This window comes from Caproicibacterium sp. BJN0003 (genome assembly GCF_026314295.1).
Taxonomy (GTDB): Bacteria; Bacillota; Clostridia; order Oscillospirales; family Acutalibacteraceae; genus Caproicibacterium.
The window spans coordinates 2,130,102-2,245,444 of the sequence record NZ_CP111108.1; the positions used below are offsets into that span (position 1 = coordinate 2,130,102).

101 protein-coding genes, 3 tRNA genes and 2 other RNA genes (1 of these 106 only partly in view) are annotated in these 115,343 nt (G+C 41.6%); 32 read left to right on the forward strand and 74 right to left on the reverse strand.

The genetic code is table 11. From position 1 onward, the window contains the following. The first annotated feature begins 36 nt into the window (after positions 1-36). Positions 37-636: a helix-turn-helix domain-containing protein gene (locus OP489_RS10675; protein WP_266161965.1), complete on the forward strand. Its 600-nt coding sequence runs from the start codon at positions 37-39 to the stop codon at positions 634-636. A 102-nt stretch (positions 637-738) separates the two neighbouring features. Here the strand turns inward: OP489_RS10675 and hypD are convergent, their stop codons facing one another. From hypD to OP489_RS10705, 6 genes are all read right to left on the reverse strand, one after another. Next, positions 739-3,180, reverse strand: coding sequence for a trans-4-hydroxy-L-proline dehydratase (hypD, locus tag OP489_RS10680; RefSeq protein ID WP_266161966.1), 2,442 nt, complete (start codon positions 3,178-3,180; stop codon positions 739-741). Between the two features lie 51 nt (positions 3,181-3,231). Further along, a complete protein-coding gene (locus OP489_RS10685) occupies positions 3,232-4,011 on the reverse strand; it encodes a glycyl-radical enzyme activating protein (protein WP_266163531.1) in 780 nt (259 codons plus the stop codon). 180 nt (positions 4,012-4,191) lie between these two features. Continuing rightward, positions 4,192-5,739, reverse strand: coding sequence for an L-glutamate gamma-semialdehyde dehydrogenase (gene pruA, locus OP489_RS10690; protein ID WP_266161967.1), 1,548 nt, complete (start codon positions 5,737-5,739; stop codon positions 4,192-4,194). Between the two features lie 377 nt (positions 5,740-6,116). Beyond that, positions 6,117-7,181, reverse strand: coding sequence for a M24 family metallopeptidase (locus tag OP489_RS10695; RefSeq protein ID WP_266161968.1), 1,065 nt, complete (start codon positions 7,179-7,181; stop codon positions 6,117-6,119). A gap of 51 nt (positions 7,182-7,232) precedes the next feature. Continuing rightward, positions 7,233-8,450: an amidohydrolase family protein gene (locus OP489_RS10700; protein ID WP_266161969.1), complete on the reverse strand. Its 1,218-nt coding sequence runs from the start codon at positions 8,448-8,450 to the stop codon at positions 7,233-7,235. Between the two features lie 79 nt (positions 8,451-8,529). Continuing rightward, positions 8,530-10,053 (reverse strand): peptide MFS transporter, encoded by a 1,524-nt coding sequence (locus tag OP489_RS10705; protein ID WP_266161971.1) that lies wholly within the window; start codon positions 10,051-10,053, stop codon positions 8,530-8,532. Positions 10,054-10,649: 596 nt separating this feature from the next. Here OP489_RS10705 and OP489_RS10710 point away from each other — a divergent pair. From OP489_RS10710 to proC (OP489_RS10720), 3 genes are all read left to right on the forward strand, one after another. After that, positions 10,650-11,432, forward strand: a complete 783-nt coding sequence (locus OP489_RS10710) for a threonine/serine ThrE exporter family protein (protein WP_266161972.1) — start codon at positions 10,650-10,652, stop codon at positions 11,430-11,432. Next, entirely contained in the window at positions 11,429-11,890 is a 462-nt protein-coding gene (locus OP489_RS10715) for a threonine/serine exporter family protein (RefSeq protein ID WP_266161973.1), read from the forward strand. Before OP489_RS10710 ends, OP489_RS10715 begins: the two co-directional genes overlap by 4 nt. Before the next feature lie 119 nt (positions 11,891-12,009). Next, positions 12,010-12,801, forward strand: a complete 792-nt coding sequence (gene proC, locus OP489_RS10720) for a pyrroline-5-carboxylate reductase (protein WP_266161975.1) — start codon at positions 12,010-12,012, stop codon at positions 12,799-12,801. A gap of 352 nt (positions 12,802-13,153) precedes the next feature. On the opposite strand, the gene OP489_RS10725 is transcribed toward proC (OP489_RS10720), so the two are convergent. Beyond that, entirely contained in the window at positions 13,154-13,885 is a 732-nt protein-coding gene (locus tag OP489_RS10725) for an HAD family hydrolase (protein ID WP_266161976.1), read from the reverse strand. A gap of 235 nt (positions 13,886-14,120) precedes the next feature. Here OP489_RS10725 and OP489_RS10730 point away from each other — a divergent pair, with 235 nt between their 5' ends. The 4 genes from OP489_RS10730 (at position 14,121) to OP489_RS10745 (ending at position 19,443) form a co-directional block, all read left to right on the forward strand. Next, positions 14,121-15,062 (forward strand): ABC transporter ATP-binding protein, encoded by a 942-nt coding sequence (locus OP489_RS10730; protein WP_266161977.1) that lies wholly within the window; start codon positions 14,121-14,123, stop codon positions 15,060-15,062. A 12-nt stretch (positions 15,063-15,074) separates the two neighbouring features. Beyond that, positions 15,075-15,815, forward strand: coding sequence for an ABC transporter permease (locus OP489_RS10735; protein WP_266161978.1), 741 nt, complete (start codon positions 15,075-15,077; stop codon positions 15,813-15,815). Further along, positions 15,812-16,777, forward strand: coding sequence for an ABC transporter permease (locus tag OP489_RS10740; RefSeq protein ID WP_266161979.1), 966 nt, complete (start codon positions 15,812-15,814; stop codon positions 16,775-16,777). Before OP489_RS10735 ends, OP489_RS10740 begins: the two co-directional genes overlap by 4 nt. Before the next feature lie 68 nt (positions 16,778-16,845). After that, positions 16,846-19,443, forward strand: a complete 2,598-nt coding sequence (locus tag OP489_RS10745) for a LuxR C-terminal-related transcriptional regulator (protein ID WP_266161980.1) — start codon at positions 16,846-16,848, stop codon at positions 19,441-19,443. A 132-nt stretch (positions 19,444-19,575) separates the two neighbouring features. On the opposite strand, the gene OP489_RS10750 is transcribed toward OP489_RS10745, so the two are convergent. The 11 genes from OP489_RS10750 to OP489_RS10800 form a co-directional block, all read right to left on the reverse strand. Beyond that, positions 19,576-21,177 (reverse strand): ABC transporter substrate-binding protein, encoded by a 1,602-nt coding sequence (locus OP489_RS10750; protein WP_266161981.1) that lies wholly within the window; start codon positions 21,175-21,177, stop codon positions 19,576-19,578. Positions 21,178-21,232: 55 nt separating this feature from the next. Next, positions 21,233-22,066 (reverse strand): ABC transporter permease, encoded by an 834-nt coding sequence (locus OP489_RS10755; protein ID WP_266161982.1) that lies wholly within the window; start codon positions 22,064-22,066, stop codon positions 21,233-21,235. Between the two features lie 12 nt (positions 22,067-22,078). Continuing rightward, positions 22,079-23,035, reverse strand: a complete 957-nt coding sequence (locus OP489_RS10760) for an ABC transporter permease (protein WP_266161983.1) — start codon at positions 23,033-23,035, stop codon at positions 22,079-22,081. Next, a complete protein-coding gene (locus tag OP489_RS10765; protein ID WP_266161984.1) occupies positions 23,032-24,018 on the reverse strand; it encodes an ABC transporter ATP-binding protein in 987 nt (328 codons plus the stop codon). The genes OP489_RS10760 and OP489_RS10765 overlap by 4 nt, the downstream gene beginning before the upstream one ends. A 2-nt stretch (positions 24,019-24,020) precedes the next feature. Further along, on the reverse strand, positions 24,021-25,007 hold the full coding sequence (locus OP489_RS10770; protein WP_266161985.1) for an ABC transporter ATP-binding protein: 987 nt from the start codon (positions 25,005-25,007) through the stop codon (positions 24,021-24,023). 48 nt (positions 25,008-25,055) lie between these two features. Further along, positions 25,056-25,922 (reverse strand): fructoselysine 6-kinase, encoded by an 867-nt coding sequence (locus tag OP489_RS10775; RefSeq protein ID WP_266161986.1) that lies wholly within the window; start codon positions 25,920-25,922, stop codon positions 25,056-25,058. A 482-nt stretch (positions 25,923-26,404) separates the two neighbouring features. Next, complete coding sequence (locus tag OP489_RS10780) at positions 26,405-27,127, reverse strand: GntR family transcriptional regulator (protein WP_266161987.1); 723 nt, start codon at positions 27,125-27,127, stop codon at positions 26,405-26,407. Positions 27,128-27,322: 195 nt separating this feature from the next. Continuing rightward, on the reverse strand, positions 27,323-28,327 hold the full coding sequence (locus OP489_RS10785) for an SIS domain-containing protein (RefSeq protein WP_266161988.1): 1,005 nt from the start codon (positions 28,325-28,327) through the stop codon (positions 27,323-27,325). A gap of 30 nt (positions 28,328-28,357) precedes the next feature. Continuing rightward, entirely contained in the window at positions 28,358-30,100 is a 1,743-nt protein-coding gene (locus OP489_RS10790) for a hydantoinase B/oxoprolinase family protein (RefSeq protein ID WP_266161989.1), read from the reverse strand. A gap of 1 nt (position 30,101) precedes the next feature. Continuing rightward, entirely contained in the window at positions 30,102-32,165 is a 2,064-nt protein-coding gene (locus OP489_RS10795; RefSeq protein WP_266161990.1) for a hydantoinase/oxoprolinase family protein, read from the reverse strand. Positions 32,166-32,335: 170 nt separating this feature from the next. Beyond that, on the reverse strand, positions 32,336-33,400 hold the full coding sequence (locus tag OP489_RS10800) for an exo-alpha-sialidase (protein ID WP_266161991.1): 1,065 nt from the start codon (positions 33,398-33,400) through the stop codon (positions 32,336-32,338). A gap of 275 nt (positions 33,401-33,675) precedes the next feature. Here OP489_RS10800 and OP489_RS10805 point away from each other — a divergent pair, with 275 nt between their 5' ends. Both OP489_RS10805 and OP489_RS10810 read left to right on the forward strand, forming a co-directional pair. Continuing rightward, positions 33,676-34,224 carry a methylated-DNA--[protein]-cysteine S-methyltransferase gene (locus OP489_RS10805; RefSeq protein WP_266161992.1) on the forward strand — a complete coding sequence of 183 codons (549 nt, stop codon included), beginning with the start codon at positions 33,676-33,678 and terminating at the stop codon, positions 34,222-34,224. Positions 34,225-34,309: 85 nt separating this feature from the next. Next, the gene (locus OP489_RS10810) at positions 34,310-34,495 is read left to right on the forward strand and encodes a hypothetical protein (protein WP_266163532.1); all 186 of its coding nucleotides are present in this window, start codon (positions 34,310-34,312) and stop codon (positions 34,493-34,495) included. Positions 34,496-34,541: 46 nt separating this feature from the next. Here the strand turns inward: OP489_RS10810 and OP489_RS10815 are convergent, their stop codons facing one another. The 8 genes from OP489_RS10815 to OP489_RS10850 form a co-directional block, all read right to left on the reverse strand. After that, positions 34,542-36,311, reverse strand: coding sequence for a [FeFe] hydrogenase, group A (locus OP489_RS10815; protein WP_266161993.1), 1,770 nt, complete (start codon positions 36,309-36,311; stop codon positions 34,542-34,544). Next, entirely contained in the window at positions 36,305-38,146 is a 1,842-nt protein-coding gene (locus OP489_RS10820) for an NAD(P)-binding protein (RefSeq protein WP_266161994.1), read from the reverse strand. The genes OP489_RS10815 and OP489_RS10820 overlap by 7 nt, the downstream gene beginning before the upstream one ends. 246 nt (positions 38,147-38,392) lie before the next feature. Then, complete coding sequence (locus tag OP489_RS10825) at positions 38,393-39,280, reverse strand: hypothetical protein (RefSeq protein ID WP_266161995.1); 888 nt, start codon at positions 39,278-39,280, stop codon at positions 38,393-38,395. Between the two features lie 18 nt (positions 39,281-39,298). Next, positions 39,299-39,850, reverse strand: coding sequence for a class D sortase (locus OP489_RS10830; protein ID WP_266161996.1), 552 nt, complete (start codon positions 39,848-39,850; stop codon positions 39,299-39,301). A gap of 125 nt (positions 39,851-39,975) precedes the next feature. Then, complete coding sequence (locus tag OP489_RS10835; protein WP_266161997.1) at positions 39,976-40,518, reverse strand: hypothetical protein; 543 nt, start codon at positions 40,516-40,518, stop codon at positions 39,976-39,978. 132 nt (positions 40,519-40,650) lie between these two features. Continuing rightward, positions 40,651-41,373, reverse strand: a complete 723-nt coding sequence (locus OP489_RS10840) for a CpsB/CapC family capsule biosynthesis tyrosine phosphatase (RefSeq protein WP_266161998.1) — start codon at positions 41,371-41,373, stop codon at positions 40,651-40,653. Beyond that, positions 41,354-42,067 (reverse strand): CpsD/CapB family tyrosine-protein kinase, encoded by a 714-nt coding sequence (locus OP489_RS10845; protein ID WP_266161999.1) that lies wholly within the window; start codon positions 42,065-42,067, stop codon positions 41,354-41,356. The genes OP489_RS10840 and OP489_RS10845 overlap by 20 nt, the downstream gene beginning before the upstream one ends. Further along, complete coding sequence (locus tag OP489_RS10850; protein ID WP_266162000.1) at positions 42,060-42,764, reverse strand: YveK family protein; 705 nt, start codon at positions 42,762-42,764, stop codon at positions 42,060-42,062. Before OP489_RS10850 ends, OP489_RS10845 begins: the two co-directional genes overlap by 8 nt. 293 nt (positions 42,765-43,057) lie before the next feature. Here OP489_RS10850 and OP489_RS10855 point away from each other — a divergent pair, with 293 nt between their 5' ends. Then, entirely contained in the window at positions 43,058-45,004 is a 1,947-nt protein-coding gene (locus tag OP489_RS10855; RefSeq protein ID WP_266162001.1) for a polysaccharide biosynthesis protein, read from the forward strand. 65 nt (positions 45,005-45,069) lie between these two features. On the opposite strand, the gene OP489_RS10860 is transcribed toward OP489_RS10855, so the two are convergent. The 3 genes from OP489_RS10860 to OP489_RS10870 form a co-directional block, all read right to left on the reverse strand. Further along, positions 45,070-45,606, reverse strand: coding sequence for a M48 family metallopeptidase (locus OP489_RS10860; RefSeq protein ID WP_266163533.1), 537 nt, complete (start codon positions 45,604-45,606; stop codon positions 45,070-45,072). After that, positions 45,599-45,814 (reverse strand): DUF1653 domain-containing protein, encoded by a 216-nt coding sequence (locus OP489_RS10865; protein ID WP_266162002.1) that lies wholly within the window; start codon positions 45,812-45,814, stop codon positions 45,599-45,601. Before OP489_RS10865 ends, OP489_RS10860 begins: the two co-directional genes overlap by 8 nt. 199 nt (positions 45,815-46,013) lie before the next feature. Then, entirely contained in the window at positions 46,014-46,181 is a 168-nt protein-coding gene (locus OP489_RS10870) for a hypothetical protein (RefSeq protein ID WP_266162003.1), read from the reverse strand. A 358-nt stretch (positions 46,182-46,539) separates the two neighbouring features. On the opposite strand from OP489_RS10870, the gene OP489_RS10875 reads away from it, so the two are divergent. The 7 genes from OP489_RS10875 to OP489_RS10905 all read left to right on the forward strand — a co-directional run bounded on the left by OP489_RS10875 (position 46,540) and on the right by OP489_RS10905 (position 54,410). Continuing rightward, positions 46,540-46,615 (forward strand) — tRNA-Thr (locus OP489_RS10875). Between the two features lie 36 nt (positions 46,616-46,651). Continuing rightward, positions 46,652-46,735: transfer RNA gene (locus OP489_RS10880), tRNA-Tyr, on the forward strand. Positions 46,736-47,032: 297 nt separating this feature from the next. After that, positions 47,033-48,649, forward strand: coding sequence for a spore germination protein (locus tag OP489_RS10885; protein WP_266162004.1), 1,617 nt, complete (start codon positions 47,033-47,035; stop codon positions 48,647-48,649). Beyond that, entirely contained in the window at positions 48,646-49,779 is a 1,134-nt protein-coding gene (locus OP489_RS10890; protein WP_266162005.1) for a Ger(x)C family spore germination protein, read from the forward strand. Before OP489_RS10885 ends, OP489_RS10890 begins: the two co-directional genes overlap by 4 nt. 12 nt (positions 49,780-49,791) lie before the next feature. Continuing rightward, on the forward strand, positions 49,792-50,892 hold the full coding sequence (locus OP489_RS10895) for a GerAB/ArcD/ProY family transporter (RefSeq protein WP_266162006.1): 1,101 nt from the start codon (positions 49,792-49,794) through the stop codon (positions 50,890-50,892). A 381-nt stretch (positions 50,893-51,273) separates the two neighbouring features. Continuing rightward, positions 51,274-52,575, forward strand: coding sequence for a branched-chain amino acid transport system II carrier protein (gene brnQ / locus OP489_RS10900; RefSeq protein ID WP_416232451.1), 1,302 nt, complete (start codon positions 51,274-51,276; stop codon positions 52,573-52,575). A 350-nt stretch (positions 52,576-52,925) separates the two neighbouring features. Next, entirely contained in the window at positions 52,926-54,410 is a 1,485-nt protein-coding gene (locus tag OP489_RS10905) for a nucleotide sugar dehydrogenase (protein ID WP_266162007.1), read from the forward strand. Between the two features lie 71 nt (positions 54,411-54,481). Here OP489_RS10905 and OP489_RS10910 read toward each other — a convergent pair whose 3' ends face one another. The 16 genes from OP489_RS10910 to trxB form a co-directional block, all read right to left on the reverse strand. Next, positions 54,482-55,906 carry a lipopolysaccharide biosynthesis protein gene (locus tag OP489_RS10910; RefSeq protein ID WP_266162009.1) on the reverse strand — a complete coding sequence of 475 codons (1,425 nt, stop codon included), beginning with the start codon at positions 55,904-55,906 and terminating at the stop codon, positions 54,482-54,484. 46 nt (positions 55,907-55,952) lie between these two features. Further along, entirely contained in the window at positions 55,953-56,807 is an 855-nt protein-coding gene (locus OP489_RS10915; RefSeq protein ID WP_266162010.1) for an SDR family NAD(P)-dependent oxidoreductase, read from the reverse strand. A 39-nt stretch (positions 56,808-56,846) separates the two neighbouring features. After that, a complete protein-coding gene (locus OP489_RS10920; RefSeq protein ID WP_266162011.1) occupies positions 56,847-58,517 on the reverse strand; it encodes a thiamine pyrophosphate-binding protein in 1,671 nt (556 codons plus the stop codon). Positions 58,518-58,550: 33 nt separating this feature from the next. Further along, the gene (locus OP489_RS10925) at positions 58,551-59,732 is read right to left on the reverse strand and encodes a polysaccharide pyruvyl transferase family protein (RefSeq protein WP_266162012.1); all 1,182 of its coding nucleotides are present in this window, start codon (positions 59,730-59,732) and stop codon (positions 58,551-58,553) included. A gap of 11 nt (positions 59,733-59,743) precedes the next feature. Then, positions 59,744-60,589: a glycosyltransferase family 2 protein gene (locus tag OP489_RS10930; protein ID WP_266162013.1), complete on the reverse strand. Its 846-nt coding sequence runs from the start codon at positions 60,587-60,589 to the stop codon at positions 59,744-59,746. Next, positions 60,558-61,799 (reverse strand): O-antigen ligase family protein, encoded by a 1,242-nt coding sequence (locus tag OP489_RS10935; protein ID WP_266162014.1) that lies wholly within the window; start codon positions 61,797-61,799, stop codon positions 60,558-60,560. The genes OP489_RS10930 and OP489_RS10935 overlap by 32 nt, the downstream gene beginning before the upstream one ends. A gap of 47 nt (positions 61,800-61,846) precedes the next feature. Beyond that, positions 61,847-63,010 (reverse strand): glycosyltransferase, encoded by a 1,164-nt coding sequence (locus OP489_RS10940; protein WP_266162015.1) that lies wholly within the window; start codon positions 63,008-63,010, stop codon positions 61,847-61,849. 96 nt (positions 63,011-63,106) lie between these two features. Next, on the reverse strand, positions 63,107-64,150 hold the full coding sequence (locus OP489_RS10945; protein ID WP_266162016.1) for a glycosyltransferase: 1,044 nt from the start codon (positions 64,148-64,150) through the stop codon (positions 63,107-63,109). A gap of 63 nt (positions 64,151-64,213) precedes the next feature. After that, entirely contained in the window at positions 64,214-64,972 is a 759-nt protein-coding gene (locus OP489_RS10950; protein WP_266162017.1) for a glycosyltransferase family 2 protein, read from the reverse strand. Positions 64,973-64,991: 19 nt separating this feature from the next. Beyond that, positions 64,992-65,675 carry a sugar transferase gene (locus tag OP489_RS10955; protein ID WP_266162018.1) on the reverse strand — a complete coding sequence of 228 codons (684 nt, stop codon included), beginning with the start codon at positions 65,673-65,675 and terminating at the stop codon, positions 64,992-64,994. Between the two features lie 28 nt (positions 65,676-65,703). Continuing rightward, a complete protein-coding gene (locus OP489_RS10960; RefSeq protein ID WP_266162019.1) occupies positions 65,704-66,906 on the reverse strand; it encodes a DegT/DnrJ/EryC1/StrS family aminotransferase in 1,203 nt (400 codons plus the stop codon). 623 nt (positions 66,907-67,529) lie between these two features. Then, a complete protein-coding gene (locus OP489_RS10965) occupies positions 67,530-67,988 on the reverse strand; it encodes a VanZ family protein (RefSeq protein WP_266162020.1) in 459 nt (152 codons plus the stop codon). A gap of 45 nt (positions 67,989-68,033) precedes the next feature. Continuing rightward, positions 68,034-68,870, reverse strand: coding sequence for a pyrroline-5-carboxylate reductase (gene proC, locus OP489_RS10970; RefSeq protein WP_266162021.1), 837 nt, complete (start codon positions 68,868-68,870; stop codon positions 68,034-68,036). Between the two features lie 51 nt (positions 68,871-68,921). Next, the gene (locus OP489_RS10975; protein WP_266162022.1) at positions 68,922-69,764 is read right to left on the reverse strand and encodes a DUF368 domain-containing protein; all 843 of its coding nucleotides are present in this window, start codon (positions 69,762-69,764) and stop codon (positions 68,922-68,924) included. A 19-nt stretch (positions 69,765-69,783) separates the two neighbouring features. Next, a complete protein-coding gene (locus OP489_RS10980; RefSeq protein ID WP_266162023.1) occupies positions 69,784-70,956 on the reverse strand; it encodes an NAD(P)-dependent malic enzyme in 1,173 nt (390 codons plus the stop codon). A gap of 98 nt (positions 70,957-71,054) precedes the next feature. Then, positions 71,055-71,978 (reverse strand): thioredoxin-disulfide reductase, encoded by a 924-nt coding sequence (gene trxB / locus OP489_RS10985; RefSeq protein ID WP_266162024.1) that lies wholly within the window; start codon positions 71,976-71,978, stop codon positions 71,055-71,057. Positions 71,979-73,106: 1,128 nt separating this feature from the next. Here trxB and OP489_RS10990 point away from each other — a divergent pair. From OP489_RS10990 to OP489_RS11015, 6 genes are all read left to right on the forward strand, one after another. After that, positions 73,107-73,427 (forward strand): DUF1292 domain-containing protein, encoded by a 321-nt coding sequence (locus tag OP489_RS10990; RefSeq protein ID WP_266162025.1) that lies wholly within the window; start codon positions 73,107-73,109, stop codon positions 73,425-73,427. A 3-nt stretch (positions 73,428-73,430) separates the two neighbouring features. Then, positions 73,431-73,623: non-coding RNA, 6S RNA (gene ssrS, locus OP489_RS10995), on the forward strand. Positions 73,624-73,780: 157 nt separating this feature from the next. Continuing rightward, positions 73,781-74,653 (forward strand): DegV family protein, encoded by an 873-nt coding sequence (locus tag OP489_RS11000; RefSeq protein ID WP_266162026.1) that lies wholly within the window; start codon positions 73,781-73,783, stop codon positions 74,651-74,653. 10 nt (positions 74,654-74,663) lie between these two features. Further along, positions 74,664-75,515: a DegV family protein gene (locus OP489_RS11005; RefSeq protein ID WP_266162028.1), complete on the forward strand. Its 852-nt coding sequence runs from the start codon at positions 74,664-74,666 to the stop codon at positions 75,513-75,515. Between the two features lie 331 nt (positions 75,516-75,846). Beyond that, positions 75,847-77,805: a fructose-1,6-bisphosphatase gene (locus tag OP489_RS11010; RefSeq protein ID WP_266162029.1), complete on the forward strand. Its 1,959-nt coding sequence runs from the start codon at positions 75,847-75,849 to the stop codon at positions 77,803-77,805. A gap of 130 nt (positions 77,806-77,935) precedes the next feature. Next, entirely contained in the window at positions 77,936-78,688 is a 753-nt protein-coding gene (locus tag OP489_RS11015; RefSeq protein ID WP_266162030.1) for an IclR family transcriptional regulator, read from the forward strand. A gap of 212 nt (positions 78,689-78,900) precedes the next feature. Here OP489_RS11015 and hgdB read toward each other — a convergent pair whose 3' ends face one another. The 14 genes from hgdB to OP489_RS11085 all read right to left on the reverse strand — a co-directional run bounded on the left by hgdB (position 78,901) and on the right by OP489_RS11085 (position 94,551). Further along, positions 78,901-80,055 (reverse strand): (R)-2-hydroxyglutaryl-CoA dehydratase subunit beta, encoded by a 1,155-nt coding sequence (hgdB, locus tag OP489_RS11020; RefSeq protein ID WP_266162031.1) that lies wholly within the window; start codon positions 80,053-80,055, stop codon positions 78,901-78,903. 5 nt (positions 80,056-80,060) lie between these two features. Further along, positions 80,061-81,338, reverse strand: a complete 1,278-nt coding sequence (locus tag OP489_RS11025) for a 2-hydroxyacyl-CoA dehydratase subunit D (protein ID WP_266162032.1) — start codon at positions 81,336-81,338, stop codon at positions 80,061-80,063. An 84-nt stretch (positions 81,339-81,422) separates the two neighbouring features. Further along, on the reverse strand, positions 81,423-82,211 hold the full coding sequence (hgdC, locus tag OP489_RS11030; RefSeq protein ID WP_266162033.1) for a (R)-2-hydroxyglutaryl-CoA dehydratase activase HgdC: 789 nt from the start codon (positions 82,209-82,211) through the stop codon (positions 81,423-81,425). Between the two features lie 92 nt (positions 82,212-82,303). Beyond that, positions 82,304-83,569 carry a sodium/glutamate symporter gene (locus OP489_RS11035; RefSeq protein WP_266162034.1) on the reverse strand — a complete coding sequence of 422 codons (1,266 nt, stop codon included), beginning with the start codon at positions 83,567-83,569 and terminating at the stop codon, positions 82,304-82,306. 501 nt (positions 83,570-84,070) lie between these two features. Beyond that, positions 84,071-85,837 carry an acyl-CoA carboxylase subunit beta gene (locus OP489_RS11040; RefSeq protein WP_266162036.1) on the reverse strand — a complete coding sequence of 589 codons (1,767 nt, stop codon included), beginning with the start codon at positions 85,835-85,837 and terminating at the stop codon, positions 84,071-84,073. Further along, a complete protein-coding gene (gene gctB, locus OP489_RS11045; RefSeq protein ID WP_266162037.1) occupies positions 85,837-86,640 on the reverse strand; it encodes a glutaconate CoA-transferase subunit B in 804 nt (267 codons plus the stop codon). The genes OP489_RS11040 and gctB overlap by 1 nt, the downstream gene beginning before the upstream one ends. A 3-nt stretch (positions 86,641-86,643) precedes the next feature. After that, positions 86,644-87,603, reverse strand: coding sequence for a glutaconate CoA-transferase subunit A (gene gctA, locus OP489_RS11050; protein ID WP_266162038.1), 960 nt, complete (start codon positions 87,601-87,603; stop codon positions 86,644-86,646). Positions 87,604-87,674: 71 nt separating this feature from the next. Further along, complete coding sequence (locus OP489_RS11055) at positions 87,675-88,802, reverse strand: sodium ion-translocating decarboxylase subunit beta (RefSeq protein ID WP_266162039.1); 1,128 nt, start codon at positions 88,800-88,802, stop codon at positions 87,675-87,677. Between the two features lie 15 nt (positions 88,803-88,817). Next, positions 88,818-89,201 (reverse strand): biotin/lipoyl-containing protein, encoded by a 384-nt coding sequence (locus OP489_RS11060; RefSeq protein WP_266162040.1) that lies wholly within the window; start codon positions 89,199-89,201, stop codon positions 88,818-88,820. A 63-nt stretch (positions 89,202-89,264) separates the two neighbouring features. Beyond that, positions 89,265-89,579 carry an OadG family protein gene (locus OP489_RS11065; RefSeq protein WP_266162041.1) on the reverse strand — a complete coding sequence of 105 codons (315 nt, stop codon included), beginning with the start codon at positions 89,577-89,579 and terminating at the stop codon, positions 89,265-89,267. Positions 89,580-90,133: 554 nt separating this feature from the next. Next, positions 90,134-91,102, reverse strand: coding sequence for a LysR family transcriptional regulator (locus tag OP489_RS11070; protein WP_266162042.1), 969 nt, complete (start codon positions 91,100-91,102; stop codon positions 90,134-90,136). Between the two features lie 241 nt (positions 91,103-91,343). Beyond that, positions 91,344-92,345: an aminopeptidase gene (locus OP489_RS11075; protein ID WP_266162043.1), complete on the reverse strand. Its 1,002-nt coding sequence runs from the start codon at positions 92,343-92,345 to the stop codon at positions 91,344-91,346. A gap of 72 nt (positions 92,346-92,417) precedes the next feature. After that, entirely contained in the window at positions 92,418-93,770 is a 1,353-nt protein-coding gene (locus OP489_RS11080; RefSeq protein WP_266162044.1) for a dicarboxylate/amino acid:cation symporter, read from the reverse strand. Positions 93,771-94,014: 244 nt separating this feature from the next. Further along, positions 94,015-94,551 carry a DUF5662 family protein gene (locus OP489_RS11085; RefSeq protein WP_266162045.1) on the reverse strand — a complete coding sequence of 179 codons (537 nt, stop codon included), beginning with the start codon at positions 94,549-94,551 and terminating at the stop codon, positions 94,015-94,017. A 210-nt stretch (positions 94,552-94,761) separates the two neighbouring features. Between OP489_RS11085 and OP489_RS11090 the strand changes: the two genes are divergently transcribed. Beyond that, on the forward strand, positions 94,762-95,436 hold the full coding sequence (locus OP489_RS11090) for a hydrolase (RefSeq protein WP_266162046.1): 675 nt from the start codon (positions 94,762-94,764) through the stop codon (positions 95,434-95,436). A gap of 169 nt (positions 95,437-95,605) precedes the next feature. On the opposite strand, the gene OP489_RS11095 is transcribed toward OP489_RS11090, so the two are convergent. After that, positions 95,606-95,941: a winged helix-turn-helix transcriptional regulator gene (locus tag OP489_RS11095; protein ID WP_266162047.1), complete on the reverse strand. Its 336-nt coding sequence runs from the start codon at positions 95,939-95,941 to the stop codon at positions 95,606-95,608. A gap of 136 nt (positions 95,942-96,077) precedes the next feature. Here OP489_RS11095 and OP489_RS11100 point away from each other — a divergent pair, with 136 nt between their 5' ends. After that, complete coding sequence (locus OP489_RS11100) at positions 96,078-96,470, forward strand: pyridoxamine 5'-phosphate oxidase family protein (RefSeq protein ID WP_266162048.1); 393 nt, start codon at positions 96,078-96,080, stop codon at positions 96,468-96,470. Between the two features lie 102 nt (positions 96,471-96,572). On the opposite strand, the gene OP489_RS11105 is transcribed toward OP489_RS11100, so the two are convergent. Next, positions 96,573-96,983, reverse strand: coding sequence for a peptide deformylase (locus OP489_RS11105; RefSeq protein ID WP_266162049.1), 411 nt, complete (start codon positions 96,981-96,983; stop codon positions 96,573-96,575). A 318-nt stretch (positions 96,984-97,301) separates the two neighbouring features. Then, positions 97,302-97,378, reverse strand: a tRNA-Met gene (locus OP489_RS11110). A 230-nt stretch (positions 97,379-97,608) separates the two neighbouring features. Between OP489_RS11110 and OP489_RS11115 the strand changes: the two genes are divergently transcribed. Continuing rightward, a complete protein-coding gene (locus OP489_RS11115; protein WP_266162050.1) occupies positions 97,609-98,691 on the forward strand; it encodes a lysylphosphatidylglycerol synthase transmembrane domain-containing protein in 1,083 nt (360 codons plus the stop codon). Here the strand turns inward: OP489_RS11115 and OP489_RS11120 are convergent. Then, a complete protein-coding gene (locus OP489_RS11120; protein WP_266162052.1) occupies positions 98,630-101,329 on the reverse strand; it encodes a cation-translocating P-type ATPase in 2,700 nt (899 codons plus the stop codon). The genes OP489_RS11115 and OP489_RS11120 overlap by 62 nt on opposite strands. 221 nt (positions 101,330-101,550) lie before the next feature. On the opposite strand from OP489_RS11120, the gene OP489_RS11125 reads away from it, so the two are divergent. The 3 genes from OP489_RS11125 to OP489_RS11135 all read left to right on the forward strand — a co-directional run bounded on the left by OP489_RS11125 (position 101,551) and on the right by OP489_RS11135 (position 103,251). Then, positions 101,551-101,820, forward strand: a complete 270-nt coding sequence (locus OP489_RS11125; RefSeq protein ID WP_266162053.1) for a DUF6514 family protein — start codon at positions 101,551-101,553, stop codon at positions 101,818-101,820. 75 nt (positions 101,821-101,895) lie between these two features. Next, entirely contained in the window at positions 101,896-102,051 is a 156-nt protein-coding gene (gene rd / locus OP489_RS11130; protein WP_266162054.1) for a rubredoxin, read from the forward strand. Between the two features lie 12 nt (positions 102,052-102,063). Next, positions 102,064-103,251: an FprA family A-type flavoprotein gene (locus OP489_RS11135; RefSeq protein WP_266162055.1), complete on the forward strand. Its 1,188-nt coding sequence runs from the start codon at positions 102,064-102,066 to the stop codon at positions 103,249-103,251. A 149-nt stretch (positions 103,252-103,400) separates the two neighbouring features. Here OP489_RS11135 and OP489_RS11140 read toward each other — a convergent pair whose 3' ends face one another. Then, positions 103,401-103,655 (reverse strand): helix-turn-helix domain-containing protein, encoded by a 255-nt coding sequence (locus tag OP489_RS11140; protein ID WP_180341993.1) that lies wholly within the window; start codon positions 103,653-103,655, stop codon positions 103,401-103,403. Between the two features lie 311 nt (positions 103,656-103,966). Here OP489_RS11140 and OP489_RS11145 point away from each other — a divergent pair, with 311 nt between their 5' ends. Together OP489_RS11145 and rnpB are read left to right on the forward strand one after the other, a co-directional pair. Then, on the forward strand, positions 103,967-105,421 hold the full coding sequence (locus tag OP489_RS11145) for a nicotinate phosphoribosyltransferase (protein ID WP_266162056.1): 1,455 nt from the start codon (positions 103,967-103,969) through the stop codon (positions 105,419-105,421). A gap of 61 nt (positions 105,422-105,482) precedes the next feature. Further along, positions 105,483-105,832: RNase P RNA component class A (gene rnpB, locus OP489_RS11150), an RNA gene on the forward strand. 146 nt (positions 105,833-105,978) lie between these two features. Here rnpB and OP489_RS11155 read toward each other — a convergent pair. From OP489_RS11155 to OP489_RS11200, 10 genes are all read right to left on the reverse strand, one after another. Beyond that, entirely contained in the window at positions 105,979-107,109 is a 1,131-nt protein-coding gene (locus OP489_RS11155; RefSeq protein ID WP_266162057.1) for an NAD(P)/FAD-dependent oxidoreductase, read from the reverse strand. Beyond that, positions 107,109-107,432, reverse strand: coding sequence for a (2Fe-2S)-binding protein (locus tag OP489_RS11160; protein WP_180341991.1), 324 nt, complete (start codon positions 107,430-107,432; stop codon positions 107,109-107,111). Before OP489_RS11160 ends, OP489_RS11155 begins: the two co-directional genes overlap by 1 nt. A gap of 2 nt (positions 107,433-107,434) precedes the next feature. Further along, on the reverse strand, positions 107,435-109,009 hold the full coding sequence (locus tag OP489_RS11165) for an FAD-dependent oxidoreductase (RefSeq protein ID WP_266163535.1): 1,575 nt from the start codon (positions 109,007-109,009) through the stop codon (positions 107,435-107,437). A gap of 12 nt (positions 109,010-109,021) precedes the next feature. Further along, positions 109,022-109,330, reverse strand: a complete 309-nt coding sequence (locus tag OP489_RS11170; protein ID WP_180341990.1) for a (2Fe-2S)-binding protein — start codon at positions 109,328-109,330, stop codon at positions 109,022-109,024. Positions 109,331-109,348: 18 nt separating this feature from the next. Next, positions 109,349-110,800 carry a sodium/glutamate symporter gene (locus OP489_RS11175; RefSeq protein ID WP_266162058.1) on the reverse strand — a complete coding sequence of 484 codons (1,452 nt, stop codon included), beginning with the start codon at positions 110,798-110,800 and terminating at the stop codon, positions 109,349-109,351. A 288-nt stretch (positions 110,801-111,088) separates the two neighbouring features. Next, positions 111,089-111,739: a GntR family transcriptional regulator gene (locus OP489_RS11180; RefSeq protein ID WP_266162059.1), complete on the reverse strand. Its 651-nt coding sequence runs from the start codon at positions 111,737-111,739 to the stop codon at positions 111,089-111,091. A 212-nt stretch (positions 111,740-111,951) separates the two neighbouring features. Then, a complete protein-coding gene (locus OP489_RS11185) occupies positions 111,952-113,043 on the reverse strand; it encodes an ethanolamine utilization protein EutH (RefSeq protein ID WP_266162060.1) in 1,092 nt (363 codons plus the stop codon). Between the two features lie 42 nt (positions 113,044-113,085). Then, complete coding sequence (locus tag OP489_RS11190; protein WP_266162061.1) at positions 113,086-113,460, reverse strand: DUF1667 domain-containing protein; 375 nt, start codon at positions 113,458-113,460, stop codon at positions 113,086-113,088. A 2-nt stretch (positions 113,461-113,462) separates the two neighbouring features. Next, entirely contained in the window at positions 113,463-114,722 is a 1,260-nt protein-coding gene (locus OP489_RS11195; RefSeq protein WP_266162062.1) for an NAD(P)/FAD-dependent oxidoreductase, read from the reverse strand. 13 nt (positions 114,723-114,735) lie between these two features. Continuing rightward, positions 114,736-115,343, reverse strand: the 3' portion of a protein-coding gene (locus OP489_RS11200) for an NAD(P)/FAD-dependent oxidoreductase (RefSeq protein WP_266162063.1). The gene runs 832 nt beyond the window's last position; 608 of the gene's 1,440 nt are visible here — the last part of the coding sequence; its start codon lies off the right edge, out of view; the stop codon is at positions 114,736-114,738.

Consider the following 115,343-nt stretch of genomic DNA (forward strand, 5'->3'; position numbering starts at 1 on the left):
TTTTTAATAGTGTATTTAAATGTAAGGAGAGTATCAATGAACCCCACGGTAACAATTGGTGCAAAAGTTAAAGCTTTGCGAAAAAAGCAAGAAATGACTTTAAAACAACTGAGTGAAAAGACCGAACTTTCGGTAGGATTTCTTTCTCAGCTGGAACGTGGAATCTCTAATATTGCCATTGATTCTTTAAATAAAATCGCCAATGCGTTGGGAGTCAATATCTCTACTTTTTTTCAAGAGCCGAAAATCAGTCATTCTGACCCTATCATTCACAGCTATGATCTGCCCTGCAGACAGATCAGCTTAAATATCCTTCAGTACATTCTGAGCAACAATGTGGAATCTTTTAACATTCTCCCAAGATTGTATGTACTGATGCCTTCGGACGATAATGACGACAGCACGGTAAATTTGGAACTGTACGGTCATATTGGAGAAGAATTCATCTTTGTTTTGGAGGGAGTTGTCACCGTTTTTGTCGGCGACAATGTCTATTCGCTTTATCCTGGTGACGGGATTCAAATTCATTCAAAGGATCCCCATAACTGGACGAACCGGACAAACCGAATTGCAAAAATTCTAACCATAAATTATCCGAATCCTTTGCGTAACCAGGAAAACGAACCCACTCCCTAATATAAAGATTTTCATAAAAAAGCTTTGCTAAAATAGATAATAAAAGAGCATGTCAGCACCAGCTTAACGTGGTGTTAGCATGCTCCTTTTGTTTTTCAATTATTAGAAGCTCTGTTCAGTACGGCTAATAATCTCGTCTTGCAGTGCACGATCCAGATTGTTGAAATAGTCGCTGTATCCCGCAACACGGACAATCAAATTTTCGTATTCCTCCGGATGCTTCTGAGCGTCCAGAAGAGTCTCTTTATCAATGACATTAAATTGAATATGATGTCCATCCAAAGCGAAATAGGAGCGAATCAACGCAGCTACATTGTCAATTCCCTTTTCTCCGGCAATCGAAGTGGGTGTGAACTTCTGGTTCAGCAATGCGCCGCCGGTTTTCAGCTGGTCGATTTTAGAACAGGATTTGATGACCGCGGTAGGGCCGTTACGATCGGCTCCTTTTTCAGGAGAAATTCCATCTGGCAGAGGGATACCAGCGTGGCGTCCGTTTGGACTTGCCTCCATCACTTGGCCAAAGTAAACATGGCAGGTAGTTGGCAGAAATTCCACAACGGTTTTGGAACCTTTGGGAGTCGTACGCCCCGCAATCACTTGCTGTAACGCATTAGCTACATTTTTCAGAATCGAATCCGCATAATCATCGTCGTTGCCGTATTTGGGGGTCTTGTTGTAAACAATATCAAACAGATCGTCGTAGCCTTTAAAGTCGGCTTTACAGGCTTTTAGCAACTCATCCATAGAAAACTTATGATCCTCAAAGACGTCCTTTTTTATGACAGCCAGAGTATCCGTAATGGTAGCGATACCAACACACTGGATATAGCTTGTGTTGTAACGGGCACCACCCTCATTATAATCTTTTCCGGACTTAATGCAGTCATCGGTAATGACTGACAGCAGCGGAACCGGCATGTTTTCCATATACATGCGCTCAATAACATTATTGCCTGCAATTTTGACATCGACTACATATTTCAGCTGCTTATAAAACGCACGATAAACCTCTTCATAAGAGTTGCATTCCCGTAAATCTCCTAGATCCAAAGCCACTTGTTTGCCGGTATAGGAATCAAACCCACGGTTCATCACCAATTCAAATACCTTCGGGATATTTAGATATCCCGTCAAAACATAAGCTTCTTTTCCGGCGGTTACGGTTTCAACACAGCCGCTTGCAATTCCGCTTTCTCTAGCGTCGTCCAATGTTTTGCCCAAAAAGAGCAGCTCTTGGATAATCGCATCGGAATTATAAAAAGCAGGTTGACCCCAACCTTTACGGGAAATTTTTACTGCTTCGCGAAGGAATTTTTCAGGGGTCTTCTTGGAAATCTGCACATTGGAACTGGGCTGAAGCAGCTTCATTTCATCCATCACTTCGAGGATCAAATAGCTGACATCACTAACACCGGTAGTTCCATCCCGACGCAGTGCGCCGGTATTGATGTTGCAGAAATCAGTATAAGTGGCACTTTCTTTCAGCGTAATACCCACTTTGGGCGGCGCCGGCTGATTATTAAACTGAATCCAAAGACTTTCCAGAATTTCGCGAGCATCGTCACGGGTAATGCGCCCTTCCTCGATATCTTTCTTGTAAAACGGCTCCAGATGCTGATCCAGCTTTCCGGGAGAATATGCGTCCCAGTTGTTCATCTCCACTGTAACACCAATATGGGTAAACCAGTACATCTGCACTGCCTGGCGGAACGTCTTCGGAGCGTACTTCGGCACAACATCACAGACCTCAGCCAGTTCAAGGAGCTCTTTCTTCCATTGAGGATCCTGTTCCGTTTGGGCCATTTCACGCGCCTGGGCTGCATAGCGCTCACCCATGCGAATCATTCCCTCACAGACCAGCTTCATCCCTTCCAGCTCATCACGCTTATGCAACGCTTCCAGATCGTTATTGTAATCCAGACTGTCTATTTGCTTCTGAATGTCGTCGATGAAATCCGCATAGCCCTTTTTATAAATTTTTCCATCCGCTACGGTGTGCCCGGGGCCACGCTGCATTAAAAATTCAGTGTACAGCCCCGCATCAAACAGCTTATGCCACTCGTCTGGCAAAAGCTTGTTAATCTTGCTCATCATAGAGCGGTCTTTCCAATAAGGTATAATAACCTCTCTCTGAATACGCTTATCTTCTTCCGAAACCTTAAAGAATACCTTTTTGCGGTCATTCATATTATCAAAATCCTGCATAGTATGGCAGCAAAGTTCCGGAAAAGTCGGCGCAGCGCTGGGTTTGTGTCCTTTTTCTCCTACAATAATGGAACCTTTTTCAAGGTACAGCGTGCGGTGTTCCATAATATAGAGAAACGCTAGCCCCCGAAGGACCGGAACAGAAACGCTTCCTTCATATTTCTTATATGCCTCCGTGAGCAAAACCGCACGTTCCATCGAAATGCATGGTTTGCTCTGTACGCTGATCTGCCGCAGCCGACGAATACGCTCGGTAGAACCCCTGCGGGTCCTTTCCGCCTTATCCGACCTTGGCTTTACTGCTACCGCAACAGAACTATTTGTTTTTGTCACAGCCATGATAACAACCTCCCTTTCATGGTTTTTATTTTATTTGGACTGATTGAGCCGTTATCCGCCGATATTTACGCAATAACCGGCACTTTTGAAAAAAGACTGAATTTTTTCCACGGTCTTTTCGTTAGGTTTCTCAAAATTCTGTGTGCAATATCGCCCAAGCTTTTTATATTTATCTCTGCCAAAATCATGGTATGGCAATAAAGTGATTCTTTCAACGGCGATTGCCTGCTCTTGCAGCCACTGCCAAATTCCATGAATTAACTCATCGCTTGTATTGACACCATCTACCAAAATCAACCGTAAATCGATCCGTGCCCCTTGATCGCTTAAATATTTGAGATTGTCTAAAATCAATTGATTGGGTACCCCAACATATTTTTCATGCCGCAGAGAGTCAATACATTTTAAATCATAAAGAAATAAATCTGTATAAGGAAGAATGCGGGCAAAATTTTCCTTGGGTGCATATCCGCAGGTATCAATTACTACGGAAATACCAACCCTTTGTAGTTCTCTGCATAATGTTTCCACATAATCCATATCCTGAGTCATCACCTCACCACCTGAAAGCGTGACGCCTCCCCCAGATTGATCATAGAATATTTGATCTGCCTGAACCTGCTTCACAAGTTCGGGAATCGAGTAGTACTGCCCGATCTGTTCTTTTTTTTCGTCTTTATCAAGCATGGGTTCCACCTGGTATCTCTGGCCTTCTGGATTGTGACACCATAAACAGCGCAGCGGACAGCCTTTAAAGAAAATAGTTGTTCGAATACCAGGTCCGTCGTGAATGGAAAATTTCTGAATGTTAAATATGCAGGGCGTATTCATTGCCACAGAACCTCCTTTAATCGCTCAAAAGTTGTTTTATTGAGCCGTTTTGTTAGTAAAAATCTGATCCTGTTGAAATTCATTGGTGCAACTTCAATGAGCCATTAAGATTGGTTGTTATCTGATTAGAAGAGAAAGCCACGGTGCAGAACACCGTGGCAGTCAATCCTCACACGAATACTATCCGATAAACTCCGTTACAGATTTCAACTGCATGAAATTCTGCAGATAATCTTTTGTTCCTGTCTTTGCATCGGTACCAGACATATTAAAACCACCAAATGGATTCTGCTGTACAACGGCAGCTGTGCATTTCCGGTTGAAATAAAGGTTTCCAACATCAAACTTTTCTGCCGCTTCCTCAAGGTGTTCCTTATTTTTTGAATACACAGCGCCCGTCAGCCCATACATGGTTCCATTTGCGACCTGCATTGCTTCTTCGTAATTCGATACTTTAATGACAGCCAGAACTGGCCCGAAGATTTCTTCCTGCGCAATCCGATCAGTCGGTTTAATATCTTTGATAATAGTTGGCTGAATATAAAAGCCTTCGCGGTCATCATATGTACCGCCACAAACTAGCTTGCCTTCCTTTTTTCCGATCTCGATATACTTGACAATCCCGTTGTATGCTTTCTGACTGATGACCGGCCCCATCGGCATATTTTCACATCCGGGTCCCTGCTGAAGCTCGCTGGTCTTCTCCACCAATTTTTGCACCAGTTTGTCATAAACTTTGTCCAGCACAATCGCACGCGAACATGCGGAGCACTTTTGTCCCTGGAAAGAAAATGCTGAATTGACAATTCCCTCGGCGGCTTGATCCAGATCTGCTGAATCATCGACAATAATTCCATTCTTGCCGCCCATCTCTGCAATAACGCGCTTAATCCAGATTTGTCCTTCACTCATTTCCGCGGCCATTTGGTTAATATGCAATCCAACTTCCTTGGAGCCTGTAAAATCGATAAACCGGGTTTTCGGATGCTTCACAAGAGCTTCACCCAAAACAGAACCGGAGCCCGGCAGGAAATTGACAACCCCATTGGGAAGCCCGCTGTCCTGAAGAATTCTCATAAACTGATAGGCTACAATCGGCGTATCGCTCGCAGGTTTCATTGTAATCGTATTTCCGGTGATAATCGCGCCGCCGACCATTCCAACCATCAACGAGAACGGGAAATTCCATGGGGTCACTGCAACACCTGCACCAATTGGAATATACTTACAAACACGCTTTTCATCGCTGCTTTGCAGCACATCGAGACCTTTGTCAAGTTCCAAAATAGATTTGATATCAGCATTAAGAAAGTCAATCGCCTCACAGACTTCGCCGTCTGCTTCGCCCCAATTTTTGCCGCTCTCTTCAATCATCCATGCGTTAATTTCCATGCGGCGCTCCTGGAACAGCTTTATAATTTTCTGAACATAAGAAACACGCTGCTCCACAGAGGTATATTTCCAAGTTTCAAAAGCTTTCACTGCACTTTCAACCGCCTGATTGGCATGTTCCGTAGTTCCCTTTGCTGCATACCCAATCACTTCCGCTTTTTTGGAAGGATTGATGGAAGTGATGACATCGTCTGTAAAGATTTCTTTTCCATTAATAATCAGAGGGCAGCGAATCCCCTCCTGCGATTTGACTTTTTTCAGGGCGTTTTCCATTGCAGCCTTATTTTCAGGCAATGCAAAATCTTTTTCCACTTCATTGACAAATGTGAACTTCATTAAAAACACTCCTTCTCTAGATGATCGTTAATTGTACATTCATAAAGGTAATTGAAAGAGATCACAATAATTTCATTAAAATGAATTTATTATCATCAAATTTCACATTCATTATAATATAGTATGTTAAGAGATGCAATATGTGAAAAAATATTTTTTTGCTTTTTTCTATTTAATTTTACGAAAATATTTTTATAATGGGTTTCCATTAAAATATGTTTCCGTTTCCAGCTTTCGCTTTTCCACGCACCGCATCACTTCTAATATTAAAGAGCCACGAAACGGTTCTGTTTCGGGGCTCTTTATTTCTTTATACCGGCTTTAGGGAAGCGTTGCTTCCTTCAACAAGTACAAGTCAAACCGCCATAGATTAAAAACTACAGCTCGATCAACTCATGTGTTGTACTAATCATGTTCTCATAGCCGTCTTTAGTAATCAAAATCTGATCTTCAATGCGAACGCCGCCCCAGTTTGGAATATAAATTCCCGGTTCAATCGTCCGGACGTTTCCTTCCTCAAGCACTGTTTCATAATTTGGACCCATAAATGGCATCTCATGAACAAAAAGGCCAACTCCATGGCCGATTCCAGTGTAATGATAAGGCAGGTATTCAGTGTTTTCGATGGCACGAATGGAAGCCTTGTATACATCCTTGACAGGAACCCCGGCTTTCATCTCTGCGAGCGCATCTTCTACCATCCGTTTTTCCAAAGCGTACACTTCACGCTGCTTGGCGTCTGGCTTTCCAACAATTACAGTTCTTGTCATGTCGGACATATAGCCCTTATATTGACAGCCAAAATCCATCAAAACAAAGTCACCGTATTCCACAGCCTTTTCTGACGGAATTCCATGCAGCAAAGAAGTTCTTGCGCCGGAAATTAGGATGTTTCCATAAGGCTGTGTGTCGGCACCTTCCAACACCATGTACAGTGAAAGTTTAGCAGCCAATTCCTTTTCCGTGACTCCGACACGGATGTCTTTGAGCAGGCGTTCAAATACACGGCACGAAATGTCACAGGCAACACGCTGATACTGAATCTCCTGAGGAGTTTTAATTGAGCGCATTTTTTCTACTACATCAGTTGTAGGAACCAGCTCCGTCTTAACTACCTTGCTGAATTCCAGATACTGCCCGTAATTGAGGCCGTCTGCTTCGAATCCAATGTGTTTCAGCCCATGCTTTTCACTTAAAAACTCCACTGCATCGCCTAGTGACTTGCCTGGCTTACGCCAAACATAAATTTCAAAATTGGGGCATTCTATGCTGGCTTGTTCGGTATAGCGCAGATCGGTCAAAAAATATTGTTTCTCTTTTGTGATAAATAAGTAGGAATCCGCTCCTGTAAACTCGCTAATATAGCGAACATTTTCCCTTTTTGCAAAGAAAAATCCGTCCAGCCCATTCTTTTCCATGTACGCAAGCAGCTTTTCGACCATAATTCCAGCTTCCTTTCATCTATTATGTATATTGATATCTGCTTTGCAGCTTTAGCTGTCTATGCTGGGGTTCTCAACAACCTTTTCTCCTCCAAGGTAAACACTTAAAACATGGCTCAGAGCGGTAATATCCACAGATGCGTCACCTTTGACAACAAGGACATCCGCTTCAAGGCCTTTCTCAAGCTTTCCGGTAACATTGCTCAGTCCCAAAACCCGCGCAGGATTGGCAGTTGCCGTCTGGATTGCCTGAAGAGGTGTGATTCCATACTGAACCATATAACCAAGTTCGAGGTCAATCGGCAGTGGAGGAGCACCGTACAAAACCATGTCGGTGCCGGCAAGAACCGTAATGCCTGTATCATAAAACTTTTTGAAATTATCCCGGTAAGCAAAGGCTGCTGGCTTAAAATAAGCGATATCATGCATTGCGCGTGCAGCGATCGGATTATCGGAATTTGATTTGTTTTCTTTCAGCTGACGCTCGCAGAACTCATAGAGATAAGTGTAAGCTGTAATGGTTGGCGTCCAAGCCTGGCCGTTTTTCACCATCTGTTCTGCCTGAGCCAACGTCATAAAGGTTCCATGCTCAATGGTATCAAATCCGGCATCAATGCACATCTGAATGGCAATAGGAGTACCGGCGTGAACCGCGGTCTTCACATTGCGGCGATGGCATTCGTCAACAGCGGCATTCAATTCCTCCTGCGTAAACTCAGGCACATCTGTACGGTTGCTGGTAAGGATCTTAATCCAATCAGCTCCATCGCGCAGCTGCCGCCGAATCACAGACCGGAGATTCCACGGACCGTCCACTTCTTCCTCGCCGTCTTCATGCCCATGCCCTCCCGTCATGCAGATTCCGGAATCCGCATGAATAATGCGGGGAGCTTTTAGATATCCAAGCTGTGATGCCATGCGCAGACGTTTTAAAAGGCCATGGGGAGCCGCACCAAGATCACGGACCGTGGTAACTCCTTTTGAAAGTGCCAATGACGCCTGTTTTTGAGCATAATAGGCAATGAGAAAATCATCATATTCTTGTTGATTCGGCTGGCTGAAATAGTATCCCATGTGCTCATGCATGTCGAACAAGCCCGGCAAAATGGTCGCTTCACCGTAATCAATCACTTTCTCCCCGGGATTCTGCTCTTTCACCTGGGATGCGGGTCCCATGTCACAGATTTTTCCGTTTTGAATCTTGATTGCCGCATTCTGAAGCGAAGTTTTTCCATCGCCAGTAACCAAATGTTTAGCCTGAATAATCATGATAAAACCTCCTTACGAAATTAAATGTAAATAGTTTTTATCTTTACAGCTTCATTAAGCTTTTAGCTTTTTAAAAGTCTCATCCAGCCTGAACGTTATCAATTGGCTCTTCTTTTGTCTCAATGATCTTCTGCATTTTCTTATGGAAGATCCACAGCGAAATTCCCAACAGAGCAGTAACTCCTCCGATAATGGCAAAATACTGTGCCTCATGTCCTGGCGTATAAAAGTTTACAGCGAGAGAACTCAACCCAGCTCCCGTAGACTGACCCAGTTTCCAAACCGTTACCATCTGCGCAGTGAAAGCGGTAGGAGCTAAAAGGGTAGCAGTTGAAAAGCCGACTGGTGACGTCATCGCTTCGCCCCAGATATTGAGTACATAGAACATAATCAGCCAAAGCGGGCTCACTTTCACATTTGCAGGGAAAAGTGTATAAGGAATCACCATAAACAGAGCGCTCGCCCCATAAAAAACAGTACCGACTCCAAATTTCAATGTTGTAGACGGTTGACGGCTACCCATCTTAGTCCACAGCCAGCTCACGACACTGCCGAAAATGACGGCGAGAACTGCAGGAACTGTTTGGAACGAAGCCGGTGTCATCGTCCATGGGCCAAGCTGGAGGTTAACTCTCTGGTCTGCGTAGATTGCCAAGATGCTGGTCGACTGAAACCAAACCATCATATTGAAACAGTTACAGGCAAACAGCCACAGAAACGGCCATAGTCTTTTGGCCTCAACACGTGTTGTTTTCTTACTGGTCATAATAATGGCGATATAAGCCAACGGAATAAAGATGCTGACTGTGCTTACTACATTGCAGAATACTTTTACGGAAACAGCACCTGTCGCAAACAGAGTTATAATGGTTCCGAAAAGGACAACCAGAGTAATAAAAAATTGAAGCAGAAGCTTTTTCTTTTTGTTGGCGGGAGCAGGGTCATCGGGTTTGGTTCCGACATCTCCAAATAATTTATCAGAGGTCAAAAGGTAAATTACAAGGCCAACGCCCTGAAGGATTCCTGCAAACAAAAAGCCTACGTTGTAGTTAAAGAGCATTGCCAGCGCGCCAGTAATCATTGGTGCTATCGCTCCGACATTATTCATAATGTACATGATACTGAATCCACTGTCACGCCGGGTATCCGTTTTTCCATACAGCTTGCCAGCCAAAGCATACAAGCTGCTGCCCATGCTCATGGAAGCAATCAGCAGAACCAGCTGACTGATCAGATACAAAGTCTTCCCGCCAGCCGGAATCGCTAGAAGCAGATAACCAATTGTTTTAATCGAATAACCGACCAGCATGGAACGCCGTATCCCAAGGAAACGGTCTGCAACGAACCCTCCGATAATTCCTGCCATGCATGCCAGCGAATTGTAAACATTTAAAAGCTGTGCCGCTTCATTCTGAGAAAAGCCTAGCCCCCCTTGAGAAACAGAGGTGTACAAATAATAAATTAAAATTGCGGTCATCCCGTAGTTGCCGAAAGCCTCCGACAGCGCCATAAACGAAGTCGTAAACATTCCTTTGGGATGCCCTAAAAATCTTTTGTCGTGGGCAAAATCTGGTGTGGTCAATGCTTTGCTTTGTCTTTCCATGATTGGTCTCCTTTCAAATACGGATTCCTGAAATGAACTGGCGCTTCAAAATCTGCCTTTGCTCCTCCTTCCCCCTAATTTTCTTTGTTTTTGTTTTACTAAAATAAATTTCATAAATATAAAATTTTGGAACTTACAAATCCAAAGATACTCCTTCGATTTATTTTAGTCAATCTTCAATATCAACAAATTTATTTGGTCTTTTTATACACATTCATCAGCAGTACTTCTTTTGATTTTTGTTTAAGTTGAAGCTGCTTATTCTGTTCTAAAAGTATGCCAATAAAGTTAATTTTATATCGTTATTTTAAAAATCAAAATAATTAAATCAAAATTAACAATAAATAATAAATTTTATTAGTCAAATATAATAAATAAATTTTAATAAATAAATTTTAAAAATTGTGTCTTAAAATTTCAAAATTGAATAAATAACAACCCAATTAATTCTCCTGTAAAAAAGGATTGACAAAGCAAAGGCCGCATGATAACATCTCTGTATGGATTTTTGAAATTCAAATTTGTAAAAAAATTTATTAAATTTTTTATATATATGAAAATTTCGTTATTATTCGACTGTACCTTTGGAGTAGCATATGATGGATGAAAAAGAACGGTTTGATCTTGTTATTATGATCGGAGAAACCATGGTGGAAAATGGAGGTGAAATCAGCCGTGCCACAGAAGCAATGGAAACTGTAGCCTCTCAGTATGGAGTTCGACAATTTAAAGCATTTGCCATTGCAAACGGAATTTTCGCTTCTGCTCTATCAAAAAGCGGAACCGATTACAGCTGTAAAATTACCTGCGTTCCCATTCGTCCCATTCGCCTGTCCCTTGTGGATGCCCTGAACAATCTTTCTCGTAAGATTTCTGAGAATCGCTGTACGCCGGAAGACGCGCGCAAGGCAGTTGATGAAATCCGGAATCGGCATTTCGCAAACGGATGGAAAACAATTTTATCGGCAGGATTGGGTAGCTTCTGCTTCTGCTATTTATTTTTGGGCAGTATGGGAGATTGTCTGTCCGCTTTCATTGCAGGGGGCTTCGCATATGCTTTTATAAAGCGAATAGCACCAAAATTTACGTCCTCCAGTCTGAGTACTCAAATTATTGGCGCGATGATCGCAGCTCTAATTAACTGCGCGCTGTACTACATAGGACTGGGCAACAATCTCGATCGAATGATTATCGGCTCTATTTTTCCCATGACACCGGGGGTCGCTTTAACAATTTCCATCAGAAATTTTTTAGAGAACGACTATTTAACGGGGCTTGTTCGACTTGTCGATGCGTTGATAACAGCCGGATGCCTTGCAGGAGGAGTTGGGCTTGCCATTCAAAGCTGGAATTTGGTTTTTGGGGGAGCAATATTATGACGATGGTGCAAAGTTTACTTCAGATTGTTGCAGCCATCGTTGGGACATCGGCTTTTGCTGTTTTATTTGAAGTACCCAGAAAACATATTGCTTTTTGTGGATTTACCGGTGGAATTGGCTGGCTAATTTACCTTGCTGCACAAAGTTATTTTCATTCCATTTATGCGGCTACCCTTCTTGCAGCGATTGGACTGGCTGCCTGTTCCCGTGCTTTTGCAACTTTACGAAAAGCCCCATCCGTTATTTTCCTAATTTGTGGAATTTTTACCCTAGTCCCCGGAGCTGGGATTTATTACTTTGCCTACTATATTCTGACGGGGGAAAATACAAAATCAGTTGCAAACGGACTTAGCAGCATCAAAATTATGCTTTTAATTGCGTTAGGAATTATTTTGGCTTACTCTTTACCTTATCAATTATTTGGCTGGAAAAAGGAACCCAAAAAAGACGAAAAGTAAACCCTAATGTAATACTTTTAAAAATGTAAAGAAACAGATTGCCGGCTGACGGAATTAGTTGCTCGGTTCAGACGGATACTCTGATTCAGATATATCAGATACAAAGAAAGGGTGGTTCGATGAAATTAGGATTTATAGGCTCTGGAAATATGGCGAAAGCAATGATGAGGGGAATTATTAAATCAGGATTATTACCTGCTGATGAAATCATGGCCTCAGACCTCTCCGCAGCTAGCTTGGAGGCGACCAAGACATCGCTCAATGTAAACGTAACTAACGATAATTTATCTGTAGCTGCTTGCGATATTGTTGTTCTATCGGTCAAACCACAGTATTATGCCGATGTTATCCATCAAATAGCGCCCTGTGTTAAGGAAAGCACTCTGATTGTCACCATAGCGCCGGGTATGACGATGGAAAAGGTCTGTGGCCTTTTCGGACGCGAAATCAAACTGGTCAGAACAATGCCTAATACTCCTGCCATGGTCGGTGAAGGCATGACCGCCGCCTGTGCCAATCAAAAAGTAACTCCGGAAGAAATGGATTACGTTTGTTCCCTTCTCAAGGGATTTGGAAAATGTGCGGTTGTCTCCGAAAGCATGATGGATGCAGTTGTGGCCATAAGCGGAAGTTCGCCAGCCTATGTGGATATTATGATCGAAGCACTGGCAGACGGAGCGGTAATGGAAGGAATGCCCCGCGCACTCGCTTACCAGTTTGCAGCTCAGGCAGTTTTGGGCAGTGCAAAAATGGTGCTGGAAACAGGGAAACATCCGGCAGAGCTCAAAGATATGGTTTGCTCACCGGCTGGCACAACGATAGAAGCAGTCAGAGTTCTTGAAGAGAAAGGGTTCCGCAGCAGCTTAATCGAAGCAGTCAGTGCCTGTGTGCAAAAAGCGCGCAGCATGTAATCGTCCACTAGGGAAAAGCGTATTTATTCCCTTTTAATGATATAAGCACTTTTCAAAACAAAATAAGCAATTAACAAAAACAGCTATAACAATACCAATAAAAAAGTATTGTTATAGCTGTTTTTTGAATGAATAGTGTCGATTCTAAAAGCCCATTTTAACATTTTATCTATTTGCACGAATCACTCAGTATCCTATGTCCTTATTAACCGCGATGACAACGTAAATAAGTTTACATAATTTATACTGCCAAGTCGGTGGTACTTCTACGATGCCAAGGGCGAAGCACGTTCCCTGTGGCCTTTCAAGGAGATAATATTCCTGGAACCAGTTCCTGCTCAATTTTTATTTTTTAATCTGCAAAGTTAAGAGTTTCCATGTTTAAACGGTAAATTACGTCCTTGCGCTCTACGATAACAACGATCTTCTTCCGAAGAGCGTCGTCCTTCTGGATATGGGCAAGCAATTCCCGAGTCGGATTGACCGCTACAGGATGCCCCACCAATTTCATCATGGCAAAATCGCCATTTGTATCTCCATAAGCATAACTTTCAGAAAGATCGATTCCATACTGCTTTGCCATTTGGAGTACAGCGCATTGCTTACTCTCGGAATCCCACATTGGAATGATTTCACCGCTGTAGCGTCCGTCTGGACCGACTTTGTAAACCGTGCCGCGATAATCATCCATGCCGTACTTTTCGGACATTTCACGTACCAGTTCTACCGGCGAACCTGAAATTGCAATAACCCGGTGTCCATGCTCCCGATGCCAACGAATTCGGTCACGAGTGTAGGTGTAGACACGCTCACCCTTCTGTTCAATCACCCTTTTTGCAATGTACAAAATATGAAAGGAATTTGTATTCTGAACCGTTTCCGAATAAATATCCACCATCTTTTGAAGGTAATCGTCATAATTTCCAACACGTTTATCCCATCTCGTAAATGCGGGTTCAACATCCTCATACCACTTACTGGGATCAATCAGTTCGTATTTGATCATCTTTTTAAACATCTCGCTGATCAGTCCTTCACGGGAAATCGTACCGTCAATGTCAAAAAAAGCTGCCGTCTTTGCCATGGAAATCGCTCTCCTTTCCTCCGCGCGGTCTTCTGTCATGCGGCTAGAATGCGCATCGTGCGGTTTAACCATATTTGGTTTTTAGTATAGAGGATTCCACCCTAAAAGTAAAGTACACCCCCTAACGGTCGCCGGATGACCCGGAAAGGATCAAAAAATCATCCCCTCATATCAACCGGATGGTTGATTTCAAATTCCGGATCGTGCAGTATCATAAAGTCAGGAGATGAACGATATGGAAAAATTATTAGAAATCAATAGCCTTTCAAAAAGCTTTAAAGGGAACCGCGTCCTCGATAATATCAGTTTCTCGATCGAAAAAGGGGAAGTTCTCTGCCTGCTAGGCCCAAACGGTGCCGGAAAAAGCACAACGATTAACATTTTACTTGGATTACTCGGACGTGACAGCGGGACCATCACCTACGATGGAAAGATAATCAACCGCAGCCACCTGCGCGCTTACAAGCAGAAACTCGGCGTTGTCCCACAAGATCTTGCACTCTACGAAGAACTTTCTGCCCAACAAAATGCTCGTTTTTTTACCTCGCTTTATGGTTTGCGTGGTCCAAATCTCGATGAAGCCGTGGAAAAAGCTCTGGAGTTTGCGGGTCTAACCGACCGGCGAAAGGACAAGGTCAAAACTTTTTCAGGGGGCATGAAGCGCCGACTCAACATTGCCTGTGCCATTGCACATCACCCAGAACTGGTCATTATGGATGAACCAACCGTGGGTATTGACCCGCAGTCGCGCAACCATATTCTTGATTCCATTAAAAAGCTGCAGGCAGACGGCATCACCATTCTTTATACCACGCATTACATGGAAGAAGTTGAAGCCATTTCGTCCCGCATCATCATCATTGACCACGGTAAGATCATTGCTGAGGGAACAAAAGAAAAACTTAAAGAAAACATTCAGAGCGAAAAGTGCTATCACATCGAGCTGGAAGAAGGCTCTCCTATCCCTGCTGAAGAATTTTATGATGTCGAAGGCGTCAAAGAAGCAAAATCAGACGGCAACAAGATTGATATTGTCTCCCTGCGCGGCGTGGAAAACCTTGACCGCATCATTTCACTGATTTCGGACGCCGGCGCCCACATCCGCAATATTGCAGGCGAAGAAGCCAGCCTTGAAACCGTATTTCTCAAGCTGACCGGCCGAAAGTTACGGGATTAAGGGGGAAATAAAATGTACCGCTTTTTTCAAATTTTTAAAATGGATCTATCCAACAACTTTAAGAATCCGGTTCTGATCAACTTTAACCTGGTTTTTGCGATTGTGATGATCCTGATTATGGGTTTCCTTACAAGTGGAAACTACGCGAATGCCATGGACGCCTACAACTATTATGCGGTATCCTTTTTGATCTTCGGCATGATGGAAGGCGCCATGACGGCCACAAACTGTTTTATGGAGCGTGACATCAAAAAGCCAAATCTGCGGATTCTCTCTTCGCCGTGCGGAAAATTTCCAATCTACTTTTCGAAGATGCTCGCTTCGTTCGTATTTGATTACATTCTTCATCTGCTGGTTGCAGTCATTCTGCTGATTGCTGGAATCAATCTTGGCGGTCAAAATATCGGCTGGATCTTTTTGATGATGATCCCCGTTGAATTTAGTTCTGCAGCACTCGGCGTGTTGTTCTGCTGTATCTTTCACTGTGAAGAAACAGCAAGCACCATTTTAAGTCTATTTGTCTCAGTCATTGCTTTTTTAGGAGGAGCATTTTTCTCACTCGATGGTCTTGGTTCCACGCTTGCGACCATCTCGCGTATTTCTCCTGTAAAGCTGCTGATTGATGTCTTTTTCGCTGTCATTTATGACAATAACTTGTCCGGTGTACTGCCGGTTCTTTTCATTAGCACAGCATTCAGTGCTCTGTGTATTTTTGGATGCCAAAAAACTTTTCGAGCGGAGGATTATCTATGAATAACGTACTTCGGAATAATTTTAGCCGTATCTTTCGCCGTCTGCCCTCTGTTATCATCATGCTTGCAATCACACTTCTTTCCATTTTTCTCGCTGTCTATATGACTGGCGCTGAACAAATCAGAGGCCATATTGCACTGGTAACAGACAACAGTGCGGTAAAAATCAATTCAAACGATCTCAGCGTAGAAATTATGGAACAAAAGCCCCCTATGTCACAACTTATTTCCCAAAAATATGATGCCATCGTCACCGATCAAGGGAATGGCCAATTTGATATTGAAACTCTTCGCGGCAGTGATTTTAAAGACATGCTGCAGCTTCTTTTGCAGAATCCGCAGGCAAAAATTCCGGCACAAAAAAGCGACCGGAGTGTCGGAGTAAATATTATCGGATTCCTCATGGTTTTTCTCGGCACAAGTGTATTTTTCTACTTTTTCCCGTTTGCGGACGATAAAGAGCAAAATCAGCTTCTGCGCATTGCGGCGTCTCCGCTGTCGTTCCGGCGATATCTCGCTGCACATTTCCTTTTTTGTCTGTTTTCATTTGTGCCGTCATTCGGCATGCTCGCCGTCATGAAAGCAGTGGGGTGGGATATCGGTTTCTCCCTGCCTCAATACGCTGGATTACTGCTTCTTCTTGCTATGTTGGGCAGCACATTTGCATTGTTTCTCAACACATTTATCAAAAAGCCTGACAATGCAAACATGTTTGGCAATTCTATCTTGATCGTTACCTCAACGCTTGCCGGTGCCTTTTACTCCTTCAGCAAAAGCAACGCATTTCTTGACAATTTGATTCACATCCTCCCGCAAAAGCAGTTTCTCGAATTCGCGATCAACCTTCAAAACGGAGAAGAATGGCAGCACCTGTTCCCTCTCATTTATATCATTCTATTTTCCGCTGTCATGTTCGGTCTGGCCTATCGAAAACTAAAGCATGATTATGTGGAGCGGGTATGACGGCTCTTGCAAAAACAGAACGGGCGGTTTACAATCAAAGCAATACCAGTTTTAGGAGTGGATTGCCCATGAGCGCTGACGTCAAAAAAGAAGAGAAACCTTTTCTTCTTTCCACGAAACTAAAAATGCCCCGCCCGCGGCGGGATTATATTATTCGCCGTACTCTGTTTCAAAAGCTCAAACTATGCAATGAAATGAGTATCATTTTTATAAAGGGCGCAGCAGGTATGGGCAAGACAACACTGCTCTCGTCGTTTCTTGTTGAAACTGGCCTAAAAAATACGGCATGGCTTTCTCTCGACGAGAGCAACAACAATTTATTTTCATTTTGGCACTATTTTTTTGCGGCAGCAGGCTCCCTTCTAAACGAAAAGATTGATTTTGGCCTTCAGCCCAGCCCGATGTTTGAACTGCACGAAGTAAAAAGCAATCTTGTTTTCTTAATTAACCGCCTATGCAGCAGCACCGATTATTATATTATCCTCGACGACTTTCACTGTATCACTAACCCGGCACTTGTCGATTCTTTTGAGTTCTTTCTTCGGGCAATGCCGGAAAATCTTCATCTTTTTCTTCTTTCCCGTGAAGAGCCCCCGGTATATCTTGGCGCATTGGCCGTTTCTGGAAGGCTGTTGTATCTTTCCGGCGAAGACATGAAACTCAGCCGAAACGAAAGTATGGAATTTCTGCGTAAAACCATGAAGCTTAAGTCCGACGATACGCAGCTGGAAAAAATCAGCAGTTTTGCAGAAGGCTGGGTCGGTGGACTTCAGCTTGCCGCAGCAAGCGGAGAACTTTCGAGCGATCTTCTAAAACAAGGCGGCGGTTTCGTTGCAGAATATCTGACGCGAGAAATTTTTGAAAAACTTTCGCCCACAGAGCAGACATTTCTTGTACGGACTGGCTCACTCTCATGGTTTGACCAAAAAATTTGCTCTGTTCTTTTCGGAGCGCTCAACTTTGACTCTATGATGGAAAACTTACTAGACAAAAATCTTTTTGTCATCTGCATTGATGAAGAAAAAGGAATCTATCGTTACCACAATATTCTTGGTGAGTATCTTCGGCAGCAATTTTCGGCACTGCCGGAACAGGAGCAAAAAGAAATTTTATGTAAAGCTGCAGAAAGTTTTGCACAGGAAGGTGACTCTAGCGAAGCGGCAAGGCTTTTCTTACAGGCAAAGAATTATGACGGAGCAACACAGAATATCTTAGAAATGCCAATCAACACCGAAGCTGGAGAATATATCAGCCAAATTCCAATTGACACTGTCGCAAAAAGCATTGACCTCGCCGCGCGTGGAATGTTTTATTACGTCGATATCGGCAACATAGAAAAGTTTGATCAACTATGCAAATCTGCGATTGAAGCCTGGAAAGATACCCCCTTTTGTAAAATACTTCAGTATGCGTATAATTTACTTTCAAAGAGAGGTCCCTCTGTTCTTCCCCATATATTTTCACTTTCAGATTTTAAAGAATATGGAATGCGAAAAGAAACCGCTGCCTTTATTCAGCTTGGTGTTGCCAATCTAATGATTATGGATCGGCAGTATAAGGCGGCGAGAGAGTTTGCGGAGAACGCTGAGAAAATTTGCTTCGATTCTCTCGAATTTCGGTATTATATTTATGCTCTAAAAGCACAGCTGAATGAAGAGACCGGTCATTTGAATGACGCACTTGAGGATTACCAAAGAATTAAGGGAATCCAAGAAAGTGAAGTTTCTCTTTTCATGCAGGAATATGACTATCACATTGGCATTACCGGAGTCTACCTTAAGCGCATGGAACTTGACAAGGCCTTTGAAAATTTAGAGGCCGCCCGTGCAATGGTCACAAGCTCAGCAATGCCCAGCAATATGATTCTTTACAGTTTTGACTACAATCTGGCGGAATACCATATGCTCCGCGGCGAAACAGAAGAAGGTGCAAAACTGATTCTGCGAATCATAAAATCCAGCAATGTTATTCATTGGGCTGACCGTCTGATGGCAGAGCTGAATCTTTCTGGTTACATGCAGCCCGAACTAAAAGAACAAATTTTGGCAGAATTTGAGACATACCCAAACAAAAGCATTTCTCCCAGTCTTTCATTTGAACTTTTATGTGCAAGGCTGTATTTACAGAGCGGAAACCGCGAAAAAGCAAAAGCAATTATTAAAAGCGTCCTTTCCTTTTCGAGGGAAAACGGAAACTCTCTGCGCCTTGTAGAAGCAGATTTGCTCCTTTTACACATGACTGACTCTTCTACACCAGCCGGGCGACGGCAGCAAAATAATCTGCTGCGCGAAGCGATTTACTACGCATGGGAAAATCGAATTTTTCAGCCGTTTTATGTGGATCGAGATGCAGTAAACCCACTTTGGGACAATTTCAACGCAGAACTCTCTGACAAAATAAGCGAGCCGGAACGGATTTTTGTCCGTGATGCGATACGGGTCTGTTCTAGCGATACACCAAAAGCTGAAAAAAGCCTACTTAGTTCCCGCGAAACAGAAGTGCTCATTGAGCTTGCGCAAGGAAAAACAAACCAGCAGATTGCAGAGGATCTCTGTATTTCGCTTTCCACTGTAAAAACGCATTTGATCAGCGTCTATGGAAAGCTTGGTGTTTCTTCACGGCTCGCTGCAACATCCGAGGGAAAACGGCTTGGCCTCATTTCATAGTCCTTTCAATTAATTATTTTAGTGCAAAAAACATAAGACAAGGGAGGCAATCTCATAAAGAGACTGCCTCCCTTGTCTTAATTGAATGGACTCTAAAGAAAAACTAGAAGAATAATGAGTCTTAAAATCTAATTATGCGGCCTTATAGGTATCTTCCAGCGTAATTCCAGAGTTATAAGTCAGAATACCAGGAAGATTGACAAAGCCTTTTACATCTGCAGAGGTTGCGAAAATTTGCTCACGATAGTTAATAAATACGAACGGAGAGAGTTCCAAAATCCGCTCGCGGAGCTGATCATAAATTGTTGCACGCTTTGTAGCATCCAATGTTTCGCGTCCTTGCTTTAAGAGTGAATCGACTGTTGCATCGCTAAATCCAGGAGCGCTGTTCATACGAGTATCTCCGCTCTGGAAATAGTTTGTGCACCAATCCATATCCACAATATTACCAGCGGTTCCGCTGACCAGGATATCGTAATCTCCGGTGTTAGAACGCTGAATACGAGTGGACCAGTCGGGCAGTTCTACTTCTGCATTGATTCCAATTGCTTTGAGGCTATCCTGAACGACCAACGCTGTCTGCTTATGGAAATCATAGGTAGAAGTTGAAAGGATCTTCACATCAAATCCGTTGGGATATCCAGCTTCTTTCAAAAGCTCTTTCGCTTTTTCAGGATTATACTGGAAATAGTTATCATATTTTCCGTCGTATCCGTTTTGTCCTTTAATTGTCGGGAAACCATACATTGCAGTGCCGCGGCCCATAAATGCGGTATCGATAACGCCCTGACGGTTAACTGCATAGGCGATTGCCTGACGAACTTTTGGATCTGCAAGAGGTCCCTTTGTGCAGTTGATCTGCAGGCACATAAACGGTCCTTCGGAAACATCTACTGTATAGTTGCTGTCTTTTTCCAATGCAGTTGCATCATTTGCACCTACATAGTCGATCAAATCTGCTTCTCCACTCTTTAAGGAGTTTACTCGAGTGGTATTGTCGGTCGTAACAACAAAATTCAGTTCTTTTGTTTCTGGTTTCCCTGCTTTATAGAAACCATCAAATGCTTTCAATGTGATCTGGCGGCCTTTATCCCAAGATTCCAGTGTATAAGGACCACTGCCCATAGGATTGGCGTTCAAATCATTGTTGTGAGAATTGCACCATGCTTTTGACACAATTACTGCTTCAGGAAGTGTCAAATAGTCAATAAATGGAGCACAAGGCTGTTTGAGTACAAATTTAACTGTTTTTGCGTCCACTACATCAATATGATCTAGCATATTGGCAAAATCACTCCGGAAAGTAGCAGATACCGACGCATCAAGCTGACGCTCAAAAGAGAACTTAACATCCTCTGCCGTGATATCACTGCCATCCTGGAATTTTGCATTCTGGCGGATATGGAACGTATAAGTAACATTATCATCTGCTACTTCATAAGACTCCGCGATTTCATTTCCAATACTTCCGTCTGATTCATAAGCCAGAAGGCCGCGGTACATACACATTTTAATTAACCGCACTGCCTGTCCGGACTGAACCATTGGTTCCAATGTGGAAGGATCTGCGCTCAACCCAATTGTAAGAGAATCTGCTTTGTTTGCCGCTGCTGCAGAATTGCTCGCTCCGGAAGCAGTCCCGGAACTAGTGCTGCTTCCGCAGCCGCCCATAGAGATCACCATCGCTGCTGACAGCACGCCTGCTGCCAATTTCACCCATAACTTACTCTTCATTTTTTGATTCCTCCTTTTTCATAATTGCCGTATTTTTTGCTTTTTTATTTTATGATCAAAAACTGTCTTGCAGTTTCGGATCAAAAATATCACGGAGGGCATCGCCCATCAGATTCACCGCAAGAATTGTAAGACAAAGAAAAAGTGCAGGCCAGAGCATATACATCATATTAACGCTCAAATATGCTTTTGCGTCTCCGATCATTTGCCCCCAGGAAGGTTCCGGCGGCTGTACGCCCAACCCCAGGAAGCTCAGTCCGGATTCCAAAAGAATCGCACTGGAAATCGTTAGACTGATCTGAATAATCAACGGAGAAAAAATGTTTCGAAAAATCGTTCCAATCAATATTTTAGGGGTTGTTTGACCAACGGAAATATCATTTTCAACATATTCCATTTTTTTAACTTTGATCGTAGACGAATTGGCAATACGGGCAAAATGCGGGATATATAAAATTGCCACTACAATCGTCAGATTTTGGACCCCCGCTCCGAAAAGGCAAACCACCATCATTGCCAGCAGAATTGCCGGAAAACATAGAATGGTTTCAACGGTACGCATAATAGCATTTCCAGCTTTTCCGCCAATATAACCTGCAACCAGTCCACAAAAGGAACCGATTAGAAATGCTCCTAAAGTTCCTACCAGCGAAACAGTAAGCGAAGGTCGAATTCCATAAAGCAACCGGGAAAAAATGCAGCGTCCGTATTCATCGGTTCCCATCGGAAATTGTGCACTGGCAGCTGCCAGCGTATTCGTCGTATGCATCTCCAATGGATCATGGGGTGCAATGGAAGATCCAAACAGTGCGATAAAGATCATCGGCAACAGGATAATCAGACTAAAAACAAATTTTTTATTTCGAAAACACCGTTTTATTGTATTCATCAGATAACCCCCTTACCGTACTCTCGGATCTAATAATCCATAGAGAATATCCACAAGAGCATTCGTCAGAATAAAGATTGCCGACATCACCAATACACAACCTTCAATCAGCGGATAATCACGTGCATTGATCGATTTAACCAACAAAGTCGACAAGCCCGGCCAGTTGAATACATTTTCGCAAAGAACTGTTCCGCCGATCAAATTTCCCATCTGTAATCCGATTTCTGTGATAACCGGAATAAAAGCATTTCTCACAACGTGGCGGGAAATAACGACGTGCTCCTTTAATCCCTTTGCACGAAGTGCTCTTACAGACTCACTCGATAAAGCTTCCAAAACAGAAGAGCGCGTCATTCGCATAATCGAGGCTGCAATTCCCAACGCCAGCGTAAACGCCGGCAAGATCAATCTTAAAAAATGTGCTCCTGCATTTTTTGAAATATCCGTATATCCACTGGAGGGCATTGCAAAACCAAAATGGAAAATATCCAAACTGAAAACAATAATAAATAGGTAACCAAGCACATAAACCGGAATAGAAGTTCCCAGGGAAGCGCCGGTCGTCATAATCAAATCTGAAATTTTGCCTCTCTTTTGGGCGGAAAGTACACCGAGCGGCAAGCCAATAATACAAGCTAAAATCATTGCAACAAATGCAAGTTCCAACGTACGGGGAAGCCGGGTTCCAATAGAAGCCATAACCGGAATCTTTTCGCTGTAGGATTGTCCGAGATTTCCCTGTAACGCTCCTAGAATCCAACTTCCATACTGCTGCAAAATCGGCTTATCGAGTCCTAACTGAGAACGTAACGACTCTACCGCAACAGGATCGGGGTTCGTATCAGTTCCAAGCATCTGCAAGACCGGATCACCTGGCATCATATGTACCAGGATAAACACAATTGTCATGACTGCAAAAAGCATGATAATTGCCGTTCCAAGTCGTCTCAGGATAAAGTTTTTCACTGTACATCTCCCTCCTTTTCATATAAAAAGCAGGCAACTGCATGTCCGTCTTTTAAATGATAAAAGGGAGGACGCTCTTTGCTGCAGCGATCCGTTGCTTTCCAACAGCGCGTACAGAAACGGCAGCCTTGGGGCACATTGACCGGGCTTGGAATATCTCCCTGCAAAATAATCCGATTCGGCTTATCCGGCACGGAAGGATCCGGAATCGCAGAAAGGAGTGCCTGCGTATAGGGATGCAGCGGGTTATGATAAAGTTCCGTTGCTTCTGCCATTTCCATGATAGAACCGAGATACATGACCGCGATCCGGTCGGACATATGGTTGACAACTGAAAGATTATGAGAAATAAAGAGATAAGTTAATTTATCTTCTTTCTGCAGCGTTTTCAAGAGATTCAAAATCTGTGCCTGAATGGAAACGTCCAACGCCGATACCGGTTCATCACAGACGATCAGCTTTGGCCGCATCGCCAACGCACGAGCAATTCCGATACGCTGTCTTTGTCCGCCGGAAAATTCATGCGGATATCGATCAATATAGGCTGACGGCAGCCCTACTCTTTCCATCAACTGCAGAATTTGTTTCTCTCTTTCTTCTGCACTGCATTTTTCATGAATTCGAATTGGTGTTCCTATGATATCCCGCACTGTCTGCCGGGGATTTAAAGAATCAAATGGTTTTTGAAAAATCATTCTCATGTGCTGACGTTCTTTACGAAGATCATTTTTAGAAAGCTTTCTCAAATCCTTTCCGTCAAAGATCACTTCGCCGCTGTCTGCCGGGATCAGCTGAAGAATTGTACGGGAAAGCGTGCTTTTTCCGCAGCCGGATTCACCAACAAGCCCAAAAGTTTCTCCTTTGTGAATCGTAAAGGAGACATCATCAACTGCATGTACAAAGCCCTTAGATTTGGAAAACATTCCGCCCTTGATTGGAAAGGTTTTGTTGACATGACATACTTTTAATAAATCCTCACTCAACTTTAACACCCACCTTTCGCCTGCGGAACCGCTTTATGGCACCGCGCAAAATGTCCGGGTTCGATTTCCCGCATTTGAGGCTGTTCCTCTCTGCACCGATCATCTGCCAATGGGCATCTGGTACAAAAACGGCAGCCTTTTGGCATATGTCGAATATCCGGTACCATTCCGTCGATACTGTAAAGCATATCCTTCTTTTCCCCGACCTTTGGGATTGCCTTCATAAGGCCGGAAGTATAAGGGTGACTGGGGTTATGCATGATGACCTCTGTAGAACCGATCTCCATGGATTGACCGGCATAAAGCACAATCACGTTATCTGCAATTTCTGAAACAACGCCTAAATCATGTGTAATCAGCACAATCCCCATCTGATATTTTTTTTGCATATCTTTGAGCAAATCCAAAATCTGCGCCTGCACGGTAACGTCAAGAGCCGTAGTAGGTTCATCCGCAAAAAGAAGTTTTGGATTACAGCTGAGTGCAATCGCGATCATAATCCGCTGGCACATTCCTCCGGAAAGTTCAAACGGATAAGAATCATAAACTCGATCCGGGTGTGGAATTCCGACCGCTCCAATCAATGACAGAGCTCTATTTTTCGCTTCTTGCCGACTCACTTTTTCGTGTGCCAAAATTGCTTCAGAAATTTGGTATCCCACTGTATATACCTGGTCAAGACTCATCATGGAATCCTGAAAAATCATAGACATTTCAGAACCGCGAATTTTATTCATTTCGGCTTCTGAGCATTTTCTGAGATCTTTTCCCTCAAAAATGATCTCTCCTGCGCTGATTCTTCCCTGGTTAGGCAACAATCCCATTACAGAAAGGGAAGCCATCGTTTTTCCACTGCCGCTTTCTCCTACAATTCCAAGCGTTTTACCGCGTTGTATAGAAAAGCTCAGATTATCTACTGCTGTAAAGGATCTTTTTTTATTTTCAAATACCATCTGCAAGTCCTTTACCTGCAATAATTCTTTCTCCAAGCGAATCGCCTTCTTTCTCCAGTGATATAGAAGATAAAAATATCTAAATTACGGAACCATTTTTGTTCCATATCCGAAAGCACCGTAGGTCATGCATGTTTTCGCAGACAACTCTGCACCCTTTTCCAATGCTTGTTTTATCATCTCACGATAAGCTTCTGAATCTTTCTGCAAAAGCCCTTCTTTTCTGCTTTCCCCATAAATCAGAAGGACTCCCGTTGCAAAAGAATCGCCAGCGCCAAGGGTATCGACTGCTTTCACTAAATGCGGAACGTTTTCATAAAAGCGGTTTCCATCATAAAGGATGGCGCCTTTTTCCCCACGGGTTACAGTAATCAATCCACAACCCCAACCATACATCTTGACTTCCAGGTCTTGCACTTCTTCTTTTGATAAGGAAGAACAAGAAAGGAATGCTGCATCCAAATAAGGACAAATCTTTTGAGTCTGTTCCTCATCTTTCCACGAGCCAGAAAAATCATAAGATAAAATTCCGTTTAGCTTCTGCAATTTGGGCAGTTCTTCAAGAATATAACTGTTATTGCTGGTGTGCATAACATCAAACTCATTGAGATACTGAAGGTCTTCCTGAGAAAGTACCAACGGGTGATTTCTTAAAGCACCGCCTTTATTGCTTGTGATAAAAACCCGATCTCCATTTTTCAGATCAACCATTGCGAAACCATTTTCTTCTGGATATTCTCTGCAATGAGAGCGATCCACGCCCAACAAATCTAAAACATGTTTTACATGTGCAGCTACCGCATCGTTCCCGAAAGCGCCCAGATAAGCACTTTGTTGTTTCTCCATTCGGCAGTAAACAGCAAAATTCAGTGCTTGACCTCCTGGAAACATTTGCGACAAATGCCGGTATTTATCACAGACATTATCTCCGATTCCAATTGTTCTAATCATATCCGTTGCCCTCCGCAGTATCAGAAAATCGAAAATTATAATCCTGCATTTTCCTACTTTAATTATTTCAATGTTAAGATATCAATTAACCCTGTTTTTATATTGTTCCAATATAATATCTTATATATCATTATATACACCAATTTTTTTAAAAGTCAATTATTACTCGCATAATATTTAGTATTCATTTTATTTTATCGATCTTTTGGTAATTTTTTAACAAAATTAATTAATATCCAAATCATCCGTTGTTTTTTAAATCTTCACAAAAACTTGAACCTTTTTTTATTACTTTTCGAAGTTGAAATCGGAAAAATCCGTTCATTTTGAACTTTTTATGATTACAAAATTCATAATTTAAAAAATAAAAGCACTTAAAACTTTTAAAAAGTTTAAAAAAGCCATTGAATTTTCTAAGATAAATAAAAAATCCAATGGCATAAAATTGATCTCAAACAATGATAACAAAAATAAAAATTTTTTCAGCGCACAATAAAATCGAAATCTTCACCGTACCCTACCTGATGACAGGTATGCAAAACATCCCCATCTCCCTTTCGGGTACAGCTGTCAATCTGGAGCATCGGGGTTCCACGGCTTACTTCCAACAATTTTGCCGTTTTAGAATCGGCGCGGACTAAGCGAAGGATCACTTCGCCTGGAATAATTTCAATTCCTTTTTTCTCACGAAGATAGTGATACAGAGAATTATGCTCTAGATCGACTGCCAGCAAATAAGCATATTCCATAGAAAAATAATTATCCTCGATCACCAGAGGACGGCCATCTGCATAGCGAAGGCGCAAAATTCTGACTGCCTGAGTCCCCGGTTTTAGTCCCAACCATTTGACTACCTGTTCATTTTGAGGAATTTCCACTCCGGAAAAAAGTATCTTCGCACTTGCTTTCATCCCGTTTGCAGCACAAATTTCTGTAAAACTCATTCCAGGGCGATTAAAAGCTTTGCGTAATTTTGGTGCAGCGACAAAAGTCCCTTTGCCCTGTTTTTTTTCAACAAGGCCCAGCTTAACCAACTCTGCGATCGCTCTTCTAATCGTAATTCGGCTTACACCATACTGCGTACTCAGTTCATCTTCTGTCGGCAGTTTTTGATGTGGTGCCAAATTTCCACTGTGCATTTCCTGCTTGATGCTCTCCATGATTTGTTCATACAGCGGCACAATGCTTTCATAATTTAATTCCATAATATTTCTTTCCTTTTTATCTAGTTTTTAAATTAATATGAATATAACTACCACTGCTAATCATTATAATATGTTTTATATGAAATCACAACATTCCATATATTTATTTTTTTCCAAAAAAGCAGGTCCGCCCGAAGAAAAAAAGGCGAAGCCTGCTTTAAAAAAGTCAAACACTAAAAAGATAATCTGATCTGATTAATAATCAAATTTCCACATATATCTGCGATAAGTCATGGGGTGCATCCGCACTTCTCCCATCGCAGCAATTAACTGCTTGCTGATTGGGTGCAGGAGCAAAGAATTAAAGTATTCCGCAACAGAAGCGTCGAGCTGATCAAGTCCCAATTCTTTCGCATCAACCACAAAATGATGCCCGCCAAACTGATCAAGGAAATGCTCTGCCCGTTCATCCAAGTATCTGGTACGTCCTACGCTCTTTAGGAGCAAAACTGCCAAACTTGCATCGGTTGTTTCAAATGCGCCATGAAAATACTCTCCAGAATGGATCGGAACACAATGTACTGTCTGCATTTCCTGGAAAAAGCAGAATGCATCGGAATAAACAGCTTCCCATGCAGCACCGCTGCCTAAAACATTAAATACTGTGTCATCTTTATACCGCATTCCAAACTGTACCGAGATCGGTTTCATTGTCTCATGTGCAGCAGCATAGATTGCCGGAAGTTTTTCAAAACCTTCCAAAGCCTTCTCATAATTCTGATAGTGGTCATACTCTTTTAAAAGCCAAAACGCGACCTTAAGAGCTGTTCCTTGGCTGTTGTAATGGACCAGAGAAGCATCTTCATACCACTCGTCTGCATGATAATAGGTAATATAATACTGGGCGGTCTTAGCTGTCAGACTATCGGCATAACCGGTAAGTCCAATCGTAACAGCGCCCAGGTTTTTCGCTGTTTTGACAGCTTCTACTGTCTCTGCTGTTGCTTTTGTAGATGTGCAGATCACCAAGCTGTTTTTTCCAACGCATTTCGGCGTTGCATGAACAAACTCATTGCTGTTATATCCAAATACACTAAGATTTGTACTCTCAGCATTCAGAAGATAACGTGCCGGATAAGAAGAAGCCAGAGAACCACCACAGGCTACAAAGACGACATACTTAAGCCCGCCATTCACTTTTTCAAATTGAGCTTTTACCTGTTCCATAACATCGGTAACTTCCTGCATTCCTTTGATCATAAAAAATCTTCCTTTCCTATTAAGTTGTAATCAGCGCAGTGCTGCAGTCGCTTTTTCGTCAACATGGTAGTCTCCGTCCGAAGTTTCCAAAATAACAACACCATACAGTTCTTTTGCTTTTTCAACTGATACTTTCTGCTCGACAACATCTTGTAAGACTTTTTCTACCGGCCGTTTTTTAGGATCTCCGTATCCGCCGGCGCCCGGCGTAATGACGCGGATCACATCGCCCTTTTTCATCGGCTTACTGGTTGTCTTATGCCCCATCTTCGTGATCTTGCCGTCCGTTTCAACATGATAGAAACCTCCGGTGCCCCCTTCGAGGCCTCCCTCTAATCCCCACGGATGGAACTTATGACGATCTCCAAGGCCGGTATATAAAACATGGTCCTGTAGAATTTCCAGCTCTCTCTCGATTCCGCAGCCACCGCGCATTTCTCCAGCGCCTCCGGAATCTTTTTTGAGTTCATATTTTCGGGCAAGAATCTTTGTGAATTCCATCTCTGTTGCTTCAATCGGCATATTAGAGGTATTGGTCATATTCACCTGTACCCCGGAGAGACCATCATAGTGACGTGATGCTCCGCCGCCGCCGGCAATTACCTCATGGAAAATAAAGACGTTATCGGTACCGATTTCTCCATTGCCGGAAAGGATTGTTGTTGTGCAGGCACCATTTCCTGCTGTTACAACGGTATCCGGGAACACCGGTGCCAGTGCTCCAAAAATTGCATCCGGAATACGCTGGCTGCAGTCAATCTGTGCTCCGATTGGTGCAGGCTCATTTGGATTAACAATGCAGCCCTTCGGTGCAATGATCTGAATGGCGCGATTAATTCCCTCATTGGCAGGAATATCACTGCCCATAAGTGCTTTTACTGCAAAAAACACAGCTGCTTTCGTGCAGGGATAAGGTACATTGATTGGTGCCTCAATCTGATCTGCAGTCCCGGTAAAATCAAAGATCAGATGTTCCCCTTTAATTGTCACTGCCACAGAAATCGGCAGAGGGTCCGGATATTTATCGCCGCAGCCGTCTACATAGTCGATATAAGGATAGGTTCCATCGGGCAGCTTTTTGACAACTGCACGCACACGGCGCTCTGAATACCGAATCAGTTCTTCCATACAGTCAATCAGCGTATCCTGATAATGTTCATACGCTTCTTCAATTCTCTGGATTCCGATCAAGTTCGCTGACATCTGTGCCGTGAGATCTCCATAACGTTCCTGCGGCACACGGGTATTATCCAAAAGCATGTCCATAACGCTGGGAATCAGTTCCCCGCCCTCACGAATTCGAATGACAGGAATACGGATTCCTTCCTGGAAGATACTGTCAGCATCCCCCGAAGTGGAACCAGGTACTTTTCCGCCGATATCGGAATGGTGGGCAATATTTGCGATCCAGCCAATCAGTTTTTTACCAGAAAAGGCAGGCGCTGCAATGACAATATCCGGCAGATGATTGCCGCCGCCATGATAAGGGTCATTTGCGATAAACATATCGCCGGGCTTTACATTCTCCTTGCCGAATTTTTCATAAATATTCGGTACAACACTCAACATAGAGCCAAGAAGAGCCGCCAAACTTTCTACCTGTGCCACACTGTTTCCATCGGGATCGATTACAGCAGTGCAAACATCATGGCGCTCTTTCATATTCGTCGAATAAGCACTGCGAATAATGATTCCATAGGTCTCTTCAGCAATACTCATCAAAAGGTTTCGTACCACTTCTACCGTAACGGTATCTGCTTTCTTTCCCGCCATTTCAGTTCACCTCGTTATCTTTAATCAACAAGTTTTCATATCCATCCACATGAAGAGTCCAGTTTTTGGGAACCACAAGCGTTGTATCCATCTGTTCCAAAATGCACGGACCGCAAAGTGTTTGTCCGGGTACAAAGTCAAAGCGCTGGTAAACCGGAGTCTTTACATACTCGTTTTTCCCTTGGAACAATACTTTACGGGTTTCAATCGGTTTTGGCAGAGGAGCATCCGGGGTAAGCGGAGCAGGCTTCATTTCCGGCTTATCAATGATTCCAATTGCGGATACACGATAGCTGACAAACTGTACTGCTGCTTTTTCATTGCAGTATCCGTAGCTGCGCTTATGTTCCGCATGGAAATCACAGATTGCCTTTTCCATCTCTTTTTTACTGATCTTGCCGCTGCTTACCGGAATATTAATTTCAAAATTCTGGCGCTGATAACGCATATCAATGGAAAATTCAAATTTGCGGCGATCCTGCGGGACCTCTTCACGGTCCAGAGACTCTGTTCCCTGCTGAATCATACTCTGGAACTGTTCATTTACTGCAGCAAGATTTTTAGCAACACCATCTACAATCATGGTCCGGCTCATATCAAATTTGGTATCTGCAAGAAGCAGTCCCAAGCTGCAGAAAGTACCCGGATGCGGCGGAATGATAACGGTATGAATTGCGAGGTCTTTGGCAACTTCGCAGGCGTGTAGTGGTCCCGCTCCGCCAAATGCCATCAGGCTGAATTCACGCACATCGTATCCTTTTTCAACCGATACACTGCGCACCGCACGCACCATGTTGGAATTGACAACGGTAATAATTCCGTTTGCCGCTTCCGGTATGCTCAGATCGCTTCGATCACAAATCTTTTTCTGAATGGCTTCTTCTGCCAACTTCAAGTTGACATCCATTCTGCCGCCGAGAATCTTTTTCTGATTTAATTTTCCAAGGACAATGTTTGCATCTGTTACGCAGGGATCTTCTCCGCCGCGCTCATAACAGGCAGGTCCGGGCGTTGCACCGGCTGAACGTGGGCCAACCTTCAGCGCGCCGCCTTCATCGATTTTTGCAATAGAGCCGCCGCCTGCTCCGATTGTAATGATATTGATCATTGGAATCCGGCATGGATATCCTTCTACATCACGCTCATTGGAAACCTGCGGCGTATAATTTTCTATCAGAGAAATATCCGCACTGGTTCCACCCATATCAAATGTAATGACCTTATCGGCATTGCATTGTTTACCGATATAAGAAGCAGCGACCGCTCCTGCAGAAGGTCCGGAAACTGCACATTTAATGGGGCAGTCGATTGTTTCTTTAATCGAAATGATTGAACCATTAGACTGCGTAATATACGGCTCCACTTCTACCCCAAGGTCACGAATCGATTCGCGGAAATTATGCACATACTCTTTCATGACCGGTCCAAGATAGCTATTGAGAACGGTTGTACTCATGCGGCTGTATTCCCGGAATTCCGGTGTCAGTTCACTGGAAATCGTAACATATGCTTCCGGAAATTCCTCTGCAATCAATTCTTTGATCCGCTCTTCATGCTTTGGATTAATAAAGCTAAAGAGTGTGCAGACTGCAATGCTGGAAACTTTTTTAGATTTCAGATACCGAATTACTTTTCTGGTCTCCTCCTCATCCAAAGGAGTCTCTACTTCGCCGTTAAAAAGGATTCGTTCCGGAACTGTACAATTTAAGCCTGACGGAATGAGCTGTACCGGCTTTTGTGCCTGCAAATCATAAAGAGACGGACGACGCTGAGTTCCGATTTCCATCAGATCTTTAAATCCTTTGGTTGTAATCAGTCCCATACGTGCGCCTTTTTTCTCAATCAGGGCATTCGTCCCGACTGTTGTGCCATGCGCCAAATAAACGACTTCATCAGCTTTTGCCTTCTTAATCTCCAGTACATCCTGAACTCCTTTTACGATTGCTCGGGAAGGATCCGCCGGTGTGGAACTGTCTTTGTAATGGAACAGTTCTCCAGTTTCCTGATTGAAAACCGAAAAGTCTGTAAAAGTGCCGCCCACATCGACACCAATCATATAACCCATGGATTTTCACCTCGTTAATACTTTTTAGTCATACTATCCGCTTGTTAATTTCGCTTTATAATGTAACGTTATAGTACAACTCAATTTGTAATATATCTTACTGCTGGATGTTTGTCAATAGTATCTGGTCAATTACTTTCTTTATTAACAATAATAAAAGTTTAAATGATTCAGAAAACTTCTTTTTTGATTTGAGCAAAAGTCAAATGCTTATTATAAATACAGTTACCACCTATCCAACCACGCTCAAAGAAGCAGTAAAGGAAGTCCCCGTCTACGCTGCATCCCAAATCCGAATATCCTCCCTGTTTTAAAAGCTGAATTCCTTTGCTCCATGTTTTTCCATCATCCATGCTTCTCCGCAAAGTCAGATTCTGCCGCGCATTCTTGCTCCAATGCAGTGTTCCGCCTGCACGATACTGTAAAAGGTATGCTTCATCCTTCCACGCACAGTTTGAAAAAAGCAAGGTTTGGTCGGGCAAAGATAAAATGCTTCCAGCACAAATCGGATCCGGCAGAAAAGGATCCAGATAAGCATTCCCCCAATGTTCCGGAGTTCCCCTTACAAACGCCCTGAGACGAGTTTCCGGAGCTCCATGGCGCAAAGTCGCCAACAAACTGCCGTCTGAAAGCTCCGCCACTTCTCCCTCCGTAGGGTCAAGAACGTCGTCATTGGAAAGAACTAAGTTACTCCTTTTCCATGTATTCCCGTGATCTTCACTATACAGAGAAGCAAAACAGGCTGGATTATGGGCATTGATTCCACAGCTAAGCCACAACGGGAGCACCAAAGTTCCATTTTTCATTTGAAGGCCGTGCCCTGGTGCAACTGCAAACAATGTTAATGGCCAATCTTTTCTCCAACCTTCCACAACACTTATCAGTTCCACTTGGGGCAGCCAGCTTTCCCCATAATCTTCGCTTTTCTGAAAATACAATCGTTTATAATCCTCATTCCAGAAAAAATAGACCTCCTTTCCTGTCCCTGAAATCATCAGAGGATTATGTAACATAACCCCGTCCTTTTCTTTTTTTAAAATGGAAGGTTCCCCAAAACTTTTTCCTTTGTTACAGCTTCGCCGCAAGAGCAATCTTCGCTGATCCGACGCAGCAGCGCGCGCTTCGTAATACAGCAAAACGTCATCGTCGCTAAGCACCACCATACCGGGCACCCGATACATGTCATAACCGTTTTTTCCATATGTTTCAATGTCTGTCACAGAAATTTCACTCATTCAATCAGCTCCTTTCTTTTAAATTCTTATATATCGTTCTATTACATTATTTTTCATATCTAATTGTATTATAGTTAGATCTTAATAAAATGCAAGTACTAAACAAAAATTATGCACATAATTTTTGTTATTAAGTGAATTTGCACTTGTCAGAAAATAATTCTACGAGTACAATAAAAGCAGTTTTAGAAAAAGGCCAAGCTTTAACGCTGTCTTTATTTTGATCACACGAAACAAACCCAATCAGTCTGTTAGAATGGCAGGTGGACAAAACCATGTACTATTTATCGCATTATTCCTCTCCCGTTGGTTTTCTATCTCTAGTCGCAACCGATCAATCCCTAGTCGGGCTATGGATCGAGGGGCAAAAATATTTTAAAAGCACTTTGTCAGATCCTCCAATTGAGCAAGAAAATTTACCCATCTTATCCATGACGAAACTTTGGCTGGATCGATATTTTGCAGGAGAAAAGCCCTCTATTTCTGAATTATCTCTCTCTCCTTCCGGCAGCGAATTCCGCCAAACGATCTGGAAAATCTTATGCACTATCCCATACGGTCAAGTCATGACATACGGAGAAGTTGCCAAAGAAGCGGCAATTATCCTAAAAAAAGAAAAAATGTCTGCACAGGCAGTTGGCGGTGCGGTCGGACATAATCCGATTTCAATCATTATTCCATGCCATCGGGTTATTGGTACAAATGGAAACCTTACCGGTTATGCAGGCGGGATTGATAAAAAGCAAAAGCTGCTGGAGCTAGAAGGTGTTGATCTATTAAAAATACAACGTGAAAAAAAGGCAAAAGCAACCTTACAAAAATAATAAGCGAATTCATTGTTTTTTCCTTTTTCTGTATGTTAATTTTTGATTTGTCCATACTGAAAAAGAGGTGATTGCTTTGAAAGACATGGAACTGCCTTTGGGATTCGGTATGGCATTGGCACAAAATGAAGCAGCCATGCAAAAGTTTGAATCCTTATCTAAAGAAGAAAAAGAAGCTATTCTTCAAAAAACGCACACGATCGATTCCAAAAACGAAATGCGTGCATTGGTAGACAGCCTCGCTTCTGAAAACTTTTCCGCTTTTTCATAAAAGAAGCCTGCAAATTGGTTCTAATGAATCAACCTGCAGGCTTTTTTTAATATTCTTTTGATTTCTGTTCGTTTTCTTTTAAAATCTGTGATGGCATTTTCCACGCATTATGATCGGTATGTAAAAGATCATGTGCTTTTCCCTTAAGTGGTTGTCCCAAATATTTTCGATACAAAATTTGAACTTCCGGATTCTCGTGGGAAAAGCGAAGAGGCATCGCGGAATCGATCTGCCAGAGACACTCCCCGCGCTTTTCTGCCAATTCCAATCCTTCATGAATCGGCTGTCCACCGCCTCCGGCACAGCCTCCCGGACAGGCCATTACTTCTACAAAATCATAAGAAACATCACCTTTATCGATCGCTTCCATCAGTCTGCGTGTATTAGAAAGGCCGCTTACCGCTGCCACATGAACCTTTCCGATTTTTGGAATGGAAAACGTTCCTTCTTTCCACGGGTGCGTTTTGTGAACAAGCTGAAAAGCATCCGGATCCGGCTTAGAACCGGTCAAAAAGCAATACGCCGAACGCAGCGCGGCAACCATTACGCCTCCGGTAGCACCAAAGATCACTCCGGCTCCCGTACTGGTACCCAACGGAGAATCAAAGGATTCTTCCTTTAAATTGACCGGTACAATATGTTCACTGTGAAAGACACGACAGATTTCACGGGTTGTAAGTACAGCATCTACCGATGGCACTCCGTAAGCATCCTTCATGGTCGGCAATTCACATTCTTGTTTTTTGGCAATACAGGGCATGATAGAAACCACAAACAGCTTTTTGGGGTCAATTCCCTTCTGCTCTGCAAAATAGCTCTTCACGACCGATCCAAACATCTGCTGCGGAGATTTTGCTGTAGAAAGGCAATCTACATAAGAAGGATACTGCGATTTTAAGAACCGTACCCATGCCGGGCAGCAGGAAGTAAACATCGGCCAACGATATTGATTGCGATGGGTCAATTTTTTAGCAAGCTCATGGCTTTCCTCTACGATCGTCAAATCAGCGGAAAAATCGGTATCAAAAACATAATCGAAACCAACATGCCGCAAAGCTGACACCAAGCGGCCAATCGTTGCAAACTCCGGTGAAAGCTGAAACGCTTCCGCCCACGCGACTCGAACAGCAGGTGCAACCTGCACCACCGTTGTAATATCCGGATCTGCCAAAGCGTGAAACACTTCATTTGTATCATCTCTGGCCGTCAGTGCCCCAGTAGGACAATGAGTCACACACTGTCCGCAATAAGTACAGTCGGTATCCTTTAATTTCCGGTTATAAGAAACATCAACCGTTGTTCTGGATCCGGTTCCAGCCACATCCCAAATCTTCATATTCTGTACTTTATCACAGATTTGAATACACCGCATACATTTAATGCACTTACTGGCCTCTCGAATCAAAGGCACATCCATATCAATCTCCGTGCGTTCCATACGAACCCGATATGGCTGATAATGAATATTCAGATCATTGGAGAGCTTTTGCAGCATACAGTTTCCGTTGCGGATACAGGTCGTACAACTTGTATCATGCTGCGAAAGGATCAGCCGCAGATTGGTACGCCGAGCCTGCCGAACACGAGGTGAATTCGTGCGAACCACCATGCCCTCGAGCAATTCATTATTGCAGGCCGGCACAAGACGGCCTGTCCCATCCACTTCCACGACACAGACACGACAAGCTGCAATTTCATTGATCTCTTTGAGATAGCACAAATGCGGAATCAAAATTCCAACACTTTTTGCAGCGTCCAAAATTGAAGTTCCATTTTCTACACAGACAGAAAGGCCGTCTATTGTTGCATTTACCATTGTTTTTCACGACCTCCCTTAAAGTTTCCATATCCAAAGTGATCACACCGCAGACAGCGGGACGATTCCTGCTTGGCTTCTTCATCCGTCATGCCGCATTCAATACATTCAAAGTCGTATTTCCGCTCTGAAGCCTCCCGCATCGTAACATCGACGCGTCCTCGCGGCTGCATATCATAAAACCGCGGAGTCGGCACCTCGACCTCGGCCTTGATTTCATGATGGAATCCCAAATATTCATCAATATTGGCAGCTGCCACCTTTCCGGCTGCAATTGCCTGAATAACGGTAGCCGGGCCGGTTACACAGTCCCCTCCGGCAAAGACGCCTTCCATTTCGGGCATCTCCGTATTCGAATTTGCAAGCAAGGTACCGCTGCGCTGAATTTTAATTCCGGTTTGCTCAAATCCGGCCGTCTCGATTCCCTGACCGATTGCCACTACAACAATATCTGCAACGATCCGTTTCTGCGGGACATCTGCTGTTTTAGGGCGTGGACGTCCGCGGGAATCTTTTTCTCCAATAATCTGCGGCTGGGTCCAAAGTGCCGCCACATTGCCTTTTTCATCCGCTTCAATCCGAATAGGAACCTGCAAAGTCTGAACTTCGGCTCCCTCTGCAATCGCTCCGACAATCTCTTCTTTTTGCGCCGTCATATCTTCCTGACGGCGTCGATACACGCAAGTCACCTTTTTTGCGCCAAGCCGTATGGCACTGCGTGTCACGTCCATTGCAACGTTTCCGCCGCCTACAACAACAATTCTTTGGCCCGTAAAATCAGGCATCTCGTTATCCCCGATATGCTTTAAAAGTTCCACAGCCGAAACAACGCCGTGACAGCCATCTTCCCCTTCAATCCCCAGTTTTTTATCGCTGTTGGCTCCGATCGAAAGATACAAGCAGTCATAGTCCTGCTTTAATTTACTAAATGTAATATCTGTTCCTACATTGATCTCTGTTTTTACTTCAATTCCCAAGGTCAAAATCGAACGAATTTCTGCATCCATTTTTTCTCTTGGCAACCGGTAATCCGGAATTCCATACCGCATCATCCCGCCCAGCTGGCGATGATGTTCATAGATCGTAACCTTGTGACCCATCAATGCAAGATAATAGGCAGCCGACAATCCTCCCGGTCCACCACCCACAACTGCAATCTTTTTGCCGGTGGATGGTGCACATTTAGGCTGCGGTACTTCGCTTGCATGATCGGCAGCATAGCGTTTAAGGCCACGGATATTAATTGGGTCATCTACCATACTTCGGCGACAGCGCGCTTCGCAGGGGTGATCGCAAATATATCCGCAAGCAAGCGGCATTGGATTGTCTTTTCGAATCAGGCGGATCGCGTCATCGCAGCGTCCGCTATTGATCAGAGAAATGTACCCAGGAATATCGACTCCTGCTGGGCAAAGCGCAACACAAGGAACCGGTGTATGTAGAGCTCCCAGGCAGCGGTGATGAAGAATATGCTCTTCGTAATCATCCCGAAATCCCTGTAATCCCTGAAGAACAAGCTGTGCTGCATTTACACCGATCGCACAGTCTGCCGTATCCACGATAACCTGTGCGGTCACATGAATTTGATGCAGAATATGCATGGAAGCTTCTCCATCAAGCACCCGCTGCAGCATTTCAGACAGCTGCCCTAATCCAATACGGCACGGTACACATTTCCCGCATGTTTGTGCATGGCATAAGTTTAAAAAGTTCAGCGCCATATCGATTGGGCATAACCCCGGAGGGCTTGCCGCGATTCGCTGCTCCACACTTCGGTAAAGCTGTTCTACAACGGCCTGAGCTTCGCTTTGCGTCTTAATATACAATCGGCTCATAAAATATCACTTCTTAAAAATTTTTCTTTAGACAACCTTTGTTAAAACGTGAACATTAATACTGTAACATACTTTCCGGGAATGTTAAATAAAAAACATCTTTCTTTCAAAAAAATTTTACAAAATATTTTAACTATTCTGCATCTATAAAAACTCTCCTTTCAAAGCCCCCACATAAATCACTGTGTGCTTTAAAAGGAGAATTAAAAATCAATTTTTGATTCTGATATGCTTATCCTCAAAAATTCAGAATACTTTTACAGAAGGATTATTAAACATTCTCTGGCAATCCTTTTTTTCCAGCACGAGGTAAACAATTGAGAAAATGACGGCCATTAATACAAGGATTCCTATCATCAAGAGAAGGAAAAAAAGCACCTGATGGGTATAAGTTGTCATCAGAGCATAAAGTGCTTTTTGAGTGATCCCAATTTTTTCAATTTTGCCAGAAAAAACGACAACAGCCCACGGGACAAACAGTGTTAAAGCAGCACCGGAGCAGGCATAAATACAGTAGCGGCAAAAAGAACGTTTATGCCGAAGAAAATAAAGAAAGACGATCACAAAAAGCGCTAAAGCGGCCAGCCCAATGGTTGCAATTAAGATTGGTTTCTTTAAAAATTGCAGCGTACCGGAAGCATAAGAAAACAATGGAATACGAACTGTCTCCTGATAGCTTTCACGGCAAACCTGCGCAAGATACTGCAAAGCCCCATCAACTGTATCCGTCACTTCAATATTCCGCTCTTTTACATTTTTCAGCAGTTTTTGATACATCTGATTCTGAAAACTGTCAAAATCGATTTGCGGGGCAGAAGGGTCATATAATTGATCCACTTCCCCAAAAAGATCTGACTGAACCTGAGTTTCATCTAATGCTGAATTAAAAAAATCTTCATCAAAATCACTGCTGATTCCATAGGATACGAACGTTTCCTTCAAATCCTGCGTCAAATAAAAAGCCGCATTGCTTTTGACAATCTGTTCTTTCAGAAAAGACGGGGAAAGGACCGTCGCCTGAAAAAGGGCCGCACAGGAAAGCAAAAAGAGAAAAAGACTCAGAAAAAAGGATAGAATCCATGAAATGATATGTTTCATCATCGGATTTTGATCTGCATTTAATTTTATTGACATTTCATCTTTCCTTCCCTTTCATGATAGAATCTCAGGTCCGGAAACATATCGGGCATAAACAAATACACGATAGGGAGTTGCACCGATTTCTGCTACATTATGGCAGGTATAAAGGATCAAATTCTCTTCCTGTTTTGTCAGGTCATAAGCAGTGGTATCGTCATACCGAGCTGTCTGCGAACCGGTAATCTCATAAAGATAAGTTCCGTAATTCGTGCAAAGTTCCACCTGATCTCCAACATTAACATTCGGCAGTGGAAGAAAATAAGTGTTATTGTGTCCACCGATTAAAATGGTGTGCCCCTGTCCGGGAAGATAAGTTCCGGAATAAACCTCCACACCATTAATCATGTTTTTGATGTTGTCTCCATAAACAAGTGGAGCATCAACTCCCACTGATGGAATGTGCAGCTCCCCAAAAGTTTCTCCCTCAGAAGGAAATTTGATATCACTGCTTTTTAAGGTATCCCCCGTATTCTGAACAGAACCTTGATAAATATTAGCGGCATTTTCATCAAATTGAGGAGTACTGGAGGTAAAAGCCAAATCCACCATATTTACATACGGCATCACAATAGGACCCAATGCAACCGCTATTAATAAAACTATTAACAGAAAGAAAGCAATGGGATAAAAAATAAATTTTATCCCATTGCTTTTTCTGGATTTCTTTCGAAATTCGTATTTCATAATAATTAGTGCACTTTTACCAAATGATTCTTAGCAGAAACTGCAACAATTGCTCCCAAGGAACCAAGGATTGCAAGCACAATTACCGTCAAAGTGGTATAATCCGCACCGGTCTGTTTAATGGGATTAGACTGTGTAGAAGTACTGTAAGTCTTACCATTTTTATCTACAACAGAAATGGTTTTGCCATCAAAAGTAAGAGTGGCGCCTACCTTTTTGGCAGCTTCGGTCGCCATATTTTCCAATTTTGTCTGAATATCGGATGGAATCTCATTGAAGGATACCTTACCAGTATTTGCCCATGTCTCTTTCGCTTCTTTCAGATCACTAAGTGCAGTAGAAAGCTGTGAATCCGTCAAATCGTTAGCGTTGAGAAAATCTTCTGCCAATTTAACATACTGATCCGGAATCTGTCTTGTCTGCGTGCCAATCTGGATTCCAGATTTTATCTCTGCAATAACATCATCTTTTGTAGTTGCAGCAAAAGCCGGAATCGCCATTGCAACCATCATAATTCCTGCACAAAAAATTGCAAGTAACTTTTTCATAAAACGACCCTCCCATAAATAATTTTTTGTCGTCATTTTTTTTATTATTATAAGTTCAAATGTTTTCCATATTATAACAAATTTTAAGCAAATTGTAAAGAAATAATCTTCTGAATTTCGTTATTTTCTATGTTATAGTCCCAAATTAGCCCATGTTTCCTGTATATTTGCAAACAGCTCCCGCCCACGGCGCTTTTTCGTCAACACCGGCAATGCTTTATCAAAAGAAGGCATCCGTGTACTCATATTATGGGTATCGCTGCCGATCAGCATCGGATAGCCTTCTTCTGAAAGTGAATAAAGAAAGCGACAGTTTTCATGGCTTTGAAGTGCACCGGAATTAAACTGTAAAATCAAATCTTCAAAAGATAGCAGCTCTTCAAAATCGCGTGAATGATAGTATGCCTGATACCGTTCAATGTGCGCTAGCACGGGAATAATGTTAAGCGCGTAGGTCAAATTGCGTAACTCTTCTAAGATCCATGGATGATAGGGTTGCCTGGGAAGTTCCAATAAAAGGAGCTTTGTATCTCCCAGGCAAAGCGGCCGCAAATCCACTTCGCACAATCCCTGCGTCAAATAAATCTCCGCCCCTAAAAAAGCTTCCGGACTATCCGCCATTCCTTGAAATGAGCTGAGAACCCGATAGGAATCTGACCGTCTCTGTAAAAAATCAGAAAGTGATTCTCTCTGCGGATAATAATGCGGAGTTAAAAAGGCTTTTCTGACTCCTTGCTTTTTTAAGGTCTGCAGCATCTGAATCGACATATTGCAGTCTTTGGCACCATCGTCCATCCCCGGAAGACAATGTGTATGAAGATCCACAAAAGATAAATTATTTGTTTTTGTATTCATATTTATATTCTTCAGAATAAGCATAAGGCTTGTCTTTTTGATTGACATTCGTAACGACTACTCCGAGCAGATTTCCCTGAATATTCCGAATGCTGTTAATCGCTTTTTGAAGCTCAGCATACCGAGTCTGTTTCTGGCGTGCAACCAAAACTGCACCAGCTGCGTAATTAATACACATAAGTCCATCTGCTACCACATTGATTGGCGGCGTATCTACAAATACATAATCATAGGACTGGGACAAAGCATCCAAAAGCCGTACCATGCTTTCCGAGCTAAGAAGTTCTGAAGGATTCGGCGGAATCGGTCCAGCAGTAATCATATCCAAGTTTGGAAATACATCCCGATACATACTGTCTTCCATGCTCTCAAGTCCACACAAATATTTTGAAAGACCCTTTGCATTACTAAGACGCACAAATCTGTGCAGAGTTGGTTTTCTCATATCGGCATCAACAATCACCACGTGTGCACCAAGCTGCGCTGTTGTAATTCCCAAATTTATACAGGTAGTTGATTTCCCCGCAGAAGGTTCCGCGCTGGTAAAAATAACTGCTTTTTTCTGAGATGTTGAAGTTGCAAAAAGAAGGTTCGTCCGAATAGTCTTATATGCTTCTACTATTGAAAAAGCTGTTTTACTATTTAACAAAGTACTGGAGCGACTTCTACGTCTTGATTCCTGTTTTTTAGCCATAGCGGTATCCCCCCTTATTATCAGCATTCAAATCAGGAATTTCTCCCAGCACCGGAACTTTTAGCTTTTCCTGAATATCCTTCTCTCCCTTCACAGTATTATCTTTCATAAACACAATAATCGATATAAAAATAGAGACAATTAAAAAAGCGAGAGCTCCTATCAAGGTATTGCGTTTTATATTAGGAGAAGACGGTTCTGTTGGAACAGAAGCAGAACCAATTACTTCGACAGAACCCGCTTTTACAACCCGCTTAAGAATATCCGGTGCTGTATCTGCCATCGCTTTACAGATATTAGTAGACAACTGTGCATCTTCTGTTTCGGCAGAAATTTTTAAAACTTCCGTACTGTCTACCGCATTCATAGAAATATCTGACTGCAGCTGTTCATAAGAAATATTTCCAATTTTTGCAGCTACTTGGTTTAAAACATCTCGATTTTTTAAAATAACAATATAGGTACCAACAAGTTTTTGAGATGCGGTCAGGTCATTTGGATTAATTGCATTTGTAGTAGAAGTATTTGTGCCATTATTCACATACAGTTCAATTGAAGATGTATACTTCTTTGGAATCAAAAAAGTAGAAATTAAAAAAGTAATCAACGCCCCTAATATGGTCGCCACCAATATTTTTTTACATTGTTTTCGAATGGCAAAAAATATTTCATTGAGAGAGATCTCATCTTCCATCATTGCATACTCCTATTTCCCTTTAAATTCTAACTATATAAACATAACATATGAAATAAAAACAATCAAGACTGATTAAAAAATTCCACACATAAACACACTTTTTGAGGAATAATTTTTGTTTTAGCCGTCGAAAACAATCGAATAAAATTAGTTTCTGTCTAAGATTGACTGCTAAAGCATGAAATGTTATACTTTAGACAGCAAATAACCTATAAATGGAAAACGCAAATATGCAATAGATCTTGTGAATTTTCTATTGCAAACTACCACTAGTAAGGGAGAGCCAAAAAAGGATGAAGGAAAACAAAATCATGGACAAACGAAGGGTTGCCCTGTGCGGATTTGATTTACTAATATTGGCCGTGTCCTATAGTGTTATTTTGCTCTGTTCCATGAACAGTTCATTAATTTTAAATGGAAAGTTTGAACTGCAAATTTACACATCACGCTTTTTCTTTTTAGCTATTTGTATCATCGGCTTCCGAATCTGTTTTAAAATTTACAATCACATCTGGAGATATGCTGGAATCAGTATTTATCTTCGTCTGATTATTTCTGATTTCATTGCAGGATTAGAAATTCTTTTGATTGGTCAATTGATCCCATATCTTGACTTAGGACTTGGGATAAATTTATGCGTCATTTCTCTGAACTGTCTTGTTTCTCTATCGGCGCGTATGTTATATCAGTCACAATATGCTCATCATAACGCTGCACAACATACATCCGCTGAACAAAGTCATAAAATGAATGTAGCAATTGTAGGAGCTGGCAATGTTGGAGCAACCCTTGCACAGGAACTGACCCGTAATCCACAGTCTCATTATAAGCCACTCTGCTTTATTGATCTTGATAAAGATAAAATTGGGCAAAAGCTGAATGGTCTACCGGTTTACGCAGAGGACGAGCATATTGTACAGCGGATTCAGGAAATGCCAATTCACGAAGTGGTAATTGCGCTGCCGGATCTGGATGGCGATAACCGAAAACGCCTCTATGATCTCTACAGTCAAACCGGATGTAAGGTAAAACTTTATGATTATCCTTTTGGCGAACGTAAGGAACAAGGAATTCGTAATTTTATCAGGGATATCAAAATTGAAGACCTGCTTTCTCGAGACAGCATCCAGTTAGATAATAGCAGTTCAGAAAACTACTATAAAGGAAAAACTGTACTTGTTACTGGCGGCGGCGGTTCTATCGGCTCAGAATTATGCCGTCAGATTGCAAAGATGCATCCTAAAAAGCTGATTATCTTCGATATTTATGAGAACAACGCTTATGATGTACAGCAAGAGCTGCTCTTAAAATACGCCTCTTCTCTAAACCTCCAAGTTATCATTGGTTCTATTAGAGATATAGACAGACTGGAACAAGTTTTTTCTACCGAACGTCCACAGGTCGTTATCCATGCAGCGGCTCACAAACATGTACCACTAATGGAACAAAATCCGGTAGAAGCCATTAAGAACAATGTATTCGGCACTTATAACACAGTCAATATGGCCGAAAAATACAAAGCCGAAAAATTTGTTTTGATTTCTACCGATAAAGCGGTTAATCCGACAAATATTATGGGAGCCTCCAAACGCTTATGTGAAATGATTGTTCAAAGCCGTTATGACAGCAAAACGCAGTTTGTTTCTGTACGTTTTGGGAATGTATTAGGTTCCAATGGATCTGTTATTCCTTTATTTGAAAAAGAAATTGCACAGGGCGGCCCTATCACAATTACGGACAAGCGTATTATCCGATATTTTATGACCATCTCGGAAGCATCACAGCTAGTTCTGCAGGCGGGGGCAATGGCTAAAAAAGGAGAGATGTTTGTCCTCGATATGGGAAAGCCTGTACATATTTACGAACTCGCTAAAAATATGATTCGCTTGTCCGGCCTTGTTCCTGAACAAGATATTCAAATTGTTGAAATTGGTCTTCGTCCCGGAGAAAAGCTTTACGAAGAATTATTGATCAAAAGCGAAGAAATGGTCAAAACAGAAAATGACCGTATTTTAATTGAACGGGATAAACCTCTTACGCGGGCACAGGTAGAAGAAAAACTTTGTATCTTAAACCAAGCAATGCAAAATGCAAGCAATGAAATCGTAAAAGAAGCGTTTCAAAAAGTGGTTCCCACCTTCCAAAATCCTGATATAGTCAATGCGGCCGCCCAACTTCAAATGGATTCAAACGCAAAAGGAAATCTTCCTGTATCAATAGGAACACAAAAATTGGCATAATACATAATAATTAATACAGAAATTGGGGCAGAGTGAAATGATTCACTCTGCCCCAATTTCTGTTTCTATTTTATGGGAGGCTCTTTTAAAAGTGCCCAGCGCTTTCGATAATCCGGAAGAACAGAAGCAATCATTTGATAAAATTCAGCACCATGATTTTTATAACGAATATGCGCAAGCTCATGTACGACAACATAATCAATCGCTTCTTTTGGATATCTCATCAGCCGCCATGAAAAGCAGATCCTATTTTTTGCACTGCAGCTTCCAAAACGTGCCTTTGCATCTGTAATCCGAACTCTTGTCGGAAAAACTCCCATGACGTCTGCAAAAAAGGCCGTCCTTTGGGGAAGAATTTCATTTGCCTGCCGAATATATTCAGCTTTCTCCTCCGGAGAAACCTCTTCTTCCGCTTGTGCTTTCTGTTGCTGCTGCAAAAGATGGTATCTAAGCCATTCTATATGGGCCTCCAAAAATCGGTCAATCTCCTTCTGAGGTAATCTCTGCGGTGCACGAACGACTACTTTGCATTCCCGTGTGATCAAAAGTGCCAGCGTACGTCGTTTGGAACGAATCAGTTGATAGGGAACTAGATTATTCATTTCCAAGATAAGTAAAACGCTTGATCGTTTTCCCATCTTTGTTGACCGTTTCATTCCACATCGAAGCAGGCCGCACCCAAACTTCATGCTCTCCGTAAAGTGCCTGATAAACCACCATTTGTTCCAATGTTTCAGAATTGCGTGCCAAACAGAGTACTCTGTACTCATTTCCTTTAAAATGGCGATATCTGCCTTTTGGAATCTCCATTTTCTATCCTCCCAAAATTTTTCTTCAGTATGACACAAATAATTTTACTTTGCAACAATCCTATGAGGCATCAAATCCGTCACATTTTAAGGCCTTAGTACCAATATCAGTTCCACCCCAAAAAGTATGGCAATATAAAAAAGCCGCATGATACAGCTTTTCTGGGTATCAAAGCGGCTTTTGTAAAGTAAATATTCGCTCAGGGCTTTTTATCCTGTGTGGGATCAGGAAAGAATGAGTCCGGATCTGCTTTAAACCGTGCCACTGCATCTTCCTGCAGCTCTTTGATAGCGTCTCTTTTGGCATGAGTCCAAACAGGCTGCGGATTCTCTTTCGGATCCATACAATGATACGTTTTCATCTCCATAGAAAAGCACCTCCATGCCAATCTATGCCATGAAGATTCATTTTGCGCATAAAGGAAATTTTCAAGCACGATATTTAGAAGAAAATAAACCCAAAGCACCAAAAACAATCGTTGCAGCTCCACAAAGAGCCGTAATAATTCCGATCACTATTGAAGCTATCGAGATTCCTTTTTTCATAGAGTATTTCCCCTTTCTTCTAACGACCAAAATTTTTCATTAAGTTTATTATAATTTTAAAACATAAAAACCGCAAGGAAAAATTCAAACAAAATATGCCCTCTTTTTTAAAAAAATATGCTTTTTCTCTTGACAACTATTATTTAGAGTCCTATAATAATCTAGTGTCAATCGCGATGCGCTGGCGTAGCTCAGTTGGTAGAGCAGCTGATTTGTAATCAGCAGGTCGTAGGTTCGAGTCCTATTGCCAGCTCCATAACTCCGGCAAGTGGCTAAGTGATTGCCGGTATATGGAGGAGTTCCCGAGCGGTCAAAGGGGGCAGACTGTAAATCTGTTGCTTCGGCTTCGATGGTCCGAATCCATCCTCCTCCACCAAGTTCCAGAAAACGTATGAAAATGCGGTTTCTGGAACTTTTTTTATTTAAAATCAAAAAACAAAACTCTATGAAAATCTATCAAAACTGGAGTAATTGGGGTATAAAAACAATCTCATTACGCAAGCTTTGATAGATTGTTTTTTATTTAGAGCTTTTTATATCTTTACATGATCAAAACGATCACAATAAATCGATTGTATATAACTGTTCAAGATTTTTCAATGGTTTTGTAACGTGTATTTTTTTAGTAAAAATTGAAAAGAATAAAAAGATCTCCAAAAGGATGTGAATGCTAATGATATTGCAAAATTTACTGAAAAAAATAAAATATAGAACCATTTTAAATGAAGCAACAAAAAACGTTGCAGATTCTACACCTGAATCTAAAAATGAAAGCTCCTCCCAACCAACAATGACAACCTCTTTAAAAGATAATATTGAAATCATGAAAAGTTATCTTGGTGATTGTAACGATGTAAAGATTCGTGAGTTCACGTTTGGAAGATTCCCTGCTATCAATGCCGCCTTAATCTTTATAGATGGGCTGGTAAGCAACGATATTATTACCGAGGGAGTTATGAAGCCTCTGATGCTATTTGATGCCAGGACAAAAGGGAACGTGGTAGAAGATGTACAAAAGCGCATCATTTGCTCAGGGGATGTAATAAACTCCGATAAGGAAGATAAGCTTTTGGAAAGCTGCTTATGCGGAGATACCGTTTTACTGATAGACGGATACCGCACTGGAATCATCATTAGCAGTAAAGGATGGGATAAACGCAGTGTTGCAGAACCCCAGACTGAAGCTGTTATAAGAGGTCCACGAGAGGGTTTCACCGAAAATTTCAGAACAAATACATCTCTTTTGCGCAGAAAAATAAGAAATCCCGCTTTCAGAATGGATACCTTTGTAATTGGTGAAAAGACAAGAACGATTGTTTCGGTCGCTTACCTAAAAGGAGTCGCAGATGAAAGTCTTATCGCTGAAATTAAAAGGCGTCTCAACTCAATAAATGTAGACTCCATTCTGGAGTCCGGTTATATCGAGCAATATATAGAAGATGCCCCCTTCAGCATTTTCCCAACCATCGGGAAAAGCGAAAAACCGGACGTAATCGCAGGTAAAATTTTGGAAGGACGGGCTGCAATCATTGTGGACGGCACGCCTTTCGTATTGACCGTTCCGATGCTTTTTACCGAAAGCTTCCAAACAGCAGAAGACTATTACTCACGAACCTTTTATTCCAGTATCCTACGCTTGCTAAGATTTCTTTCTTTTGTATTTGCAGTATTTGGGCCCGCCTTTTTTATTGCCATTACAACCTTTCATCAAGAATTGATTCCAACTACATTAATGTTCACCATTGCAACCGCTCGAGAAGGAACCCCGTTCCCGACTGCTGTCGAAGCATTAATTCTTTTGCTGGCCCTCGAAATTCTGCGAGAAGCAGGATTGAGATTACCCCGTCCAATTGGGCAGGCAGTTAGTATTGTTGGTGCTCTGGTAATGGGAGATGCAGCCGTTTCAGCCGGGCTGGTCGGCGCACCCATGGTTGTAACGATTGCCATATCTGCAATGGCAGAATTTGTAACCCCAGAACATCAAGACGCAATTATAGTCCTTCGCCTTATTTTATTGATTCTGGCATCGTTTCTTGGAGATTACGGGATATTACTGGGCACTTTGTGGATGCTGATTGATTTAGCTTCGTTAAAATCATTTGGTGTCCCGTATTTTGCAGGAGTTGCACCAATGCATATACAAGATTGGAAAGACCTATTTATTCGCGCTCCTCTTTGGACGATGAAAAAACGTCCGCCAGAGTTTGCACACCAAGATATTACCAGGCAACAGAGTCATATTCCACCAGGAGATACTACTACGTCTTCGAATGGGGATGCAAAATCATGAAAAGAGGAAAGTGTTTTTCACTTGTAGCAGTTGCTATGGCCGTTTGTCTTTTGTTTTCCGGATGCATGGACAGCAAAGAATTGACTGAAATCATTCCCGTTGTCGGTGTCGGAATTGATGATGCAGGGGATAACCTAACAAAACTCACCTTGCAATTAGGACATGTGGGAAATTCAAGTGAAAAAGACAAAGCAAAATCAGAAGCTTTAATCTATGAAAAGACCGGAAAAAATCTTTTTAATATATTTAGAGATTGCGCGCGTGAAAGCAGCCATAAGCTATTTATAGGGCATAACCAGTGCTTGATTTTTGGAAAAGAAACTGCATCGAAAGGAATCAAGGACCAATTAGATCTTTTCCTACGTGATCATGAAGGCAGAATCGATGTATCCATTCTGGTATCAGATTCTACTGCAAATGAAATACTGACAACAAAATCCGAAATGTCTCCCATGTCGGCACTTGATATCACACAGTTGCTCAAAAATCAACAAGCAACCTCAGAATCTATCGATGTAGATCTTCTCGAATTTTTTTCTAAGCTCGAGGGAAAAACGACTTGTCCGGTTGCTAGCTTAATAAAAGTAGACAAGCAGTCGAGCCCTCCAAGACTTGAATTATCTGGATTGGCCGTCTTTAAAGATGACAAAATGGTCGGAGAATTAGATAAAGATAAATCACGCGGCTATTTATGGACAATGAACAAAGTTGAAAGCGGCACGGTCGATGTAGAAACTGAATCCGGCCGAGCATCCCTCGAAATATGCAGCAGCAGCAGCAGTTTAAACCCTTCTGTACAAGAAGATGGAACGATATCTGTTCCCATCACGGTTAAAACAGAACTTAGAGTAAGAGAGTTGGTTGGTTTCGAAAATCAAGACGCAGCAGCCATCGAAAAAGAGTTACAAGCAGCTGCTATTGAGAGAATCAAAGGCCGCGTGCTTTCGTGTTTTCAGGCAACTCAAGCCTATCAAGCCGATATTTATGGAATTGGGACTCTCATCAGTCAAACACAGCCTAATAAATGGAAGGATCTACAAGAAAACTGGGATGATTTATATTCCCAAATAACACCCGAAATCAATGCTGAAGTAACTATTAAAGGCGGCGGAAAAATTTTGCGAAGCTGAATTGAGGAAACTATGGAAAAAGAGAAAATTAGTTGTTCACAAATGTTTTTTACAATTGTATGTTATATTCAATCTTTTTCATTACTAACGGCGTTTACCTTTGGGATAGCGGGAAGGGATTCTTGGATCTCAATCACTTTAGGCGGAATCGTTGCAATGCTTTTTCTCTTACTTCAGCTATCTGTTATGAAAAAATATCCAGGCAAAAGTCTTTTTCAAATCAACGAACTTGCCTTTGGCAAGTGGGTAGGTCGAATCTTTTCTTTGTTGTATTTGTTTTATTTTTTTTGTTTATGCTTTTTAAATTTAAGAGACATGAAAGATTTTGTAAATTTCTTTGTCTTACCTAATACTCCCTCTCTCATTATATTGGTATTATTTATGATGGTCTGTGGTTGGGCTGTTATAAAAGGTTTAAAAGTGGTCGTACGATATGGCGCCGTATTTATCATAATTACTCTTATCGCATTTATTTTAACAACAATTTTTGTTTGGAACAGAATCGACTATCATAATTTACTGCCATTATTATCTGTCACCCCCGAAAAGCTTTTAAAAAGCACCAATTTGGATGCAGTTATTCCGTTTGGTACGATCATTTTTCAAATGATCGTACCTCAACTCGAAGATAAAAAGCACATGTCCAGCTGTGTGTTAAAAGGATTTTTATGCGGTAGTCTATTTTTATTGGCAGTCGTAATCAGAGATACCATGGTACTAGGAGATCTGGCCCAAATACCCATATTCCCATCATTCTCAACGTTACAGCTTGCCGGATTTACGGAGATATTTCAAGGCACGGACGTAGTCTATGCCACTGTGCTAATTACACTGGAATTCTTCAAAATCTCTTTTTTGTACTATATTACCATAGCTGGAGTTGCAGAATTATTAAAACTAAAGTCTTATAAACTATCGGTCTTGATTATAGGAGTAGGCATTATCATCTGTTCTTATCTCGTATATTCTTCGGTAATGGAGCATATAACATCTGCACAGACTATCGTTCCGATATTATGGTTGTTATTTGAATTTGTATTGCCAGCTTTAACGCTTCTAAAAATAACATTTTCAAAGAGACGGAAAAAAGCAAATCAAGCAACGACATCATAACTATCTGGAAGCATAAGGCTGTATAAACTCATTTATTTTATGCCTTTAACTTGCGATTTTACCCCTTATCTGGTATTATTAGTTACAAATCACTTAAGCGCTTTTATTGACGCACATGGCCTATTGGTGAAGATTCATTTCAGGAAAACAAAGAGCAAGTATAAAAGGAACTGATGGTTTCAGTTCCTTTACATATAACTTAATGATAAACCTGTTGTTTTGGCTTTGAATATCTGAATCCATTCTTTCTCCACTAGAAAACTGGGTGATAATTTTATCACCCAGTTTTTTGTTGCGTTTAACCCAAGCGCTTCTTTTGTTGCGGCTCAACAAAAGATCTGTTGGCTAAAAAATCGGTATGAAAAGAGAGAAAAAATAATTATGCAAAAATTATCTTCAAAAGAACAGCTCTTCGTCGGGATTACGCTGTTTTCTATGTTTTTTGGGGCGGGAAATTTAATTTTTCCGCCATTTCTCGGCTTCTCCGCTGGAACTGCTGTACTTCCAGCCTTTTTAGGATTTGCTTTAAGTGCAATCGGGCTTCCAATTTTAGGTGTTATCGGAGCAACCCGCTCCGGCGGCATCAAATCACTTGCCGGGCGTGTCAGCTCTCCTTTTGCTGCTGTTTTTACAATGCTTATCTATCTTTCCATCGGGCCTTGCCTTGCAATTCCACGTACTGCAAGTACCTCATTCGAAATGGCAGTAACCCCATTCGTTGGAAAAGAAGCTCCCTCTACATTACTGAGTATCCTTTACTCTGTTCTATTTTTTGGAATTGCATTGGCACTTGCCCTGCATCCCCTAAAGTTAGTCGATCTGCTTGGAAAACGTCTTGCACCGATTTTGCTGGTTTTAATTGCGGTTCTGTTTTTCGGATGTGCTTTTTTCGGAAATGTTTCTGCTAATACACCTGCTGTCGCTTATCAAAGCATTCCCGCTGCACAAGGATTTCTCGATGGATACCAAACAATGGATGCAATCGCTGCATTAATTTTTGGACTCATGCTTGCAGCAAATATTAACGCCCGTGGTGTTACGGAAAATCACGCAGTTATTCATTCGACTGTAATCGCCGGTGGGATTGCCAGCGTTTTATTTCTCTGCGTTTATGGAGCTCTCACTTTCATTGGGTTTTCAAATGGAAATGCCTCTGCACAAAACGGCGCACAGCTTTTGAGTATCTCTGCAGACCGCTTGTTTGGAAAAGCTGGTGCTATTATTCTAGCGGCAATCTTTGTAATTGCCTGCCTCAATACATGCATCAGTTTGATCTGCTGCTGTGCACAATACTTTTCTCAGTTATTTCCCCGCTTTTCTTATCGAACCTGGGCCAGCTTCTTTGCCGTTTTCAGCGCTATTCTTGCAAATGCAGGACTAAATATGATTCTAAAAATTTCTGTTCCTATTCTGAACTGCCTGTATCCTATTGCGATTGTGCTGATTGCTTTGGCATTTTTTCCGAAGCGATTACAGGAAAAGCCCTTGCTTTTTCCGCTGAGCATCACACTAACCGGAATCGTCAGTGTAATTTATGCACTCTATGAAATTGGGGTCCAGATTCCCGTACTCACCAACCTGACCTCTGCTCTTCCTCTTTACTCTGCAGGTCTTGGTTGGATCTGCCCGGCAGCAGTCGGGATCATTCTTGCATTATTAATTCCGAACAAAAAAGAAAACTAAAAAATTACGATCTAAAAGGGACACAGATAGAGAAAAGTAATCTCTATCTGTGCCCCTTTTTTCTTATGTGTTAATTTGAAACAATTTTATCTAATCATAGCGTAAAATCAAATCTTCGAGCTTCTGTTTTGTGGATCGGAGAAAACGATTCTATAAGTACAAACAAATTCATTATCACTCCAAAACCAAGTTGGTGAATATTTAACCATGTGTTATTCAAATTAACATATTTAGCCTATTTTTGCAATTATTAATTATTTTTATTGTATTTATGATTTAATTATGATACATTATTTATATTTGTAGCGATAAGCGATCATTAAAATAATATTGCAAGAAGGGTATCTATCATGAAAAAGCTATCACAGTCATTACTTGCTCAAATTGTTTCCAACAATCGAAAAGCAAAGTCTATGACCCAGCAAGAGTTAGCCCGTGCTACTGGAATGAACCGTGCACTGGTATCCAGATTAGAAAAAAAGGATTTTATTCCCTCTATTTTACAATTGGAAAATTTAGGACAAGTATTAGGTTTTGAACCAGATTCTGTTTTTATCAATTCAGAAACATCCAGGAAACTTGATTCGCCTTCTCCTATGAATATTGCGGTTGCCGGCACCGGTTATGTCGGATTATCCATCGCTACACTTCTTGCTCAGCATAATCATGTGACTGCAGTAGATATTATTCCAGAAAAGGTAGAAATGCTGAACAACAGAAAATCTCCTATCCAGGACGATTATATTGAGCACTACTTAACCCAAAAAGGACTTGATCTAACAGCTACTTTGGATGGCGAAAAAGCATATAAAAACGCTGACTTTGTGGTCATTGCCGCTCCGACCAACTATGACAGTAAAAAGAATTATTTTGACACCTCTGCTGTAGAAGCTGTTATTGAACTTGTTTTGAAGGTAAATCCGAATGCTATTATAGTCATTAAATCAACAGTCCCAGTAGGATACACAGAAGCTATCCGTAAGAAATACCATTCTCCAAATATTATCTTCAGTCCCGAATTCTTACGTGAATCAAAAGCATTATACGATAATCTTTATCCAAGCCGTATCATTGTATCAACTGATAAGAACGATGACCATTTGGTCAAAGCATCTCATTCTTTTGCAGCTCTCCTGCAGGAGGGTGCAATTAAAGAGGACATTGATACTTTATTTATGGGGTCCACCGAAGCTGAGGCAGTTAAATTATTTGCAAATACCTATTTGGCGTTACGTGTCTCCTACTTCAATGAGTTAGATACCTATGCAGAAATGAAAGGATTAGATACCAAAGATGTCATCCAGGGCGTATGCCTGGATCCTCGTATTGGCACTCATTATAACAATCCATCATTTGGATATGGAGGATACTGCTTGCCTAAAGATACAAAGCAGCTACTTGCAAATTATAATGATGTTCCTCAATGTATGATGAGCGCGATTGTCGAAAGCAACAGAACCAGAAAAGACTTTATTGCTGACAGAGTTCTTCAAATGGCAGGTTATTACGCATACAAGAATGATAATTTGTATGATTCAAAAATGGAAAAACAGGTTGTTATCGGAGTCTATCGCTTAACTATGAAATCAAATTCAGATAATTTTAGACAAAGTAGTATTCAAGGAGTTATGAAACGTATTAAAGCGAAAGGTGCTACCGTTATCATTTATGAACCAACTCTCCAAAACGGTGCTACATTTTTCGGAAGTAAAATAGTAAATAATTTAAGCAAATTTAAAGAAATGAGCAACAGCATTATTGCAAATAGATATAACCATTGTTTAGATGATGTAAAAGATAAAGTGTATACTAGAGATTTGTTCCAGAGAGACTAATTACAAGATCCCGTGCAAGTAATCTCACTTGCACGGGATCTTGTAATTGATCATCTATTTTAGGCTCAGAATCAGGCCTTTGATTTTTTATGTCTAAATCGATTCAATTGTTTCATAAAACTGTCCCATATAAAACGAATAGATTCCTTATGGATAATTATTACAATCGCCATGAGGGCAAGTTGTATAAATATATTTAGATCCAAAGTTGCTACAAATGCTTGTCCCATTATTGCTACATAACTAATTCCCTCTATTTTCCAATTCACTTTTAATCGTATGATAGATTTTAGGAACCATGTTCGAAGCAACCACGTAATAGTATACCCTATCATGGTCGCCAAAGCAGCACCTACCATACCATAAATATTAATAAAAATAAAATTACAGATCGTATTAACAACTGCTCCAATGACTGTGGTCAATGCTACTAATTTCGTTCTTTTTACAGCAGCATAAAGGCTTCCCTCGAAAATAGAGATCCCATTAAACATAGTCCCAACTAATAAAAATGGAACAGCTTTCCACGCTAAAAAGAATTCATTTGCATACAAAAAGTGAGCAATCGGAATATTTAAAAGGATCAAAAATGAACACGCCAAATAGGAAAAGAAGCTATATCTTTTATAATTATCCCCAAAAAATCCATCAGAATCATTTTCATCAAATTCAGTAATTGCAGATATTGACCATGCATTATTAAAGATTGATTGAAATACGGTCAGCATGGTAGGCACTTTATAAGAAATCGCATATATACCATTTTCAGCGACACCTCTTAAAAAAGTTAGTATATATCGATCGCTTGCATTATTGATCCACCAAGCAATAGAATTAGGAATTAATGGAATGCTGTATCTCAGCATTTCATGTGTCATGTCATTATATTTTCTAAGCTTAATATCTTTATAAATTTTCCCCAGAAAAAACTGAAAAAAAGCAGAACTCAATTCCCCGATGAATATGGCGCATAGATAACCAATAATACCAAATTTAAAAACAATCAAAAAAACAATATTTGATATGCATGTAATAAAAGTGTTTAAAATGCCGCTTGCAGCTATTACTTTTACCTTGTTCTTTCCGCGTAAATATAAATTAAACAACGTATTAAAAGCGCCAGAGACAAAAAATAGGAACAGGAACCAATAATATATATTTTCTAATTGAAAAACTTTTAAATAATTTAATATGACTATTCCTACGGCAAGTAAAATAGAGCCTTTTATCACTACCCGTAATGCAGTATTTATAACATCATTTTTTTCAATATTTTTATCTAATGAATATCGAAGCACTGCATCTTGGATACTCAATGTCAGGATTGGAATTAACAACGATGATGTAGTGGATATTAAGTCTGCTGTTCCATAATTTTCTGTACTTAATACCGCAGTGTACAACGGTACAAGCAAAAAGCTTAATATCTTTGAGCCAAAACTTCCAATTGTAAAAATCCCAACATTTTTAATTAACTTTTTATTTTTTTCTTTCATGTTGTTGAAAAGGCTTTCAAAATATCACAGACATTAAAATCCTATATTATCTGTGTAAATCGATAAGGCCACTCCCCCCTGTAATATAGTACGTATCACCAACAATAAGATTTCCATAGTCACTAACCATATATGTGGCAAGGCTCGCTATCTCAGAAGGATTTGCATATCTACTACTTACGGAATTCGGATTATATAAATTGTCACTTTCACACTTATTTAACATTGGCGTTGCTACTGCCCCTGGTGCAATTGCATTTACAACAATTCCATATGGAAGTAACACATCAGCAAGACCCAGCGTCATCCCTTTAACGGCCCACTTCGATATCATGTATGGGGTCGAAGCCGGTCTTAATGCTGATGAGGAAGATATATTTAATATGTGCCCTTTGATTTTATTTTTTATCATATACTTACTAACCGCTTGGCTCATAAAAAATGTTCCTTTCGCATTAACATCCATAACCGAATCAAAATCCGTTTCCGTAACTTGAAAAAAGGAATTCCTATTATTAATCCCAGCGGAATTAACTAAAATATCAATCTTTCCATCTTCATAAAGGGATGACGCTTCTTCTACTTTTTGTTCTAATGAAGAAAAATCCGTAACGTCTATTGTAATCCCTTTCATATAATCTGCATTTACGTCTTGCAATTTTTTTACTGCATGATCTATTTTATCTTGATGAGTGCCAGCAATAATTACCTTTGCACCTTCCTTGATAAAATTTTCTGCAATTGCAAGCCCTATACCGCTGCTTCCACCAGTAATCAACGCTACTTTTCCAGCTAAGATCTTTTTTTCATCAATTGTTTTTGGTATTTCGACTACTAATTTTTCTCTTTTTAATGAATACAAATAGCGCATAGCCCTTTTGATATAATCTTTGATAATCATAATGACCTCTTCTAACTTTCATTGATCCAATGTTAACCGTCATTTACCAACAAATTTTTTAACTGATTTTTTCAAATAAGTTTTAAAGTCGTATTCTCTATTTTGATCTAAAATCTGACTATATGCGTCTGCATCATCCACATCAGAAACAAAAGCTTCCAAAAGGATTGGTTTATTAGATATGGAGAGCAATTGATCTCTACATGCTATATATTCATTTTTATTTCGAACGGAAAAATAATCAAAGCCACATGTTTTTGCCCATCCTTCCGCATTTTTAAAATGATTCGCTGCTGCTATATATTGATCTGTTTCTTCGTTATTCTGCTTGTTTAGTTTAAATTCCACGCCACCATTATTATTAATCAAAATAATGCGTAAATTATTTTTAATGTGTCTTATCCCTATAGAGTTCATATCATAATAGAATGCAAGGTCCCCAATAATCATAAAACACAATTGATCAGTGACGACACTTTGTCCAATTAGAGTAGACAAGCCCCCATCTATACCAAATGCTCCAACATTGGAATAGCACTGTATCGATTGATCCAAGTCGAACAAATTCCACACTCTTAAGCTGTTTAAAATAGAAAACTGAATCGTGCTGTTATTGGGAATTTTATTATGAAGGTCTTGTGCAATAAATGCGTTAGAGAATGGCAAAGACATCTCTATCTGTTTTTTGGAAACTATTTGATTCCATATTTCAAAATATTGATGTGTAGAATTTTCTTTTTCAAATCCAGAAAAGAAAGTCTCAATGGACATCTGAAACACTTTTGTCAATTTATCATAGGTATCTACCACATCTCCATTTTCGTTCACCCTCCAATGTTCAAAATTTACGTTCTGAACATCGGACATCATTCTGTAAAAAGGATAATCCCCAGTTTGTCCGCCTATCGAAATTAAGATATCCGGAACATAAAGCGATACAAATCTATCATGTGACATCACCGAAAGTGCTAAGTTACCATTAAAGACATACTCCCCATGGTAATTAGACAAGTGGTTTACATAAACAGCGCAATTGTGTTCCTCACAGAATTTTTCTATTGCATTTTTCTCTTTAGAAAGAAAAGGCCGATGTTCCCCAATCACAATCAATATTTTCTTATCATTAATGTTTATATTCTGAGTATCCGAATATCGATTAATATTTTTTATATTTTTTGAAACACTCCCAAGAGCAAAATCCACCCATGGGATACATAATTGAACAGGCCCTGGTCCATCATGTGTTAATTCCAGTATTGTTTCATTAACCAATCTCATGCAATGAAGATAATCATTATCATCCGATAAATAAGGAAGCATATATGACTTTTTAACGCTATCTTTAGGAAGAGAGGTTTGATTAGGCGCCTGCATATATTCCTGTCCAATAAATCTTGGATGCTTAGACATCGTGATTGCTAGGATAGGCACGTTTTTATAGTAGGCCTCCGTTAAACCTGGTATATAATTGCGTGTCGCTTGTGCACTTGTACAAGACGTAGCAATCGGCTCACCTGTTTGCAAGTAAAGGCCTATCGCAAAATACATTGCACTACGTTCATCCACCACAGAGTAACAATCAAAAAACGGGTCATTTTGAACTGCCTTCGCAAAAAATATATTTGTTCCTCCTGGGCTTATTACAATTTTACGAATATTATGGGCTTTCAGTAATTCAACAACAATTTTTATACTGTCTTTATTATTCATAGCTATAAGTTCCAATCTTTAATATTATTTTTTTCAATCATTATAATATTTAAGAATAATATCTTTTATGGCTGTATTTGTTTTAGCATTGTATTTGCCGATGAGATTCTTTGCCTTTAAGACATCTATTTTTAGTGTTTCAAAATGATCAATATCCTGTTTTATTGTAATCAGCATCTCATCTAATTCATTATTTAGATCGATTGTATAATAATAATCCAATAATTCAAAAACGCCTTTAAACTTTCTACTATACGCCAAAGGGATCGTTACTACACCACTTGATAATGCCGCAATGGTAGCGTGCATACGTGAACCGATAAAAATATCCATATCTGCGATTACATTTTTAATTTTCACAGGATTATCTATATATTCGATCTGACAAGCTGATGGAAACTCCCTGCCAAATTGATTGATTGCCTCGACATCATTTGTAACATGTGGAATTAGATATATCTCATATTGGTCGATGTCAGTCAGATACTCAAGGAGTTTTTTAATAAATTCAACGTATTTTTGATTGAGAGATAAATTCTGATTATATTCATCTTTAGTGGTAGATGCTAAAAGCCCTGAAATATTAATCCCTACTTTTATTTTTTCATGTGCTCTATCCTTAGAAGAATATGGCAATTGAAATGCCATATCAGTCGTTATAACCGCATCTTTCCCAGACAAACTTTTCACTTCATCAGCAGAAATTTTATCTCTAGCAAAGATATCGTTAGCATTTTTAAATATTTGTGCAGCAATTTCCTGATTTCTGTTCTTTAGAAATGGTCCATATGTTTGAGGCACTAATACAAGCGGGACTTTGCACCTCTCAAGATATAATTTATAATACGCAAATGTGTTAAACACATGAGTGCCATACAAATCCGAAAAACTATCTCCCCTAGTCACATCAAAAGCAATATCACACTGTTTTAATAAATGAAAGACTTTCTGATTTCTCTTTGCATATTTAATTGCACGTAAAGGATCCGTTATACAGCCCAAATGTACAGCATGCAACGCTTTTGGGTTTAATTCCAATTCTCTTATTAACTCATTTGTCTTATTGCTATCTGGATTCGCTTCAAAAATAAAGTACTCAAATTCTAACGAATTTTCTGTTCTGATGTTTTCCAAGATATGTAGCAATGACCATGTTAGAGCTTGGCATCCAAGGTTGAAATTATTAATATCCGCACCTAAAATTGCAATTTTCATAATTTCCTCCATTATGATTTTCGCTTCATTCTTGAATAATATCTTTTAAATAGCCCAACATCCCAAAAACGTAATTTCGTTAATATCCTTTCAGGATGGCTGCCATAATATAAGGTACGTCTTTTTAACATATACAACCTTTTATAATCAACTTTTCCATGGAGCAATGCAACAAGTTCTTGATTCGATTTACACATCGTATCCAAATCCAAGCTAGTGTTGTTTCCAGTCATGACATGAGTATATAACTTTTCCGTGTTTATCTTACCAATCTTTTTTTTCTCCAATAACAATAGCCAAAGATAATGATCATCGGCGCCATTGTTTTGAAAAAAATGAGTTTTCCATTCTTCTGGAATGACTGCTTTTCGAATTAAAACTTGTCCTGGTGATATGATTGGATTGCCATAGCCATAGTGGAAATTTAAGTTTAGACTGCAGCGTTGGTGATTAAGATTTTGAAATATTTCTTTTTTCCTTCCGTCTGCATTTTGAAGATATCCGTTGCAAACGACAAAATCCGCATCTCCTAAATTTGTCATTTGACTAAGAAGAGTATTGTCAGATATCATGTCGTCCTGATCAAGAAAAAGGATCACGTCCCCATGAGAATTGTTTAGCCCATTTACTCTAGTCTTATGGATCCCAACATTATGTAAATTATTAATTACAGTAATTGGGAAATTAATATGATCCATATCAATTTCTATTTTTATCGTCGGTGAATCATTTACTATGATAACTTCCATTTCCATATTGTGATTTTTTACCAATATATAGTTTTTATTTAGCATATCAAGCATCTTAGGCATGTATTTATTTCCTTTAAAGAAGGGGATTATTACCGAAGCTTTCATGTTTACTTTCCTCTTTACTTATTTGATTTGCAAACCCTTGGCTCCCAATATGATTATTTGATAATGACAGAACCAGCGTATAAATCATAATATTCCAATAAGGTTTAAAGACACTGATTGATATTGACAAAGACAACACAATCATCCCTATTAGGATCGCCGCACAATAAACATCTTTGCATTTTAACGCCTCAAATACAAAAGAGAGTACGAAAACTATATAAATAACTGCACCTATAACACCAATCTCTAAAAGAGATTCTATGAACATATTATGGAACACAAGATGATATGGAAATGGAAATAAATAAGTAATACTAACTGCAGATCCCGTTCCATAACCAAATAATTGTCTCAGGAATGAAGATTCATTAAAGGCATTCATAGCGCTTTCCCATATATCATACCTTCCTGTACCGGAGGAGGTGCTTAATGTTGCTAATGAAAACCTACTTAATATATCCGTGGATATATAACTCGCAATGACAGTTAACGTGATGAAAACGAGTATGACCAGGAGTATTCTTTTTATCAAACTAGAGATTATCAGTTTTGTTCCATCTCTATAAAAAAGAAATGCAATAATTGACGCTGCAACAATCGCTAAAGCACCACCCCGAGATCCCGTCCCTATAACGATATACACATAAACAATCAATTCAATTGTTGAAATGAGCTTTACTTTTATACTATTTTCTTGTAAAAGAACGATGATACAAAAGATCATCGCAAACAGGAAATAAGCGCAAAGATAATTCGGATCTTCTTGAATGATTCCTTTCAAATAAATACGTCCTTCATAATAATCTGCAGAGATCAGCACAACGATAGCTGTAACTCTAGAAGACCATATCAGACATTTTTTTAAATAATCTACCTCATTAGAATTATAGGTATATCCGGATACAGAACATAATAAAATTAAAAAATTAATTTGAGAAATTGATCTCCCTGCGGATACCCCTTGATTGATTGACCACAAACAAGAAGCAATACAAAACAGCACATAAATTCCACTCACACGAAGCAGTCTGTTTCTTTTGAAACTACGTTTAAATAATAGCCATATCCCAATTGGAACGATTGCTAATAATTTTAGCAAAGAACCAAAAATTCCAATATTCATAGCTCCTACAATAAGGAGCACTATATAGATTCCCAACCATCTACAGTACAAACTTATTTCAGAACTAATTCCCTTATCTTTCATATAGATCCCCTAATATAACGATATTTCATTTTGCTCTTAGCATCTTTTTACGAAACTGTTGAATCTAATACCTTTTTGTATAGATTATAATGTTGATCAACAAATTCTTTCATAGAAAACTTTTCTTTAAACAAAGATATAGTTTCTAAGCTTTGCTGTTTATACGATTTCTTTTCTAAAATACTTGCCAAAGCTTTATCATCATCTTGCTGAATCACAGTTGAACAATTAGATATTGAGTTTAATTCTCTTACAAAGGGCATATCCGTAACCACAATTGCTAAACCACTAATGACAGCTTCTAAAAATGCAACACTTAATCCTTCGTATTTTGACGTCATAACAAAACAATCAGCATTATGTAAGAAATCATTAACATTTTGATGCATTCCCAAAAAAATGATATGATCTGCAATTCCCTCATTTTCAATATATTTTCTTAACTCAATATACGTCTGATCACTCTCATCAAAATTTCCTAAAATATAGGCACGAATATTTGACTCTCCATCTTTTATACAACGATTAATTGCACGTGCTAAGCATAATTGATTTTTCTGCTGGTGTACACGTGCCACATTTAAAATAACCTGTTCGCCCTTCTTCCCACCATATTTAACCCAGAAATTTGGGTCCTTCTTTACTATGGGAAACTGTTCTGTGTTTATAGAATTAAAAATTGGCACAATATTATTTTTCTTTATATTCAATTCCTGGATCATATAATTTTCTACTGCTTGTCCAATAGATACATATTTTGAAACCATCCAAGATGAATTTTTCTCTCTTTTAGCAGAATACCCTCGCGTATTATGAATCGTACATACGACTGGAACTCTTAACATTTTACCTGCAATTTTAGCAAACAACATGGGCACTGAACAATGTCCATGAATTATATTTACTCTGTTTATTTTTCCAAACTGATATATATCATAAATACTTTTAATTCTACCTTTTCCAGCTGTTTTCCCAAGAATTGCAGTTTTAACACCTACTTTTTTTAAATCAGCAATCATTTTCGTCTCTGTATCATTATCCTGCCTATACAAAGCAATTACTCCAACAAATTCCGCTTTTTTGATTAAACCAATTGACAAATCATATACTAGTTTTTCCGCTCCTCCCCATGAAAACGAATTGATAATATAGAGCACACGAAGAGGCTTAGAACACTCTGAAGTTTTATTATTAATATACCTTTTTGTCACATTCTCTCCCCCATAGTACACCCTTCACTTAGATTACAATTTTTTCCCTGTCATACGATAATAGTCTTGTTTAAAGTGACTGTTCATTTTTTTCTCCTACAAATTCGTATCCAACTCCATACTGTCCAAAATCATTTTCATAACTTTCTCTTCACTGTAATCATCCGCACGTGCTAAACAATTTGATTTCATCCCCATAACCTGGGTTGGATTATTAACAGCATACCAAATTTTCTCAGTTAATTCTTCCGGATGTTCAAAATCATAAATATACCCTGTTTTTTTATCATCCAACATCTCATCGCAGTATTGCCAACGTCTAGCTATGATAGGCACTCCCGCGGAAAGAGCATCAATGATTGTTCCTGGTATTCCTTCATGTTTCCAATGTGTTGGAAATATGAGCATAAAATAATCTTTTAAAGCTTCTACACTTTCCGTTGCCTTAACGATTCCACGATATCTGCAACTATTTTTAGCTTTTTCAAGACACTCTTTTAACCTGTTGTCATATCCTTCTTCAATCGGCCCATAAATATCTAACTTCGCAACCACGGAACCATATCTATTATTTACTTCATTTATGGAAGTGATTGCATCTTCAACTCCCTTTTCTTTCATCACACGACTAAACATACAGAATCGAAATGGCATTTGATATTCATTTGATAAATTCTCTATTTTTAATATATTTAATTTTTTAAAGTTTGGAATATACTTCGCATTATTGATTCCAAGTTCATTTAATTGTTTAACGAGTAAAGTGCTTTCCATCCAATTTCCGGTAAATGAAGAAATATATTTACTCCACCTGTTTTTTTTCTTTACTTCTCTACTCAAACGTCCGCCTATTGCGTAGTGATATATTTCTTTTCCGTACTTACTTAAAAAATATAAAACTGGAAATAAAACCTTTCGTCCATTATCTGACAATAATACAATATACTTTTTATCTTGTTTCATTGATTTGATAAATGATACACAAAACTTTAAAGGCCGGTGCTTGACATAATACGTATCTACTTTATCGATATCAAATCTACGGTTCATTAACGCATGATATATCGTTTTGGTTTTTACAGTTTGACCATCATTAAACTCGCGGTTACCACCAAAATGGCCAATGATACAAATCCGCAATTACGATTCCCCCCCTGTGCGTATATTTTTTTATTATCCACATCCTACAGATCCTCATCTATATCATTTTATTTTTAATACCTTTATCACACACCAATATAAAATATGAAACACACTTCTGGCAATACTCAAATGCTCGATATTCCGATATAGAATCCAATGATATTTTATTACTTTTATCTTATTACTTGATATCGAGTTTTTTCGTATCCGATATTTCATTAATACACTGTTGAGCCCATATATGTATTTTTCTTTTTTGAGCATTTGCAGCCAAAGCGCATCATCATTTCTTTTACGGATATTTGGCACTTCAAATTTGCCCATTTTCTCCACGTTATACATAACAGTTGAATTTCCAACAGGACAGTCTAACAGCAATCGATTGTAATCCGTTTTTGGTATCGTCTTAATAACTTTTTCCAAACTCTTTCCGTCTTCATCTATTTGTTCATACGCTGTGCAGGTAAAGGCAACACCGTGTTTTTTCATAAATTCTAACTGCTTTTCCAATTTGTCAGATGTCCATAAATCATCAGAATCTAAGAATGCCATATAATTTCCTGCTGCTATAGACATAGCAGCAGTACGAGCAACTGCCGCGCCAGAATTACTTTCTAGGCAATAATATTTAATTCTATCATCTTTTTCCGAATATTGTTCCACTATTTCTTTTGTATGATCATTGGAGCAATCATCAACAATGATTATTTCCCAGTTAGAATAAGTTTGAGCCTGAACTGACTCAATCGTTTCCCCTATAAATTTTGCACAATTGTAGGTCGGCATAATAACCGATACCAATCCTTTTTTTATATTCAACTTTTCAATTTTCCTCCGGTTATTTAATGACCGCCACCACTGTATGTAACATCGTACCAATCTCTCTTATAAAGCTAAATTCCTTTATACTTTTCAAATTGTATTTCATTTTTTCCGGCAGGACTTTATTCACATAAGTGTCCTCTACATCAGCTGCTACTTCGAGAAGTTTATCTTCATCTTTATACCGAATACTTGCTTCTGATGTGATGCCCGCCGGTAAAAGTAATGTCGCCATCATCTCTGGTGTGTACCTTTTTACATATCTTGTTACTTCTGGCCGTGTACCTACAAAACTCATATCATTTAATAGAATATTAATTAACTGTGGGAATTCATCAATACGGAATTTTCTGAGGACTGCTCCAACTTTTGTAACTCTCATATCATTTTTCACAGTTACCTGTGTGCCTAATTGCTCCGCATTCAATACCATTGTTCGGAACTTAAAAATTTTAAATTTTCTTCCATATTGTGTTACACGTTCTTGGCGAAAGAAAACTCCTCCTTTTGAGTCTAAAACAATTGCTGTCGAAACAACTATCATCATAGGAGAAAGAATGATCAACATCAAGGCAGACATTACTATATCAAACACTCTCTTTAAGAATAAACTGATTTTCTTATGTTCTAGTTTTTCATAATACGGTCTGACTTCTTCGGTCCTCATAGATTGGGGAAGTCGATCCCATTCTCTTAGCATTAAAGCTCCTCCTGTGATGATCGAATTTTCATAAGTATTCTTTTACAATTTCAGAATAATTTTCTATGACATACAGAACTTCCTCATCCGTAAGTTTTGTATGTAACGGCAAAGTAATTTCATTTGCAAAATGATGATACGCGTTAGGATAATCCTTAATATCAAATCCAAGTTGTTTATATGCGGTCATCATCGGTAATGGTTTGTAATGAACATTGCAGGCAATCCCTGCTTCTGCCATCTTCACAATGATTTCCTGTCTCTGCTCCAACGTAACACCCGGGACTCTGGTAATATATAAATGTCCGGAAGACTGATGCTCTTCTGTATAATGAGGAAGCACCTCAATTCCTAACGGCTTAAATGCAGCATCATAACGAGCAATTATATTTTTTCGCCGCTCTAGCATTTTCGGATATCTCTGCATCTGAGCTAATCCAATTCCTGCAATCACGTCAGTCATATTACACTTATACCAAGGACCAATCACATCATACTCCCAAGCACCTAACTGCGTTTTTGCCAAAGCATCTTTTGACTGACCATGAAGAGAAAACAACTGGTATTGATGATAAATATCTTCATCATTAATACCATCAATTTTCTTCCATGTGACAGCTCCACCCTCTGCAGTTGTAAAATTCTTTACTGCATGGAAACTAAAGCTAGAAAAGTCAGCAAAGCTTCCAACCGGCTTTCCATGCCAAGTCGCTCCAAAAGCGTGTGCTGTATCAGCCATAACAATTACTCTGCCAATTGCTTTTTGCATTTCATTTTTGGGGTGAAATAAATGTTTTTTACTCTCTACAACCTCAAAAATCTTATCATAGTCGCATGGAACACCACCTAAATCCACTGGGATAATTACCTTTGTTTTGTCCGTAATGACCTCTGCTAATCTATCATAATCCATTTCAAACGAATCTTTTTGTGTATCAACTAAAACAAGCTTAGCCCCTACATGGCATACCACCGAAGCAGTCGCAGTATAGGTATAGGCTGTCGTTATAATTTCGTCTCCAGCCCCAACCCCAAGAAGATGTAACGTCATTTCAGCACAAGCTGTCTGCGAACCAAGACAGACCGCACGATTAGCTCCACAAAACTCAGCTACTTGTCTTTCAAGTTCTTTCGTTTTAGGCCCAGTTGTTATCCAACCGGAACGTAACGCATCTATGACCTGCTCTGCCTCCAAAATTCCCACATCGGGTGGTGAAAATGGAATTTTCATAACTTGTATCTCCTTCTAAAATCATGTAATAATCACTTTTACAGTTACTTGTTTATTTATGTTTATATATTTTTAGCTATCCGTTTAATTTACTTGATTGTTATACTGAAACATTGACTAATTTTCAATTATAAATATGACAAAAGCCCACATCAGAAATTACTCCCTGATGCAGGCTCATCTTGTTCCTATAGGATTATAGAAGGGACAAAATTTTTATCAAGAGTATCATTCTCAATCTTATAACCTGCACGATAGAGAAAACTTTTCTAGAAACAAATGCGAGCCATATCGTTAAATGATATCCTCTTAATTTTTCCATCTTATCATGTTTTCTCATTTTGTCCGAATTCGACTTCAAATTTTTATATTGCATTATTGGGATAAAAACAAAAGCAATTTTATAAAACGCATCTATATTTTCGTCAAAATAATTTACAAATATTTATAAAGCGACTAAAGTATAACATTATATCTTTCCGTCGTCAATGTTCCACAAAAATCAATATTTTTATATCGTTTTATTTTCTGTTATTCTTATAATTTATTTAGAGAAAAGTTTCTAAAAATTTTTTTGAAAACTTAAAAGAGGAATCCATCCATTTTAATAAAAATACCAAAATTTATCTTTTTGAAGATTCAGCTGACCTCTTCCGCTTTCTTCCCAAAGTAATATGTATCAGCAAAACGCCAAGTAAAAATCCAGCAAAATCGATCCAGACATCCCGAACCTCGCTGGAACGGCCAGCAATAAACATCTGAATGGTTTCATCAATCAATGCAGTACTTACTCCACAAAGAAAAATAGACGTCCATTTCCTTTTAAGATCATACCGGAATAAAACTAATATTTCCATACCCAAAGCCGCAAATTCCGTTGCGTGTGCTATCTTTCTAAGCACTCCATCATCACCAGATACCATTCTATGATCAACGGTATGCCAAATCATATTGATCAAATCATTGACTCGACCGCTGAAGGCCCCAGACACTGATGCCGGAAGCAAAGAATTCCCCCAAATAAAGTACAACGTAAAAATCAGCAGAATACCCAACATACGGTGACTTTTCAAAAAAGCCATGCAAATCCATGCCCCTTTTGTAAAAGATTCATTTAAAAAATTCCCTTATTTCATCCCGATTGTTTTTTCGTAAGCTGCCGTCACAGCGCTCATTGTTGCTCCCCGGAATCCTCTGTCCTCCAGTGCGCGCACGCCAACAATTGTCGTACCGCCCGGAGAACAAACTGCATCTTTTAGCTCTCCCGGATGTTTTCCAGTCTCAAGGACCATCTGAGCTGCTCCCAAAACAGTCTGCGCCGCATATTTAACAGCACTTTTTCTCGGCACTCCTGTTTGGACAGCGCCGTCTGCCAAAGCTTCAATAAATAGAAAAGCCCACGCCGGTGCACAACCGGAAAGATTTCCGGCTGCATTCATCTTGTCTTCCGCAACTTCTTCCATTAGCCCGGACTCTTTCATCAAAGAAAAATACTCCTGCATCTGTGCATCTTTTACAAATTCATTGCGTGCTGCAATTGTCATTCCCTGCCCGATCGCTGCCGGCATATTCGGCATCGTCCGGATAACCGGTAATTCTTTCAATCCGATTATCTCTGTATAGTCCGCAATCTTTTTGCCGACTACGATAGTCGTCAGAACCAACTCTCGCTTTTTCGCTTCTTCCCGAACAACCGGAGCAATCTCTTCTAAAACCTCATTGATGACCTGTGGCTTTACGCACAAAACAATATAAGAAGCGTTTTTGACCGCTTCCTGATTGTTTTGTGCCAAACAGCAACCCAATTCATCAGAGAGTTCCTGTGCTTTTGCAATCGTCCGGTTTGTAATTAAAACTTCTTTTGGATCAACTGCCTTACAAGTAGCTTTTATCAAAGCGCCCCCCATATTCCCCGTTCCAATAAATGCAATCTTCTTCATATTCATTCCTCCAACAATTTTCAATAAAAAAGCGGTACTGCACGACTTTTCTATGCCCGCAGATACCGCATGATTTTAAGCTGGTTCTGAACCGCGCTGCATCTTTGGGGAGGTAAAAAACAGAGAAACTCCCATTCCAATTACTAAAGTAATGATTGCAGCAATCGTCTGTGCCTGTCCAAAAGCAAATCCAGATTTTAGATAAATAGAAACTGTAGACCCCAACACTAATCCTAAAATCGTAAAAAACGTTGCATTCGGATAATGATGCAAACAATAATCGATCAATTTGCTTCCAAAAACCAGACCAATTAAAATTCCAATTCCCACCGGAATCAAATAAGGAATATCCAAATGTTTTACCGCGTTGATCACGCTATAATAGGTCCCGAAAATAACCATCATCATACTGCCACTGATTCCAGGTAAAATCAGACAAACGGCGGCAAGACATCCTACAAAAGCAAAGCGGACCGCCTGTACAGAGTCCATTACAATGATCTGATCTCCAACACTATTGTTCTGTACCGAAAAAAATGTCAGAAAAATCATCAACGCTACCATCAAGAAAAAGGGAATCGTCGAGGTTTTCTTCCATTTCCCCTCGGTTGCACGGCGATAAAGCATTGGAATAATTCCAATCACCAATCCCAAAAAGAAGAAATTGACTGCCATCGGAAAATGTTCCAACAGATAAGTAATTACAAAACTAAACCCAATAATTGCGCTTATCATTCCAATCAAAATTGGAGCAAAAAGCTGAATTGATTCTTTTAAGTTTTTACTAAAATGGCTCATGGTGCCAATCAGTTTATCATAAATTCCCAACAGCACCGCCATTGTACCACCACTAACGCCCGGAATCACTTCTGAAATTCCCATAACCACGCCGCGCAGCACATTTTTTATAAACTCCATGAAATCCTCCTACTATGGATTAAATGCGGGCAACCCCGCTTTTTCTCGCCGCTTCGGCAACTGCTTTTGCCACTGCTTTTCCGACACGCGGATCAAAAGCTTTTGGCAAAATATATTCGCTGCTAAGTTCCTCTGCCGGTACAAGATCTGCTAAGGCTTTCGAAGCCGCTAATTTCATCTCATCATTGATATCCCTTGCACGTACATCCAATGCTCCGCGGAAAATCCCCGGAAATGCAAGCACATTATTGATCTGGTTCGGAAAATCAGAACGGCCGGTTCCGACTACGGCAGCGCCCGCTTTGAGTGCCTCATCCGGCATAATTTCCGGAACCGGATTTGCCATTGGAAAAACAATCGGTTTTTCTGCCATTGCCTTAATCATATCCGGTTTTAAAACGCCGGGGCCGGAAACGCCGATAAAGAGATCGGCGCCTTTTAAAGCGTCTTTCAATTCTCCATGCAGATGCTCCCGATTCGTCACCTGGCTCATTTCTTGATGTGCCGGATTCAAATTCTCCATATCCTCACAAATGATTCCAAATTTATCGCAGAGAATCAAATCCTTTAGACCAAGTTTCATCAGGTGCTTTGCAATGGCAATTCCTGCGCTGCCAGCCCCATTGATCACACAGTGAATCTTTGAAATATCCTTATGCACCACCTTGAGCGCATTGAGGACAGCCGCTCCCACAATAATAGCGGTCCCATGCTGATCATCATGAAAAACAGGGATATCGCACAATTCTTTTAACCGACGTTCCACTTCAAAGCAACGGGGAGCAGAGATATCCTCCAGATTGATTCCTCCAAAAGAACCGGAAAGCAAATAAATTGTACGAACCAGCTCATCCACATCCTGCGTTTTAATACATAAAGGGAAAGCATCTACTCCTGCAAATTCCTTAAAAAGGACGCATTTTCCCTCCATAACAGGCATACCCGCTTCTGGGCCGATATTTCCAAGGCCTAAAATTGCGGAACCATCTGTAACGACGGCGACCATATTCCACCGTCTTGTAAGAGAAAAACTTTTTTCCGGATCTTTTTGAATGGCAAGACAGGGTTCTGCTACTCCCGGCGTATAAGCAAGGGATAATGCTTTGCTGTCTTTTACTTCTACGCGCGAACAGACCTCGATCTTTCCTCTCCATTCTTCATGCATACGCATGGCTTCCTGCTTCACATCCATTGAGAAAAGCCTCCCATATTTTTAAATAAATATAAACTCTAAATCGTTGTTAATTGTAACAGATTCCAGCTTTTCTCGCAAGACAGTTTTCACAATTTTCAGAGTCCCTGCGTCTGGGTAAGATATTCTTCTGCCATGTGCGCAGCAACTGCACCATCTGAAACAGCCGTGACCACTTGACGCAGCGGTTTTTTGCGCAAATCGCCTGCTGCAAAGACACCGGGTAAATTTGTTTTTGTATCCTCTCCTGCAGCAAGATATTTTCCTTCGGTCAATTCGCACTCATTTTCAAAAAGGCCGGTATTCGGCAGATTTCCTACCGCGATAAACACGCCGCTGCAAGGAATTTGCTTTTCTTCTCCGGTGTTTTTATTCTTCACCACAATACCGCTGACTGGACTCCCTTCTATTTTATCCACGGTACTGTTCCAGCAAAACTCTAAATTGTCTGCTTTTTTTAAAGATTCCCAATAAAATTTTCCGGCACGTAAAGCATCACGCCGATGAACCATTGTCACTTTTTTGCAGATTTTCGTCAAATACAAAGTATCCGCAGCAGCCGTATCTCCGCCTCCGACTACTACGACTTCTTTTCCTCGATAGAACATTCCATCGCAGGTAGCACAATACGAAACGCCCTTCCCACGCAGAGAATCCTCATTCGGCAGTCCAAGGGAACGAGGAGAAGCTCCCGTTGCCAAAATCACAACTTTCGATTCCAATGTTTTTCCGCTAGCGGTCATCAGTTTTTTAACCGATCCGCTCAAAGAAGCCTGTGTCACTTCTTCCAAAAGTGTCTCTGCTCCGAAACGCTCTGCTTGCTGCTGCATATTCACTGCCAAATCGAATCCACCGATTCCTTCCGGAAACCCTGGATAATTATCGACTTGCTCTGTCGTTGCAATCTGTCCACCCGCTGAAAGACGTTCGACAACGGCCGTTTTTAAAGCTGCACGCGCACAATAAATTGCCGCCGTATAGCCGGCAGGGCCTCCTCCTAGTACTAAAACATCGTAAAGCATTTTAATTTCCTCCACTAAAAATCTTTTATTTATGCTAAAAAACTAATTCTATATAACTTCTATCATATCCAAAAAAAGTCCAAAAGCAACCATAAAACGGCTTTTCTAAAAAAATTCACAAATTGATTCTTAGAAACTTTCGGCAAAAAATGCACGTATAAAAAAATCGATGCCGTAAAAAATACTTTTACGGCACCGACACAAAGTCTTAGAATTTATTTGAAACTAATCAAACTCAAAACAAATGATATATTGGATAATCTCCAAATTTTATGGGCATTCAATTTTTGTGTTTTCAACTACTCGCAAGTCTCCAATCTTCTTATGTTGGTTTTAAAAACCGCCTTTTATCAGAAAGGCAAAAACTATGAATGGACAAGCGTTAGATCACATTGAACGAAAAAAGATCAAGTACCTCGTTTTTCTTTTCCTTTCTTGACTTTGGATCTCGAGCCGTCAATAACCTTGCTTTCGGACTCATTCCCTTCTGTCATAAAATAGTGGAAAGTAAAACTGAACTTTTTCTCCCCCTGATTGTAGAAAGACTTCTTAAAATAGAAACTTAACGCCTACTTTTCGCGCTTTCCGGTTTCTACGGTCTCGCTCGATTTCTGTCGTTAAGTTTGAAAGCAAATAAAGAGAAGCTTTCTTACAAATTGGAATATCTCAGCAGGTCGGCCCAACAGACTTTCCTGCCTGAGACTGTCCGATTGGCTCTGTGCCCATTGGGCTCACCCCTTTCTAAATCTAAAATCAATTTTCGGCGGATCGCCGAATTTCTAAAAAGAGCAATTCAAGATGATTCTTCTGCACGGTTTCGTCTTGATGAACCCATTTTTGTAGATCCACTATTCTTGGATTCCGCTGAATCCTGTCCTGAACTTTATCTCTTTTTCTGATTTCATTATATGCAATAAAGTGTGGAATGTCAATACTATTTTTAAAAAATTTTAAAAATTTTTATATAAATTTGTCCATTTCCGCAAAGATTTAGATTTGTGTTGCTTTTTTCTGGAAACAACGCTTTTCGTCTTGACTTCTCGATTTTGGCTGTGTACAATAAATAAGGATCAAATAATTATTTTAAGAAAAAGCGGCGCTGATTTTTCCGCTGCGGAGGATTTACACATGAATGATGAGTACGGCCCTGATCTGCTAACTTTAGTAGATGATGAAGGCAAAGAGCATGAGTTTGAGGTACTGGATGTTATTGATAATGATGACGGAACCTTTTATGCACTGCTGCCCACCTTTGAGGATCCACAGCAGAAGTTGGACGCAGAAGGGACCTATTACATCTTCCAGTCTATCGATAACAACGGTGAAGAAGAGCTGGCAGAAATAGAAGATCAGGATTTGCTTGATCGGCTTGCCTCTCAGTTCGAAGCTCATTTTTCTGAACTTTACGACGATGACGATGAGGATGAAGAGGACCATACGGAAGAATAAAAAATCTCCCTGCCTGGTGCGCGAACCTTGTGCATTAAATGACCCTACAATTTTTAATCGGGAGTCCAGCTCCAACAGTTGAGTGCAGACCTCCCGGCTTTGGCCGGAAGAAGGGAGCTAGAGGCTGCTGGGCGGGCACCCACCTGTCATTAGTAGGCAGGTCGTTTCAGCACACCTACGGCCAGGCGGGCTATTTTAAAAACTAAAAGCTTCTTTTTGGATCTTTCCGAAAAGAAGCTTTTTCTTTTTTGATTTTTATACTTTTCCGAGGAATCCCTTGCAGAATTTTTTATAATTCGATATAATAAAATGAGAGAAAAATCCATTTCGGATCTTTGACAGGAGGAGTTTTGATGAATTATCAATTAATCACCGATTCCACTTCAGATATGAATGTGGATCTGATCGAAGAAATCGGTGTTTACGTTATTCCAATGGAATATACCATGGATGGGAAAACCTATCATAATTATCCAGATTATCGGGAACAAAGCCCGCATGATTTTTACGATGCCCTGCGTGCTGGTTCTTCTTGCAGCACAAATCAGATTAATCCGGATACCTTTCATAAAGTTTTTACCTCTTATCTCAAAGAGGGAAAAGATATTCTTTATCTCTGCTTTTCCAGCGGACTTTCCGGCACCTACAACACTGCCAGAATCGTTGCGCAGGATCTCTCCCAAGAATATCCCGACCGTAAAATTGAAGTCGTAGATACAAAGGCTGCCTGTGTAGGAGAAGGGCTCTTAGTTTATCTTGCCGGTCTCGAAATGAAAAAGGGCAAAAGTCTTGAAGAAGTGCGTGACTGGGTTCTCGCAAACCGCGACCATTTAGCACACTGGTTCACCGTAGATGATCTAAACCATCTAAAACGGGGTGGTCGAATCAGCGCGACTTCCGCTTTGGTAGGCACTATGCTTTCGATCAAACCTGTCATGAATGTGGATACGGAAGGTCACCTTACCGTTAAGGAAAAAGTCCGCGGTCGCCGGCAAAGTTTGGATGCGTTGATTCGCCATATGCAGCAGACTGCAGTGAATCCAAAAGATCAAATCGTCTTTGTAGGACACGGCGATTCCTTAAAAGATGCGGAATATGTTGCGGATAAAGTAAAATCGACCTTCGGTACTTCCCGCGTTGTAATCAACAACCTAGGACCTGTTATCGGCTGTCATACCGGCGCCGGATTCGTCGCATTGTTCTTCCTCGCAACGACAAAAGAATAAAAAAGGCCGAATGAATATGAATTCATCTTATCAAATTATTACGGAAGCGGCCTGCGGTCTTTCACAGGATTTTCTGAAGCAGGCTGAACTTTTGGTAGTTCCTATGGGATTTACAATCGGAGATCAGAATTATGATCAGGTGCCCCAAAAAGGGAATTCTGATCTTCACTCGATTTATCAATTATTGCGGACCGCTTCGTCTGCCGCTGCAGTCACCTTTGACACCTCGGATTTGATTGAGTTTTTACGCCCTGCTCTTGCTCGCGGAAAAGATCTTTTATATATTGGGATTTCCGATGCTTTGGGTGAAACTTGGCACAACGCTACCCGCGCACTTGCCAACCTGCAGCGGGAATTTCCCACACGCCGCATTGAAGCGATCAATTCTATGACATTGAGTGCCGGACAAGGAATTTTGCTTCAACATCTTTCGAAGCTGCAGCAAAAAGGTGCTTCCCTTTTAGAAGCAAAAGAATGGGCAGAATCGAACGTTCCTCACATTCATAGCCTGGTTGCTATCCAAAATCCAGATTTTTTAGTTCAATCTTTTAAGGGGAATTTTTCAAACAGTCAAAACCAAATTCTACAGATAACAGAAGGACAACTTCTTTTTAAAGAGCAAACCGAAAATCGACAAGAAATGGTTTCCTGTCTTTTTAAAGAGCTACAACAAGCGGCCTCATTAGGCACGATTCAATCTGTTTCTATTGTTCATGCAGACTGTGAAAAAGATGCACAGGTTCTAAAACAAATGATTCAAAAACAAAATCTTACAGATATGATCTCTATCTCTTTCTTAGAGCCCATTTTTGGATGCCAGTTCGGCCCCGATACATTAGGGCTTTTTTACGAAGCAGAATAGAAAACTGTTAAATCTTTTTTGTTGTAATTTAGAACACTAAAATGACATAAGGCTTTAAAGCAGTTCCCTGCATGAGCAGAGAGCTGCTTTCATTTTGATCCATAAAATTATAAAACTTCTTTTACAATCGCAAATTTTAGCAGCAACACATTTCTACCAATTATTGCCTTCTTAACTTTTTTGATTTATTTTGCTTTTATTGTGCTGATTGTTAAAATTTAAACGGATTTTTTGTACTATTTTTAGTTATTTCTTGCTTTGGTGACTTGATTCAAATCAATTAATTCGCTACAATAAATAAGAAGAGATCAAATACGGGAGGTATTAAAAAATGCGGGATCAGCGTTTTTTGCAGCTCTTGAGCAAAACCTATCCCAACGCTCAGGCGGCAGCAGCAGAAATTATTAATTTGAAAGCCATTCTGAGTCTGCCAAAAGGAACCGAATATTTCTTCAGCGATTTACATGGAGAACATGAGGCCTTTTTGTACCAATTAAAAAGTGCGTCCGGCGTGGTTCGCAAAAAAATTGATGAGCTCTTTGAACAGTCACTTCCAGAAAATGAGCGCGCAGAATTAGCCGCTCTGATTTATTATCCCAAAGAGGGACTCTCTAAAGCACATCATAAGCACAAGGATTTTACCGGCTGGAGCCGAGTCATTATTTATCGTCTGGTAGAAGTCTGCCGGGAAGCCGGAAGCAAATATACCCGCAGCAAAGTGCGTAAGCGTACCCCTCAAAACTTTGCTTATATTATTGACGAGCTTTTGCATGCAGACGGTGGAAGCAACAGCAACAAACCACACTATACTTCTGAAATTATCCGTGCAATCGTCGATACGGGTATGAACGAAGAATTCATTATGGAACTGTGTCTTTTGATTCAGCGTCTTTTAGTTGACCGCCTACATATTGTAGGGGATGTCTTTGATCGTGGCCCACATCCGGATTTAATTATGGATGCACTGATGGAACGTCCGGATATTGACATTCAATGGGGAAACCATGATATTTCATGGATGGGCGCTGCCTGCGGAAACCGTGCGCTTGCCGCAAACGTTGTCCGTCTTGGCATCAGCTACAACAGCTTCGATGTTTTGGAGGGCGGCTATGGAATCAACCTGCGTCCGCTTTCTGATTTTGCGGCGCGCGTCTATCACGACGATCCCTGTGAACATTTTCAGCCCCATGTACTGGATGAAAATCAATATGATCCGGTGGATATTCCTTTGGCAGCAAAAATGCACAAGGCAATGGTGATTCTTCAGCTAAAGCTGGAAGGGCAACTGATTCACCGGCATCCTGAATATCATATGGACGACCGGCTTCTCTTGGAAAATATTAATTTTGAAGATGGTACAATCGAAATTGACGGAACCTGTTATCCCCTTTTAGATACTAATTTTCCTACCGTCAATCCTCACGATCCACTTAAACTGACTCGAGAAGAGCAAGAGCTTTCCAATTCTCTTGTCTCCTCTTTCCTCCATTCTGCGAGACTACAGGAACACATTCATTATCTTTATTCCAAGGGCGGCATGTATCTGTGCATGAACTCCAATCTGCTTTATCATGGCTGTATTCCTCTTAATGAAGATGGCAGCTTTGCAGTCGTTAACCTCGGAAACAAGGAGTATTCTGGAAAGTCTTATCTTGATAAAATAGATTCTATTGTGCGCAATGCTTATTTTGCACCTGAAGGCAGCCATGAACAAAAAGATGCCTGTGACTTTATGTGGTATCTCTGGTGCGGCAAACTTTCTCCTCTTTTTGGAAAAAGCAAAATGGCCTTATTTGAACGGATTTTTATTGCCGATAAAAAAACGCATAAAGAAATCATGAATCCCTATTATGAGCATCTTGACACGAGGGATTTATGTGAACGCATTTTGCGCGAATTTGGAATGGACCCCTCGTGCAGTCACATTATTAATGGACATGTTCCTGTTCGCCTAAAAGAGGGAGAATCCCCGGTAAAAGCCGGCGGCTTGCTTTTTATGATCGACGGAGGCATCAGCAAAGCATACCAAAAACAAACTGGAATTGGTGGCTATACATTTATTGCAAACTCCCGCTATCTGGCACTGGCACAGCATAAACCCCTTTTGCCTGGACAGCTGATGGAAGAAACCAGCCCCAAGGTACAGGTGATTGAAGCGATTCGGCAGCGCATTACTGTTGGAGATACCGATACTGGTGTTGAGTTGAGAGAACAGATCGCTGATTTGGAAGAACTGCTGAAAGCTTATCGCAGCGGCCGCTTACAGGAAAAAATTATTCAATCAAAATAGGTTTCCATTGTTAAATGAAAAAGAGATTCAATTTTTTGATTTTTTATCGTGGAACTCATTGCGCAATACGGAATAAAACGATATACTAAACTTATATTTTAGACTTTAAAAGAACGAGGTTTTTTATGATATGATTCAAAGCTTACTCCGTGCATTGGACCTGCTGGAAGCATTAAAAGGGCCCCAAAAAGCTTTTTCAGTTGCAGAACTTTCGGAAGCTCTTGATCTTCCGCCAAGCAGTATTCATCGAATTCTTCAAACATTATGTACAAAAGATTTTGTGGTAAAAAATGACCAAACTCATCTGTATCAACTGGGACCTGCTCTCATTTCTTTAGGGACCGCAGCAACAAATCAGACAAAACTGCAAACGGTCTGTCAACCGGTTCTTGCTTATCTTTCAGAATGTACCGGAGAAGATGCCTTCCTAATGATTAGAATTGGGCTGCGAGGATTAATTCTTGCCAAAGCGGAAGGCCCTAACAATCTAAAAGTGGTCGATCATTTCGGTTATGAGCAGCCCTTGCATGTGGGTGCAATTCGAAAAGTATTACTTGCCTATCAGTCTGCAGAATTTTTAAAACATTACTTGCTGAACATGGAAGAACATCCATCTAAACTCAGCATTCAAACTCCTGAAACGCTTCTAAAAGACTTAGCAACCATTCGCAAAGATGGGATTTCTATCTCCCGCAGCGAATATATTCAAGACGCAATCGGAATTGGGGCTCCTGTATTTGGATCAGATGGTCAAATGAAAGCTTCTATTGGAATTATTGCCCCCGCTTCTCGTACTGTCGGAAAGCACTTTACGGATCTAAAACATGATGTCATGGATAGTGCTGAGAAACTTTCATATCGCCTAGGATATTCACTTCCATAAAGAACAACTTTTAAAGCTAAAAACGAACCGGCAATCACAGTCAAAAAACTGTTTTGTCGGTTCGTTTTATTATACTTTTTTATTTTTGATACTCTCTTCGTATGCTAGTTTAGGCATAATCACAAACACTTTCTAAAAAGCATAAAAAAGGAGCCTTGCCGAAAATATCGACAAGGCTCCTTAATTAAAGACTACTTTCTTTAAAAACCAGATTACTTCTGCATGCTCAGGACATCAGCAAACGCCTGAATTGCAGTTGCAGCCTGACCAAAATCGCGCATCTGCTGGTCAATACCCAGTTTAATGTGCGGAATCTGTGCAGCATCCAAAGCCTTCTTCAGGTAAGGATACTCCATCTCTTCCGGATCACAGAACTGCTGCATAAAGACAATCAGACCCTGAGCGCCGCTCTCTTTAACGAGATCGACAACATGCTCAGCACGACGGTTCTCAGAAGAATGCTCATCATAAAGAAGAACATCATAATCCTGATTTGCAAACTGCATTGCAAGTGCCATCATCGGATCATCACACTCAGGAACATCTACGCGGAATGCGCGGCTCTCGTGTGCAACATCATCAGCTGCAATTGCAACATTGTTGTCCTCAAAGATCTTGAGCAGAGCCGGATTATCACAGATAATACCGCTCGTGACAACCTTTGTGCCCTTCCAGTCACAGTCAGGCAACTTCTTGAGTTCCTCATTCAGAGCAACCAGCTTTTCGGTGTAAGCATCTTTCAGCATAAACCAAGAAGCTTTCAGAACAGCACTGCGCTTTGTCGGGGTAACTACATCACAATGCTCGTTTGCCAGTTTGACAAAGTCACGACGGGCAGCACGGCTTGCATTGTAAACCTTAATTGCATTCTTCAGAGCGTCATCCGTAATCGGAGCGCCGCTGATCTCTTCCAGAGCTTTTTTGACATTCGTGTACTGGTCTACGCAGAATTTAAGGCCATAAGCCGGTTTACGGTTCTGCGGATGTGCCAGGAAAATGGTCGGCATTTTCTTGAGTTTCGCCATTGCAACACGAATGTTCTGGCTCATTGGGCGAAGAGTATCACAGATGGTCGGTGTAATCACTCCATCAAGCTGATCCATTGTGCCGTCAAGCAGCATTTCCAGATCCAACTGTGCGATTGTGCAATAGAAAGTAGCACAATACTCTTTTGATAAACTAATATTCTTGTCATTGGTGCCCCACATGCCAAACGGAACCATGCCTGCGGCATAGACCAGTTCTTCAGGTGCATAGTAAGGCAACACGCCGATTACTTTTTTGCCTTCAGCTTTATAGTTTGCCAGCTGCTTTGCGGGACTTGCCGCGATGCCGGCGAACTCACTGATAATCGATTCGATACTCATGTTCGTTAGCCCTCCTTCGCAGCTTTACTTGCTTCCATAGCTTCAACCAAACCCTGTACACGAGTCTCGTACTGAGCATCGTTGAAGTTCCGGGGATCCGCCTGGTCGCCATCAAAAGCAGCACAAGGAACACCCAAGTCTTCAGTAAAGCGACGCTGCATCTCAGGCATGTAACCAGACCATGGTTTGCAGCTGCGGTTGTAGTGAACCAATACGCCGTCTACTTTATTCTCACGGCAGATTCCTTCACGCCAATCAACGCCCTGCTCAATGCAGACACTGTTCGGAGCCTTGCAGTATGCACGGCACAGATCATCAAGACCGTCATATACAAATCCAAAAGCAGGTGCATACACAACAGCAGTAACATTCAAGCCGTTTGTTTTCAAAGGCTTAAAGAGTGCGCGCAGTTCAGGCCAGCAAGGAATACCTTCGAACATAATACGGTATTTCTCCGGGAACGGCAGTGTAGACTTACCTTCTTTGACATTCTCCTCCAGCTCAGTAGCCAGCAGTTCAAATGCCTCTGCAGTCTGGACCTTGCCACGGGCAGTAACAACATCAGCCATATGGTTGAAGAGGTCAAAGCCGGACATCGGGGAAGGCTGATACTGAAGATAATTACAAACTTTTAACCATGCTTTTGCAGTACGGTTTGCATTTTCACAGACTTTTTCGAATTTCTTCTCATCAAATTTCTTGCCTGCAATATGTTCCATCTGCTTAATTGCATCGTCAAACTGACCACGGATATATGCAACATAAGTATCATCGACATGGGTCGTATTATTGTAAGGCACATCGATCATAATCAGTGGAATGTTGTGCATACGAGCGATATTCTCATACCACTTTGTCATGCAGTTGCAGATATTGTTGCAGCACAGAACGAAGTCCGGCTGCGGCATCTGACGGGATACGTTGGTGGTTTCTACACCAGCAGAATATGCGAGGCTAATACGGGCATATCCGCAGATATCGGCATCATAGCCCATATCTTCGGCAGCCTGGCAAAGGCGCTCGCCATCATGCTGAGCAGCAATACCAGCGGCCTGGTTTTCAGGATATACAACTGCCAGATCCAATGTTTCTGCAATTTCGCAGGGGAACTTGGAAGAAGACCAGCCTACCGGACGGCCTGCTTTTTTTGCTTCCCATGCTGCTGCATAAACATCAGAAACTACCTTACGCAGAGCAGCTACACCGGGTGTTGGCGGTTTCTTCGGTTTTTTAGCAGGCGCTGCAGGCTGTGCAGCGGGTGCTGTTTTTTCGATTTCAGCCATAGTAAAAACTCTCTCCTTCAAATAAAATATGAAAGGTGATCAAGTATGTGGGGAAACCCCCGCACACTAGACTGCAATAGTTAATTATTTCTTTCGGGTTGCTTTTTGCCAAGCAAATAATGCAGCTCCAAGCGCACCAATATATTGTGCAAGCGGAGTGGTATAAACCTGATGACCTAACTCCTCCTGCAAAGCAGAGACAACGCCACTGTTCTGCGCGACGCCGCCGGTCATAACGACTCTATCGCGTACTCCAACGCGATGTGCCAAACCAACAACACGCGCAGCCACCGAATGGTGAATTCCATTGATGATGTCGCATTTATCGCTGCCCTGTGCCAGCTGACTGATTACTTCGCTTTCTGCAAAGACCGTGCAGGTAGAACTAATTGCTACCCGCTTGGTTGACTGTGCAGCCAGCATACCGAGATCTTTAACATTGACTTCGAGAACACGTGCCATTACATCCAGAAAACGTCCTGTACCAGCAGCACATTTATCGTTCATCTGAAAATTGACCATGGCTCCGTTTTCAATCTGAATCACTTTAACATCCTGTCCACCAATATCGATTACAGTGTGAACATCAGGAAATACGAAGTAAGCGCCCCTAGCATGACAACTCAATTCGCTCATCTGCTGGTCAACCCAGTCGATGGAATTGCGGCCATAGCCAGTAGCAAGGATATAAGCCATATCCTCTTTCTTCATATTAACATTATTCAACACTTCAGAAATTGCACGACTGGGACCGCTGGTACCGGTACCAACCGGAATCAACGATTTGCTGATGATCTCTTTGCCATCCTTCAGAATGACACATTTCGATGCGGTAGAACCCACATCTATTCCAAGTGTGTAAATTGTATCCATTCAAATTGCTCCAATATTTTTAAATTATTCGGCAACCGCAGTCTTGGCGCGGGGCAGAATCCATACCGGGAAACTGCTCTCAAAAGCCTTAATTATTTTCCGAAAATGTTACCAAAAATGGACAGTGCGATCGGGTTGTAAATATCGTCGATGATAACAGCGAAAGACGGATACAGAACCCATGCAACATTGTGCCAGCCATACTGATTCATAACTGCCTGTTCGTTTGCGACAGCGTTCGGACCAGAGCCGCAGCCCCATCCACAGTTACCAGCAGCCATAACAGCAGCGCCATAATTGCGACCAAACATATTGTAAGAAATGAAGATTGCAAACAGAGCCATCAAAATAGCCTGTGCCAGCAATACAATACCCATCTGACCAGCAACAGGAGCCAGTGCTGTAATATCGATTCCCATCAGTACCAGAGCCAGATAGAGTTCGAGGAACATGTTTTCAATCGCATCAACTTCAGGTGTATAGAACGGAATATGCAGAGCTTCCATCACATTACGACCAACTGCACCAGCAAACAGGCAGCAAACGAATTTCGGGATGGAAAGGCTCGGGATCTGGCTAATAAGCGCATAAATCGGCATACCAAGTGCAGAAAGCAACAGGCACATTGCGAACATGGAAACCATGCGGCCATTATCCAGCTTGTTAATCTTACCTGATGCCTCGGAATCGGGCTTATCGTTCGGATCAGAATGCAGATTGTGGTGAGAAATCAAGAATGCAGCTACAGGGCCGCCAATCAGAGAGCCCATAATATTGCCCAGGGTACCTGCTGCAACACCAACAGTTGTTGCACCTGTTGCACCCATCTTCTCGTAGATCGGGCCAAAAGCAGAAGCTGTTCCTACGCCGCCGGACATAGAAGCTGAAGAACACTGCAGAGCAAGCAGCGGATTCATTCCAACTGCGCTGCCAACTGCAACACCAACTATATCCTGAATCGTGATTAAGAGTACTGCAGCGATAGCAATCATTGCACAGAGTTTGCCACCTGCATGTTTAATTAATTTGGTGCTGAACCCAAATCCTACACAAAGGAAGAATAGGTTCTGGCATAGATCCTGCATAATAGTCTTATCAAATGTAATTGCAATCGCTCCACTTGCCTTTAAGCAAGACAAAAAGATAGATACAATCAAACCAGAAACAACTGGTGCAGGGATTGCATATTTTTGTAAAAGTTTAGAACGTTTTACAATTGCATGGCCAAGGAAAATAACGATTGCTGCTATTCCCAAGGTCGTTAAATATTCCAGCTTCAAACTGGAAATCGTAGCGACTTTGCCGCTAACGTCGGTACCCTTTGCAACAAAAGTACCAAAATACTTTGATAAATCCATGTACATTTCGCTCCCTAATTACTTTTTTATTTATAATGCACACTGAAAAGTCTCGTGGCTATTTTATAAGCCCTGGGGCACCAAAAAGCAGTTTCCTCCTTTCTCCCCATGTTAGGATAATGGCGAAGCCCAACAACTCATCGCACATAGTCACAGGGATTTTCCGTCGCACTATAGACCGTTTTCCTAATAAAGCGGAAAGCAAATGCAAATCATATTGCACCTTATGATTCACACCTGATACAATTATATAAGATTTTGTAATAAACTTCAACCTTTAAAGTACAGAAACATTGAAAAAATTGTTCATTTTCTTTGTTAAATTGTGTAAACTGACAAAAATTAATCAATCTTCCAATGAAAAAGTCGGATGTTCTTCAAATTTCTCTTCCGCTTCTTAGGCGTAAAACATGCTCATAAAACGCCGGGGGCTTCCCTTTCCACTCCCCAATCGGAATGGATCGGGCAGTCCCCCGGCATGATTTTTATTGAATCAGAAACTTACGGCTTCTTAAATGTATCAAAGTCACGCGTTACACGAGGCAACAACATCTGATGGAATGCGCAGATAGACTGCGGATTCTGATAAGAACTGTCGGCAAAAGCTTTGATATAAGAACGCATTGCATTCATGTTGACAATTTCATCAACAAAGCCTTCCTGAGCGCAGAACTTCGGACGGGATTTCTCGTCGTATTCCTTGATCAGTTCGTTCATCTTATCAATCGTCGGCTGCAGGTCCTTACCAGCCTTGTCATCTTTTACAAGACGGCGAGAATACATTGCAGCAGCAGCAGTTTCACCATTCATGACATACATCTCAGTTGCAGCAGTACCAAGCGTGAAAGCATTGGTATCGTTGCCTTGAGGACCGCCCATAACATAGTGAGCTGCAGCAGTTCCTTTACGCAGTGTGATCTCCATCTGCGGAACATTGCTGTTCTGAATGGAATAGATCAAAGACTGGCCCAAGCCAAGGAGTTCAGCCTTTTCAGCAGGATCGCCAACATCGATGCCGGTTGTATCCTGAACCCAAACCATTGGAATGCGGTCACGAGCACACAGTGTAACAAACTCATTCATCTTGATCAAGCCCTGACGATAAAGCTTACCGCCAATGCCGACAGAATTCTGTTTGTACTCCGGATAATGCATCAGCAAGCCTTGAACGTTGGTAACAACACCGACAAGCAGGCCATCTGCTTTTGCCATGCCGCAAATGATCTCAGGGCCATAGCCCTTTTTGAACTCAGAGAACTCACTGTTATCAAACAAGCGAGCCAGAACATCATAAGCATTGTACTGACGTTTCTGGTTAAACGGCACGATAGAATAAAGATCATCTACCGGGAACTGGGGCTCACGAGGATCATCAACACGGAAGAAGTCGAGGTTATAAGCCGGGATATCATCCATGTATTTCTTCAGTGCTTCGATAACGCCCATTTCCTCTGTGTAAACTTCACGGAAGAAACCGGTCTGGCCGTAATGAACTGCAACAGATCCTGGAGGATCCTGCTTCGGTCCCTTTTCGGTCGCTTCGACCATCTGCTTTGCGCCTTCCATGTCAACATAGCCCTTCGGGTTCATGCCGCCAAGGATTCCAGCACCGCCGACTGCCATGTTTGCTTTTGCGTGGGCAATCAAGATTGTCGGGCTAATGCTGTGGTATCCACCGCCTGCAGGGTTTGTTCCATAGATGCCAACAAGCACCGGAACACCCAACTGCTGAAGTTCTGCATTGCGATAGAAAGGAGTGCCGCCGCCGCGACGGTTTGCATAAACTTTCTCCTGTTCATCCAGTTTAACACCGGAGCAGTTCAGAACATAGACCAGCGGAATATGAAGAGTCTTTGCAGTATCGGAAGCACGGAGCAAATTCTCGGACTGTCCCGGGATCCAAGCGCCGGCAAGCTTCTTGTTATCAGAAGCAACAACGACTGCCCATTTTCCATGGATGCGGCCGAGCCCCTTGATAATAGCGGTAGAGCCGTTCTTGTTGTGCTGAGGATTATAGAGGCTGTTGAGCGGGCACCATGTGCCAGGATCAACCAGTGCATTTACACGCTCCATAGCAGTGTATTGGCCGGAAGCGTGCAGGGAATCGTCAGCACGGCCAGCCTGCTCAGCTGCCTGAGTCAGGGAGGCAATCTCATTTTCAACCTTCTTAATGTCCTGCTCATTTTCAGCGTTTGGTGCTGCTACCGGGCGTCCGATAACAGGCATATTCTGAAAATAGCAAGGCATGGAATACTGATGATCACTCATTATGCTTTTTCCTCCACGGGTACTTTAATAAATGCCTGGCCAGGATCGATTTCTTCACGGATCATGCGGATAACTTCCGGATCAGGAGCATCCAACTTGACAGCCTTAGAAACATCAATGTCAAAACCAGTATTTTCAATAATCTCTTCAGGAGAAGAAGACGGATAATAACCAGCAAGATACATTCTCTTTGTATCTTTGTCAAACTTCAGGATGCCGCGGTCGGTAACAACCATCTGCGGGCCACGGTTTCCAGGCAGGCCGTGAGCTTCACGTCCGCCAGGGCCTTCCATCCAGCCAGGGCTGGTGATATAGTCAACCTTCTGCATAAAGCGGCGTTTCTCATGCTGCATCATAATGATTGTGTTGCAGTATGTAGCGATGCCGTTCGCTCCGCCGGAACCGGTGAAACGAGTCTTCGGATGATGATAATCGCCAATGCTTGTGGAGTTTACATTGCCGAACGGGTCAATCTGAGCACCGCCGATAAATGCAATCAGGCGGTCCTCGTTATGAAGCCATTCATTTGCTTCAAATCCGATGAAACGGATATTCGGCCACTGAACAGCGCAATGTGCCATAAAACGAGCATCACCGACGCTGCGGGGAACTTCGATCGGGGAGCAGTCCATCAAACCACTCTCAACGATCAGGTGGCATTTCGGAGCATAAACGCGTTTTGCCAAAGATGCACCGATCAGCGGAAGGCCAGTACCAACAATTACGATCTGATCATTCTGAATGCATTTCGCAATGTTTACAGCCTGAATTTCTTTATTTGTATAATTCGTGTAATCAGCCATTACTTAACCCTCCTTCGTCATATCTACAGCATAGCCGAGGCCCGGAATGACCTGCAGCTTTGCAAGGCGGGAAGCACCAAGTTTGTTGATGTATTCCTCATGGTCTTTAACACCGTAAACCCACTCGTCCACAAATGTCTTAAAGTCCTCTTCAGTCTTGCTGGCGACATCATAAGCCTTATAATAAGCCTTATCATAATCGTAAAGGCTGTAGCACTGAGACGGATGTGCACCAAAAGGAGCCAACACAACAGCATCCACGCAGAAGCCCGGAATGGAGTTGAGGGTCGGATCACGACGAATCTGTTCATCGCTGATGATCTGCTCGCAGGTAACGATGGTCTTCTTAGCTGCAACTGCAATATCAACATCATGGAATTCATCGCCAATGATACGGCAGGTTCCGTCCGGAGAAGCATACTGTACATGGATAATTGCAGTATCAATTTCCGGAACCGGGCAAGCCAGAACTTTGTCGCCCTTCTTGAACGGGTTCTCGATGGTAACAAATTTATCATCCGGCAATTTGTCGATCTTCTGGCGCTGTTCCTTTGTAATGCCCCACTCAGTTTCCAAACCGGAACCGATCATCAGTTTGACCGGCAGGAAAGGAAGGCCAAGGGAAGCTGCATGCAACTGGAGCATCAGAACATCCTGAGAGTAATCCTCCATCAGGAGCTTGCCCTGCTCGTACGCTTTACGGAAGCGACGGCATACATTTGTGAAACCCGAGTTTGCAATGTAGCAGTTGATGAATGCCTTTACACGACCTTCGCCGATCAGCATATCGACATCATGGCCGGCAGGGCCTGTCTGGACAATAAAGTCCTTTTTGCCCTGACGCAAAATTTCGTGAACAGCAGCAAAAGGCTTTCTGTTCGTTGTGAAACCACCGAATGCGATAAAGTCGCCATCGCTGACGTACTTAGCAATCGCATCGTGCAGAGAATAGATTTTTCCCACGCTAAAAACCCCCTAATTATATTTTCATTGCCCATAAAGGGCAATTAATGAACAAAAGGATTGATCAGAAATCAGACTTTGAAAACGGTCAGGAAGTAACCAGCAGCCATTGCAGTACCAATAACGCCAGCCACGTTCGGCCCCATTGCATGCATCAGCAGGAAATTGGTCGGATTGTATTTACGGCCTTCTACCTGTGAAACACGTGCAGCCATAGGAACTGCAGATACACCAGCGGAACCAATCAGAGGATTGATCTTGCCGTGAGTCAGATGGCAAAGAAGTTTGCCGAAGAGGACACCACCTGCAGTGGAGAAACCAAATGCAAGCAAGCCCATTGCAATGATTGCCAAAGTTTGAGTCCGCAGGAAGAGTTCTCCGTTTGCAGTAGCACCAACGGATAGGCCAAGGAAAATCGTAACGATGTTGCACAGAGCGTTCTGAGCAACATCGGAAAGACGCTCAACCACACCACTCTCACGGAACAGGTTGCCCAACATCAGCATGCCCAGCAGCGGAGCAACATCCGGCAGGAGCAGCGAGCAGAACAGAACAACAAAGATCGGGAAAATGATCTTTTCCACTTTAGATACTTTGCGAAGCTGACCCATCTTAATGGCACGCTCTTTTTTAGTGGTAAGCACACGCATAATCGGAGGCTGAATCAGCGGAATCAAAGCCATATACGAATATGCTGCAACGGCGATTGGTGCAACCAAATCCGGTGCAAGGTTATTTGCAAGGTAAATAGAAGTCGGGCCATCAGCACCGCCGATAATGCCGATTGCAGCAGCCTGCCCCGGTGTAAAGAGGCCAGTTGCCAATGCCAGCAGGAATGCGCAGTAAACACCAAGCTGTGCAGAAGCACCAAGCAACAAGCTGACCGGGTTTGCTATCAAAGGAGCAAAATCGGTCATTGCACCGACTCCCATAAAGATCAGGCAGGGGAACAAGTCTCCTTTAATGCCTTGATAAAGCATTGAAATAACGCCGCCTTCTTCAGCACCCATATTCGCAAGAGGCAAGTTTGCAAGAAAAATTCCAAATGCGATTGGAAGCAGAAGCAACGGCTCAAACTGCTTTTTAATTGCCAAATACATCAGGACAAAGGATACAACCATCATCACAGCCTGCTGCCATGTAATCGCAGCAAAACCGGATTGCTGGAATATCCTCTCCAGAACAGTAAAAAAGTTCATTCTAAGCGTGCCTCCTTACTTCAGCACGACTAGCGTAGCATCGGTATCAACCATATCACCTGTATGTACCGGAATATCAGCTACAGTTCCATCCGCTTGAGCAACGATCTCATTTTCCATCTTCATAGCTTCCAACATAATAAGAACCTGGCCAGCCTTAACAACATCGCCGACTTTGCATTTGACATCCAAAACTTTACCAGGCATCGGAGCGATCACATTGTTTCCACCGACAACAGGAGCCGGGGCGGCAGCAGGAGCAGGAGCAGCAACAGGAGCTGGGGCGGCAACAGGAGCCGGAGCAGCGGCAGCAGCACGGGACATCGGCTGATAGCCACCCTCTACCTTTTCGATTTCGACCTCATATTTCTTACCATTCAAAGTTGCAACGTATTTCATCACAATTCTCCTTTAAAATTTAATTATTTAAGAAAAAAGAGCCATTTGCTAATAAATCAAGTCTTATTTAATTTCCTTGATTTCCTTAATCTGAATAGTTTCTGGAGAAGCATGTGCTTCCTCACAGACTGCAGCCATCAGAACTGCATAAGTCTCATCATTGGCACTGGAAGCGGCCGATACAGCTGGTGCAGCCGGTGCGGCTGAAGTAGCTGAGGCAGCTGGTGCAGTTTCTTTGTTTTTCTGGGTCGAATTGATAATTTTAGAAACAATCATAATTGCGATAGCCAGTGCAATCAAAGATAGAAAAACAACTGCTATGCCCATCAAGGAAACCATGACTGCACTACCGGCATCCATTGTAGTCGAAGTCCACATATTAACGTTACACCTCCTTAAGTGAAAAATTTTGAGAAAACGAAACGCGCCAGAATTGAAATGGTACTGATTTACTAATTTGCCTCCCGCCGCCGGCGGTAAAAGCAACTTTGTCAACGGCAGCGTCAGCAATCAAGATACCGGCGCAGCGCTCTTCCATTTCGCATTATGGAATCCATTCCAATTTTACGCCATAGAAAAATGCCGTTCAACCGGCGCCGGAAAACTCACAATATATTTTTTCAAAAAGAGGTTCAACCAAAAGATCAATATTCCCTTATTTTCCCTTATGCCGTTTAAATAATCGGCATTTTATACAAATCCGATTATTCATTTTTAGGCATCTTGTTTCAACCCATTCTTGAACATTTTGTAAATTTTCATTCACATTATATCATAGATTTTTGGAAAAGCAACTAGAAAATTCGAAGCTTTTTTTGGTAAATAACGATAAATTAACTGGTTTGCTTTTGTCTTATCCTACGAGTTTTCTTTAAAAACTTTATGCTTCGATTTTTTGATTTTGAATTTTCAATCGACCAATTCCTGCAAAATCAAATCTTTTTCTCTTGACAACACTGTGTATCTTTTGCACCACTCATCTTAAGAAAAGCCGCCATGGCATTTGTTACATAGCACCCTTGTTTATGTGCAAGATAAACTTCACGTCGTGCCAAAGGATCACTGAGTTTGTAGTAAATCAGTTGATTTGTCATTGGCAGATATGGAGGCATAGAAGCCCTTATAAAAACTGCCCCTGCTCCGGTACATGCAATGTAAAAAGCAGTCAAGATCTGATCCAGCTTAATGGCAATTCGTGGATTAAATCCTGCATTTTTGCAAATAGAAATTCCTCGATAATACAGATCATTTCCTTCCTTCAGCATTAAAAAAGGAAGATCTTTGAAAAATTGCAAAGGAACGGCCGGAAAAATAGGGTTCTCATTTTTCTTTTCACAAATATCCCGAAACGATAAAGCATACTTTTCCAGTCCTCGATTAATTTGAAAAGGGGCCGGCACTCCTAAAAGGATATCTTCATAACAGCAAAAATATTTTTTAAGATGATCATTTTCAAAAAAAGCCGTCTCCATAATCAAATTCAAGGTATCGTCTGCCACCCGCTTTTTCAGTTCCTGCACGTTAGATTCTACCATGTCAATCGTAATTCCGGGGTAACGCTTTTGAAAACGGCCAACCTGTTTTGAAAGAATATAGGTACAAAAGAATGAAGAACCCCCAATAGAAAGATGCCCCGTCTGCAAATGCTGGAGGTCCTGAAAATAGGAAGTCATATTTTTTTGAATAAACAGAATCTTTTTTGCAGATGCAATATAGTAACGGCCAGCATCCGTTAAAGTAAGTGGTATGGTACTGCGGTCAAAAATCGGCTGTCCAATTTCCATTTCAGCTTTTTTTACCATTGCGCTTAGAGCTGGTTGCGTAATATAGAGCTTTTTAGCTGCTTTAGAAAAGCTTCTTTCCTGATATACTTCATAGACATATTTGAGTTCGTTCATCATCGGGAGGATCTTCTCCTTTCGCCCATAATTTCCTTTTAATTATAACAAATTTCGCACAAAATAAAAAGCAAATTCGTTTTACTTTTATGCTTTTGGAATGTTCCAAAAAATGTCATTTACCCCGTATCGTGCTAATACGAGGTAAATGACATTTTTTTATTTTAGGAGCGAGTCACTCATTTAGTAGGAACGAGTAAAAAATTAAAAAACGAACCAAAATAATTGCTTTTCGCAAAACCCATTAGTCATCCAGACAAACAACCTTCCCGTCTTTTACGATAACAACTTCATCATCAAAAACAACTGTCGGATTGTACTGTACCATATCAATATGAACCGTAGACCGAGCAGGCTGACCATAATAGTAGCCATTGCCCATTGCAATATGGCAGGTACCACGTGCTTTTTTCTCCTCTTCAAAATCGCCGTTAAAAAGGCATGCCGGATTAAGTCCCAGACCAATCTCTGCAATATTGTCGCTGTCTTTAATCTCTGCAATCTGGCGGCGGATCTCTTTGCAGATTTTGGGGTCTCCACCTACGACCTCAACAATACGACCACCCTCAATTTTTAACTCAACTGGTGTTGTCGGGCATCCATAGTAGCAAATCGGCCCATCGATAACCAATTTGCCGTGTGTGCTACCGATCACCGGTCCAAGGGAAACTTCGCCGTCTGACCATGCCATTGCATCCCCTGGATTTCTAGCAATCCCACATTCAATAATGGGTTCCATATCATTCATTTCCATAGAAAGATCGGTGCCCGCAGGAGTCGTGATGTGAGCTTTCTTGTGACCTCTCCAGATTTTCTGCAGCTTCTCTCCGTCTTTATAAACTTTTTCATAGTCTGCTAAAGCACCCCCACGCGTAAAGTTATCAATGCTACGCAGACAGATAGAAACTTCGCGCAGTTTTTTCTCATTGATAAGTTCCTTTAAGCGATTATTGTAGATTGCTGCGCCGGAAGCCGTCGTCATGCCGACAAAAACATCGCAAGCTTCCATCGCATTTTCCAAAGTCTTTGGAAAAATAGTAGCCTTATCTTTGCCGCGAACCGGCATCATACTAATGTTGTATTCTGCGCCACATTTTAGAGCAGCCGCTGCCATCGCATTTGCCATACGCATATCCGTCTGAGGATCAATTGCAATCAAAACCTCTTCCCCAGGTTTAACTGCCATTAGGTTAGAAAGAATATAGTCCGCACGTTCCACACACTCAATAATTCTGTTGTCTTCCATTTTTAATACACTCCTTCATTTAATCAATAAATATTTGGTAATAAACAACTGAGAAAAACATTTTAGAAAAATTCAAGCTGAAACAGCCTGTTCCTCTCTGCCTGCGTTAGGGTCATTATACATACTGCGATCCAGTTCATTTTCCATAGATGCAATACATACAGATGCGACGAGGTCGCCGGAGGAATTGGTAGAAGTATGTGCCTGATCAATAATGCGATAAATACCAGCCACCAGGGCGGTTGCTTCCAGAGGTAGTCCCATTTGAGTAAGCAGAGTAATACTGATAACTAATCCAATCTGTGGGGTTGCCGCGCAACCAACACTGAGAAAGGTTGCTTGTAAAACCAGCATGATCTGCTGTTCTATTGAAAGATTAATCCCATAAAGCTGAGAAGCAAACAGAACAATAATTCCAAAATAGATGCAGGTACCATTCATGTTTGCAGTAGCACCCAGCGGAAGCACAAAGCTCGCGATATCTTTCGGGACGCCAAGACGTTTGGGAGCAACTTTCATCGAGACCGGCAGGGCCGCAGAAGAAGTACAGGTACTAAACGCGATCATCCAAGGCTCAAATGCTTTTTTCCAGAACATAATGGGGCTAACTTTTCCAATAAAGCGAAGAAAAACAGAATAGACAATAACCACCATGATGACATTGGCAAGATAATCAGTCGCAATAAATTTAAGCACCGGCCCAAAAATTGCAACTCCATATTTTGCCATTGCAACAGACATCAAGCCAAATACGCCGTAAGGGATAATTGCGAGAATGCTGTTTACAATCTTGAACATCACTTCGGAACATAGAGAAATAATATTGGCAAGCGGTTTTCCATGTTCTCCTAAACCAATCAATGCAAAACCTAGAAACAAAGAGAATACAATGATCGGCATCATATCTCCGTTCGTAAGAGCAGCAAAAGGATTATTTGGAATAAGATCTAGAATTGTCTGATAAACGCCTGGAAGTTCTTTTACTTCTACCGTACTCACATCTCCTGAAAAAGTAACGCCCAATCCTGGCTGTATCAGATTTGCAAGTACCAATCCGATCGTAGCGGCAATGGCCGAACTTCCGAGAAACCATACAACTGTTTTAACCCCGATGCTCCGCAGTTTTTTGATATCTCCTAAAGAGAGTGCTGCGTCGATGATACAGAAAAACACCAACGGCACTACAATCATCTTGATAAGCTTTAAAAACATATCTCCAATAAATTGTAAAAACGGAAGTATGTAACCGTTAATAGCTGGATTTTCAGTACCACCCATTGCATTGAGTACATATCCAAAGACAATTCCTGCGAATAGGAATACAAAAATTTTAATATGGAGCTTCATCTTTTTTCTTTTGGGATTTTTACGATTTCCATTTTTTTGTTCAGCTGTGACTTCTTGATTCTTTTTAATAACTTCCAATTTTTATGCCCCCTATCTTGATATGAATGGCACACCAATCAATTTTATTTTCTCGTTTTGTGTTCCCGGGACACAAAACTTTTTTCAACCCCTCCTCTGTTTTTCTTTTGTCTGTATTCTACTGAAGACAACAAGATTGCGCAATAATAATACAAAAACTGCTATATGCTATAAGAAATTGCTTATAAAAAAATGCGCTCTGTATTTTTTTAATACAAAGTGCACAATCAATCTATAGAATGTATTAACTTTTCGAATGGACCCACTCTTTCAAAGAGAGAAATGTTTTTTTTTCGCCCTCTTCCTTTAACATATACAGATATTTTTCTAAATAACGGCGAGTCTTTGGATGAAGAACATAATGATCTCTGGAACGCATATAATATTCGTACGGATCACTGTCAGAATAAAGGCTTCCGCGATAGGTGCGGCTGGCAGCAATACGGTCACAAATCATTTCTGCCACATAGCGCGGTGGTATCTCCATTCCACAAAGCTGATGATCAGCCCCTGTAGAATAGTCAATCCAGTATTCCAAATGATGCCGATTGCGTCCTTTATGATGCAGCCATGCAGCACTATATCCTGCTTTTAAACGCTGTGCATCATTTGGGCTCCGGTTTCCCTGATAATATTTTGCACCTGGCCAAAATTCCGTCGGTGAAAATTTGGACAAATCATGCAAAAGACCTTGTTTATAAAGGCCAATACGAAAGCAGTATTTTAAGACAAGCCATCGATGGTGACTGACTGTCCGAAAATGTTTAATCGGATGCAACATAAAATTTTCCTCTCAGAAAGGTTTTCTTCGTATTTTTCTTTTCTATTATATATGATTATATAATCTTATATAATTTATTTCTTTATTTTTTCTTGTGTAAGCCCACGAAAAATTAAATCTCAATTTATAAATTATTCTTTGACTTTATATTTCATTCAGTATAAAATATCTTACACAAATGAATTGTTTGGAAAGTGAGGGAATCAGAATATGAAAAGTGAGTTTGTTCCGGAATTGGAAGGCGCTCTAAGAAAACATATGATCAAAATTCCAACAGTCATCAATGAAGTCTGTGGTGTACGTGTAATGGGCAAACTAATAAAGTCATTGCTGTTTTCCACCGATATTGCCATTATCAGGAACTGCAACGCCGATGCTATCATGGCCGTCTACCCGTTTACCCCGCAGCCGATCATTGCCAACTCCATTATCACCTGTGCCGATGTTCCTGTCTTTATTGGTGTCGGCGGCGGCACAACCCGTGGAAAGCGTGTAACAAATCTCGCTGAAAATGCAGAATACCTTGGTGCTGCCGGCGTAGTCGTCAATGCACCAACCCCCGACGAGACGCTTACTTTTGTTTCAGATAAAATTAATATTCCGATCACGATCACGGTTGTCTCTGAAAAGACCGATATTGAAAAACGGTTGGAAAGCGGTGCCAGCATTTTAAACGTTTCAGCCGCTGCGCGCACTCCGTTCGTTGTCTCGGAAATTCGCAAACGATTTCCAAAAGTTCCGATCATCGCTACCGGGGGTTCCACAGACGATGACATTCTTCGTACAATCGACGCTGGTGCAAATGCAATTACCTATACTCCACCTACTGCGGCAGAATTGTTTAAAAAACTGATGACCTCGTACCGTGAGGAATCAAACCAATAATAGCAAAACGAAAGCGAGTCAATCTGTGCAAAAACAGATTGGCTTGTTTATTATGAGACAAATTCAATCATACTGAATCCATCCTTTTGAGGAGCAATCCTTTCCGCAAACCGCTTCTCAATCAGCTTTTCTTCCATAATATTTCGAAAGCCAATAAATCTTCAAAGAGCTATTGTTTAGACTTTTTCAAAAAGTCGATATACTCATTTCCCCATACCTCAATCGCATCTAAGACGGGTTTAAAGTGCCGTCCTAAGCTAGAGAGTGAATATTCAACTTTCGGCGGAATTTGATTATAAGACGTACGAATCAGCAAACCGTTTTTCTCCATCATGTGAAGCTGCTTGGATAACGTTGCCTGTGTCAAATTCGGCAGATTCCTTTGCAGTTCATTAAACCGCATGGTTTTGAGGCTCAAATAATACATAATCAACAGGGTCCATTTTCCTGTGAGCAGCTTCTGCGAAGTAACATAGGGGCAAATCCCAAATAAATCTTTTTCCATTTTTCCCTCTTTAGTATCCAAAAAGATACTTACTATATAAAAATATTGTACTTGAATAATTTATAAAACTATGTTTTTATTATAGTATTGAAGTGTGTTTAAATCAATCTTTTTACTAAAATGGAGGCGTCAATTTATGAAAGAAGTCTATGATTTTTTAAAGCAAGCCAATACTTATTTTCTTGCAACAGAGGATGGGGACCAGCCCAGGGTTCGCCCATTCGGTACCATAAACATTTTTGAAGGCAAACTTTATATTCAAACAGGCAAAGTTAAAAAAGTATATCATCAAATGAAGGCGAATCCAAAGATTGAAATCAGCGCCACAGTCGGTGAAAAATGGATTCGTGTTGAAGCGAACGCCGTTGAGGATGACAGGATTGAGCCAAAGCAAAGTATGCTGGATGCATATCCTTCTCTCCAGAAAATGTATAAGGCCGATGATGGAAACACCACAGTATTTTATCTGACAAACGTTACCGCAACGATATTTTCCTTCTCAGAAGAGCCTAAGACCTACAAATTTTAATGGATCGTACAACCGATCATTTTACTGCCGGAGCCGTCAAAAATTGATGGCTCCGGCTTTTTATGCTTAAATCCAGTTGTTTTCTGCGCGTTGTGCCGATTTTCAGATAATGATTCCTTTGCAGTGGTCGATCTCGTGCTGAATAATCTGCGCCGTCCATTCGGTAAAAGTTTTATACCGATTCTGAAAGTCGCTATTCTGGTACTGCACCTTGATCGATTTCCAGCGTTTTGTTCTGCGCGTACCAATAAGAGACAAACAGCCCTCCTCAGTCTCAAAAGGCTGGGATCTTTTAATGATTTCGGGGTTAAACATCACCATGTATTTCCCATTATTATCAAAGGCAATCATACATTTATGCTCTCCGATCATATTTGCTGCCATCCCGACACAATTTTCCTTATGAGCCTCGAGCGTTTCCAACAGATCCTCCGCAACCGACAGATCCTCCTTTGTAGCGGGTTGGGATTTCTGTGAAAGGAACCCAACATCTTTCATAATTTCGCGAACCATTCTACTGCCTCCTACTCATTTAAAAACATTTCGACATCAATTTTATATAAAAACGATTATTATGCTATCGATCAGGAAATCATAGAATATTGGTTTGGTTGTTATGCAAAACGAATTTTTATAAAAGTTTAAAACTGTGTTTAAACAAAAGCATAATAAAAGCAATGCCCTTTTTGAACTTTGGTGTTTTCAAAAAGGGCAAAAGATTTAAAACAAAAAATGTTGAATTAACTATTGCAATGACTGCAATCAAAAGTCTCGGAAAAGACGAATGCACAGCGGCAAAAACCGCTGTGCATTTAATGTGACTGTGTCACATGGTTGCGGGGGCCGGATTTGAACCAACGACCTTCGGGTTATGAGCCCGACGAGCTACCGGACTGCTCCACCCCGCGATATCTGCGCTCTTTTCTAAGCGCGATATTTATTATAACGCAGTCTCTAGTAAAAAGCAAGTATTTTTTATTTTTTGTTCTATAATCTTTAATAATTAATTTTTCTGTTTTCTTTTATTTAAAATGTTCCCCTTGTGTTCTTTTACAAATTACGCTATGATTAATAAATTGTTGTATTGAAATCGTTTCAAGATCAATTGAAACTTTTTTCGAGAGATTGGGGTTATTTCATGTCAAAAGTCAAACATGTAATTAAAAAAAATCTATTTGTAATTATTACACTTTCAATTTCTCTTGGGCTTTTAATTGGTTTTCTTATGACACAGGATCAAAAAAGCCTTCAAGAGATTTTTACACACTTGGAACCCGGCTGGATGTTTGCCGCCGTCTTCGCCATGTTGCTCACTTGGTTTTTAGAAGGAGTCTGCAACTGGCTTTTATGTCATCACCTTTATCCTGAATGGACACTGAGACGTTCTATTGTTGTAGGAATGATTGGTATTCTGTATAATAATATCACACCGTTTTCTACCGGCGGCCAGCCAATGCAGATTTATTCCATGCATAAAATGGGGATGAAGACCGGAAAAGCCGGCGCTATTATTGCGGTAAAAACTTTGACTTATCAGTGTGTCATGGTCACTTATTCCTTAGTCCTCATGATCTTCCACCTTCATTTTTTTCAAACAACTGTCAGTAACCTGTCTTTTCTAACGATCTTTGGTGTTTTGACTAATGGCGCCTTTATTCTCTTGGTTCTGCTGTTTTCAATTTATCCTCCTTTCGTTTACCGTCTAATTCACGGCGTACTCCATCTGTTGGAAAGGATTCATGTGGTTCATGATTTTCAGGCAAAATATGATGATATCGTTTTAAAATTTAAAGTTTTTCATGACGGTATCAGAACGATGGGGCACTCCCTTAAACTATACGCATGTGTTTGTTTGGTAACTATTTTTCAAATTACGTTCAACAGTATCGTTACCTATTTTATTTTTCTCAGCTTTGGGCTGCGGGGTACCGGAATGTGGGTGATGATTGCCGCACAGGTATTTGTGAATATGATTGCCTCTTTTGTTCCTCTGCCCGGAGCTTCCGGCGGAGCAGAAATCAGCTTTGGCATGTTCTTTCATATGTTTTTCCGCGGTGCCACCGCTCCAGCCATGTTGATCTGGAGAATGATCACCTACTACTTTGGAATCATTTTGGGCTGTATTTTCGCTTCAATTGGCAATCACAAATACAGTGCTGCTATTCCCGATGATTTTTCGGAAAAAGACCTCTCGGATTTAACGGATGATTCAGATGAATAAAAGGAACCTCTTTTGGCATTTCGCTTTTTGCGGAATGCTTTTTTGTTTCTTCGGGGTCATTTTCTAAAAGCTTTGCTCTTTTGCGTTGGGCAGCGGATTTTTCCAGTTCCACCAAAAGGATTGGACTAAGAGACAACAGTATGGTTACCAGCCACTGAAATCCACTTAAAACAGCAGTGTGGAATACGACGGAAAGGCTTGGGAATACAATCACGGAAACCATTAGCAAAGTACAGATAACGGCCGCGATTGCTAACTTTGGATTACGCGTTTGATTACGGTCAAAGATCCGATATTCGCTGCGCATATTGAACGTATGGGCAATTTCACTGAGACTTAAAACTGCAAATTCCATGGTACGCCCAACCACCGGACACGCTGGATTTACATCGAAGCATACACGTCCGATAGAATAAGCAAGAAGGCTGAGAGCTCCAATAAAGCAACCTTCTACCACAATTGAATAAGCCAATCCACCCCCGAAGAGTCCTTCCTCTCTGCGAATCGGCGGCTTCTTCATAATATCCGGTGAGATCGGCTCTACTCCCAATGCGAGAGCCGGCAGCGAATCCGTAACAAGGTTAATCCACAAAAGCTGAATCGCAATCAACGGCAGCGGCAGACGCATCAAGAACCCAACAAACACCGCCAAAATTTCTCCCATATTGCAGGAAAGAAGAAAATGAATTGTTTTACGGATATTTTCATAAATTCCACGGCCTTCGCGAACCGCGTCTACAATTGTTGTAAAATTGTCATCGGCGAGGATCATATCTGCCGCACCTTTTGCAACATCCGTGCCGGATCTCCCCATTGCACAGCCGATATCGGCCGCTTTAAGCGCCGGCGCATCATTGACACCGTCCCCGGTCATAGCGACTACCTCTCCATGTGCCTGAAATGCCTGCACAATCCGTACCTTATGGGCAGGAGAAACTCTCGCAAAAACGCTGCATTTTTCGATTTGCTCCACCAATTCTGGCTGTTTCATAGCATCAAGCTGGGGGCCGGTAATCACCTGTTCAGAACCTTTTAAGATTCCCAGTTCCTTTGCAACCGCACAGGCCGTCTGACGATAATCCCCGGTAATCATGACTGGCCTGATTCCAGCTTCTCTGCAAAGAGAAACGGCCGCCTTTACTTCTTTTCTCGGCGGATCATACAACCCAATCAATCCCAAAAAACGCATTCCGCTTTCCATCTGTTGCACAGTCATTCCCTGTACGGAAGAAACGGTCTTTTCCGCTACTGCTAAAACACGCAGCGCATTTTCCGCCATACGATCATTTTGGCGGGGAAGTCCCCCACAAAGAGGGTACAATACATCCGGGGCTCCCTTCATTATCACCCGATATTTCCCATCCGGCTGCCGTACAGCAACTGTCATGCGTTTTCGCTCACTAGAGAAAGGAATTTCACGGACTCTCGGAAATTGCACATCGAGCACCGCCTTATTCCCAAAAACCTCACAAAGAGCACGTTCCGTAGGCTCCCCAAGGATTTTATCACCATCGGCTGTACAATTTGTACAGAGAGATGCTGCATCCAACAGGCGGCGGGCAGCGGCACTGTGAGGATTTAGCTGACCCTCTGCTGCATAAAGCTCATGAACCGTCATATGGTTTTGGGTAAGCGTTCCCGTTTTATCGCTGCAAATTACACTGGCACTGCCAAGCGTTTCTACCGCCATCAAATGACGTACAATCGCTTTCTTTAAGGCCATCCTTCTTACACCGGAAGCTAAAACAATCGTCACCACTGCCGGCAGTCCTTCCGGAATGGCAGCAACCGCCAAAGAAATCGCAATCAAAAACATTTCAAGCGGTGGAATCTTTTGGAATAATCCCATCAGAAAAATAACGGCACACAAAATTAAAACGCCAATTCCCAAGACTCTGCTCACCACTGCCAGTTTTTTCTGCAGCGGTGTCTGCGGTGTCTGCGCAGTCTGCAACATATGGGCAATCTTTCCGACCTGTGTATTGGTCCCTGTCGCTACTACAATTCCCCGTCCATTTCCTGCCGCTACCACGGTAGAGGAAAAGCACATATTGGTTCTATCCCCTAAAGCTATCTTTTCCGGCAGCGGGTCAGTCCCTTTTGAAGCCGGTACACTCTCTCCCGTAAGCGCACTTTCTTCTACCCGCAGATCACTTGTTTCCGTCAAGCGCACATCAGCAGGCACTAGATTGCCTGTTTCGAGCACAACCAGATCTCCTGGTACAACCTCTTGTGCTGGAATTTTTCTGGTCTTTCCGTCTCGAATCACTTTAGCCCATGGGGTCGCCATTTTACGCAAAGCAGAAATTGCCTTTTCTGCGCGGCTCTCCTGAAGGGTTCCGATTATCGCATTGACCGTTACAATGATTAAGATAACAATCGCATCCAGATAGTCCTCATCTTTCTGCAAAAAAGAAGTTAAAAAAGAAACTCCTGCTGCTATCAGCAAGATTAATACCATAAAATCAGAAAACTGGTGAAAAAAACGCCGGATCAAACTTTCGCCCTTTGCCTCTGGCAAAAGATTAAATCCGTACTTATGCAACAGTGAGGTTGCCTGACTTTCTTTTAATCCTTTTTGGCAATCCGTTTCCCATTTTTTAGCAGTTTCTTCCTTCGTCAGGTGATGCCAATCCATACTGTTCCCCTTCCTTTCTCTGCTTTTAACCTATGCAAAAAGAGGACAGAATAGACTTGCTTTTTATCGTTACGGTTTTGTAACCCTCCGCAACATGTTGCGCTTTTTACAACTTTTTAAAAAATATCCCAAATTTTTCTTGATTTCGCGGATTTTTTGCACTATTCTAATGGAGTTCACACAAAATGCGAAATATATTCACATAAGGGGGAAATTATGAAATGAATCGTATCCATGCAGGAACAGCCATTGAAGGGAATATTCGTCTGGAATATTTTTTGGAGGAAGAACCCTCGGTACAAAAGTCAAATTCCACCGCTCCAAACTATTTGATTGGCATTGAAAAGACAGAATTTGAAACGGCTAGTGCTTCTATTCCATGCGAGAAAAATTGCGCGCTAAAATTTCTAGAAAAGCTCCGGCGCAATTCTGTTTTTCCAAGTACCCTTTCTGAAATTATTGAAGATTACAATTTTTCACAAAATAGTTGACATTTAAAAAGATTCTAGCTATACTTAACCCAAAGAGAAAACAGTAATAATTGTTATTTTTGGAGGGTGTTTCTTATGAAATATGTATGCAGTGTCTGTGGTTATGTTTACGATCCAGAAATTGGTGATCCGGAGCATGGGATTCCAGCCGGAACAAAGTTTGAAGACTTGCCTGCCGATTGGGTATGTCCTCTTTGCGGAGCCGAAAAAGATCAGTTTGAAAAAGAATGAAGGTGTTAAAGGATGAGCGCAATTAAGCTGAAAAATGGAATTTATTCGGTCGGTGTGCTAAATCCTGCCCTCCGCGTCTTTGATATTGTCATGGAAGCAAAATATGGAACCAGTTATAATGCGTTCCTAATAACCGGAGAGAAAAACATATTAATTGAAACCGTTCATGCCGACTTTTTTGAAGAATACATTAAAAATATTGAGCAAGTCGTTCCTCTCGATAAAATTGATGCACTGATTATGAATCACACGGAACCGGATCATTCTGGTTCCGTTGCACAGCTTTTAAAAAGGTGTCCAAACCTCACAATTTACTGCACTGTGGCAGCAAAAAAATATATGGAAGCAATCGCAAATGAAAGTTTACCCTGCCATATTATAAAGCCGGGGGAAACTTTGGATCTCGGCAACAACCGAGAGCTGCAATTTATTCCGGCGCCGCTCCTGCATTGGCCCGACAGCATGTTCACATGGTATCCTGCCGAAAAGACACTTTTCACCTGTGATTTTCTGGGTACCCATTACTGCGAACCCACCATGCTGGACACTGGTATTCATGATCAAAAAGCTTATGAAGAACAATTTGCTTATTACTTTAAAAGCATCTTCGGTCCCTTTAAGCCTTATGTTTTAAAAGGACTAGCTTTGGCAGATCCTCTGCCTGCAGAAATGATCTGTACAAGCCATGGCCCCTGTCTAACAAAAAGCATCGAACAACGAAAAGAGCTTTACCGTCTTTGGAGTACTCCGAAAGTGCCGGAAAAAAAGTTAATTTTTATTCCCTATGTTTCTGCATACGGCTATACCAAAAAGCTGGCAGAAGCTGCGGCAGAAGCTTTCTCTTCAAGTCCTAATCTGGAAGTCTCTATGATGGATCTTGTTCATGCAGATCCTCTTGAGGTTGCCTCTAAAATTAACAGCTGCCATGCTTTGTTGGTGGGTTCCGATACAATCAACCGGGACGCGCCTTCCATTGTTTGGAAAACGCTCGCAATGATTGATGCCATTAACACCCGCAAACCCGCCGGTGCATTTGGTTCTTTCGGTTGGAGCGGAGAAGCTGTTCCTATGATAAAAGCCCGCCTGGAAGAATTAAAATTTAAATTTCAAGGGGATGGGCTGCGTGTCAATTTTATGCCTACTGAAGAAGATCTGAATTCTATGAGAAATTACGCTCTTCAGATTGTTTCGTCTCTCTGAGAGTGTTAAAAAGCAGAGCAGAAATCAATTTTTTAATTTCTGCTCTGCTTTTTAATTTTGTAAATTTGTAAAAACTTTGATGTAAAAAACGTCTCGCCCTTTTTAACAAAGCGAAAGGGGCGAGACGAAAATAAAGCTCCCAGATTTAATCAGGGGTCATTTTTAAGGCCCAAAAGCCACTCTACCGAAACACCAAGGATCTTTGAGAGAGCAATCAACTCAATATCAGATACACTCCGGATCTGCCCTTCCAGTTTTGAAAGACCAGAAGCATTCATATCTACACCGTTGACCTGCAGCTGTGCAAGAAGCTCTTTCTGCTTCATACCAAGATCCTTACGGGCTTCTTCTACACGGGCTCCAACTAGATTGCGGCTCCCAAGTGCCTGTTTGCGTAATCTCAACGTGCTTCATCTCCCGTAAATTAATCAATTATTGCTTGCATTCGGGAATAGAATCCCCGGAAAATGATTCATCCCATATAAATTGTTAACAGTATAATCTTTTTCCCCTAAAAGCGCAATAATAAAACTAATTTTCCTTTTAATTTAAAGAACAATTCAAAAAATTTCAAAATCAGAAATTTTTTCTACATATTATTTGTTATTTTCCAGGAACCTTGCTATAATATCTCTAACGCAACTTTCTATCCATACTATGCTGCTATGCCATTTAAGGTGGCAGCAGCCAAAATTTTAATGGAGATGAAGATCCCATGTACACACCCCCTGTAAAAACGAATTTGACGATGCTGACCGATTTTTATGAAATCACGATGGCCAACGGCTATTTTCAAAATGGATATCGCGACCGGATTGTCTATTTTGATATGTTTTTCCGCAACATCCCTGACAATGGTGGGTTTGCCATCATGGCAGGTGTTCAGGAAGTCGCCGAATACATGAAAAATCTGACCTTTACCGAAAAAGACATTGACTACCTGAGAGGCTGCAAAATCTTCAGCGAAGAATTTTTGCAGTACTTGAAGGACTTCCATTTTTGCTGTGATGTATGGGCCGTTCCGGAAGGGGTTCCGATCTTCCCGGGAGAGCCCATTCTGACTGTCCGTGGGCCGGTAATTCAGGCACAGTTTGTCGAGACGATGATTCTTCTGACAATCAATCATGAAAGTCTGATCGCCACGAAAGCAAACCGGATCGTCCGCGCTGCGGAGGGACGCCCTGTTATGGAATTCGGCTCCCGCAGGGCACAGGGGGCCGATGGTGCCATTTTAGGCGCACGTGCGGCCTATATCGGCGGCTGCTGCGGAACTGCCTGTACGATCTGTGACCGAGACTATCAAGTGCCGGCACTGGGGACTATGGCACACAGCTGGGTTCAGCTTTTTGATAACGAATATGATGCCTTCTGCGCCTATGCAAAAGAATATCCGCATGCCTGCACACTGCTCGTAGATACCTACAATGTGCTAAAATCGGGCATTCCAAATGCGATTAAAGTGTTTAATGACGTACTTCTTCCCATGGGCTATCGTCCCGCCGGAATTCGGATTGACAGCGGTGATATTACTTATCTTTCAAAGCGCGCACGCAAGATGCTGGACGCTGCCGGTTTCCCGGACTGTAAAATCTGTGCCAGCAACAGTTTAGATGAATATATTATTCGGGACATGCTGATTCAGGGCGCCAAAGTGGACTCCTTTGGCGTTGGCGAGCGCATGATCACCAGCAGCAGCTGCCCTGTTTTTGGCGGAGTGTACAAGCTCTCTGCGGTAGAAGAACCAGACGGCTCTATTACGCCGAAAATCAAAGTCAGCGAAAATGTAACGAAGATTACGACTCCCTGCTTTAAGGAACTCTGGCGTTTATACGACCGTGATTCCGGAAAAGCTATTGCAGATGTGGTAACCCTGCATGAAGAAAAGATTGACGATACAAAGCCTTACGAAATCTTCGACCCTGAACACGAATGGAAGAAAAAGAAAATCACAAACTTCCGTGCAGTACGGCTGCGTGAACAGCTTTTTGACGGCGGAAAATGCGTGATGCATAAAAAGACACTGCGTGAACTGCAGGCTTTCTGCAAGGAGCAGGTCTCTACCCTATGGGATGAGGTACTGCGCTTTGAAAATCCCCACAACTATTATGTAGACTTAAGTCGTCCGCTCTGGGAAGTCAAACGTCAGCTTCTAGACTCCTATACCTATTAACAAAAGCTGACAAAAAGGGTCCATTGACTTTCATTTTAAAATTCGATATAATGGATAAACGCGAGCAGACCGGACAGCTGCGGATACAGCGGGAAACGGCGTATCTGAGGAAAGTCCGAGCTCCACAGGGCATGGATAACGGCTAACGGCCGCCGGGGGTGACCCTAGGGAAAGTGCAACAGAAATATACCGCCGCTCTTTTGAGCGGTAAGGATGGAAAGGCGAGGTAAGAGCTCACCAGCATTCGGAGAACCGAATGGCTCTGCAAACCCTATCCGGAGCAACACCGCAGTGGGACATTTTGTGTCGGCCCGGCACGTCCCTAGAAGGTGGCATCGAGCTATGGCGGCAACGCCTGGCCAAGATAGATGGCTGTCAGAACAGAACTCGGCTTATAAGTCTGGTCGCAAACCCGGTATGGAAACATGCCGGGTTTTTATATTTTAAATTTAAAAATAAATTCTTAAACAAAAAGCGATCAAGAGCAACAGCTCGTGATCGCTTTTGCTATTTTATTGAAAGTTTATCGTACAAATATCACAGAAAATCGCTTTAAATTATCCTTTCGCAGAAAAACGATCATATTTTAAAGCATCAATCTGCACACAAGTTGGTTCTCCAGTAACGAGTTCACTCATGATCGTACCAACTCCAGGCCCGATGCCAAATCCATGACCTGTAAAGCCACAGGCGATAAACAATCCCGGAATCTCATTGACCTTATCAATAATTGGAACCTGATCAGCAGAAATATCAAGCCAACCTGCCCAATGACGAACGATTTTCGCATCCGCTAAAACCGGGAAATATTTCATAATTCCTCTGCAGATACTTTCCGCCGTCATGGAAGTGGACTTTGCAGAATCCGACTCTTTATGATTTTTATGATAATTCTCCAAGCCGGAAGATCCTCCAAATGCAAAAGAACCATGTTTCGTCTGATGACCATAAAAATCCGCCTCAGCCGTACCCAGCATCTGCCAGAACATCGGCGGCTGTACTTCTGTCACCAGGCACTCATTCAGCATCCGATAAAGCGGCACATCAATTCCGACGGTATTTAAAATCGCACGGGAACCATATCCCGCCGCTACAATAATGTTGTCTGCTTCATAAGTATTTCCGGCATCTGTGACCACCGCTCCGGCTTTTCCGCAGTGAAGCTGAATCTTTGTAATTTTTTCTCCAGTGATAAAATGAACTCCCAACTGGAGTGCACGACGATAAAACGCCAGCGTCGTCATCATGGGGTTTGCATGCCCATCAGTTGGACACCAGGAAGCGCCGATTACCTCTTGAGACATATAGGGGCAGATTTCTCTAGCCTCGTCCCCTGTAATCATTTTGACGTCCAGCCCTGCCGCCTGACTCTTTTGAGTCAGCTTTTTTAAAATTTCGAGATGTTCCGGCGTCTTTCCGAGACGAAGATTTCCGTCTTGATGATACTCCACATCGACCCCTAATTCTTCGTTCAGGTTAGGCCACAAATTTTGAATGGCATACATAGCGATGGGAAGCTCCCGCACATCACGTGCAGACTGACGAACCCCGCCTCCATTGCGGCTGGAACCGCCGTTTCCAATCATGGTCTGTTCCAACACCAAGCACTTTAATCCTTTTTTCGCAAGATAATAAGCGGATGAATTTCCAATAATTCCGCCCCCAATAATAATTACATCTGCATTCATTAATCATCCACCTCATTGCTGAAAATTTTCATTTCAATGGGACGCGCCGGGCCACGGGCGGTCGGTTCTTCCAAATCCGAAGGGCGAATTCCCAGCTCTTTTGCCATAATTCCCTTTACAATTTTTGTACAGGTACCACCTTGACACAATCCCATTCCTGCACGGGTAAATCGTTTTAGCTCCGTCATCGTGCGCATGCCATCATGAATCGCGCGCCGGATTTCTCCTTTTGTAATTTCTTCACAGCGACAAATAATCAAATCATCGTCCGGCTGAGGAACGAATTCACCAATATCAAGATTACGGTCAATTATTTTTGCCATTTTTAAGCCTCCCTTTTAAAGAATCGCGCCTTCATGGACATGTTAGCCGGTACTTTCATGGTGAGAAGCACGGTTCCATCCATAATCGGTGCAGTTCTTGTCTCTAAAACTTCGGCATCACACAGAACGGAACCATCCCGTCCCAATGCTTTTCCGTGATCTCCTTTTGCTGGAAGCGGCAAAAACTCGTAAGGTAAAGTGACGCTGGCATATCCGGGCTCATATTCTTCGTTGACCAGGAAAATCGCCTGTCCGGAACAGGAAGCAACACACATTCCGCAGCCGGTACATTTTTTCTGAGAATCAATGGCCGGCAGACGGGTAATCTGACTTCCTACCCGAATACAGCCAAATTTACAGGCATCCTGACAGGGATTGCATGGAATATTCTGCGTACATTCGATAACCGGATGAACCCCTTTTGCATGGGTAACGCCGGGGAATTTCTCGATTTCTTCATCTGAAACAAATCCCTTTTTGAGAAGGCTCTGAGAAAGCGGAATTCCCTCATCTGTTTCTTTTAGATCGGTTCTTCCACGATTTTGAGGAGAGAACATTCCCTGATGCAGCTGATCCATAGAGGAACGCAGCTTTTGAACTTTCTCTTCAAATACGGCATCTTCCAAATAACCCAGACGATGTGCAGCGGCCGCTCCGGCAATTCTTCCGCCAATCATTGCAGAGGAGGCTTCTTCAATTCCGGCAACATCTCCTGCCGCAAATAATCCGGGCACAGAAGTCTGATTATAAGCATCTACCGCTGGAACCGGTCCACCCTTATCAATCATTTCACAGCCCGCCATACGTGTTAGCTGGCTCATCGGTGACAGTCCTACTGCCATACAGATGGTATCAACGTCAAAATGCTTTTCGGTCCCTTTGATAGGCTGAAACTTTTTATCTACTTCTGCAATCTTTACACCGGTTACACAATCTTCGCCCTCTGCTTCCACAACCGTATGGGAAAGATAAAACGGAACCCCCATTCGTGTCAGCTTTGAAGCATGAACCCCGTATCCGCCAACACGTGGTGCCGCATCAATGATTGCTGCGACTTTGATTCCCGCCTGCATCAGCTGAAAAGAAACGACCAGTCCAACGTTTCCGCTTCCGACCATCAACACTTTTGTGCCGGGCTGCACTCCATGCAGATTCATCATTGTTTGCGCTGCACCTGCTCCGATTACGCCAGGCAGAGTCCAGCCTTTAAATGGAACCATGTTCTCCCTTGCGCCGGTTGCTACGATGATGTTATCGCCCTTATAGTGATGGACTTCTCCATCCTTCATAACGGTAATTTCCATGCAGTCAAAAATCCCCATTACAATCGCATTGAGGCAAACTTCTACACCCAATTTTTCCGCTTCTTCCAACAATTCCTGCCCAATTCGAAATCCACGGATTTTGGCTTTATGTTCCTTAGAACCGAAAAATTTATGAATCTGTTTAAAAAGCTGTCCGCCGGGACGGGCATTTTCATCGAACACAATGACTTTCATTCCTACTTTAGCTGCTTCGATTGCAGCGGAAAGCCCGGCCGGTCCAGCTCCAATTACAATCAGTTCGTATCTTTTCATTTTCATATTCGCTTACTCCTTTGCCTTGATGCCATATTGTGTCTGTACCTTCATACCGGCCTTGAGCGGTGTTACACAAGTACGGATATTGGGTTTTCCATCCACAATCATGACGCAGTCCGTACAGCGCCCAATCGCACAAAATACGCCGCGCGGTTTTCCAAAACGAGAAGTATAACGATGAGTCATCACCCCCGCCGCACGCAAAGCTGCAGCAATCGGTTCTCCTTCGTATCCCTGCATTTCTTTTCCGTCCAATGTAAAGGTGACTAATTCACCTTTTTGAAATTCCCCCAAAATCGGATGTTTCTGAATTCTCACGATATTCGCCCCTTATATTCAAAGTTCCTCTGCTGAAGTCTCTTTTATAACGACAGCAGGAGATTCCGTGCCTTCTAGAATTCCCTCATAATTGACTGCAGAGTCTTCTTCTCCCGGACGCAGTTCAGCTCCTGTTCCTTTTTTCCATTTATAAATGCCTGCACTGACAGCTACGATCACCAAAGGCACAATTAGCCAGATTATCATTGCTGGAATCAACTGTCCGCTCATAAACATGATCGGTACCATCGAAACCTGGAACATATCCACAAAGGTGGTAAAGATTCCGGCCACTCCGACATCTTCCAAAACCGGTGCTTTATAATCCGGATCACTGATACGATACAGGATGACGCCGATCGCCATAACGCCGGTACACATTCCAAAGACATAGATTCCACGCTCAAACCAATAATTGTGGAAAATCCGACGGGATACAAACAAAAGCCATATCAAGCAGCATGCAAGGCCAAGCAGAGAAATGATAATGAGCGGCACTGCATAGCTGATAACAACACTGATATTAATTGATGCAACACCGAACCCAACCAAATAATCGGTCACACAGGAACCGATTCTTGTAATCAGCTTCTGATCCACATAATGATCCAACTTTACAGCTTGCAGCAATTTATTCATCAGCCAGCCGCAAATCAATGCAATTCCATAAGTCGGTACGGAAAAAGAAGGCCAAATGCTCTTGAGCACATTGTTTAAAAGATACGCGCCGCCTACTGCGGTCAAAATAATGCAGAGATGCCATGCTAAAGGATCAATCGAAATTGAATTTACAGTCGCCTTACCGATCGATTTCTGATTCTCTTCTTCCACTAATCCTGTTTTCATTTCCTGTGAAAGCCCGTTAACTTCCTTAATCAAGCGGGTCCATTTTTTACGTGTCCCGATATTAATCAAAAGGATTCCGATGAAAATTCCATCCAACAAGCCAATTGTTGCAAATGTCTGCCCAATCGAAGTGGCAGAAGTCCAGCCGCAGCCCTCCGAAAGAGCCGCTCCAACGGCAGCCGCCGTTCCATGGCCGCCTTCGAATCCGGATGCCATCAGCATTCCAAAGCCTGGATTTAGATCTGGGAAAATTGTGGCCGCTAAAATCAAAGACGCCGCAATTCCGACTCCCCACTGGATCATAATCCCACTCGTCGTCACTGCAAAAGTGTCGCCAACACTTTTGATTGTCTCCTTGAATTTTGTTTTTTGTCTGCGGCCGATCAGCAATGTTCCAAACAATACCGAAATCATGATGCTTGGATAAACTGAAATACTGCTGCTCAGCGGCAAAATATTCATAAAATATTTTCCGCCGATTACCCCTAAGATTCCTGCTACTAGCGAAGATGGAATATACCAATTTTGCAAAAATTTCAATTTTGTCCGCAGAATATTTGCAATAAACAGTAACGCGGACATAATCGCAAAGTCATAAAACAAAGTTGTTGCCGAAAATTCCATGATGTTTCCTTCTTTCTTAAATCAGACAAGTGTAAACCCAAAAGCAAGTTAACTCGAAGGAAAGAACGTCATTGTTCAAAATTGCCAGGGCCGTCACATGTAAATAGAAAGACTAGTCTTTTTGGCATCAAAAAAGGAGCCCATGACAAACGAATGTCATGAACTCCTCTTTGAACTTTTCTTTTTCCGGAATACCTTTACTATAAATTTCTTTGTTATGAAAGTCAATATTCTAAGGCGTACTAAAAAAAATACATTTTATCTTATTTTTTAAAGTTTAGAGGAAAATCAAAGCCGAAATCTTTGATATACCTCAGTACACCATTCAAAATATTCTTCTGTATGTCGGCGATATGTCTTCTCAAATTTCAGAGCATCTCTTTCTTTAATTGCCTCCATCAAAACCCGATTATCTGCAATCGAATGAAGATGCTTTTCCAGTGGAATCCCGTTCCAAAGCCAATTAAAATTACAAAGCGGAGGAATAGAAAGCCATACTTTCATCACAAGCGGCATTTTTGCCTCTTCCATAATCGAAATTCGAAACTGACGGCACAAATCTGCAGCATGGTGAATTTCTCGCTGCTCCACAAGCAACCCAATTTGTTCCAACTGTTTTTCTAAAGAAAGAACGCTTTTTTCTGTAATCCGTTCCATCGTATGATGGATCATCAAATCCACCAAAGCACAATCCAACTCAAGCATCTCATGAATTTCTTCCAAACGAACCACGGCAATGGTCCAGCCACAGCCGGTAGAATTCCTTTTGATCATGTTTTCGTTCTCTAATTTTTGCAGTGCTTGCCGCGCCGGGGTTCTGCTCACCAAAAATTTCTGCGCAATTTCTCCCTCGGTAAGGACTACATTTGGATTAAATTGTCCGTATAAGATCTCTTCTTTTAATCTGCAGTAAACATCCTCTTTTAGAGAACGACCCATTTTCTCATCTCCTTCTATTGAAATCATTTTAATAAGAAAGAGAATTTTTGTCAATCATGAATATAATTTGTTTATAACAATTGATAAAAACGCCTAATTTTAATTTACATAATTTCTAAATTATTTTGATCTGTTTTTATATAATTCCCTTATTAAATTAAAAAATAGCAATTTTAAATTAATAAAAAATAGTTTTTAAACAATTTTAAGTACTATACTTCATTTTTTCCTAAAAGCCGGGGCGCCAAAAAGATTGCCAAAAGCATCCCGCTAAAGCCCCCCACCAGTTTTCCAAAAATCAGCGCGGGAACAATCTGTGGAAGCGTCTGGGAAGCATATGCCATATGATCGCCGAACGTGCAGGATGCAGATACAATCAGAGAAATATTCAGCATTCTGCCTCGATCATCCATATCAGACAGCATTTCCATCGTAGGTAAAGGGTTTGCAAGCGTAATCAAAAGCCCCGTTACGGAAGTTTTATTGATTTTCATCCGTCTGCCGATACCCTCCAGTCCTTTGTGCCCAACTTTTCGCAATACAAAAAGTAACGGAAATGCTCCAGCTAAAAAGATCGTGATTCCACCAACAATCTGAAATACTTCGTTGATGCTGCCCATTCCATCTAAAATTTTCAGCCCTGTCAGCTGAGAAAATCCAGCGATTGCCAGGCCTGCTATCGAAATTCCTAACATAATTTTTCCAAAAACCGAAAAAGCAGGCACAATCTTTTCTCCCAAAAGCAACAAAGCAATTAAAAGGGCTGCCGAAACGATCAATACCGGTATCGTATTAAAAAGCAGCATCGAAAAAGGAAAGCCTGCTGCCAAACCACCTGCAAGACATCCCAGTGGAATAGTTGCAACTCCGGCTACCATTCCATAAATTGCTGCCGGACGTTCTTTTTTCTTTGTAAAAGTCATCATTAAAGGCAACTGAAACATGATCGTTGTCCCCAACATAGAGCCTACGATCATTCCATTGTAAATTCCGGCCTGCGGATCGTTTGCCATCTCCGTTGCCAACACATATCCGCCTGAATCATTTGCAATTACTAAACCCGCAAAACTAGAAGGGTCCGCTCCAATCGACTGAAAAATCGGGGCCAAAACGAATCCCAAACTATGTGCCGCTACCGGTGCCAGAACCATAAAGCCTGACATGCACAGAATCAATCTTCCCGCTGACTGAAATCCATTTTCAAATTCTTTGCCAAGCCCATATCGGTTTCCAAAAATATCATCCAATGCACCCAACAGCAAAAAGGCAGCCATAATTGCTGTTAGGACCATTTGGAAATTCAATTTTCACTCCTCCTTTTTTCCCACTCTTTAAAATTCGACCTCTCAGCCTGTGGATCCTGTTTTTTCTGCTTCTCCGGTAGCAACAATATCCACACCGGTATCCAGAATGTTTGGAATCAACACCTGATAACGACGAACCGGTGCTTGTAAATGCAGCATATGAATTTTTTGCATACAGCTCATCAACAATTCTTTTGGCAACGGACGGTTGGAACGCACTGCTACAAGTGGCTCATTACTGCCGCTTACTAAAGCAGTAGAGGTCAAAATTCGTACCGGATGAACAAATTCACTGCGGGCGTACTGTTCTCCGCGAGCACAAGTATAACCTTTTACCGAGCGAATCACTTCTCCTTCTCCGCAAACAGTGATTCTGCATCCCATCGGACAAACTGTACAGGTAATTTCTTTTTCCATGATCAAATCCTCTTTTCCGCATCGACTATAAGCGTTTCCCCTGAGAGTGAAGCGGTAGGAACACAGATATGCTGCATTTCGCCCGGATTTACACGAGGCAGACGTTTTTCAAAAAGCAGTCCTTCATCACAGGATACTTTTAATGTCGTTTCTTTCTGCGGCTGTTTTACGCGAAAATAAACCATTGTATCTTCCGCTTCATCGGAAACCGCAATTTTCTGTGGACAAAGGTACCTTACATTTTCTCCCGGCTGACATATCACCACCCGCTTAAAAGGTGGAAGCTGTCCCATCGCATATTTCGCCGCATTTTTCCCAGCCAGCATACTTTCTGCTGAAACATTATCCACCAAGTCGTTTACATGAACGACATTTCCGCAGGCAAAAAGGCTGGGAGCACTGGTCTGCATATACTGATTGACGACCGGCCCGTTTGTTACGCTGTCCATTTCAATGTTAGCTGCTCTTGAAAGTTCATTCTCAGGGATCAAGCCGACTGAGAGCAGCAAGGTATCGCAGTCAAAAAACACTTCTGTATTTGGAATCGGGACACGGTTCTGATCAACTTTTGCTACATAGACTCCCTCTACACGCTGATTTCCAACAATTCTTGTTACAGTATGAGAGAGCAGCAATGGGATTCCGAAATCATCCAAGCACTGTACCCGGTTACGAATCAATCCTGCAAGATAGTCCATCACTTCCACGACTGCGACTACCTTGGCCCCTTCCAGTGTAAGGCGGCGTGCCATAATCATCCCGATATCTCCGGAGCCTAAAATCACTACTTTTTTTCCGACCATTTCATTCTGCCGATTGACCATTCTCTGAGCGGAACCGGCGGTATAAATTCCTGCTGGACGCGTTCCCGGAATCTGAATATTTCCCCGGGTCTTTTCACGGCATCCCATAGCAAGGACCACACTTTTGGCTTTTACCATCGTTATTCCATAGCGGGAATTCGTGCAATAGATCGTTCCGTCTTGCCGAACTTCCAAAACCATGGTATCCAGCAGTGTTTCAATCCCAGCCTGCTCCACTTTTTCAATAAAGCGCCCCGCATATTCGGGTCCGGTGAGTTCTTCCTTAAAAAGCGACAAACCAAATCCCGGATGCACGCACTGCTGCAAAATGCCTCCCAATGCGGTGTCACGTTCAATGATCAATACTTTCTCCGCGCCCTGCTCTTTCGCTGCAGCAGCTGCTGCAAGCCCTGCTGGGCCTGCTCCAATCACCGCTACATCACATGTAATTTCATACATTATGTAATCCCCCTTATCTTACTTTTCCGGCAATCATATAAGAACCTTTATCATTCTTATTGATTTCCTCAGCAGATACTCCCAGTTCGCGTGCAAGAATTTCGAGCACTCTTGGCCCACAAAATCCGCCTTGGCAGCGCCCCAGCCCTGCGCGCACACGGCGTTTAACCGCATCCATACTCCGGGCAGGAATCGGGCTGTGAATTGCCGCAACGATTTCTCCTTCTGTGATCGTTTCGCAGCGACAGATCACTCTGCCGTATAAAGGATCTTTTTGGATCATTTCATCTTGCTGCTCCCGGGTAAGCTCCCGAAACCTTACGATCCCTTTTCGAACCGGATTAAAATCAGGATTCATTTCTGCAGGCATTCCAATTTTTAAAAGGGTTTGTGCCACATATTTTCCAAGGGAAGCGGAAGCCGTTAATCCCGTAGAACGCACTCCTGATAGATTTACATAATTTGTTAAGTCGTCATAAGTATCTACATGCAGTCCCTCCGGATTTCGATTTGGACGCAGGCCGCTGTACTGTGTGATCGTATCGCGAAGATTGACATTCGGAATCAAGTGCCGCACATCTTGGGCAACACTCTTAAGTCCTGCCGCATCCGTTGATCGAT

What these genes read in the sequence shown, in the direction of transcription:
- OP489_RS11155 (WP_266162057.1), bottom strand. Translation starts at nt 107,109, where the DNA reads ATGAATGCAGATGTAATTATTATTGGGGGCGGAATTATTGGAAATTCA.
- gctB (WP_266162037.1), bottom strand. Translation starts at nt 86,640, where the DNA reads ATGGCTGATTACACGAATTATACAAATAAAGAAATTCAGGCTGTAAAC.
- OP489_RS11075 (WP_266162043.1), bottom strand. Translation starts at nt 92,345, where the DNA reads ATGGAAGACAACAGAATTATTGAGTGTGTGGAACGTGCGGACTATATT.
- OP489_RS10850 (WP_266162000.1), bottom strand. Translation starts at nt 42,764, where the DNA reads ATGATGGAAGATGAGATCTCTCTCAATGAAATATTTTTTGCCATTCGA.
- OP489_RS10695 (WP_266161968.1), bottom strand. Translation starts at nt 7,181, where the DNA reads ATGGTCGAAAAGCTGCTTGCGTACATGGAAAAGAATGGGCTGGACGGA.
- OP489_RS10960 (WP_266162019.1), bottom strand. Translation starts at nt 66,906, where the DNA reads ATGAAAATTCCATTTTCACCACCCGATGTGGGAATTTTGGAGGCAGAG.
- OP489_RS10735 (WP_266161978.1), top strand. Translation starts at nt 15,075, where the DNA reads ATGTACCGCTTTTTTCAAATTTTTAAAATGGATCTATCCAACAACTTT.
- hgdC (WP_266162033.1), bottom strand. Translation starts at nt 82,211, where the DNA reads ATGGATACAATTTACACACTTGGAATAGATGTGGGTTCTACCGCATCG.
- proC (WP_266161975.1), top strand. Translation starts at nt 12,010, where the DNA reads ATGAAATTAGGATTTATAGGCTCTGGAAATATGGCGAAAGCAATGATG.
- OP489_RS10990 (WP_266162025.1), top strand. Translation starts at nt 73,107, where the DNA reads ATGAATGATGAGTACGGCCCTGATCTGCTAACTTTAGTAGATGATGAA.
- OP489_RS10805 (WP_266161992.1), top strand. Translation starts at nt 33,676, where the DNA reads ATGTACTATTTATCGCATTATTCCTCTCCCGTTGGTTTTCTATCTCTA.
- OP489_RS10795 (WP_266161990.1), bottom strand. Translation starts at nt 32,165, where the DNA reads ATGGGTTATATGATTGGTGTCGATGTGGGCGGCACTTTTACAGACTTT.
- OP489_RS10745 (WP_266161980.1), top strand. Translation starts at nt 16,846, where the DNA reads ATGAGCGCTGACGTCAAAAAAGAAGAGAAACCTTTTCTTCTTTCCACG.
- OP489_RS10965 (WP_266162020.1), bottom strand. Translation starts at nt 67,988, where the DNA reads ATGGCTTTTTTGAAAAGTCACCGTATGTTGGGTATTCTGCTGATTTTT.
- OP489_RS11090 (WP_266162046.1), top strand. Translation starts at nt 94,762, where the DNA reads ATGAAAAGTGAGTTTGTTCCGGAATTGGAAGGCGCTCTAAGAAAACAT.
- OP489_RS11040 (WP_266162036.1), bottom strand. Translation starts at nt 85,837, where the DNA reads ATGAGTGATCATCAGTATTCCATGCCTTGCTATTTTCAGAATATGCCT.
- OP489_RS10675 (WP_266161965.1), top strand. Translation starts at nt 37, where the DNA reads ATGAACCCCACGGTAACAATTGGTGCAAAAGTTAAAGCTTTGCGAAAA.
- OP489_RS11100 (WP_266162048.1), top strand. Translation starts at nt 96,078, where the DNA reads ATGAAAGAAGTCTATGATTTTTTAAAGCAAGCCAATACTTATTTTCTT.
- hgdB (WP_266162031.1), bottom strand. Translation starts at nt 80,055, where the DNA reads ATGAGTATCGAATCGATTATCAGTGAGTTCGCCGGCATCGCGGCAAGT.
- OP489_RS11070 (WP_266162042.1), bottom strand. Translation starts at nt 91,102, where the DNA reads ATGATGAACGAACTCAAATATGTCTATGAAGTATATCAGGAAAGAAGC.
- OP489_RS11180 (WP_266162059.1), bottom strand. Translation starts at nt 111,739, where the DNA reads ATGGGTCGTTCTCTAAAAGAGGATGTTTACTGCAGATTAAAAGAAGAG.
- OP489_RS11060 (WP_266162040.1), bottom strand. Translation starts at nt 89,201, where the DNA reads ATGAAATACGTTGCAACTTTGAATGGTAAGAAATATGAGGTCGAAATC.
- OP489_RS11195 (WP_266162062.1), bottom strand. Translation starts at nt 114,722, where the DNA reads ATGTATGAAATTACATGTGATGTAGCGGTGATTGGAGCAGGCCCAGCA.
- OP489_RS11135 (WP_266162055.1), top strand. Translation starts at nt 102,064, where the DNA reads ATGAGCGCAATTAAGCTGAAAAATGGAATTTATTCGGTCGGTGTGCTA.
- OP489_RS10800 (WP_266161991.1), bottom strand. Translation starts at nt 33,400, where the DNA reads ATGAGTGAAATTTCTGTGACAGACATTGAAACATATGGAAAAAACGGT.
- OP489_RS10775 (WP_266161986.1), bottom strand. Translation starts at nt 25,922, where the DNA reads ATGATTAGAACAATTGGAATCGGAGATAATGTCTGTGATAAATACCGG.
- OP489_RS11005 (WP_266162028.1), top strand. Translation starts at nt 74,664, where the DNA reads ATGAATATGAATTCATCTTATCAAATTATTACGGAAGCGGCCTGCGGT.
- OP489_RS10780 (WP_266161987.1), bottom strand. Translation starts at nt 27,127, where the DNA reads ATGGAATTAAATTATGAAAGCATTGTGCCGCTGTATGAACAAATCATG.
- OP489_RS10860 (WP_266163533.1), bottom strand. Translation starts at nt 45,606, where the DNA reads ATGAATAATCTAGTTCCCTATCAACTGATTCGTTCCAAACGACGTACG.
- OP489_RS10740 (WP_266161979.1), top strand. Translation starts at nt 15,812, where the DNA reads ATGAATAACGTACTTCGGAATAATTTTAGCCGTATCTTTCGCCGTCTG.
- OP489_RS10840 (WP_266161998.1), bottom strand. Translation starts at nt 41,373, where the DNA reads ATGAATACAAAAACAAATAATTTATCTTTTGTGGATCTTCATACACAT.
- OP489_RS10705 (WP_266161971.1), bottom strand. Translation starts at nt 10,053, where the DNA reads ATGGAAAGACAAAGCAAAGCATTGACCACACCAGATTTTGCCCACGAC.
- OP489_RS11190 (WP_266162061.1), bottom strand. Translation starts at nt 113,460, where the DNA reads ATGGAAAAAGAAATTACCTGTACAGTTTGTCCGATGGGATGCAGAATC.
- OP489_RS10910 (WP_266162009.1), bottom strand. Translation starts at nt 55,906, where the DNA reads ATGAAAGAAAAAAATAAAAAGTTAATTAAAAATGTTGGGATTTTTACA.
- hypD (WP_266161966.1), bottom strand. Translation starts at nt 3,180, where the DNA reads ATGGCTGTGACAAAAACAAATAGTTCTGTTGCGGTAGCAGTAAAGCCA.
- OP489_RS11125 (WP_266162053.1), top strand. Translation starts at nt 101,551, where the DNA reads ATGAATCGTATCCATGCAGGAACAGCCATTGAAGGGAATATTCGTCTG.
- OP489_RS11160 (WP_180341991.1), bottom strand. Translation starts at nt 107,432, where the DNA reads ATGGCAAAAATAATTGACCGTAATCTTGATATTGGTGAATTCGTTCCT.
- OP489_RS10975 (WP_266162022.1), bottom strand. Translation starts at nt 69,764, where the DNA reads ATGGAGTTTATAAAAAATGTGCTGCGCGGCGTGGTTATGGGAATTTCA.
- OP489_RS10855 (WP_266162001.1), top strand. Translation starts at nt 43,058, where the DNA reads ATGAAGGAAAACAAAATCATGGACAAACGAAGGGTTGCCCTGTGCGGA.
- OP489_RS11035 (WP_266162034.1), bottom strand. Translation starts at nt 83,569, where the DNA reads ATGGATTTATCAAAGTATTTTGGTACTTTTGTTGCAAAGGGTACCGAC.
- OP489_RS10835 (WP_266161997.1), bottom strand. Translation starts at nt 40,518, where the DNA reads ATGAAAAAGTTACTTGCAATTTTTTGTGCAGGAATTATGATGGTTGCA.
- OP489_RS10890 (WP_266162005.1), top strand. Translation starts at nt 48,646, where the DNA reads ATGAAAAGAGGAAAGTGTTTTTCACTTGTAGCAGTTGCTATGGCCGTT.
- OP489_RS10865 (WP_266162002.1), bottom strand. Translation starts at nt 45,814, where the DNA reads ATGGAGATTCCAAAAGGCAGATATCGCCATTTTAAAGGAAATGAGTAC.
- OP489_RS10885 (WP_266162004.1), top strand. Translation starts at nt 47,033, where the DNA reads ATGATATTGCAAAATTTACTGAAAAAAATAAAATATAGAACCATTTTA.
- OP489_RS10935 (WP_266162014.1), bottom strand. Translation starts at nt 61,799, where the DNA reads ATGAAAGATAAGGGAATTAGTTCTGAAATAAGTTTGTACTGTAGATGG.
- rd (WP_266162054.1), top strand. Translation starts at nt 101,896, where the DNA reads ATGAAATATGTATGCAGTGTCTGTGGTTATGTTTACGATCCAGAAATT.
- OP489_RS11025 (WP_266162032.1), bottom strand. Translation starts at nt 81,338, where the DNA reads ATGGCTGAAATCGAAAAAACAGCACCCGCTGCACAGCCTGCAGCGCCT.
- OP489_RS10725 (WP_266161976.1), bottom strand. Translation starts at nt 13,885, where the DNA reads ATGGCAAAGACGGCAGCTTTTTTTGACATTGACGGTACGATTTCCCGT.
- OP489_RS10920 (WP_266162011.1), bottom strand. Translation starts at nt 58,517, where the DNA reads ATGAATAATAAAGACAGTATAAAAATTGTTGTTGAATTACTGAAAGCC.
- OP489_RS11085 (WP_266162045.1), bottom strand. Translation starts at nt 94,551, where the DNA reads ATGTTGCATCCGATTAAACATTTTCGGACAGTCAGTCACCATCGATGG.
- OP489_RS10820 (WP_266161994.1), bottom strand. Translation starts at nt 38,146, where the DNA reads ATGAGCCGATTGTATATTAAGACGCAAAGCGAAGCTCAGGCCGTTGTA.
- trxB (WP_266162024.1), bottom strand. Translation starts at nt 71,978, where the DNA reads ATGCTTTACGATGTTTTAGTACTAGGAGGAGGCCCTGCCGGCTATACG.
- OP489_RS10895 (WP_266162006.1), top strand. Translation starts at nt 49,792, where the DNA reads ATGGAAAAAGAGAAAATTAGTTGTTCACAAATGTTTTTTACAATTGTA.
- OP489_RS11055 (WP_266162039.1), bottom strand. Translation starts at nt 88,802, where the DNA reads ATGAACTTTTTTACTGTTCTGGAGAGGATATTCCAGCAATCCGGTTTT.
- OP489_RS11065 (WP_266162041.1), bottom strand. Translation starts at nt 89,579, where the DNA reads ATGTGGACTTCGACTACAATGGATGCCGGTAGTGCAGTCATGGTTTCC.
- OP489_RS11120 (WP_266162052.1), bottom strand. Translation starts at nt 101,329, where the DNA reads ATGGATTGGCATCACCTGACGAAGGAAGAAACTGCTAAAAAATGGGAA.
- OP489_RS11010 (WP_266162029.1), top strand. Translation starts at nt 75,847, where the DNA reads ATGCGGGATCAGCGTTTTTTGCAGCTCTTGAGCAAAACCTATCCCAAC.
- OP489_RS10870 (WP_266162003.1), bottom strand. Translation starts at nt 46,181, where the DNA reads ATGGAGATGAAAACGTATCATTGTATGGATCCGAAAGAGAATCCGCAG.
- OP489_RS10955 (WP_266162018.1), bottom strand. Translation starts at nt 65,675, where the DNA reads ATGCTAAGAGAATGGGATCGACTTCCCCAATCTATGAGGACCGAAGAA.
- OP489_RS11175 (WP_266162058.1), bottom strand. Translation starts at nt 110,800, where the DNA reads ATGGAATTTTCGGCAACAACTTTGTTTTATGACTTTGCGATTATGTCC.
- OP489_RS10750 (WP_266161981.1), bottom strand. Translation starts at nt 21,177, where the DNA reads ATGAAGAGTAAGTTATGGGTGAAATTGGCAGCAGGCGTGCTGTCAGCA.
- OP489_RS11095 (WP_266162047.1), bottom strand. Translation starts at nt 95,941, where the DNA reads ATGGAAAAAGATTTATTTGGGATTTGCCCCTATGTTACTTCGCAGAAG.
- OP489_RS10790 (WP_266161989.1), bottom strand. Translation starts at nt 30,100, where the DNA reads ATGGCGGGAAAGAAAGCAGATACCGTTACGGTAGAAGTGGTACGAAAC.
- OP489_RS10710 (WP_266161972.1), top strand. Translation starts at nt 10,650, where the DNA reads ATGATGGATGAAAAAGAACGGTTTGATCTTGTTATTATGATCGGAGAA.
- OP489_RS11000 (WP_266162026.1), top strand. Translation starts at nt 73,781, where the DNA reads ATGAATTATCAATTAATCACCGATTCCACTTCAGATATGAATGTGGAT.
- OP489_RS10925 (WP_266162012.1), bottom strand. Translation starts at nt 59,732, where the DNA reads ATGAAAATTGCAATTTTAGGTGCGGATATTAATAATTTCAACCTTGGA.
- OP489_RS10830 (WP_266161996.1), bottom strand. Translation starts at nt 39,850, where the DNA reads ATGCCGTATGTAAATATGGTGGATTTGGCTTTTACCTCCAGTACTCCT.
- OP489_RS10715 (WP_266161973.1), top strand. Translation starts at nt 11,429, where the DNA reads ATGACGATGGTGCAAAGTTTACTTCAGATTGTTGCAGCCATCGTTGGG.
- OP489_RS10755 (WP_266161982.1), bottom strand. Translation starts at nt 22,066, where the DNA reads ATGAATACAATAAAACGGTGTTTTCGAAATAAAAAATTTGTTTTTAGT.
- OP489_RS11115 (WP_266162050.1), top strand. Translation starts at nt 97,609, where the DNA reads ATGTCAAAAGTCAAACATGTAATTAAAAAAAATCTATTTGTAATTATT.
- pruA (WP_266161967.1), bottom strand. Translation starts at nt 5,739, where the DNA reads ATGAAGTTCACATTTGTCAATGAAGTGGAAAAAGATTTTGCATTGCCT.
- brnQ (WP_416232451.1), top strand. Translation starts at nt 51,274, where the DNA reads ATGCAAAAATTATCTTCAAAAGAACAGCTCTTCGTCGGGATTACGCTG.
- OP489_RS10730 (WP_266161977.1), top strand. Translation starts at nt 14,121, where the DNA reads ATGGAAAAATTATTAGAAATCAATAGCCTTTCAAAAAGCTTTAAAGGG.
- OP489_RS11105 (WP_266162049.1), bottom strand. Translation starts at nt 96,983, where the DNA reads ATGGTTCGCGAAATTATGAAAGATGTTGGGTTCCTTTCACAGAAATCC.
- OP489_RS11165 (WP_266163535.1), bottom strand. Translation starts at nt 109,009, where the DNA reads ATGAAAAGATACGAACTGATTGTAATTGGAGCTGGACCGGCCGGGCTT.
- OP489_RS10685 (WP_266163531.1), bottom strand. Translation starts at nt 4,011, where the DNA reads ATGAATACGCCCTGCATATTTAACATTCAGAAATTTTCCATTCACGAC.
- OP489_RS11145 (WP_266162056.1), top strand. Translation starts at nt 103,967, where the DNA reads ATGTACACACCCCCTGTAAAAACGAATTTGACGATGCTGACCGATTTT.
- OP489_RS10700 (WP_266161969.1), bottom strand. Translation starts at nt 8,450, where the DNA reads ATGATTATTCAGGCTAAACATTTGGTTACTGGCGATGGAAAAACTTCG.
- OP489_RS10810 (WP_266163532.1), top strand. Translation starts at nt 34,310, where the DNA reads ATGGAACTGCCTTTGGGATTCGGTATGGCATTGGCACAAAATGAAGCA.
- OP489_RS11015 (WP_266162030.1), top strand. Translation starts at nt 77,936, where the DNA reads ATGATTCAAAGCTTACTCCGTGCATTGGACCTGCTGGAAGCATTAAAA.
- OP489_RS10980 (WP_266162023.1), bottom strand. Translation starts at nt 70,956, where the DNA reads ATGGATGTGAAGCAGGAAGCCATGCGTATGCATGAAGAATGGAGAGGA.
- OP489_RS10930 (WP_266162013.1), bottom strand. Translation starts at nt 60,589, where the DNA reads ATGAAAGCTTCGGTAATAATCCCCTTCTTTAAAGGAAATAAATACATG.
- OP489_RS10785 (WP_266161988.1), bottom strand. Translation starts at nt 28,327, where the DNA reads ATGATCAAAGGAATGCAGGAAGTTACCGATGTTATGGAACAGGTAAAA.
- OP489_RS10915 (WP_266162010.1), bottom strand. Translation starts at nt 56,807, where the DNA reads ATGATTATCAAAGATTATATCAAAAGGGCTATGCGCTATTTGTATTCA.
- OP489_RS10845 (WP_266161999.1), bottom strand. Translation starts at nt 42,067, where the DNA reads ATGGCTAAAAAACAGGAATCAAGACGTAGAAGTCGCTCCAGTACTTTG.
- OP489_RS10825 (WP_266161995.1), bottom strand. Translation starts at nt 39,280, where the DNA reads ATGTCAATAAAATTAAATGCAGATCAAAATCCGATGATGAAACATATC.
- OP489_RS10815 (WP_266161993.1), bottom strand. Translation starts at nt 36,311, where the DNA reads ATGGTAAATGCAACAATAGACGGCCTTTCTGTCTGTGTAGAAAATGGA.
- OP489_RS10905 (WP_266162007.1), top strand. Translation starts at nt 52,926, where the DNA reads ATGAAAAAGCTATCACAGTCATTACTTGCTCAAATTGTTTCCAACAAT.